103 protein-coding genes are annotated in these 115,343 nt (G+C 30.1%); 52 read left to right on the top strand and 51 right to left on the bottom strand.

The genetic code is table 11. From position 1 onward, the window contains the following. Positions 1-440 precede the first annotated feature (440 nt). The 13 genes from FP421_RS05560 to FP421_RS05500 all read left to right on the top strand — a co-directional run bounded on the left by FP421_RS05560 (position 441) and on the right by FP421_RS05500 (position 12,968). Complete coding sequence (locus FP421_RS05560) at positions 441-1,058, top strand: GNAT family N-acetyltransferase (protein WP_159948405.1); 618 nt, start codon at positions 441-443, stop codon at positions 1,056-1,058. Continuing rightward, a complete protein-coding gene (locus tag FP421_RS05555; protein ID WP_159948403.1) occupies positions 1,055-2,233 on the top strand; it encodes an argininosuccinate synthase in 1,179 nt (392 codons plus the stop codon). The genes FP421_RS05560 and FP421_RS05555 overlap by 4 nt, the downstream gene beginning before the upstream one ends. A gap of 16 nt (positions 2,234-2,249) precedes the next feature. Then, on the top strand, positions 2,250-3,230 hold the full coding sequence (argC, locus tag FP421_RS05550) for an N-acetyl-gamma-glutamyl-phosphate reductase (RefSeq protein ID WP_159948401.1): 981 nt from the start codon (positions 2,250-2,252) through the stop codon (positions 3,228-3,230). An 80-nt stretch (positions 3,231-3,310) separates the two neighbouring features. Beyond that, entirely contained in the window at positions 3,311-4,105 is a 795-nt protein-coding gene (gene proC, locus FP421_RS05545) for a pyrroline-5-carboxylate reductase (RefSeq protein WP_159948399.1), read from the top strand. Positions 4,106-4,138: 33 nt separating this feature from the next. Further along, complete coding sequence (locus FP421_RS05540; RefSeq protein ID WP_159948397.1) at positions 4,139-5,269, top strand: aspartate aminotransferase family protein; 1,131 nt, start codon at positions 4,139-4,141, stop codon at positions 5,267-5,269. A gap of 57 nt (positions 5,270-5,326) precedes the next feature. Beyond that, complete coding sequence (locus FP421_RS05535) at positions 5,327-6,520, top strand: glutamate-5-semialdehyde dehydrogenase (RefSeq protein ID WP_159948395.1); 1,194 nt, start codon at positions 5,327-5,329, stop codon at positions 6,518-6,520. Between the two features lies 1 nt (position 6,521). Next, positions 6,522-7,286 (top strand): glutamate 5-kinase, encoded by a 765-nt coding sequence (proB, locus tag FP421_RS05530; protein ID WP_159948393.1) that lies wholly within the window; start codon positions 6,522-6,524, stop codon positions 7,284-7,286. A gap of 55 nt (positions 7,287-7,341) precedes the next feature. Continuing rightward, positions 7,342-8,280 (top strand): Rossmann-fold NAD(P)-binding domain-containing protein, encoded by a 939-nt coding sequence (locus tag FP421_RS05525; protein WP_159948391.1) that lies wholly within the window; start codon positions 7,342-7,344, stop codon positions 8,278-8,280. A 73-nt stretch (positions 8,281-8,353) separates the two neighbouring features. Beyond that, on the top strand, positions 8,354-9,130 hold the full coding sequence (argB, locus tag FP421_RS05520) for an acetylglutamate kinase (protein WP_159948389.1): 777 nt from the start codon (positions 8,354-8,356) through the stop codon (positions 9,128-9,130). Position 9,131: 1 nt separating this feature from the next. Then, entirely contained in the window at positions 9,132-10,199 is a 1,068-nt protein-coding gene (locus tag FP421_RS05515; RefSeq protein ID WP_159948387.1) for a M20 family metallo-hydrolase, read from the top strand. Positions 10,200-10,282: 83 nt separating this feature from the next. After that, positions 10,283-11,557 (top strand): argininosuccinate lyase, encoded by a 1,275-nt coding sequence (argH, locus tag FP421_RS05510; protein ID WP_159948385.1) that lies wholly within the window; start codon positions 10,283-10,285, stop codon positions 11,555-11,557. Between the two features lie 37 nt (positions 11,558-11,594). Continuing rightward, positions 11,595-12,212, top strand: coding sequence for a GDSL-type esterase/lipase family protein (locus FP421_RS05505; protein WP_159948383.1), 618 nt, complete (start codon positions 11,595-11,597; stop codon positions 12,210-12,212). 27 nt (positions 12,213-12,239) lie between these two features. Next, positions 12,240-12,968, top strand: a complete 729-nt coding sequence (locus FP421_RS05500) for an esterase family protein (protein WP_159948381.1) — start codon at positions 12,240-12,242, stop codon at positions 12,966-12,968. On the opposite strand, the gene FP421_RS05495 is transcribed toward FP421_RS05500, so the two are convergent. The 5 genes from FP421_RS05495 to FP421_RS05475 form a co-directional block, all read right to left on the bottom strand. Then, a complete protein-coding gene (locus tag FP421_RS05495; RefSeq protein WP_159948379.1) occupies positions 12,965-14,116 on the bottom strand; it encodes a lycopene cyclase family protein in 1,152 nt (383 codons plus the stop codon). The two genes, FP421_RS05500 and FP421_RS05495, sit on opposite strands and share 4 nt — an antisense overlap. Before the next feature lie 83 nt (positions 14,117-14,199). After that, positions 14,200-14,646 (bottom strand): sterol desaturase family protein, encoded by a 447-nt coding sequence (locus FP421_RS05490; RefSeq protein ID WP_201288802.1) that lies wholly within the window; start codon positions 14,644-14,646, stop codon positions 14,200-14,202. A 1-nt stretch (position 14,647) separates the two neighbouring features. After that, positions 14,648-15,490 carry a phytoene/squalene synthase family protein gene (locus tag FP421_RS05485; protein WP_159948377.1) on the bottom strand — a complete coding sequence of 281 codons (843 nt, stop codon included), beginning with the start codon at positions 15,488-15,490 and terminating at the stop codon, positions 14,648-14,650. Between the two features lie 2 nt (positions 15,491-15,492). Then, complete coding sequence (locus FP421_RS05480) at positions 15,493-16,959, bottom strand: phytoene desaturase family protein (RefSeq protein ID WP_159948375.1); 1,467 nt, start codon at positions 16,957-16,959, stop codon at positions 15,493-15,495. Positions 16,960-17,020: 61 nt separating this feature from the next. Beyond that, the gene (locus FP421_RS05475) at positions 17,021-17,914 is read right to left on the bottom strand and encodes a MerR family transcriptional regulator (protein WP_201288801.1); all 894 of its coding nucleotides are present in this window, start codon (positions 17,912-17,914) and stop codon (positions 17,021-17,023) included. A 118-nt stretch (positions 17,915-18,032) separates the two neighbouring features. On the opposite strand from FP421_RS05475, the gene FP421_RS05470 reads away from it, so the two are divergent. Genes FP421_RS05470 through FP421_RS05460 form a run of 3 tightly spaced genes read left to right on the top strand, consistent with a single transcriptional unit; the run spans position 18,033 to position 19,639 of the window. After that, complete coding sequence (locus FP421_RS05470) at positions 18,033-18,527, top strand: RNA polymerase sigma factor (RefSeq protein WP_159948371.1); 495 nt, start codon at positions 18,033-18,035, stop codon at positions 18,525-18,527. A gap of 3 nt (positions 18,528-18,530) precedes the next feature. Further along, the gene (locus FP421_RS05465) at positions 18,531-19,145 is read left to right on the top strand and encodes a hypothetical protein (protein WP_159948369.1); all 615 of its coding nucleotides are present in this window, start codon (positions 18,531-18,533) and stop codon (positions 19,143-19,145) included. An 8-nt stretch (positions 19,146-19,153) separates the two neighbouring features. Next, positions 19,154-19,639: a hypothetical protein gene (locus FP421_RS05460; protein ID WP_159948367.1), complete on the top strand. Its 486-nt coding sequence runs from the start codon at positions 19,154-19,156 to the stop codon at positions 19,637-19,639. On the opposite strand, the gene FP421_RS05455 is transcribed toward FP421_RS05460, so the two are convergent. Next, a complete protein-coding gene (locus FP421_RS05455) occupies positions 19,636-20,655 on the bottom strand; it encodes a threonine aldolase family protein (protein ID WP_159948365.1) in 1,020 nt (339 codons plus the stop codon). The two genes, FP421_RS05460 and FP421_RS05455, sit on opposite strands and share 4 nt — an antisense overlap. Before the next feature lie 134 nt (positions 20,656-20,789). On the opposite strand from FP421_RS05455, the gene FP421_RS05450 reads away from it, so the two are divergent. Then, complete coding sequence (locus FP421_RS05450) at positions 20,790-23,249, top strand: hypothetical protein (RefSeq protein ID WP_159948363.1); 2,460 nt, start codon at positions 20,790-20,792, stop codon at positions 23,247-23,249. Positions 23,250-23,279: 30 nt separating this feature from the next. On the opposite strand, the gene FP421_RS05445 is transcribed toward FP421_RS05450, so the two are convergent. Further along, a complete protein-coding gene (locus tag FP421_RS05445) occupies positions 23,280-25,694 on the bottom strand; it encodes a zinc-dependent metalloprotease (protein ID WP_159948570.1) in 2,415 nt (804 codons plus the stop codon). An 87-nt stretch (positions 25,695-25,781) separates the two neighbouring features. On the opposite strand from FP421_RS05445, the gene prfB reads away from it, so the two are divergent. The 3 genes from prfB (at position 25,782) to FP421_RS05430 (ending at position 29,880) form a co-directional block, all read left to right on the top strand. After that, positions 25,782-26,876, top strand: coding sequence for a peptide chain release factor 2 (prfB, locus tag FP421_RS05440; protein ID WP_159948361.1), 1,095 nt, complete (start codon positions 25,782-25,784; stop codon positions 26,874-26,876). Between the two features lie 107 nt (positions 26,877-26,983). Then, positions 26,984-27,325: an arsenate reductase (glutaredoxin) gene (gene arsC, locus FP421_RS05435; RefSeq protein WP_159948359.1), complete on the top strand. Its 342-nt coding sequence runs from the start codon at positions 26,984-26,986 to the stop codon at positions 27,323-27,325. Between the two features lie 92 nt (positions 27,326-27,417). Further along, positions 27,418-29,880, top strand: coding sequence for an outer membrane beta-barrel family protein (locus FP421_RS05430; protein WP_201288800.1), 2,463 nt, complete (start codon positions 27,418-27,420; stop codon positions 29,878-29,880). 157 nt (positions 29,881-30,037) lie between these two features. Here FP421_RS05430 and FP421_RS15105 read toward each other — a convergent pair whose 3' ends face one another. Beyond that, on the bottom strand, positions 30,038-30,211 hold the full coding sequence (locus FP421_RS15105; protein ID WP_036821348.1) for a hypothetical protein: 174 nt from the start codon (positions 30,209-30,211) through the stop codon (positions 30,038-30,040). Positions 30,212-30,368: 157 nt separating this feature from the next. On the opposite strand from FP421_RS15105, the gene fumC reads away from it, so the two are divergent. Further along, complete coding sequence (gene fumC, locus FP421_RS05425; RefSeq protein ID WP_159948357.1) at positions 30,369-31,766, top strand: class II fumarate hydratase; 1,398 nt, start codon at positions 30,369-30,371, stop codon at positions 31,764-31,766. 59 nt (positions 31,767-31,825) lie between these two features. Here fumC and FP421_RS05420 read toward each other — a convergent pair whose 3' ends face one another. The 3 genes from FP421_RS05420 to FP421_RS05410 are packed head-to-tail and all read right to left on the bottom strand — an operon-like array spanning position 31,826 to position 35,616. Further along, complete coding sequence (locus tag FP421_RS05420; protein WP_236548044.1) at positions 31,826-32,311, bottom strand: DinB family protein; 486 nt, start codon at positions 32,309-32,311, stop codon at positions 31,826-31,828. Positions 32,312-32,341: 30 nt separating this feature from the next. Continuing rightward, entirely contained in the window at positions 32,342-34,819 is a 2,478-nt protein-coding gene (locus tag FP421_RS15100; RefSeq protein WP_201288799.1) for a GumC family protein, read from the bottom strand. Positions 34,820-34,824: 5 nt separating this feature from the next. Next, positions 34,825-35,616, bottom strand: coding sequence for a polysaccharide biosynthesis/export family protein (locus FP421_RS05410; RefSeq protein WP_159948353.1), 792 nt, complete (start codon positions 35,614-35,616; stop codon positions 34,825-34,827). 92 nt (positions 35,617-35,708) lie between these two features. On the opposite strand from FP421_RS05410, the gene FP421_RS05405 reads away from it, so the two are divergent. The 4 genes from FP421_RS05405 to secA all read left to right on the top strand — a co-directional run bounded on the left by FP421_RS05405 (position 35,709) and on the right by secA (position 40,908). Continuing rightward, the gene (locus FP421_RS05405; RefSeq protein ID WP_159948351.1) at positions 35,709-36,476 is read left to right on the top strand and encodes an O-methyltransferase; all 768 of its coding nucleotides are present in this window, start codon (positions 35,709-35,711) and stop codon (positions 36,474-36,476) included. A 60-nt stretch (positions 36,477-36,536) separates the two neighbouring features. After that, the gene (locus FP421_RS05400; RefSeq protein ID WP_159948349.1) at positions 36,537-37,109 is read left to right on the top strand and encodes a cob(I)yrinic acid a,c-diamide adenosyltransferase; all 573 of its coding nucleotides are present in this window, start codon (positions 36,537-36,539) and stop codon (positions 37,107-37,109) included. 92 nt (positions 37,110-37,201) lie between these two features. Continuing rightward, positions 37,202-37,423: a DUF2795 domain-containing protein gene (locus FP421_RS05395; RefSeq protein WP_015479930.1), complete on the top strand. Its 222-nt coding sequence runs from the start codon at positions 37,202-37,204 to the stop codon at positions 37,421-37,423. 143 nt (positions 37,424-37,566) lie between these two features. Next, on the top strand, positions 37,567-40,908 hold the full coding sequence (gene secA, locus FP421_RS05390; RefSeq protein WP_159948347.1) for a preprotein translocase subunit SecA: 3,342 nt from the start codon (positions 37,567-37,569) through the stop codon (positions 40,906-40,908). A 91-nt stretch (positions 40,909-40,999) separates the two neighbouring features. Here secA and FP421_RS05385 read toward each other — a convergent pair whose 3' ends face one another. The 8 genes from FP421_RS05385 to nadC all read right to left on the bottom strand — a co-directional run bounded on the left by FP421_RS05385 (position 41,000) and on the right by nadC (position 54,290). Continuing rightward, positions 41,000-45,739, bottom strand: coding sequence for a glycosyl hydrolase (locus FP421_RS05385; RefSeq protein WP_159948345.1), 4,740 nt, complete (start codon positions 45,737-45,739; stop codon positions 41,000-41,002). A 6-nt stretch (positions 45,740-45,745) separates the two neighbouring features. Beyond that, positions 45,746-48,829 (bottom strand): T9SS type A sorting domain-containing protein, encoded by a 3,084-nt coding sequence (locus FP421_RS05380; RefSeq protein ID WP_159948343.1) that lies wholly within the window; start codon positions 48,827-48,829, stop codon positions 45,746-45,748. Between the two features lie 233 nt (positions 48,830-49,062). Beyond that, positions 49,063-49,752, bottom strand: a complete 690-nt coding sequence (folE, locus tag FP421_RS05375; protein WP_159948341.1) for a GTP cyclohydrolase I FolE — start codon at positions 49,750-49,752, stop codon at positions 49,063-49,065. A gap of 42 nt (positions 49,753-49,794) precedes the next feature. Further along, positions 49,795-51,420 (bottom strand): histidine--tRNA ligase, encoded by a 1,626-nt coding sequence (hisS, locus tag FP421_RS05370; RefSeq protein ID WP_159948339.1) that lies wholly within the window; start codon positions 51,418-51,420, stop codon positions 49,795-49,797. Between the two features lie 97 nt (positions 51,421-51,517). Beyond that, positions 51,518-52,462 carry a YihY/virulence factor BrkB family protein gene (locus FP421_RS05365; RefSeq protein WP_159948337.1) on the bottom strand — a complete coding sequence of 315 codons (945 nt, stop codon included), beginning with the start codon at positions 52,460-52,462 and terminating at the stop codon, positions 51,518-51,520. A 6-nt stretch (positions 52,463-52,468) separates the two neighbouring features. Next, positions 52,469-53,041, bottom strand: a complete 573-nt coding sequence (locus FP421_RS05360; RefSeq protein ID WP_159948335.1) for a pentapeptide repeat-containing protein — start codon at positions 53,039-53,041, stop codon at positions 52,469-52,471. 14 nt (positions 53,042-53,055) lie between these two features. Then, positions 53,056-53,421: a copper resistance protein NlpE gene (locus tag FP421_RS05355; RefSeq protein WP_159948333.1), complete on the bottom strand. Its 366-nt coding sequence runs from the start codon at positions 53,419-53,421 to the stop codon at positions 53,056-53,058. Positions 53,422-53,432: 11 nt separating this feature from the next. Continuing rightward, entirely contained in the window at positions 53,433-54,290 is an 858-nt protein-coding gene (gene nadC, locus FP421_RS05350) for a carboxylating nicotinate-nucleotide diphosphorylase (protein ID WP_159948331.1), read from the bottom strand. A gap of 61 nt (positions 54,291-54,351) precedes the next feature. On the opposite strand from nadC, the gene rlmH reads away from it, so the two are divergent. The 8 genes from rlmH (at position 54,352) to FP421_RS05310 (ending at position 60,202) form a co-directional block, all read left to right on the top strand. Further along, positions 54,352-54,825 (top strand): 23S rRNA (pseudouridine(1915)-N(3))-methyltransferase RlmH, encoded by a 474-nt coding sequence (gene rlmH / locus FP421_RS05345; protein WP_159948329.1) that lies wholly within the window; start codon positions 54,352-54,354, stop codon positions 54,823-54,825. 56 nt (positions 54,826-54,881) lie between these two features. Further along, positions 54,882-55,463, top strand: coding sequence for a non-canonical purine NTP diphosphatase (locus tag FP421_RS05340; RefSeq protein WP_159948327.1), 582 nt, complete (start codon positions 54,882-54,884; stop codon positions 55,461-55,463). 30 nt (positions 55,464-55,493) lie between these two features. Next, positions 55,494-56,522, top strand: a complete 1,029-nt coding sequence (locus FP421_RS05335) for a FecCD family ABC transporter permease (RefSeq protein WP_159948325.1) — start codon at positions 55,494-55,496, stop codon at positions 56,520-56,522. Position 56,523: 1 nt separating this feature from the next. Beyond that, entirely contained in the window at positions 56,524-57,321 is a 798-nt protein-coding gene (locus FP421_RS05330; protein ID WP_159948323.1) for an ABC transporter ATP-binding protein, read from the top strand. A gap of 43 nt (positions 57,322-57,364) precedes the next feature. After that, positions 57,365-58,384, top strand: a complete 1,020-nt coding sequence (locus FP421_RS05325; protein ID WP_159948321.1) for a M28 family metallopeptidase — start codon at positions 57,365-57,367, stop codon at positions 58,382-58,384. A gap of 259 nt (positions 58,385-58,643) precedes the next feature. Next, complete coding sequence (locus FP421_RS05320) at positions 58,644-59,321, top strand: tetratricopeptide repeat protein (RefSeq protein WP_159948319.1); 678 nt, start codon at positions 58,644-58,646, stop codon at positions 59,319-59,321. A 4-nt stretch (positions 59,322-59,325) separates the two neighbouring features. Beyond that, positions 59,326-59,862, top strand: a complete 537-nt coding sequence (locus FP421_RS05315) for a YfiT family bacillithiol transferase (RefSeq protein WP_159948317.1) — start codon at positions 59,326-59,328, stop codon at positions 59,860-59,862. A gap of 1 nt (position 59,863) precedes the next feature. After that, positions 59,864-60,202 carry a tRNA-binding protein gene (locus tag FP421_RS05310; RefSeq protein WP_159948315.1) on the top strand — a complete coding sequence of 113 codons (339 nt, stop codon included), beginning with the start codon at positions 59,864-59,866 and terminating at the stop codon, positions 60,200-60,202. Here FP421_RS05310 and FP421_RS05305 read toward each other — a convergent pair. From FP421_RS05305 to FP421_RS05290, 4 genes are all read right to left on the bottom strand, one after another. After that, entirely contained in the window at positions 60,199-60,357 is a 159-nt protein-coding gene (locus tag FP421_RS05305; protein ID WP_159948313.1) for a YqaE/Pmp3 family membrane protein, read from the bottom strand. The two genes, FP421_RS05310 and FP421_RS05305, sit on opposite strands and share 4 nt — an antisense overlap. A 191-nt stretch (positions 60,358-60,548) precedes the next feature. Beyond that, positions 60,549-63,041 (bottom strand): M14 metallopeptidase family protein, encoded by a 2,493-nt coding sequence (locus tag FP421_RS05300; RefSeq protein WP_201288798.1) that lies wholly within the window; start codon positions 63,039-63,041, stop codon positions 60,549-60,551. 98 nt (positions 63,042-63,139) lie between these two features. Continuing rightward, positions 63,140-63,754, bottom strand: a complete 615-nt coding sequence (locus FP421_RS05295; RefSeq protein ID WP_159948311.1) for a LysE family translocator — start codon at positions 63,752-63,754, stop codon at positions 63,140-63,142. A gap of 18 nt (positions 63,755-63,772) precedes the next feature. After that, positions 63,773-64,807: a quinone-dependent dihydroorotate dehydrogenase gene (locus tag FP421_RS05290; protein ID WP_159948309.1), complete on the bottom strand. Its 1,035-nt coding sequence runs from the start codon at positions 64,805-64,807 to the stop codon at positions 63,773-63,775. 124 nt (positions 64,808-64,931) lie between these two features. Here FP421_RS05290 and FP421_RS05285 point away from each other — a divergent pair, with 124 nt between their 5' ends. The 3 genes from FP421_RS05285 to FP421_RS05275 all read left to right on the top strand — a co-directional run bounded on the left by FP421_RS05285 (position 64,932) and on the right by FP421_RS05275 (position 69,503). Next, positions 64,932-65,768: a sterol desaturase family protein gene (locus tag FP421_RS05285; protein ID WP_159948307.1), complete on the top strand. Its 837-nt coding sequence runs from the start codon at positions 64,932-64,934 to the stop codon at positions 65,766-65,768. Between the two features lie 63 nt (positions 65,769-65,831). Further along, positions 65,832-68,402: a TonB-dependent receptor gene (locus FP421_RS05280; RefSeq protein WP_159948305.1), complete on the top strand. Its 2,571-nt coding sequence runs from the start codon at positions 65,832-65,834 to the stop codon at positions 68,400-68,402. Between the two features lie 276 nt (positions 68,403-68,678). Continuing rightward, a complete protein-coding gene (locus tag FP421_RS05275) occupies positions 68,679-69,503 on the top strand; it encodes a thioredoxin family protein (protein ID WP_159948303.1) in 825 nt (274 codons plus the stop codon). Between the two features lie 10 nt (positions 69,504-69,513). On the opposite strand, the gene FP421_RS05270 is transcribed toward FP421_RS05275, so the two are convergent. Beyond that, positions 69,514-70,725, bottom strand: coding sequence for an exo-beta-N-acetylmuramidase NamZ family protein (locus FP421_RS05270; protein ID WP_236548042.1), 1,212 nt, complete (start codon positions 70,723-70,725; stop codon positions 69,514-69,516). A gap of 55 nt (positions 70,726-70,780) precedes the next feature. Between FP421_RS05270 and FP421_RS05265 the strand changes: the two genes are divergently transcribed. Further along, on the top strand, positions 70,781-72,016 hold the full coding sequence (locus tag FP421_RS05265) for an ABC transporter permease (protein WP_159948299.1): 1,236 nt from the start codon (positions 70,781-70,783) through the stop codon (positions 72,014-72,016). A gap of 2 nt (positions 72,017-72,018) precedes the next feature. On the opposite strand, the gene FP421_RS05260 is transcribed toward FP421_RS05265, so the two are convergent. Beyond that, the gene (locus FP421_RS05260; protein WP_159948297.1) at positions 72,019-72,945 is read right to left on the bottom strand and encodes a LysR family transcriptional regulator; all 927 of its coding nucleotides are present in this window, start codon (positions 72,943-72,945) and stop codon (positions 72,019-72,021) included. A 327-nt stretch (positions 72,946-73,272) separates the two neighbouring features. Here FP421_RS05260 and FP421_RS05255 point away from each other — a divergent pair, with 327 nt between their 5' ends. Further along, on the top strand, positions 73,273-74,235 hold the full coding sequence (locus tag FP421_RS05255; RefSeq protein ID WP_159948295.1) for a sodium-dependent bicarbonate transport family permease: 963 nt from the start codon (positions 73,273-73,275) through the stop codon (positions 74,233-74,235). Between the two features lie 228 nt (positions 74,236-74,463). Here the strand turns inward: FP421_RS05255 and FP421_RS05250 are convergent, their stop codons facing one another. Continuing rightward, positions 74,464-74,988 (bottom strand): YkgJ family cysteine cluster protein, encoded by a 525-nt coding sequence (locus FP421_RS05250; RefSeq protein ID WP_159948293.1) that lies wholly within the window; start codon positions 74,986-74,988, stop codon positions 74,464-74,466. A 76-nt stretch (positions 74,989-75,064) separates the two neighbouring features. Between FP421_RS05250 and argS the strand changes: the two genes are divergently transcribed. From argS to FP421_RS05235, 3 genes are all read left to right on the top strand, one after another. Beyond that, the gene (gene argS, locus FP421_RS05245) at positions 75,065-76,840 is read left to right on the top strand and encodes an arginine--tRNA ligase (RefSeq protein ID WP_159948291.1); all 1,776 of its coding nucleotides are present in this window, start codon (positions 75,065-75,067) and stop codon (positions 76,838-76,840) included. A gap of 165 nt (positions 76,841-77,005) precedes the next feature. Beyond that, positions 77,006-78,394: a dihydrolipoyl dehydrogenase gene (gene lpdA, locus FP421_RS05240; RefSeq protein ID WP_159948289.1), complete on the top strand. Its 1,389-nt coding sequence runs from the start codon at positions 77,006-77,008 to the stop codon at positions 78,392-78,394. A gap of 203 nt (positions 78,395-78,597) precedes the next feature. Next, complete coding sequence (locus FP421_RS05235) at positions 78,598-78,972, top strand: LysM peptidoglycan-binding domain-containing protein (RefSeq protein WP_159948287.1); 375 nt, start codon at positions 78,598-78,600, stop codon at positions 78,970-78,972. Between the two features lie 52 nt (positions 78,973-79,024). Here FP421_RS05235 and FP421_RS05230 read toward each other — a convergent pair whose 3' ends face one another. Next, positions 79,025-80,461 (bottom strand): DUF748 domain-containing protein, encoded by a 1,437-nt coding sequence (locus FP421_RS05230; protein WP_159948285.1) that lies wholly within the window; start codon positions 80,459-80,461, stop codon positions 79,025-79,027. A gap of 167 nt (positions 80,462-80,628) precedes the next feature. Here FP421_RS05230 and FP421_RS05225 point away from each other — a divergent pair, with 167 nt between their 5' ends. After that, positions 80,629-81,228, top strand: a complete 600-nt coding sequence (locus tag FP421_RS05225) for a hypothetical protein (RefSeq protein WP_159948283.1) — start codon at positions 80,629-80,631, stop codon at positions 81,226-81,228. Here the strand turns inward: FP421_RS05225 and rlmF are convergent. Together rlmF and bshC are read right to left on the bottom strand one after the other, a co-directional pair. Beyond that, a complete protein-coding gene (rlmF, locus tag FP421_RS05220; RefSeq protein WP_201288797.1) occupies positions 81,225-82,079 on the bottom strand; it encodes a 23S rRNA (adenine(1618)-N(6))-methyltransferase RlmF in 855 nt (284 codons plus the stop codon). The two genes, FP421_RS05225 and rlmF, sit on opposite strands and share 4 nt — an antisense overlap. Before the next feature lie 88 nt (positions 82,080-82,167). Beyond that, positions 82,168-83,760: a bacillithiol biosynthesis cysteine-adding enzyme BshC gene (bshC, locus tag FP421_RS05215; RefSeq protein WP_159948279.1), complete on the bottom strand. Its 1,593-nt coding sequence runs from the start codon at positions 83,758-83,760 to the stop codon at positions 82,168-82,170. A 209-nt stretch (positions 83,761-83,969) separates the two neighbouring features. On the opposite strand from bshC, the gene FP421_RS05210 reads away from it, so the two are divergent. Beyond that, positions 83,970-86,453, top strand: coding sequence for a M14 family zinc carboxypeptidase (locus FP421_RS05210; protein WP_159948277.1), 2,484 nt, complete (start codon positions 83,970-83,972; stop codon positions 86,451-86,453). A gap of 41 nt (positions 86,454-86,494) precedes the next feature. Here FP421_RS05210 and rimO read toward each other — a convergent pair whose 3' ends face one another. The 3 genes from rimO to FP421_RS05195 form a co-directional block, all read right to left on the bottom strand. Then, a complete protein-coding gene (gene rimO, locus FP421_RS05205; protein WP_159948275.1) occupies positions 86,495-87,853 on the bottom strand; it encodes a 30S ribosomal protein S12 methylthiotransferase RimO in 1,359 nt (452 codons plus the stop codon). 45 nt (positions 87,854-87,898) lie between these two features. Continuing rightward, positions 87,899-89,749, bottom strand: coding sequence for a hypothetical protein (locus FP421_RS05200; protein WP_159948273.1), 1,851 nt, complete (start codon positions 89,747-89,749; stop codon positions 87,899-87,901). Between the two features lie 116 nt (positions 89,750-89,865). Further along, on the bottom strand, positions 89,866-91,512 hold the full coding sequence (locus FP421_RS05195; RefSeq protein ID WP_159948271.1) for an amidase family protein: 1,647 nt from the start codon (positions 91,510-91,512) through the stop codon (positions 89,866-89,868). 177 nt (positions 91,513-91,689) lie between these two features. On the opposite strand from FP421_RS05195, the gene FP421_RS05190 reads away from it, so the two are divergent. From FP421_RS05190 to FP421_RS05180, 3 genes are all read left to right on the top strand, one after another. Then, a complete protein-coding gene (locus FP421_RS05190; RefSeq protein ID WP_159948269.1) occupies positions 91,690-92,526 on the top strand; it encodes a toxin-antitoxin system YwqK family antitoxin in 837 nt (278 codons plus the stop codon). Between the two features lie 83 nt (positions 92,527-92,609). After that, entirely contained in the window at positions 92,610-93,602 is a 993-nt protein-coding gene (locus tag FP421_RS05185) for a toxin-antitoxin system YwqK family antitoxin (protein WP_159948267.1), read from the top strand. Positions 93,603-93,670: 68 nt separating this feature from the next. Then, positions 93,671-93,988 (top strand): DUF7677 family protein, encoded by a 318-nt coding sequence (locus FP421_RS05180; RefSeq protein ID WP_159948265.1) that lies wholly within the window; start codon positions 93,671-93,673, stop codon positions 93,986-93,988. On the opposite strand, the gene FP421_RS05175 is transcribed toward FP421_RS05180, so the two are convergent. From FP421_RS05175 to FP421_RS05165, 3 genes are all read right to left on the bottom strand, one after another. Further along, on the bottom strand, positions 93,985-94,143 hold the full coding sequence (locus tag FP421_RS05175; RefSeq protein WP_159948263.1) for a hypothetical protein: 159 nt from the start codon (positions 94,141-94,143) through the stop codon (positions 93,985-93,987). The two genes, FP421_RS05180 and FP421_RS05175, sit on opposite strands and share 4 nt — an antisense overlap. 186 nt (positions 94,144-94,329) lie before the next feature. Further along, the gene (locus FP421_RS05170) at positions 94,330-94,911 is read right to left on the bottom strand and encodes a TetR/AcrR family transcriptional regulator (RefSeq protein ID WP_159948262.1); all 582 of its coding nucleotides are present in this window, start codon (positions 94,909-94,911) and stop codon (positions 94,330-94,332) included. 80 nt (positions 94,912-94,991) lie between these two features. Then, the gene (locus FP421_RS05165) at positions 94,992-95,747 is read right to left on the bottom strand and encodes an SDR family NAD(P)-dependent oxidoreductase (RefSeq protein WP_159948260.1); all 756 of its coding nucleotides are present in this window, start codon (positions 95,745-95,747) and stop codon (positions 94,992-94,994) included. Between the two features lie 131 nt (positions 95,748-95,878). Here FP421_RS05165 and FP421_RS05160 point away from each other — a divergent pair, with 131 nt between their 5' ends. From FP421_RS05160 to FP421_RS05150, 3 genes are all read left to right on the top strand, one after another. Continuing rightward, complete coding sequence (locus FP421_RS05160; protein ID WP_159948258.1) at positions 95,879-96,661, top strand: sigma-70 family RNA polymerase sigma factor; 783 nt, start codon at positions 95,879-95,881, stop codon at positions 96,659-96,661. 100 nt (positions 96,662-96,761) lie between these two features. Beyond that, positions 96,762-97,133, top strand: coding sequence for a nuclear transport factor 2 family protein (locus FP421_RS05155; RefSeq protein ID WP_159948256.1), 372 nt, complete (start codon positions 96,762-96,764; stop codon positions 97,131-97,133). 4 nt (positions 97,134-97,137) lie between these two features. Then, entirely contained in the window at positions 97,138-97,512 is a 375-nt protein-coding gene (locus FP421_RS05150; RefSeq protein WP_159948254.1) for a hypothetical protein, read from the top strand. A gap of 162 nt (positions 97,513-97,674) precedes the next feature. Here FP421_RS05150 and FP421_RS05145 read toward each other — a convergent pair whose 3' ends face one another. Continuing rightward, positions 97,675-98,082, bottom strand: coding sequence for a winged helix-turn-helix transcriptional regulator (locus FP421_RS05145; protein WP_159948252.1), 408 nt, complete (start codon positions 98,080-98,082; stop codon positions 97,675-97,677). Positions 98,083-98,179: 97 nt separating this feature from the next. Here FP421_RS05145 and FP421_RS05140 point away from each other — a divergent pair, with 97 nt between their 5' ends. Next, a complete protein-coding gene (locus FP421_RS05140; RefSeq protein WP_159948251.1) occupies positions 98,180-98,545 on the top strand; it encodes a nuclear transport factor 2 family protein in 366 nt (121 codons plus the stop codon). A 44-nt stretch (positions 98,546-98,589) separates the two neighbouring features. Next, the gene (locus FP421_RS05135) at positions 98,590-98,931 is read left to right on the top strand and encodes a TfoX/Sxy family protein (RefSeq protein WP_159948250.1); all 342 of its coding nucleotides are present in this window, start codon (positions 98,590-98,592) and stop codon (positions 98,929-98,931) included. 221 nt (positions 98,932-99,152) lie between these two features. Here FP421_RS05135 and ftsY read toward each other — a convergent pair whose 3' ends face one another. The 10 genes from ftsY to FP421_RS05085 form a co-directional block, all read right to left on the bottom strand. After that, entirely contained in the window at positions 99,153-100,124 is a 972-nt protein-coding gene (gene ftsY / locus FP421_RS05130) for a signal recognition particle-docking protein FtsY (protein WP_159948249.1), read from the bottom strand. A 234-nt stretch (positions 100,125-100,358) separates the two neighbouring features. After that, positions 100,359-100,511 carry a DUF4295 domain-containing protein gene (locus FP421_RS05125; RefSeq protein WP_114425719.1) on the bottom strand — a complete coding sequence of 51 codons (153 nt, stop codon included), beginning with the start codon at positions 100,509-100,511 and terminating at the stop codon, positions 100,359-100,361. A 52-nt stretch (positions 100,512-100,563) separates the two neighbouring features. Beyond that, a complete protein-coding gene (rpmG, locus tag FP421_RS05120) occupies positions 100,564-100,746 on the bottom strand; it encodes a 50S ribosomal protein L33 (protein ID WP_159948248.1) in 183 nt (60 codons plus the stop codon). 92 nt (positions 100,747-100,838) lie between these two features. Continuing rightward, on the bottom strand, positions 100,839-101,078 hold the full coding sequence (gene rpmB / locus FP421_RS05115) for a 50S ribosomal protein L28 (RefSeq protein WP_114425721.1): 240 nt from the start codon (positions 101,076-101,078) through the stop codon (positions 100,839-100,841). Between the two features lie 88 nt (positions 101,079-101,166). Then, positions 101,167-102,408: a competence/damage-inducible protein A gene (locus FP421_RS05110; protein WP_159948247.1), complete on the bottom strand. Its 1,242-nt coding sequence runs from the start codon at positions 102,406-102,408 to the stop codon at positions 101,167-101,169. Positions 102,409-102,724: 316 nt separating this feature from the next. Continuing rightward, positions 102,725-103,054, bottom strand: coding sequence for a hypothetical protein (locus FP421_RS05105; RefSeq protein WP_159948246.1), 330 nt, complete (start codon positions 103,052-103,054; stop codon positions 102,725-102,727). A 146-nt stretch (positions 103,055-103,200) separates the two neighbouring features. Continuing rightward, positions 103,201-106,473: a T9SS type A sorting domain-containing protein gene (locus FP421_RS05100; RefSeq protein WP_159948245.1), complete on the bottom strand. Its 3,273-nt coding sequence runs from the start codon at positions 106,471-106,473 to the stop codon at positions 103,201-103,203. Positions 106,474-106,626: 153 nt separating this feature from the next. Continuing rightward, on the bottom strand, positions 106,627-107,235 hold the full coding sequence (locus FP421_RS05095; protein ID WP_159948244.1) for a fumarylacetoacetate hydrolase family protein: 609 nt from the start codon (positions 107,233-107,235) through the stop codon (positions 106,627-106,629). A 94-nt stretch (positions 107,236-107,329) separates the two neighbouring features. Next, positions 107,330-108,199, bottom strand: coding sequence for a formyltetrahydrofolate deformylase (gene purU / locus FP421_RS05090; RefSeq protein WP_159948243.1), 870 nt, complete (start codon positions 108,197-108,199; stop codon positions 107,330-107,332). Positions 108,200-108,288: 89 nt separating this feature from the next. After that, positions 108,289-109,128 carry a 1,4-dihydroxy-2-naphthoyl-CoA synthase gene (locus FP421_RS05085; RefSeq protein WP_159948242.1) on the bottom strand — a complete coding sequence of 280 codons (840 nt, stop codon included), beginning with the start codon at positions 109,126-109,128 and terminating at the stop codon, positions 108,289-108,291. A gap of 68 nt (positions 109,129-109,196) precedes the next feature. Here FP421_RS05085 and FP421_RS05080 point away from each other — a divergent pair, with 68 nt between their 5' ends. Then, complete coding sequence (locus FP421_RS05080; protein ID WP_159948240.1) at positions 109,197-110,354, top strand: alpha/beta hydrolase-fold protein; 1,158 nt, start codon at positions 109,197-109,199, stop codon at positions 110,352-110,354. 51 nt (positions 110,355-110,405) lie between these two features. Here the strand turns inward: FP421_RS05080 and FP421_RS05075 are convergent, their stop codons facing one another. The 5 genes from FP421_RS05075 to FP421_RS05055 all read right to left on the bottom strand — a co-directional run bounded on the left by FP421_RS05075 (position 110,406) and on the right by FP421_RS05055 (position 115,270). Further along, positions 110,406-110,825, bottom strand: coding sequence for a S1 RNA-binding domain-containing protein (locus tag FP421_RS05075; protein ID WP_159948238.1), 420 nt, complete (start codon positions 110,823-110,825; stop codon positions 110,406-110,408). Next, positions 110,825-112,483, bottom strand: coding sequence for a 2-succinyl-5-enolpyruvyl-6-hydroxy-3-cyclohexene-1-carboxylic-acid synthase (menD, locus tag FP421_RS05070; RefSeq protein WP_159948237.1), 1,659 nt, complete (start codon positions 112,481-112,483; stop codon positions 110,825-110,827). The genes FP421_RS05075 and menD overlap by 1 nt, the downstream gene beginning before the upstream one ends. Positions 112,484-112,758: 275 nt before the next feature. Then, positions 112,759-113,412, bottom strand: coding sequence for a fructose-6-phosphate aldolase (gene fsa, locus FP421_RS05065; RefSeq protein WP_159948236.1), 654 nt, complete (start codon positions 113,410-113,412; stop codon positions 112,759-112,761). Positions 113,413-113,494: 82 nt separating this feature from the next. Then, positions 113,495-114,406, bottom strand: coding sequence for an alpha/beta hydrolase (locus FP421_RS05060; protein ID WP_159948235.1), 912 nt, complete (start codon positions 114,404-114,406; stop codon positions 113,495-113,497). A gap of 60 nt (positions 114,407-114,466) precedes the next feature. Beyond that, positions 114,467-115,270 (bottom strand): SDR family oxidoreductase, encoded by an 804-nt coding sequence (locus FP421_RS05055; protein WP_159948234.1) that lies wholly within the window; start codon positions 115,268-115,270, stop codon positions 114,467-114,469. Between the last annotated feature and the right edge of the window lie 73 nt (positions 115,271-115,343).

The raw sequence follows: 115,343 nt of genomic DNA, 5'->3' as shown, positions 1-115,343 counted from the left end.
GATAAATATGGAAATAAATTATATTTTAATATTAAATTTATAACGAAATATTGAATTTCGTTAATTTTTCATAAAAGTCATCAAAAAGTATTATTGTTATAGCAATAGAAACCAAAAAATATATACATTTACACCCGATGATAACTTCAAAGAATAAAACATATATGATAGTTCCCAGCTTGCGCTTACGCAGGAGGTTTCGCTAATACTAGATTTAGCATACTATTTTAATTACTCTATTTTTATTTTTATTCAATGTACTTCAATACTAATTTTAACGTCAACCAAAATCAAACTACCATAAGTAGTAATGATATTTCTTTGCGACGTCTAAATTTTCGCCGCCCGTAAGGGTATGTATATAATTATGGAGTTAGGTGTGTCCAATTCCGCTTTCAACAACAAGTCTTTTCATATTAAAAAAATAAAAACGTAATTCAATGGAAGTTGTAATTGCAAATGAATCACATACAAAATACGCAGAAATCATCTGCGATACAATTGCAGACTCTGCTCAAGTTAGAGGTACAGGGATTGCAAAAAGAACACCTGAATATGTTTCTGCAAAAATATTAAACGGAAATGCTGTAATTGCTCTAGATAAAGGAGAGTTTGCAGGTTTTTGTTATATCGAAAAATGGGGACATGGAAAATTTGTCGCTAATTCTGGTTTAATTGTTCATCCTGATTATAGAGGAAAAGGATTAGCTAAAAAAATAAAACACAAAATTTTTGAGCATTCTAGAAATAAATATCCAGATGCAAAAGTTTTTAGTATTACCACAGGATTGCCTGTAATGAAATTAAATAGCGATTTAGGTTACAAACCCGTTACTTTTTCTGAATTAACAGATGATCAAACATTTTGGAATGGTTGCCAAACTTGTAAAAACTACGACGTTTTAACAAGAACTAATAGAAAAATGTGTTTATGTACAGGTATGTTATTTGATCCAAATAAAAAAGAAGAACAAGAAAAAACACCAATAAAAGTAAAAACATTCAATAGATTAAAGAGAATAAAACAAGCGTTGTTTTTAAAAAAAGATAAAAAATGAAAAAATTAGTAATTGCATATAGTGGCGGATTAGATACCTCATACTGTGCAGTAAGTTTATCCAAAGAATATGAAGTTCATGCTGTAAGCGTAAATACAGGTGGATTTACAAAAGAAGAAATCAATCACATAGAAAGTAATGCCTATAAAATGGGTGTGGCTACCTATAAAAACATCAATGCAGTACCTACGTTTTATACTAAAGTTGTAAAATATTTGATTTTTGGAAATGTATTAAAAAATGCTACATACCCTTTATCTGTTAGTGCTGAGAGAATTATTCAAGCTATAGAAATAGTGGAATATGCAAAAAGTATTGGGGCAGAATATATTGCTCACGGAAGTACTGGTGCAGGAAATGATCAAGTACGTTTTGATATGATTTTTCAAACCTTAGCACCAGGAATTAATATTATTACACCTATTAGAGACCAAAAATTAACAAGACAAGAAGAAATTGATTATTTAAAATCTGAAGGAATTGATATGCCTTGGGAAAAATCAAAATATTCTGTAAACAAAGGACTTTGGGGTACTAGTGTTGGTGGTGTAGAAACTTTAAAATCAGAGAAACCTTTACCTAATGAAGCTTATCCTTCTCAATTAGAAAAAGAAGGTGAAGAAAAAGTAACCATAACTTTTAAAAATGGTGAATTTGTAGCTTTAAATGGCGAAGAAAATACACCTGAAATCAATATAGAAAACTTAAATAATATCGCTTCTAAGTTTGCAATTGGTAGAGATATTCATGTAGGTGATACAATTGTAGGTACAAAAGGTAGAGTTGGTTTTGAAGCTGCTGCTGCTTTAATTACTGTAAAAGCACATCATTTATTAGAAAAACATACCTTAACTAAATGGCAATTACAACACAAAGAATATTTATCTAGTTTTTACGGAATGCATTTACACGAAGGCCAATATTTAGATCCTGTAATGAGAGATATTGAAGCCTTTTTACAAAATTCTCAAAAAATGGTTTCTGGTGATGTTGTAGTTACGTTGAAACCATATCATTTTTCTTTAGACGGAATTGTTTCAGAGCACGATTTAATGTCGAGTAAATTTAGTACTTACGGAGAAGAAAATAAAGCTTGGACAGCAGATGATGCCAAAGGTTTTATTAAGATTTTAGGAAATCAGAATAAAATTTATCAGCAAGTAAATAATAAATAAGTTAAACAATTACACAATGAAATTAGAAGTAGGAATTATAGGTGGTGCTGGTTACACAGCTGGTGAATTAATCAGGTTGTTGTTAAATCACCCAAAAACCAACATTAATTTTGTGTACAGCACTTCCAATGCAGGAAACAAAATCTATAAAGTCCATCAAGATTTAATTGGTTCAACTGAAATGGAATTTACTCAAGAAATCAACGTTGATGTAGATGTTTTATTCTTGTGTTTGGGTCATGGAAATTCTACTGCTTTTTTGAAAGAAAATAGTTTTTCTGAAAACACAAAAATTATTGATTTAAGCAATGATTTTAGATTAACTGCGGATCGAATTTTAGATGATAAGGAATTTGTGTATGGTTTACCTGAATTGCAAAAAGAAGCCATAAAAAACACTAAATATATAGCAAATCCTGGTTGTTTTGCAACCGCTTTACAATTGGCTATTTTACCTTTAGCGGCAAACGGATTATTAAAAAATGATGTTCACATCAATGCTGTAACAGGCGCAACAGGTGCAGGAACATCATTATCAAAAACCACTCATTTTACGTGGAGAGATAATAACTTTTCGCATTATAAGGCTTTTGCACATCAACATTTAGGAGAAATTAATCAAACTGTACATCAATTACAATCAGATTTTAATTCAGAAATTAACTTTATGCCAAATAGAGGGAATTTCTCAAGAGGGATTTTTGCAACAACCTATACAAAATTTGAAGGTTCTATTGAAAATGCACAGAAAATCTATAAAACGTTTTATAAAGATGCTGCATTTACTTTTGTTTCTGATGACCCTATTCATATGAAGCAAGTAGTGAATACAAATAAATGTTTGGTTCAGTTAGAAAAACACGGAAATAAATTACTAATAACAAGTACAATAGATAATTTACTAAAAGGAGCATCTGGTCAAGCCATTCAAAACATGAATTTAATGTATGGCTTTGAAGAAAATTTAGGATTAAATTTAAAAGCAAATTATTTTTAAAATTTAGTTGATGGTTTTTGTGGTTTGTTAATAGATACGATACCTAACAACAAAAAACCATCAACCCAAAACTAATACTTATGAAAGTAGCAATTATTGGAGCAGGAAGTTTAGGGCAATCTATCGCAAAAGGATTATTGTCTAAAAAAGCAGTAAGTGCTTTGTATTTAACAAAAAGAAATACAGAATCTTTAAGTAGTTTTAAAAAATATAAAGAAGTTACATTAACTGCAGATAATACTTTTGCTGTTGATAATGCTGATATTATCATTTTTGCTGTTCAACCAAAACATCTGAGTAAAATCTTAGAAAATGTAAAATATTTACTTCGTAAAAATCAGTTGATTATTTCTGTTGCTACAGGATATTCTATTGGGAAAATAGAAAATATTATTGGTGCTAAACACGCCATAGTTAGAGCAATGCCAAATACTGCTGCATCTGTTCGTCAATCTATGACCTGTCTTTCTCCAAATTCAAAAGGAAAAGAACAAATAGAATTGGCAAAAACTATTTTTAATAGCTTAGGTGTTTCTATGGAAATTCCTGAAGAACAATTACAAGCTGCAACAGTTATTTGTGCAAGCGGAATTGCTTTTTGGATGCGTTTAATTAGAGCTACAACTCAAGGTGCTATTCAACTAGGATTTGAAGCTGCTGAAGCGCACGAATTGGCAATGCAAACCTGTTTTGGTGCTGCAACTTTATTAAAAAAATCTGGTAATCATCCAGAAGCAGAAATAGATAGAGTAACCACTCCAAGTGGATGTACTATTGAAGGTTTAAACGAAATGGAGCATCAAGGATTAAGTTCTTCTTTAATCAAAGGGATTAATGCTTCATTTGAAAAAATCAATCAAATAAAAACAAACTAAAGAAAAAGAATTAATCAAACAAAACCTATAATTATGCCTTTGTTTAACGTGTATCCTTTGTATGATGTAACTCCTGTAAAAGCAAAAGGAGTCTATGTTTACGATGAAAATAAAACTGAATATTTAGACTTATATGGTGGTCATGCTGTTATTTCTATTGGTCACGCTCATCCAAAATATGTCGAAGCAATCACCAAACAAGTTTCTAAATTAGGATTTTACTCAAACGCTATTCAGAATCCTTTACAAAAAAAATTAGCGGATAAAATTGAATCGCTTTCTGGCTGTGAAGATTACGAATTATTTTTATGTAACTCTGGAGCAGAAGCCAATGAAAATGCCTTAAAACTAGCCTCTTTTAAAACTGATAAATCAAGAGTAATTGCTTTTACTAATGGTTTTCATGGACGTACATCTGCTGCTGTGGCTGCAACTGATAACAAAAATATAATTGCACCAATCAATGCTCAACAGAAAGTAACTATTCTAGATTTAAATGATATAGATAGCGTAAAAACAGAATTGGAAAAAGGTGATGTTTGTGCTGTGATTGTTGAGTTTATTCAAGGAGTTGGTGGTTTAGATCAAGCAACTGCCAATTTTTTCGAACAAGTTGATAAACTTTGTAAAGCTAACAACACCCTATTTATTGCTGATGAAGTACAGTCTGGTTATGGACGTTCTGGTAAATTCTTTGCTTTTCAGCATTATAATGTTACTCCAGATATCATTTCTATTGCAAAGGGAATGGGAAATGGTTTTCCTATTGGCGGTATTTTAATTCACCCAAATATCGAAGCTAAATTCGGAATGTTAGGAACTACATTTGGTGGAAATCATTTGGCTTGTGCTGCTGGTTTATCTGTTCTAAATGCAATTGAAGAACAAAACTTGATAGAGAATGTGAATGAAATTTCTGAATATTTTATCAAAATTGCAAGAACCATTCCTCAGATAAAAAACATTAAAGGAAAAGGCTTAATGTTAGGGCTAGAATTTGATTTTGAAGTTGGTGATTTAAGAAAAAAACTAATTTACGATTACCACATTTTTACAGGTGGTGCAGCTAATAAAAAGTTATTGCGAATTTTACCTCCATTAACGGTAAAAAAAGATCATATCAATCAATTTTTCGAAGCATTAATAGACGCTTTAAATCATTAACAAAATAAAAATGTCAGACTGATCGATCCTGTCGAAGTCGATATTAACAATAAAATAATGAATACCTTACTATCCATAGAAACAAGAAATAATGTTTTGCTTACCATGGCAGAACTTTTGGAAGCCAATAGAGCTGAATTGATTAGCATCAACAAAAAAGATTTAGAAGCTTACAAAGGTGATGATATTTCGATGTTTGATCGTTTAAAAGTTACAAATGCTAAAGTTGATGAAATGATTGCTGCAGCTAAACATTTGGCATCTCAAGCAGATCCTGTAGGTGTAGAACGTTTTAGTTTTCAACACGAAAACGGAATGCAAGTGTATAATAAAACTGCCTCTTTTGGTACTGTTTTAATTATTTACGAATCTAGACCAGATGTTACAGTTGAAGCTGCTGGAATTGCTTTTAAATCTGGAAATAAAATTTTACTAAAAGGTGGCAAAGAATCTTTACAATCTAATTTAAAAATTGTCGATTTATGGCACAAAGCATTACAAAAACATAATGCGTCTACAAATTGGGTAACATATTTACAATTTAACAGAACAGAAACACAAGCATTTTTAGAAAAACCAACTCAGAAGGTAGATTTAATTGTACCAAGAGGTGGAGAAAAATTAATTGCTTTTGTAAAACAACATGCTACTTGTCCTGTAATTATTAGCGGACGTGGAAACAACTTTGTATTTGTAGAAAAAGAGGCTGATTTAGACATCGCTATTGATGTCATCTTAAACGGGAAGTCAAAAATTTCTGCTTGTAATGCTGTTGATAAAGTTCTTATTGATAAAAACCTAACAAATAAAAAAGACTTCATCAATCTGTTAATCAGCAAACTAAAAGAAGCTAATATTACTATTTTAGGTGATGAAATTATAGCTAAAAATTACAATTTAAATCAAATTGAATCTGATTCAGTTTGGCATGAAGAGTTTTTAGATTATAAAATTGTGGTGGGTACAATTTCATCAAACTCAGCCGCAATTGAAAAGATTAACAAGTTTTCTGGTGGACATTCATCATCAATAATTACAAAAAATGATGAAGAGGCTAAATTATTTATGGAAAATGTAGATACTGCAGCTGTGTATCACAACGCTTCCACTCGTTTTACAGATGGAGGTCAATTAGGTTTGGGTGGTGAATTAGCCATTAGTACTGATAAATTACATCAACGTGGCCCAATAGGTTTACAACATTTAGTTACGAACAAATGGTATATTCACGGAAATGGACAAATAAGATAACATGCAAAAAAAGAAACGCATATTACTAAAAATTGGTTCAAATACGCTAACCAAAGAAACCAATAATATCTCAAGAGGAAAAATTGAAGATATTGCAAATCAGATTGCAAAACTCAAAGATACTTGCGAATTTATTATTGTGAGTTCAGGTGCAATTGCAGTAGCAAAACAGTTTGTAAAATTAGAAAGTAAACAAGAGGAAGTTTTTGTAAAACAAGCTTTAGCATCAATTGGTCAGCCTCATTTAATCAGAATATATCAAGAGATTTTTAGAGAGTACGGTTTGTTAAGTTCGCAATGTCTCCTCTCCTATTCAGATTTTGAAAAAAAGGAAAGTAAAACAAATATTGTAAACACCATTAACGTTTTAGTGAACAACAATTACATTCCAATCATCAATGAGAATGATACTGTTGCCACTGATGAAATTAAATTTGGTGATAACGATAAATTAGCAGCATTAACAGCTTCTTTATTAGATGTAGATTTGTTGATTATCGCTACCAATACCAATGGTATTTACACCAAAGAATCCATCATAAATAACAATCCTAAAACCATTGAAGATGTTACAGATTTTGAAGGATTAAAAAATGAAGTTGTCAATTCAAAATCGTCTCATGGTAGTGGTGGTATGCAATCTAAAATAGCAGCAGCAGCATTAGCTAAAAAAGCAAACATAGAAACTTGGATTGTAAATGGATTAGAAGATGATTTTATTGCAAATGCCTTTGAAAATAAAGTTCCGTTTACTAAAATAAAATAATAATTAAACCTTTCAGGTTTTAAAAACCTGAAAGGTCTGAGAAATAATCACAGAAATGAAAAATTACACATCTATAAACGATATTGATGATATCAATTCTTGGATTGAAGAAGCAAAAAAAATTAAAGCAAATCCATTAGCAAACAAAGAATTAGGGCAACACAAAACATTAGGTTTGTTATTCTTTAACTCGAGTTTACGTACACGTTTAAGTACACAAAAAGCCGCTTTAAATTTAGGCATGGATCCAATAGTTATGAATGTTTCTGGTGATGCTTGGGGTATTGAGTTTGGAGATGGCACTGTAATGAATGGTAATACTGCAGAACACATAAAAGAAGCTGCAGCAGTAGTTTCTCAATATTGTGATGTAATCGCTGTAAGAGCTTTTCCAAGCTTAACAGACAAAGAAAAAGACGAGTCTGAACAAGTTTTAAATTCTTTTGTAAAATTTGCTTCTGTGCCCATTGTAAGTATGGAAAGTGCAACTGGTCATCCTTTACAAGGTTTAACAGATGCGATTACTATTGCTGAAAATTCTAATAAAAAGAAACCAAAAGTGGTTTTAAGTTGGGCTCCACACATCAAAGCTTTACCACATGCAGTGGGTAATAGCTTTGTACAAGCAATGCAAAAAATGGATGTAGAATTTGTAATTGCAAATCCTGAAGGATATGATTTAAATCCAAAAATAACAAAAGACACACCTATTTATCACAATCAGTCAGCAGCGTTTAAAGATGCTGATTTTGTGTATACCAAAAACTGGAGTTCTTATAAAGATTATGGTAAAGTTTTAGAGGTTGATGATAATTGGACAATCACTAAAGAAAAAATAGGAAATGCTAAGTTTATGCATTGTTTGCCAGTAAGAAGAAATGTTGTTGTAGAAGATGCTGTCTTAGATGGTGAAAATTCTTTGGTCATAGAACAAGCAAATAATAGAACTTTTGCAGCACAATTGGTTCTTAAAAAAATATTAGAGGATTTGTAAAATCTTCGCAATTCTGAACTTGATTCAGAATCTAAGATAAAAACAAAAAGATACTGAAACAAGTTCAGCACTTATGGAAAAACTATCAATCATAAAAATAGGAGGAAATATTATAGAAGATGAAACTTCTTTAAACAATTTTCTAAAACTTTTTTCTGAATTAGAAGGAAACAAAATTTTAGTACATGGAGGTGGAAAAAAGGCAACTTTTATCGCCTCAAAATTAGGCATTGAATCTAAAATGGTAAATGGTAGACGTATTACTGATGCTGAGACTTTGGAGGTTATTACCATGGTTTATGGTGGTTTAGTCAACAAAAACGTTGTGGCTAAATTACAATCCTTAAATATCAATGCAATTGGTTTAACTGGTGCAGATATCAACAGTATACAATCAGATAAAAGACCTGTAAAAGAAATTGATTTTGGTTTTGTTGGTGATGTAAAAAAAGTAGCAAATCATTCCATTGATAAATTAATCAAAGCAGATTTTACACCTGTTTTTTGCGCTATTACCCATGATGGAAATGGGCAATTACTAAACACCAATGCAGATACCATTGCAAGCACCATTGCTGTGGCTATGAGTAAAATTTATAATACATCTATTTACTATTGTTTTGAGCTGAATGGTGTTTTAGAAGATTTTAATGATAAAACCTCTGTAATTCAGCAAATAAATACAGAAAAATACCAAAATCTTTTAGCAAACAATATCATTACAGATGGTATGATTCCTAAAATAGACAATTGTTTTGATGCACTAAATAATGGTGTACAAAAAGTACATATTGGCAATACAGCTATGTTTACAAAAGAAAATACGAACTTTACAACCATCACTTTATAAAATGGAAATAAAACAACTAACAGAAAAAGCAATAGCACTTTTAAAAAGTTTAATAGAAACACAATCTTTTTCTACTGAAGAGGATAAAACAGCGGTTTTAATAGAAAATTGGTTTAAAGAGTATAAAATTCCGTTTAAAAGAACTAAAAACAATGTTTGGGCAACCAATAAATATTTTGATGAGAGCAAGCCTACATTGTTACTCAACTCTCATCATGACACTGTAAAACCAAATTCTAAATACACAAATGATCCATTTAAAGCCTTTGTAGAAGATGGCAAATTATATGGTTTAGGTTCTAATGATGCAGGTGGTTGTTTAGTGTCTTTAATAGCAACTTTTACTAAGTTTTATGCTGTAGAAAATCTAAAATACAACTTGGTTATTGTGGCTTCTGCAGAAGAAGAAAATAGTGGAAATAATGGATTGAATAGTATGTTACCAATTATTCCACATATAGATGTTGCCATAGTTGGAGAACCTACTTTGATGAATTTAGCAGTTGCAGAAAAAGGTTTAGTAGTTTTTGATGCAGAAGTTGATGGAACTCCAAGTCATGCTGCACATCCAAATGATAACAATGCAATTTATAACACTATTGAAGTTTTACAATGGTTTAAAGACTTTAAGTTTGACAAATCTTCTGATGCTTTAGGTGATGTAAAAATGACGGTTACTCAAATAAATGCAGGTTCACAACACAATGTAGTTCCTGGTCATGTAGATTTGGTGATAGATGTGCGTGTAAATGATGCCTATTCAAATCAAGAAATTGCAGATATTTTACAAGAACAATCACCTTGTACTAAAATTACCCCAAGAAGTTTACGCCTGAACTCCTCTTCTATTTCTTTAGAACACGATTTGGTAAAAGCAGGAATTGCTATGGGAAGAGAAACTTATGGTTCACCAACATTATCAGACCAATCTGTGTTAACTTGCCAATCTTTAAAATTAGGACCTGGAGATAGTACTCGTTCTCATTCTGCGAATGAATTTATATATTTGGCTGAAATTGAAGAAGGAATAGAGATTTATGTGGAATTGTTGAATAGAGTAATAATATAATAGTTATTGGTTGTTGGTTTGTAGTTGATGGTTAAGATATCAGAACTAAAAACCAAAAACCAAAAACCAAAAACCAAGAAAATATGAAACTTTGGGATAAAGGATTTACCATAGACAAACAAATAGAAAACTTTACAGTTGGTAATGATAGAGAAATAGACATTCACATTGCTAAATACGATGTACAAGCTTCTTTAGCGCATGCAATTATGTTAGAATCTATTGGTATTATTTCTGCTGATGAGTTGACTGACTTAAAAAAGGGTTTACAAGAATTAGCTACAGATATTGAAAACGGAACTTTTGTGATTGAACCGTCTTTTGAAGATGTACATTCTAAAATTGAGTGGGAACTAACGAATAAATTAGGAGTAGTTGGAAAAAAAATTCATACGGCTCGTTCTAGAAATGATCAAGTTTTAGTGGCTTTACAACTGTATTACAAAGAAAACTTGGCAATTATTAATGATAAAACAAAAACGCTTTTTGATACGCTTTTAAACCTAGCAGAAACTCATAAAAAAAGTTTGTTACCTGGTTATACGCATTTACAAGTAGCCATGCCTTCATCTTTTGGATTGTGGTTTTCTGCCTATGCAGAATTGTTAATAGACGATGTTTATATGCTAAATGCAGTTGCAAAAGTAGTAGATCAAAATCCTTTAGGTTCTGCTGCAGGTTATGGTAGCTCCTTCCCTATTGATAGAGAGTTAACTACCAAAGAACTAGAATTTGCAACCTTAAAGTACAACGTAGTTGCTGCTCAATTAAGCCGTGGAAAAAGCGAACGTTCTATAGCATCTGCTTTGGGTGGATTGTGTAACACAATGGCTCGTTTTTCTATGGATGTTTGCTTGTATATGAGTCAGAATTTTGGTTTTATTACGTTTCCTGATGAATTAACTACAGGAAGTAGTATTATGCCCCACAAAAAAAATCCAGATGTTTTTGAATTGATTCGTGGAAAGTGTAATAAAATTCAAGCTTTACATTCAGAAATGTTACTGATTACCAATAATTTACCAACAGGATATCACAGAGATTTTCAATTGTTAAAAGAAAATATTATCAATGCTTTTGAAGATGTAAAAGATATTTTAGACATTTTTAATTATGCAATTCAGCAAGTCATTGTAAAAGATATTGATTTGAATGATGAAAAATATCAATACTTATTTACTGTAGATTCTATTAATAATTTAGTGGTAGAAGGCATGTCTTTTAGAGAAGCTTATCAAAAGATTGGTGGTCAAGTTCAAGAAGGAACTTACACTCCAGATTTAGGAAAAGAACATACACATTTAGGGAGTATTCATAATTTAGGCTTGGATAAGATTAAAGCGAAGTTTCCTAGATAATTAAATGAAAATCTTATTTTAGCAAAAAAAGTAATTTATGTTTTGGTTTCATGATGATTTACTACGATTAGAAAATAAAATTCAGAATTTAGAATTTAATCCTAAATTAGTATTTTATGGTAGTTCTACGTTTACTTTATGGGACGAGATAGAAACTATTTTTGAAGACTACAACCCAATTAACTTAGGTTTTGGAGGCTCTACATTAGCTGCGTGTACATGGTTTTTTGATCGGGTTTTTAAGAATATTAAAAAACCAGAATCCATTGTAATTTATGCTGGTGATAATGATTTAGGAGATGGAAGGCATCCTGAAGAAACTGTCCTGTTTTTAGAAAACCTATTAGCTAAAATCAGAGCAAAATATGGAAATATAAAATGTACCTGTATTTCTATAAAACCCAGTATTGCTCGTAGACATTTACAAGAAAGTATCCATTATACAAATGCGTGTATAAAATCTTTAATGCATACAAATGAAAATTTCTTCTACATCAATATTTTTAATGATTTATTGGATGAAGAAGGTAATCCAGATGAAAAATACTTTGAGGAAGACGGATTACATTTTAATGCAGAAGGCTATAAAGTATTACTAGAAGCACTCCAAAAAAAGACAGATATATTTCCTGAGAAAGTTCTACAAAGAATTTAAGGAACTATATTCTATATATACATTTTAATGAAACGTGAATACCATAAATGGTATAGTTCTAACCTAGAAAAAGATATGGAACTATTAATATTTGGTCATTCTGGTGCAAAAGTATTATTCTTTCCACCTAGAATGGGACGTTTCTATGATTATGAAAACTGGAAGGTTATTGCAGCACTAAAAGAGAAAATCAAAAATGGAGACTTACAAGTTTTTTGTGTTGATAGTGTTGATTTAGAATCGTTTTATAATAGTTTTGCTCATCCAGGTTATCGTATTTACAGACATATTCAGTATGAAAAATATGTTATAGAAGAAGTATTACCACTTGCCAACTTAATCAATAAAAATGATAATGTAATTTCTGCAGGATGTAGTTTAGGAGCATATCATGCAGTGAATGTAGCAATGCGTCACCCAGAATTGTTTTGTAAAGTTGTTGGCATGAGTGGACGCTATGATTTGACAAAATCAAAAGAGTATTTTAGAGATTTATTGAGTAATTTTCATAATGATTTTGTGTATTTTAACATGCCTAATCAATATTTGAAAAATTTAGAAGATCCTAATTTGATTCAGCAGATAGCTAAAATGGATATCATTTTAATTATTGGAAAAGAAGATCCTTTTTTAGAAAGTAATTATATTTTATCTAATATTTTAAAAGAAAAAGGAATTTCACATCAACTTTTTGAATGGGATGAAAGAGCTCATAAGGCAAGATATTGGAGAAAAATGGTGAAAATTTATTTTTAAAAAAACCTTCTTAATCCCCTTCTAAATAATGCTCTTACAAATTGGTAAGGGGGCATTTTTAATTGAATTTGTAAATCTTCTAATAAAGAGGTTTCTTCATCTAAAAATTTTAATATTTTTTGGGGTTGATTATTTTTAAACATATGACCAAAAATTGTAGCACCCAGATAATTTTTCTCAGATAAAATATCTAACAACAATAAATCATACAACCAAAACTTATTTTTTTTATGAAAAGTTTGTAACGGTTTTTTTGCCTTCATATGCTCAATTAATCTCTTAGAATTTCTATCAATATTCTTAAAAGTAAATCCAGTACTGGCTTTAGACCAACCACCTGCTGTACCTATATTAATAATATTTTCTGAATTAGCTTTCCAGAACTCATAACATGTCATAGGTATTGAGCCACGTTCTTTTTCTATAATTTCATAGTCTTTAATTTTTTTTTCCTTTAAATATGCTTCTATAGCAATTTTATATTCTCTATATTCCAATAAATCAGAAGAGAATAAAGTATACTCAAACAGTGCTTCATTTTTAGCATATGGCAATACATACATAAATCTTGTATTTCCCTTTTGAGGGATCGTAAAATCCATAAAAGTTGCTGCTGAATCTTCAAAAAGATCATACTTTGTTTTTATAAAATACCCAACAAAGTGCTGTTGTAAAACGGGATATTTATTTTGCTGTTGATAATCGTTGGTAAATAAAACACTATTTAAAACTACTTTAGCTTCTAGTTTATTATTTACAGTAATAATATTTGCTTTATTATTATTTTGATGAATACCAATAACCTCTTCTTTTAGGAAAGTAATATTTTCTTTCTTTTCAATCTGACACCAAATTTTTTTATAAAAATCACTACTCTTAATCATTTTGTATTGATAAGGAGTAATACTTTTTTTAGTTCTATAAATATCAGATTTAAATTTAATCGTGTTCCAAGATGTGGTGAGTATACTATCCCATTCTCCATTATGAGCTTCCCAAAAACACCAAGTTCTGTCGTTTTTTGTCTTTCTTTCTTTATCAACTAGAAGTATGGTTGCATCATCAAAAAAAGAATCTAAAGACATTCTATATGCCATTAGTAATCCAGACGCTCCAGAACCAACAATAATGTAATCATAATTAGTCATATTATTGGTTATTATAGATTTATCTTATAGATACTTATTAAAACAATCAATTAACTCAAAATCAAATATATAAAACCTATTATCTAAATATATTCTTTAAAGTATTTAATAGGTACAAATAACATCCCAAAGCATTGGCTATCTTCTTTCCCCATGTTTTTGTGATGAACTTTATGAGCTTTTCTAAGTGCTTTTAAGTACCAATTATTAGTTCTTTTAAACCATTTGAAACGCTGATGAATTAATACATCATGAATTAGAAAATATGCAATTCCATACATTAAAATTCCTAAACCAATAAAGAATAAAAAAGTGTATTCGGTATATGTACCAAATAAAAAAAGTAACATGCTAGGTATTGCAAAAACAATAAAGAACGCATCATTTTTCTCAAAAACATGTGGATATCCAGGTTCGTGATGATCTTCATGCAAAAACCAACCAAAACCATGCATCACATATTTGTGTGTACACCAAGTAATACCTTCCATGAGTACAAAAACTCCAAGAGTAATTAATGCATATATCATTTTAAATAATATTTAGTTTGTATTTAACGTAACTTCTTGCTAATAAATTAATTTTCATTGGGTCTGAAATACGTATTCTAGTATCCATTATTTTTTCTGACGGAACAGATTTTAGCTTTTTTAGTAACCTTCTGTAGTACCTATAAGCCATATAAACACCGAATTTAGCTTCAACTGGCAATTTAAGAATTCCTTCTTTGTAAGCATAATCAAAATCGGCTTCAATTTCATCAATAATAAGTTGTTTAGACGCAGCATCTAATTGCCCCAGGTCTACATTAGGAAAATACGAACGATTTAATTCTTCAAAATCAGCCTTGAGATCTCTTAAAAAGTTTACTTTCTGAAAAGCAGAACCTAATCGCATTGCAGCATCTTTTAATTCTTGATACCTTTTATCATCTCCATCTACAAAAACCTTTAAGCACATTAACCCAACAACATCTGCAGAACCATAGATATACTCATCATACTCTGCTTTTGTTTGATATTGTGTTTTGTGTAAATCTGCTTTCATACTTTTTAAGAAAGCTTGAACCATATCATCGGATATATTATATCTGGTAACGGTTTGTTGAAATGAATTTAAAATTGGGTTTAAGCTTATACCTTGAGCTTTGGCTAAATAGTAATCTCTCTCAAAATTTGCCATTAATGTTTCTTTATTATAATCATGAAATGTATCTACAATTTCATCTGCAAAACGCACAAACCCGTAAATATTATAAATATCAGTTCTAATCTTTGGAGACAACATATTTACAGCTAAAGAAAAAGAAGTACTGTAACTTTTTGTAACTAATTTGCTACAATCATGTGATGTCTTGTCAAATAATTCTTTCATAGTTATGCTTGTTTTTTAAGGATTAATTCTGTAGCAATTTTACCTGATATTAGTGCTGGTGGAACACCTGGACCTGGAACTGTTAATTGTCCTGTAAAATACAGATTATTAACTTTACTACTTTTTATTTTTGGTCTTAAAAATGCTGTTTGCAATAACGTATTTGCCATTCCGTAAGCATTTCCTTTGTAAGAGTTATACTCTTTTGTAAAATCATTTACGCAGAAAGACCTTTTAAAGATAACATATTTTTTTACTTCTTGATTAGTTAATTTTTCAAATCGATCAATAATCTTATGAAAATATTCTTCTCTTAATTCTTCTGTATCTTCAATTCCTGGAGCTAAAGGAATAAGAAAAAAACCAGCTTCTTTTCCTTCTGGCGCAGAAGTTTTATCTGTCATTGAGGTAAAGTTAGCATAAAAAAGAGGGTCTTTTGGCCAACTTGGTTGATCATAAATTTCTTTGGCATGTTCGTCAAAATCAGTATCAAAAAACAACGTATGGTGACATGCATTTTTAATTTTTTTATCAAAACCTACATAAAATAGCAATGATGATGGTGCAAATGTTTTTTTGTTCCAATAAGATTCTGAATATTGCCTGTAATTACTGTCTAACAATTGCTCTGTATGATGATAATCTGCTCCACTCAAAACCAAATTAGCTTCAATTTTTTCACCATTTACAATTAAACCAGAAACATTTTTCTTTGTATCAACTAAAACTCTTTCAACATTAGCGTTTGTTTGGAATTCTACTCCTAAAGTTTTAGCCAATGTAACCATACCTTCTATAACCTTGTACATTCCACCTCTTGGATGCCATGTGCCCAGGCCAAAATCAGCATAATTCATAAAATTATAAAATGCAGGAGTATTGCTTGGTTTTGCACCTAAAAACAAAACAGGAAATTCTAAAATCTGAATCAATTTTGGATTAGTAATTTTTTTTCTAACTTGTTTTCTAATGGTAGAAAAAAACTGAGAAACTCTTGTTATTGTTGTAGCATTTACTAATTCTAAAGGTGAAACACCTGGTTTGTATACCAAATCTTTAATAGCAGTATCGTAATTGGATTTTGCAGAATCTAAAAAAGCTTTCAAGTGTTTACTACTTCCTGTTTCTTCTTTTTCAAATGTTTCGTAAATTTCATCTAATTTATCAGAAATTTTAATTGAGTCTTTTTTACCAAAGTACACCTCGTAACCTGGACTTAATTTATCTAGTGTGTAATAGTCTGAAGGTTTTTTGCCAAAATCAGCAAAAAAACGTTCAAAAACATCTGGCATCCAATACCAAGATGGACCTAAATCGAACGTAAAGCCTTTATTTTTATATTGTCTAGCTCTTCCTCCTAAGGTACTATTTTTCTCTAAAACAGTTACCTTATACCCTGCTTTCGCTAAATAGCTTGAAGCTGCAAGCGCAGAAAAACCTGAGCCAATAATGTGTATATTTTTATTCATATAATACTTTGTTAAACAAATATATCAAAATATTAAACAAACAAGATATCGTAAAAAAAAATTATAATTCTTTTAACAAGTCAGAGACTCTATCGTGAAATGTAATATTAGATTTGAACTTTAAATTTTCTACTAAAGATGTTTTTCTACCTATAGCAATAAGCTCATGTTTGGTATTATCTAAAATATCATCAATTTCTCTAAAATAATCTTCAATTTTATCGTCATATGGCATAACAGTCATTGAAGTTACAAAGCAAATTTCTCTGCCGTTTTTAAAGAAATAATCTAAATTGTCTAATGGTAAACTTTGCCCAAGATAAATTGTATGATTGCTTCTTAAAACTAATTCATAGTTCAAATATAACAAACCTAACTCATGAATTTCATTTTCTGGTAAAAATAATACGAAAGTTTTGTTAGAGTTTGATATACTGTATTGCAATTTTTCAGTATTTATTTGTATTTTTTGAGCAATTAAATTAGAAATAAAATGCTCATGCGCAGGGAGAAGAGTATCTGTCTGCCAAAGTAGACCAATATGAGTTAAAAAAGGGATAAAAACATCTTTAAATATTTCTCGAAAGGTTTTCTTATGTAAAAGCTTGTTGTATGTATTGTTGAATAAAACCTTATCGAACTGAAACATTGACAGTTTAAAAGAATTAATAGCTTCATCATTTATTCCATCACTAAATGCCAATTCTCGAGATTGCATTAGCAATTCTTCATCAGACATTTTAGCAATTTTAGATATTTTAAAATTGTTTTTATTTAATAAAACAATGTTTAAAAGCTTCTGCACACTATCATGAGAATAATATCTTATATTCGTGTTTGTTCTTTTAGGTTGTAATAAATCATACCTCTTTTCCCAAATACGAATAGTATGTGCTTTAATACCCGAAATATTTTCAAGGTCTTTTATTGTAAAATCTTGCTTAATATTGTTCAATGAATTTATTTTTGAGTTGAACAAATTTAAAACAAAATAATTAAACAAAATATTTTTTAGCAAAATTGTAACATTTCATAATTTTACGCTACTTATTATATAAACTAACTATAACGGAGTGCAGAAAGATTTAGAAACTAAATTTTTATCGGACTTTGAAAAAAATCAAAATATAGCGCACAAAATTTGTAGGTTATACACCACAAGTAGAGATGCTCATAATGATTTGTTTCAAGAAATAACCATCCAACTTTGGAAAAACTATTCAAAGTTTAGAGGCGATTCAAAATTTAGCACTTGGATGTATAGAGTTGCTTTGAATACAGCAATTTCTCTATATCGAAAATCGACAAGAAGAGTAAAAACTCAAGATATAAGTGATGTTGCGTTTAAAATAAAATCAAACGTTTATGATGATACTGAAGAACGTCAGCTAAAAGCTTTATACAAAGCTATTCGTAAATTAAATGATATTGACAAAGCCTTAATCTTCTTATATCTTGAAGATAAACCGTATAAAGAAATTTCTGAAACACTAGGTATTTCATCTGTAAACGCAAGAGTTAAGATGAATAGAGCCAAAGAGAAATTAAAAAATATACTAAACCCATAATTTATGGATGTATTAGATAATTATAAAAAAGCCTGGAAAAATCAACCAGAAGAGACTAGTAAATTTTCATCAATTGAAATTTATAAAATGGCGCATTCAAAATCGTCATCAATCGTAAAATGGATTTTTATCATAGGAGTTTTAGAATTTGTAATTTTAAACTCAATGTATTTTTTCATTGATATGGATGAAGCCTTAAAAGAATATGAAAAATTGGGTCTAGAAGATTTTGTGTTCTACTCGCAAATAGCTGCATATGTCATTCTTTTTTATTTTTTATGGATGTTTTATCAAAATTATATTAAAATCTCAACTATTGATTCTACTAAAATGTTAATGAAAAAAATTATAAAAACCAGAAAAACAGTAAGAAATTATGTTTTGTTCAATTTAAGCTATATGGCGCTAGTAATGCTTGTTTTTACGATTGCCACCATTAATGTTAATTTTGATGAATTCAATACCAAACAAATACTATTAATCGCTGTCTCTACATTAATAGCAACATTTTTAATTTTGGGAGTTCTATGGTTATTTTATCAATTACTTTACGGAATTTTATTAAGAAAACTCAATAGAAATTATAAAGAATTGGCTAAATTAGACAACCTTAATTAGTTAGCCTTATGAAGAAAATTTTTATCCTATTATGTATTAGTTTCTCACTGACAATTGTTTCTCAACAAAAATCTGATTTTTGGGAGAATGTGCGTTTTGGTGGAGGATTTACTTTAGGCTTTGGTTCTCAAACCACCATAGGAATTTCTCCAAGTGCAGTTTATGACTTTAAAAATGGTTTCTCATTAGGTGCTGGTGTAAATTACATTTACACGGAAATTGGTGCTTTTACTACAAATGTTTACGGAGGTAGTATCATTTCTTTATATCAAATTCCGATTATAGGAATTCAACTTTCTGGTGAATTTGAGCAATCTTTTGCCACTCAGAGAGATTCTACTGGAAGTTCTAATACTAGTTTCCCTGCTTTATATTTAGGAGCTGCTTACAATAAAGGAAGGTTTGCATTTGGGTTTAGATATGATGTTTTATATGATGAAAACAAGAGTGTTTATGCTTCACCTTTTTCGCCAATTGTGCGTTTTTATTTCTAAAAGTTCTTTAATTCTTTTAGCAAAATTTCGTGCATTTCATCAGTATAGTTTAAATGTGTTACTATTCTAATTTTTCCTTCTCCCATAGGAGTTAAAAGAATATTTTTTGATGCCATTTTATCAATAAAATTATCTGCACCTATTGCATCATCTACATAAAAAATTAAAATATTTGTTTCTACAGGTTCTATTTTAGTGATGTAAGAGCAGTTTTCTAAAACTTCTGCAATTTCTTTTGCTTTTTGATGGTCTTCTGCTAAACGTTCTACATGATGATCTAAAGCATAATTTGCTGCTGCTGCTAAAAAACCAACTTGTCTCATTCCACCACCCAATAACTTTCGAATGCGTAAAGCTTTCTTAATATGATTTTTTGTACCTAACAACATAGAACCCACAGGAGCTCCTAACCCTTTAGAAAAACATATAGAAATAGTATCGAACAAGCCTCCATATTGTTTTGGTGTCTCATTTTTAGCAACTAAAGCATTAAATAAACGAGCACCATCTAAATGAAACGCTAAGTTATTTTCTTTTGTAATTTGATAAATCTTTTCAATTTCAGAATAATCCCAACAAGCTCCACCTCCTTTATTTGTTGTATTTTCAATACTAACTAATTTTGTATATGGTAAATAAATTTCTGGCTTTACAGAAGCTAATTCTTTTATATGCGATGCTGTAAACATACCTCTATTTCCGTCAATTAATTTACAGGTTACTCCAGAATTAAAAGCCACTCCTCCACTTTCATAATTATAAATATGTGCATATTTATCACAAATTACCATATCTCCAGGTTGTGTGTGAATTTTAATAGCTGTTTGATTTGCCATAGTTCCAGAAGGAAAAAAAAGTGCTGCTTCCATTCCAAATAAATTGGCTACTTTTTCTTGCAATACATTTACAGTAGGATCCATGTTAAACACATCATCACCAACTTTAGCAGACATCATTACATCTAACATTTCTTTGGTTGGTTTAGTTACTGTATCTGATATTAAATCAATTATCATCTTAATTATTTGTAATCTAAAATAGCGTTTTTAAAGTGTTATTCAAAAAAAATGAAGTGTTTTTCAACATTTAATTTTTTTCTATTGTAGATAATTCTATTTTTAACGAGTTAAATTGCTATGACCTACATTACATGAATATTTTAAGATTCTTTTCAATCACTTTTTTTGTTACTTTTTCTGTATTTACAAATGCACAAACGAATCTAGATAAAGACCTTGTTAAAACTTTACATAAATATAGTTTAGAAAATTATCCAGAAAAAGTATACGTTCATTCTGACAAAACTTACTACAACAAAGAAGATAACATCTGGTTTACAGCATACTTAGTTAACGGAATTACTCATCAAAAATCAAATAAAAGTCTATTAGCATATGTAGAATTACGAAATGAAAAAGATAGCCTTATTGACAGGAAAAAACTATTTATGAATAGTTTAAGTACGGCAGGGAATTTTAAATTATCTAATCGTATAAAACCTGGAACTTATAAAATAAAAGCATATACTAATTATATGAGAAACCAAAGTGATGTTTATTTCTTTCAAAAAAAAATAATTATTTGGTCTTACGATAATGAAATTACTGAAAAAAAACCTAAAGAAGTTGACATAAAGGTTTCTAATAAAGAGGCCACATTTAAACCAGATTTAAATTTTTATCCTCAAGGTGGTTATTTAGTAAATGGTTTAATGAACAAGGTTGCTCTTAAATTAAAAAATGAAATTTATGATAAACTGAATGTTCAAGGAAATATAATAGATGAAAATAATGAAATAATAACTAGTTTTACTTCTACTAAATTTGGTTTGGGCGAATTTTCTATTATTCCTGAAAATGGAAAAAGTTATTTTGCAAAGCTTACACACAATAACAATACTTTTAAGTATAAATTACCTAAAGCCCTAGATAAAGGTTTTGTATTGAATGTTGTAAATTCTGATAAAAAAATATACATATCCGTAAATACAAATACAGCTAATGGCTTATTAGGTAGTTCTTTGTTAATTCACGAAAGAGGAAAATTAATATACAATCATAAATTTAAAGATACTTTTGATAAAAAAACATTACAAATCCCTGTAAATCAAATTAATGATGGAGTTATTCATATAACTTTATTTGATAGTAATTTACATCCTGTTTGTGAACGTTTAGTGTTTGTTTATAAAGAAGCAAATACTCCAAAAATATACATTGAAAAAGAAAAAGATTATTATGGAATTAGAAAAAAAGTAAATTTAAAAATAAGCGTAAAAAACAGTCTAGATACTATAATACCTAGTAAACTTTCTATATCAGTTAAAAATATAAACACTTTACCAAAAGAAAAATTTGCTGAAAATATAAAAACTTGGTTGTTGTTAAATTCTGATTTAAGAGGTAAAATTAAAAACCCTAACTACTTTTTTAATAACAATGAAATAAGAAAAAGCAAATATTTATTAGACTTAATCATGCTTACAAACGGTTGGAGAAAATTTACATGGCAAGAATTATTAGTAGATAAATTAGATACACTACAATACAAACCTGAAAAAGGTTTTATGGTTAAAGGAAACGTAACTTCTATAAGATCTTCTAAAAACTCTCAGCCAAAATACACAAGATTAACTTTTCCTGCTGGGGGGTTATTTAAACAAGAACCTATAAAAGAAACAGATAGTCTAGGTAATTATTCTTACGGACCTTTTGTGTTTTTTGGTAGCATTCCTATAATAGTAGAAGCTAGGCTTAACAATTTTAAATCTAAAAAAAAGGAAGATAAAAAAGTAATTATTACACCAAAATTAGGCGAAAAAAAATTGGAAACTTCTTTTAAAAAATCTTCTACAAATAAAGAACAACTTGAAATTTTCATAAAACCCTATACAGAACAACAAAAAAAGTTACAAGGGCTTAAAAATGAATTCCTAAAGTCTGAAAACGTATTGAACGAAGTAGTGATAAAAGCTAAATTAAAAACGGCTGAAAACAAAAGAAATAAAGAAATGAGTGACAGGACTTCTTACGGAAATACCTTTAATAGAACAGATTTAAGTGAAACTAGTAATTCTTTTGGGGACATTTTTAATTTATTAGCTACAATAGGAAGCTTAACAGTTGTAGGTGATCAAATAAGGGTGAACAGACAGCGTAATCTAGAACCTTTAATTTTATACAACGAACTGCCAATTGAAGCGATTGAATTGAGTGGAATACCAGCTGCTGAAGTTTCTTTTGTAGATGTTTTGGTTGGCCCTGAAATTGCTATTTTTAGTAGTAGCGTTCCTGTTATTTCAATATACTCTAAAAGTGGTTCTGACGGATTTATAGATAGAGAACCAGGAATTACAAATTATAAAGCAACAGGTTTTTACACTGCTAAAGAATTTTATGCTCCAGACCATATTAATGGAATAGAAGAACAAACAAAACCTGATGCTAGAACTACACTTCATTGGGCTCCAAATATTATTGTAACTAGAAACAAGCCTGTAGAGATTTCTTTTTTTACTTCTGATATTAAAAGTGAATACATTATTGAAATTGAAGGAATATCTGTAACGGGTAAACCAATGTATAAAACTTCTAAAATTTTTGTTGAATAAAAATTTAAAATAGAAACACTTCACTTTCTTTTAATTCCCAATGGGTGAACCATCAGGAATTTTTGGTGCTGATGTTTTTTTAAATGAAGTAGGGTTTTTCAAATAACCAATTATCATTTTAACCATTGCAGCATCGTACATTTTTTGAACACCTTCTGATTTTTTATCAGTAATTATTTTTTTGATTTCATCTAATTTAGATAAAACAATAGCATTTACTTGTTTGTATTGATTTTTATAGGCTCCCAAATAAAATAATTGCTCTAAAACCTTTGTATTGATAACGTTTTGGATTTCTTGATAATACCCATCCTTATGACTTTTTTTGATCGTTTTATTCACCAATTCATCAATTAACTCATCTAAGCCTAATTGTCTTTTATCTAAACTCTTATGAGCTATTAATCGAGACATTCTTTGTGGATTTAATACTAAATTCAATGTCATTTCACTAGCCGTTTCAACAGCCGAAAAAGGATCAAAAGCAACACCCAATTTACTATTAAAAGATTCACGGGTTCTACCATAACCAATAGCTCTTGGTGGAAATAACTCCAATTTTTCTTTAGGAATTGCAATTTCATCTACTGCTATTGTTCTTAAAACTGCTTGTAGCGCTATTCTTTCTGTAGTACCTGAAACTCTTTTTACAACGGTTTGATTACCTCCTTTTACAGCATAACTATACGCTAAACCTCCTATTAATTTAGAAGTGGCTTCTGTTTGAAATCTATGTAAAAAATACAATGGAACAAATACATCTTCTAATACAGAATAAGGTTGTCCTGTTTTAATATTATCTGTAGAGAAATTAGCTATAGCCTTTTTTCTAACTTTTAAAAGGTTGTACAATTCATCGTGAATATTATCTCCATTATCCCACAAATGTGCTGAGATACTTGCACTTCCTTGCGGTCTTGCATCAGAATCTGATAAATATTTTAATCCGCTTGCATAAGCATCAACTAAAATTTTATTTAACGCTGAATCTTCATTAGTGCCTTTAGGAAAATCTTGATAAGAGTATGCTACAGTTACTTTATCCCAAGCACCAATTTTGTCATCATATGCATTAGAAAAATCAATTTTACCATTCTTTAATGTAAATTTTGGATGTGGATAATCCATTACAGAAGTTCTACCATTTGTACTTGCTGCAAAATTATGAGAGAAACCTAAAGTATGTCCTATTTCGTGGGCAGACAATTGTCTAATTCTTGCAATTGCCATTTGCAAAGCAAAATTATCGTCAACAGTATTAGTTTTGTAAGGTGCTTGTAAAGCTTGTGCTATTAGAAAATCTTGACGAATTCGCAAACTTCCTAAGCTTACATGACCTTTTATAATTTCACCAGTTCTAGGATCTGAAATGTTAGCACCATAACTCCAACCTCGAGTAGATCTATGAACCCATTGCACAACATTATAACGCACATCTAGCATATCTGCGCCTTCTGGTAAGATTTTAAACTGAAACGCATCTTTGTAACCTGCAGCTTCAAAAGCTTGATTCCACCATCTTCCTCCATCTAACAAAGCACTTCTTACTGGCTCTGGAGTTCCTCTATCTAAATAATAAATAATGGGTTCTACTGCTTCTGAAATAGCTGCTTCAGGATTCTTCTTTTCTAATCGATGACGATAAATAAATCGTTTTGTGATAGATTCATTTACAGGTGTAGAATAATCTAAATAGCTCATTTGCCAAGAACCAGAACGTGGATCGTATTTTCTTGGCTTGTAATTATCATCTGGTAATTCAACAAAAGAATGATGTTGGTTTACACTTACAGCACTAGCATCAGGAGTTACGCTTCTAATATTATATCCTTTTGGTGTTCCTTTAAAAGTTAATAATACATCAAATTCAACATTTTTGGGAAATGCCTTTGTACGTTCTAAATTAAAAGCACTTCTACTTTTATCTAAACTATAACGACCTTGTCTATTTCTTGCTAATCTAGATGCAACACCGTGAGCATCTCTCATAAAAAAAGAGGTAGCATCAACTAAATACACATCTTTTTTTGTCTCTTTAATGACAAAACCATGTAAAACAGATTTAGCAAATGCTTCTTTTACCGATTTTTTCTCTTCTATATTATCAGTGATTGCTCTAAAATCTTGGTTAGGCTGAACCATTAAAATTTTATTACCTGCTTTTTTAAAATATACTACTACACCACCTCCTAATTGTCCTCTATCTAAACCTATATCATTAGAACCTACACCTTCTGAAAGTGCACGTACATATAGAAAATCTTGATTTATTTTATCTATTTGAAGAAAGATTTTGTCTTTGTTTTCATCGTAATAAAAAGTAAAATAACCTTCATATTTTGAAATTCCTTTTTGTAGATTTTTACCTGATTTTTCGTTGAAAAATTGAGAATATCCATTTAGATAAATTGATAGAAATAATAAAAGAAGTAGTAATTTTTTCATCATTGGTATATTTTTTATAAATCTATAAAAATAAGGCTTAGTTTTAAAACCATAAATCTTAAAATTTCATTTATTTTTGTTCAGCTTATGATTACACAAGACCAACTTAAAGATATTTCAACAAGAATCGAGAAACTAAAAGATTATTTAGAGATTGATAAAAAATTGATTGAAATTTCTAATGAAGAAGAAAAAACTGCAAACCCAAATTTTTGGAACGATCCAAAAAAAGCTGAAAAAGTGATGAAAGCATTACGTTTTAAGAAAAAATGGGTTGAAGATTACAATAAAGCCATTTCTTTTAATGAAGATTTAAATGTCTTGTATGAATTTTACAAAGAAGAGGAAATTGATGAAAAAGAAGTTGAAGAGCAATTTGAAAAAACAAGCTCATTTTTAGAAGATATTGAGTTTAAAAACATGTTATCTGAAGAAGGTGATTCTCTTTCAGCAACTATTCAAATAACTGCTGGTGCAGGAGGAACAGAAAGCTGCGATTGGGCAGAAATGTTGTTTAGAATGTACACCATGTGGTCTGAAAAACAAGGTTTTAAATTGAAAACACTCAATTATCAAGCAGGAGATACAGCTGGTATAAAAACAGTTACTGTAGAAATTGAAGGCGATTATGCTTTTGGCTGGTTAAAAGGTGAAAATGGTGTACATAGATTAGTGCGAATTTCTCCTTTTGATAGTAATGCAAAACGTCATACAAGTTTTGCCTCAGTATATGTCTATCCAGTTGCTGATGAATCCATTGAGATTGATATTAACCCTGCAGATATAGAAATTACTACTGCTCGTTCTAGTGGTGCAGGTGGACAAAATGTAAATAAAGTAGAAACTAAAGTTCAGTTATTACATAAACCAACAGGCATTCAAATTCAATGTTCTAATTCTCGTTCTCAACACGATAACAGAGCAACTGCATTACAAATGTTAAAATCGCAATTGTATGAAATTGAATTACAAAAACAACAAGCAGCAAGAGACGATATTGAGGCCAATAAAATGAAAAATGAATGGGGAAGTCAGATTCGTAATTATGTGATGCATCCTTATAAATTGGTAAAAGATGTAAGAACAGCTCACGAAACAGGAAATGTAGATGCGGTTATGGATGGAAATATCAATGCCTTTTTAAAAGCCTATTTAATGTTAAATGGACAAAAGAGTGATTAGTTGTTTGATGTTTGCAAAAATGAAAATTAGACTACAAATTTACTTCCTACTTCTAACTTCTTCAACCTATAAACTTATAAACTTGTAAACTTGTAAACTTAAGACAAATGATAAAAATATACCACAATCCACGTTGCAGAAAATCTAGAGAAGGACTTACTATTTTAGAACAATCTGGTAAAGAATTTGAAATTATTAAATATTTAGATGATGTTCCAACTGAAAATGAATTGTCTAGTATAATTAAAAAATTAGGCATCTCTCCTATTCAATTGATTAGAAAAACTGAAAAAATTTGGAAAGAAAATTATAAAGCAAAAGAGTTATCTGATGAAGAAATTATAGCTGCAATGCTAGAAAACCCAAAGTTAATTGAAAGACCAATTGTTGTTTACAAAAACAAAGCTGTTATTGGTAGACCACCATCTAACATATTAGAAATATTCTAAATAGTATATTGTAATTTTGTTTAACTTTTTTTTAACTGAATTAAACTAAATTTAAACAGAAATTTGTAGTCTCAATAAAAAACCAACAAATTTTGACTAAAAAAATTACAATTTTATTTTTATCAATTTTATTTGTAACATCAGTAGTTGCACAAAAAGAAAAAACATCGAATGAAGTATCAATTTCAGGAAAAGTGGTTGATGCAAAAACGAATCAAGCTTTAGAGTATGCAACTATAGTTTTAAAAAATTCGAACACTCAAAAAATCTCTGGAGGCATTACTGATGAAAAAGGAGAATTTGATATAAAAACATCAAAAGGAACTTACGAAATTAGTATTGAATTCATTTCATTTGTATCTAAAAAATATCCAAAACAGGTAATTTCAAAAAATTTAAATTTAGGAACCATCAAGTTATCTGAAGATACAAGTTCTTTAGATGAAGTGGTAATTGTTGCCGAAAAAACAACTGTAGACATTCGTTTAGATAAAAAGGTGTTTAATATTGGTAAAGATTTATCTATTAGAGGAGGAAATGCTAGTGATGTGCTAGGTAATGTACCCTCTGTTCAAGTTGATGTTGAAGGTGCTGTAAGTTTGCGTGGTAATGATAATGTAACTATTTTAATTGATGGTAGACCAAGTGCTTTAGTTGGCATGAATGGTGCTGAGGCTTTACGACAAATCCCAGCAGAAGCTATTGAGAAAGTAGAGGTTATTACCTCTCCTTCAGCAAGATATGATGCAGAAGGTACAGCTGGTATTTTAAATATCATATTAAGAAAAAACAAACTAACTGGTTTTAACGGCTCTCTTCAATTAGATTTAGGATATCCTGCTAGAGTTGGTACAGCATTTAATGCGAATTGGAGAACAAAAAAATGGAACCTCTTTACAAACACAGGTTTTAGATATAATGAAACTCCAGGTAACTCTTATTACGACACAAAATATGTTAATCCAACTTCAGAAAATATAAATAGAATTATAGAAACAAGAAAATTTGATAGATTAGGAAGGTCAATATTTACAAGCTTTGGTGCTGAATATTACCTAACAAAAAATTCTAGTATTATTGGTAATATAATTTTTAACGGTGGTAATGATGATGATGTAAATACAAATGTTATTGATAGATTTGAACCTAATGGAAACATAAAACAAGCTACTAAAAGAACAGAAGACGAATCAGAAGATGAAGAAAGAATACAGTACACCTTAGATTATGTGAATACTTTTGATGATTCTGGAAAAAGATTATCTGTAAACTTACAGTACTCGACAGAAGTAGAAGATAAAATAAACTTTATACCTGAGATTGATGTTATAGCCGATTTTACTGATGAAATTGAAGAAGTTATCGAAAGTCAAAATGAAGATAGAGCTTTACTACAAATTGATTATGTACATCCAGTTGGAGAGAATATTCAGTATGAAGCAGGTTATAGAGGAAATTACAGAGACATTTTTAATAGTTTCTTTTTAGAACAAACAGATTTTAAAAATAATGTACCTACTGAAGTCCTTTTAGACAATAACTTCAATTATAAAGAATTTGTAAACGCAGCCTACTTTCAATATGGTCAGAAATTTAATAACATATCTCTTTTAGCTGGTTTACGTTATGAATATACATCTGTAGAAATTGATCAAGCTAATGTTAGCGTTCCTAAAAAGAGTACTTATGGCAATTTATTTCCTACTTTAAATTTAGGTTTTGAATTTAAAGATGGCGAAAATATGACTTTAGGATATAACAGAAGAGTTCGAAGACCTAGAGGAAGAAGCTTAAACCCTTTTCCTAGTAGATCTAGTGAAGCAAATATTTATACAGGTAATGTAGATTTGAATCCGGTATTTACTGATGCTGTTGATTTAGGATATTTAAAACGATGGGAAAAATTTACGTTAAGTACTTCAATTTATTATAATATAAGTAATGATAGTTGGGAAAGAATTCAAGAAGATACAGGAGAAACCACAGATAATGGTGATCCAATTACAAGAAGATTTCCGGTAAACTTATCAACAGAAGAAAGAGTAGGTTTTGAATTTACGTTAAACTATAGACCTTTTAAAGTTTGGAACATCAACAGTGATTTTAATTTATTTAATGTTACTACAGATGGAGACTACACAAACCCTGTTACTAATAAAACTCAAAATTTTGATTTTCAAAATACAGCATTTTCCTTACGTTTAAATCAAAAAATAACACTTCCAGGGAAAACTGATTTACAAATCAACTCTAATTACAGAGGTGCATCTCAAAGTGCCATATCTCAAAGAAATGGAATTTTTACAATGAACATTGCAGCTAGTAAAGATTTTTTTAATGAAAAAGCTTCTTTAAGTTTAAATATTAGCGATGTTTTTAATGGACGTAGAAGTGAACGAACAACAATAATACCAGATTTTTCAGAACAATACAGTGAATTTCAATGGAGAGAGCGTCAAATAAGAGTTAGCTTTGTATATCGTTTTAATCAAAAGAAAAAAAGAGAACGAGGCAATAGAGATTATGATGGTGGTGGTGAAGAGTTTGAAGGATAATTTTCTGGGCGTTCAAGCGGGCTTTACATTCCAATCTTTTGCTCATGCTTCGCAAAAGGATTTCCATTTCAATCCCTAAGGCAAATTTCTTAATCATAAAAAAAACTCGTAAAGCATAAGCATTACGAGTTTTTTAATATATTTTAAAAAAGTAAAATTACTTACCTTCTGCAGCTTTTCTAGCTTCTTTCTTTAATTTCATGTTTTCCCAAATTGTTCCACCAATCCAATAAGGAACTACAAATGTTAATAAGAAAATTAACAACCAAAAACCAGCTGTAAAAATAAACATGAATAAAACTAATCCTGAAAATTCTGAAAAATCTAACATTTGTTTGTATTGTAAAAATTAATAATGCAAAAATAATACTTATTTTCAAAAATTAGGCATCTAAAAAAGATTTTTTTCATGAATAAATGATATTTATCAATGATTGATGCTAATACTTTTTTGTAATTTTGCTTGATCAAAAATTTACATACAAATTATGAAATACAGAATCGAAAAAGACACTATGGGACAAGTAAATGTTCCTGCAGATAAATATTGGGGAGCACAAACAGAGCGTTCTCGCAACAACTTTAAAATTGGTGCACCCGCGTCAATGCCATTAGAAATTGTTTATGGTTTTGCATATCTTAAAAAAGCTGCTGCTTATACAAATGCTGAGTTAGGTGTTTTAGCAACTGAAAAAAGAGATTTAATTGGACAAGTTTGTGATGAAATTTTAGAAGGCAAACACGATGATCAGTTTCCACTTGTAATTTGGCAAACAGGTTCTGGCACGCAATCTAATATGAATGTAAATGAGGTAATTGCAAACAGAGCTCACGAAATTGCAGGTAAAGTAATTGGTGAAGGAGAAAAAACCATTCAACCAAATGATGATGTAAATAAATCACAATCATCAAATGATACTTTTCCAACAGGAATGCATATTGCTGCTTACAAAAAAATTGTAGAAAATACCCTTCCAGGTATTGAGCAATTAAGAAATACTTTACAAGCAAAATCTGAAGCTTTTGCGGATGTTGTAAAAATTGGACGTACGCATTTAATGGATGCTACTCCACTAACCCTAGGTCAAGAGTTTTCTGGTTATGTTGCACAATTAAACTTCGGAATTAAAGCTTTAAAAAACACATTAGAACATTTATCTCAATTAGCGTTAGGAGGAACAGCTGTAGGTACAGGTTTAAACACACCTGCTGGTTATGATGTTTTGGTTGCAAAATATATTGCAGAATTTACAGGAATGCCTTTTGTAACTGCAGAAAATAAATTTGAAGCTTTAGCGGCTCATGATGCTTTAGTAGAAACTCATGGTGCTTTAAAACAAATAGCTGTTTCGTTAAATAAAATTGCAAATGATATTAGATTAATGGCTTCTGGTCCTAGATCTGGAATTGGTGAAATTATTATACCTGCAAACGAACCAGGTTCTTCAATTATGCCTGGAAAAGTAAATCCTACACAGTGCGAAGCAATGACAATGGTTTGTGCGCAAGTTATGGGTAATGACGTTGCTGTTACTGTTGCAGGTACTCAAGGTCATTATGAATTAAATGTTTTTAAACCAGTAATGGCTGCAAATGTGTTACAATCTGCGCAATTAATTGGTGATGCTTGTAGATCTTTTGATGAAAATTGTGCAGCTGGTATTGAACCAAATCATTCTAGAATTACTGAATTAGTTAATAACTCACTAATGTTAGTTACTGCTTTAAACACTAAAATTGGGTATTACAAAGCTGCAGAAATTGCAAACACAGCTCACCAAAATGGCACAACTTTAAAAGAGGAAGCTGTTAATTTAGGATATGTGACTCCAGAAGAATATGATGAATGGGTAAAACCAGAAGATATGACTGGTGGTTTGAAGTAAATTAAAAAAAATTATCATACAATAAAAAAATCCGTAGTTTAAAGCTTCGGATTTTTTTTTTATAAATATCTTTCTCTAACTATATTTAGGTGATGTATTTGATGTCCTGAAAACAAAAAACCTAAGGCTCTTACAGAGATTTCATTTCCTGACGCAATTCCAATTCTTAACAAAGCTTCATCAGAAAAACTTTTATATAATTGTATGGTAGATGTTCTTAAAGTTTGCATTTCAGCTAACAAATCGAAATAATCTCTATCATTTGCATTGTCATTATCAACAAATATATCTTGATCAAAACCTGGTAACTCTGTTTTATCATTTCTTGCAAAACATAAAGCTCTGTAGCAAAAAACACGCTCTGTGTCTATAATATGCTGAATTAACTCTTTCATTGTCCATTTTCCTTCACCATATGCAAAGTCATGCTTTTTTTCGGGTAAATTTCTCAATAAATTATCAAACTCTTTTTGAGCAGTTTCTAAGTTTTCAATAATTGACAAATTGTTTGTGACCAATTTTATATATTGTTCAAAATATGGCACGTATTCGTTTTTAGGTAAAACCAAAGTTTATTATTTTTTAGGAATAAAAAAGTTTATTATTTTTCTAATAAAGCCTTCAGACTCTTCATTTTCATGATATCCATAACCATATTTACCATAGCCATAGCCGTATCCATAACCGTATCCATAGCCATAACCGTATCCATAACCATATTTATTCTTGATAGAAAAATCGTTTAATACATAACTTATGTTTGTGACTTCTTTATTTTTGTATTTATCATCAATCATCTTCATCATCCCTCTTTCTGAGTAATTCTGACGAATAACGTATACAATAGCATCTCCATACTTAAATAACTCTAAAGCATCTGAAACTAGACCAACAGGTGGTGTATCAATGATAACATAATCGTATTTTTCTTTCAAACTTTTTATCATATTATCTGCTGTTTCATTCAGCAAAAGTTCTGATGGATTTGGAGGAATTGGACCTGAAAGAATAACATCTAAATTTGGTATTTTTGTTGGTATAATAATCTCATCCAAAGTTTTCTGATTAATTAAATGATTTACTACCCCAATATCATTATTCAAATCAAAATCATCATAAATTTTTGGCTTCCTTAAATCCAAACCTATTAAAACAGTTTTCTTTCCACTTAAAGCAAAAACAGTTGCCATGTTAATAGAAATCATGGTTTTTCCCTCACCACTTACAGAAGATGTTAAAACAAGTGTTTTAGATTCGTCTTTTTGAGCATTTTTAAATAAAAACTGGATATTAGATCTTAGTGCTCTAAATGATTCTGAAACAGAGGATTTAGGTCTTTCAAAAACTGCTAAGTTATTTTTACCTTGGTTACGACCTACCACTCCTAAAACGGGTATGGCATAATTATTCTGAATTTCTTCTGCTGTATGAACTTTATTATCTAATAGTTCTCTGATAATAATATAAAATAAAGGAATAATAACACCAATCATAAAACCTAACAAATAATTGAATTGTGGCTTTGGATAAATAGGTCCTTCTCCCAAATCTTTAGCCTCATCAATTATTTTAACATCAGACACATTGGCTGCTATTGCAGTACCAGCTTCATAGCTTTTCTGCTTTAAGTAATTATAATTAGCTTCAGAGATCTCAAAATTTCTTTGATATTTTAATAAACCTTGCTCTCTAGAAGGTAATTTTTTTAATTCTACATTCGCTTTTCTTAATTCTTTTTTTAATTTATTTAAAGTTTTAGAATTAATACTTCTTAAATTATTTATGTTTTCTAAAAGTGTATTTTTAGTAATCTTAATTTCATTTACCAATTTTATGTAAGGTGGGTAGTTTTCTGTTACCGAACTCTTTAATCTCTCTTTTAATATCGATTTTTCCATTAAAACAGCAATCCCTTCAGATATTTTTGGATCTTGTATTCTAATTAATGCAGGTACAGGAACTCCTTCTGTGTAAGAATTATGAGTTAGAAGATAGTTTTTAAGATTGTTTAAATAATCGTTAAATTCTAAAACTTCTTTATATTGATTATCTAGTGTTAATATTTCATCATATACCTTATCTCCTTCTGAGGATAAATTAAAAATATTGTTTTCTTGCTTATAAACACCAAGTTGTTCTTCTATAGAATCAAGTCTGTTTTGTTCTTTTACAAATAAACCATCTATGTATTCTTTTGTCTTTTTAGCATATAATATTTTCTGTTCTTGCTTATCCTCTTCTAAAACCTTAACTGTAGCGTTTAAATAATCTACAATTCTGTTTTTATTAGCCCCTTGCATAGAGAGTTGAATTAAAGATGCTGCCTGGGTTAAAGTTCCTACCGAAACTCCGCGATAACCACCAACTGTACCGTCAAAACTTGCGAAACGTATATAATAAATAGCTCCTTTTTTAAACTCTTTTGTTTTCTGTAAAGAAAAGTTTAAAAAAGGTGTTTTAATGACCTCACCTGCTTTATATTTTTTTGAAAAAGTAAGTTCTTTTGAAGAAAATGTACTAAAAGTATTTGTATCATAATTGATCAACTGATTAGATCCTGATGTATTAAAATCAAAAGATAAATTATAAGAATTACTATCTAAAATTTCAATTTTGATAAGTTTTCCATATAGTTGAGGTTTTTTAGTATTAAGATCAACTACAAAAGGTGTATAACCATACACATCTTCCATTCTGTATTTGCCCTCAATTAAATAATTAATATAAAATTTAAGTTTACTAACTACTTTTTCGTTGTGAGACCTAGATCTCAAAATTACTTTAACAGTTTCAATCTCATCACTGGCTCCTCCCCAATTAAATGCTATATTTGTTCCTGTAGAAAAAAGAGGGTTATTTTCTTCTTTTACAGAAATAATAGAACTTAGACTATATTTTTTGGGTTTATAGTCGTTCGTAAACTTCGCAACGATTAAAGAAATTATAATAGTTACTAAAAAAAGTTTCCAATAAGCAATTACTTTAAACAGATATAACTTAACATCTAAATTATTCTGATTGGAAGTTGTATTTAACTTTAGTTTATTATCCATGATAACTATAAATTTCTAGCTAAAATAAAAGTAGATGTTATTAATGTAAAAATTGATACCAAAGTAGTTATTGATTGTAAACCTGTGGTACCAGTACCCCAAACTTTTTGCTTTAAAGGCATTACGTTAATAATATCATTTGGTTTAATATAAAAAACTTCAGAATCAAATGCATCAATTTGAGTTAAATCAATACGATACTTTTTTATTCCTGATACAGTTTTACGAATTATTTCCACATTTTTTCTATTTCCTAGATCTGTTATATCGCCAGAACTAGCAATAGCATCAATAATAGAAACTCTATTTTGGGTAATAATGTTAGGACCTGGACTATTTATTTCTCCTATAATTGTATATCGTATTCCTGATAGTTTCACAGAAACAAAAAGCGCTTCTTTCGACTTAATAAAATTTTTTAATTTTTCTTCAATTTTTTTCCTAACCTCAACAGTTGTATAACCTAATACATTTATCTCTCCAAGAATAGGTATTCTAATATTTCCATAATTATCTACACTAAACCCGCTAAAATAACCTGTATCTCCTTGACCAGCTCCTCCTCCTGAATTCACTGTACTTGAACTTTCTTTTTTAAAAATAGACACTAATTTTTCATCGCTAGATTTAATATCAATATTTATTATATCATCAACTTGTAATTTATAAGGTGTATTATTTATTCTCTTTATTTCACTTTTTTGGGAAGGATTTCCTTGCAAGTAAATTAAATCTTTAGAAGGTACACAAGAGGAGAAAAATAATACACAAAGTATAATAAAACAGTAATTTCTCATTTTAATAATCATGAATTTGCACAAATATACTTTTAAAAAGTGATTTGCTATAATTTTATTTTATTTTCGTTTTTTACCTAAATAAACAGCAATTGATCAAAGAATATTTAAAATTTCTCTTAAAATCTTCAAATGAACATGGAGTTCATTCTCCTTTTATTTTTGATTTAGTTACCAAATGTTTTTATAAAAAAAATATCACTCTTAAATGGAACGATTTTTTAGACAAAAAACAACAATTATTAGACAATAAAAACTATATAAAAGTCACTGATTTTGGTTCAGGTTCTAAAGTGTTTACTACTAATAATAGACAAATTGCAAAAATCACTAAAGTTGCTGGAATTTCAAATATAAAAGCAAAAATACTAATTAAAATTATTCATTATTTCAAACCAAAAAATATTCTTGAAATAGGAACATCTGTTGGTTTAGGTACTTCTGCTTTAAAAATTGGAAATCTAAATTCAGAAATAATAACACTAGAAGGTTGTCCTGAAACTGCTAAAGTTGCTAGTGACTTATTTCTAAACAATGGTTTTAAAAACATTGAAGTAATTGTTGGTGATTTTAAACAAACTATACCAAAAGTACTCAAAAACAATTCATTTAATTGTATTTATTTTGACGGAAATCACACAAAAAAAGCAACACTCACCTACTTTAATTATTGTTTATCAGCCATTAAAAATGATTCCTTTTGGATATTTGACGATATTTATTGGAGTTCAGAAATGAAAGAAGCTTGGTTCGAAATAAAAAAACATCCTAGAATAACTGTTTCTGTTGATGTTTTTCACTTTGGAATAGTTTTTTTTAGAAAAGAACAGGCTAAAGAACATTTTAAGATAAGAGTTTAACAATTTCTTAGAACATTTACTTTGTAACTTTGTTACTTCAAAACTTTGCAACTCATTAAAATGAAAATATATACAAAAACTGGAGATTCAGGAACAACAGCGCTATTTGGTGGAACAAGAGTAAAAAAATACAATTTACGGATAGAATCTTACGGAACAGTAGATGAATTAAATTCATACATAGGCCTTATCAAAGACCAAGAAATTAACGATACAGTTAAAGTTTCTCTGCTAAAAGTGCAAAATGAATTGTTCACTTTAGGTGCTATGCTAGCAACACCTCCAGAAAAAGAAACCTTAAAATCTGGTAAAGAGCGTCTCAACATTCCAAAAGTTAACCTGAATTCTATTGAATTTCTAGAAAATGAAATCGATAAAATGGATGAAGAACTTCCGCAAATGACGCATTTTATTCTTCCTGGAGGACATCAAGCAGTGTCATTCTGTCACGTTGCAAGATGCGTTTGTAGACGTGCTGAACGTCTAGCTGTTGAGTTAAATGACCAAGAAGCTATTAATGGTGACATCATAAAATACTTAAACCGACTTTCTGACTACCTTTTTACGTTGGCACGAAAGTTGTCTAAAGACTTATCAGTAGAGGAAATTAAGTGGATTCCTGAAAAACAATAGTAAGTTCTTTTTTTATTGATTGTATATTTCTTAAAAAAGACTTGCATAATTGCGTAAAAAAATTATTTTTGCACAAAATTAAACGATAAGAAATGTATTGGACATTAGAATTAGCATCTTATTTAGCAGATGCACCTTGGCCAGCAACCAAAGACGAGTTAATAGATTACGCTATTAGAACTGGAGCTCCTTTAGAAGTAGTAGAAAATCTACAAGATATTGAAGACGAAGGTGATGCATATGACTCAATCATTGAGATTTGGCCAGATTATCCTACCGAAGATGATTATCTTTGGAATGAGGACGAATACTAACTCAATAAAAATATAAAAAGTCTCTAAAGAGGCTTTTTTTTTGTTTTCTTTTAACCGAGAAAGTAGTATTTTTCAGGTTGATTATACTTGAATATTAATAAAACAAACACAGTTACATAACTAACTGAAAAACATATGATTAAATGAGTATTTTAGATTCAGTAATTAAACTTTTTGTTGGAGACAAACAACAAAAAGATTTAAAAGGATTACAGCCAGTTGTAGATGACGTTAAAAAATTTGAAATAGAATTTTCTAAACTTTCACACGATCAATTAAGAGCAAAGACACAAGAGTTTAAAGATAAAATTAAAGCAGCTACAAAAGAGTTTGATGATAAAATTGCAGCTTTAGAAGAAGAAGCAAAAACTGCTGATATCGATCGTCAAGAAGATATATACACAGAAATAGACTCCTTAAAAGATGATGCATACAAAATTTCTGAAGAAGTTTTAGAAACAATTATGCCTGAAGCGTTTGCGGTTGTAAAAGAAACTGCAAAACGTTTTGTAGAGAATGAAGAAATTGAAGTAACTGCTACACCTTTTGACAGAGAGTTATCTGCAGATAGAGAAAACATTATGTTAGAAGATGATAAAGCATATTGGGCTAATTCTTGGGATGCTGCAGGAAAACCTGTTACTTGGGATATGGTGCATTATGACGTCCAATTAATTGGAGGTTCTGTATTACATCAAGGTAAAGTGGCAGAAATGATGACTGGTGAAGGAAAAACTTTAGTTTCAACTTTACCTGTGTATTTGAATGCCTTAACAGGAAATGGAGTTCATCTAGTAACAGTAAATGATTATTTAGCAAAACGTGATAAAGCGTGGATGGCTCCTATTTTTGAATTTCATGGATTATCTACAGATTGTATAGACTACCATCAACCCAATTCTGATGCTCGTAGAAAAGCTTATAATGCAGATATCACCTATGGTACAAACAACGAATTTGGTTTCGATTATTTGCGTGATAATATGGCTAGCTCTAAAGACGATTTAGTACAAAGAGCTCCAAATTATGCCATTATTGATGAAGTAGATTCTGTTTTAATTGATGATGCTAGAACTCCGCTAATCATCTCTGGTCCTGTTCCACAAGGAGACAGACACGAATTTAACGAGCTAAAACCTTTAGTTTCTGATTTAGTTACCTTACAAAAACAAAAGTTAGTTGGTGTTTTGGCTGAAGCTAAAAAACTAATTGCAGAAGGTAATGATAAAGATGGTGGTTTCTTATTGTTAAGAGTTTATAGAGGTTTACCTAAAAATAAAGCATTAATCAAGTTCTTATCTCAAGAAGGAGTTAAGCAAATCTTGCAGAAAACAGAGAATTATTATATGCAAGACAACAACAAATTAATGCCAGAAGTTGATGAAGACTTATGGTTTGTTGTTGAAGAAAAAAATAATCAAATTGATTTGACTGATAAAGGTATTGCACATTTATCAGAAAAAACAAATAATGATACTTTCTTTGTTTTACCAGATATTGGTGTAAAAATAGGAGAAATTGATGCTTCTGATACTTCTAAAGAAGAAAAAGCAGCATTAAAAGAAGAATTATACAAAGACTTCAGTGTAAAAAGTGAACGTATTCATACCATGAATCAATTATTGAAAGCATATACTGTTTTTGAAAAAGATGTGGAATATGTTGTAATGGAAAATAAAGTAATGATTGTCGATGAACAAACTGGTCGTATTATGGACGGTCGTCGTTATTCAGACGGATTACATCAAGCCATTGAAGCAAAAGAAAATGTTAAGATTGAAGATGCTACTCAAACTTTTGCAACTGTAACTTTACAGAATTACTTTAGAATGTATCGTAAGCTTTCTGGTATGACTGGAACCGCGATTACAGAAGCTGGAGAATTATGGGAAATCTACAAATTGGATGTGGTAGAAATTCCTACAAATAAGCCCATCCAAAGAGATGATAAAGAAGATTTAGTTTATAAAACAGCTCGTGAAAAATACAATGCTGTTATTGATGATATTGTAAAATTAGTCGATCAGAATCGTCCTGTTTTAGTTGGTACAACTTCTGTAGAAATTTCAGAATTGTTAGGTAGAATGTTACAAATGCGTAAAATTCCTCATAATATTTTAAATGCAAAACTGCATAAAAAAGAAGCTGATGTTGTTGCTGAAGCTGGTAAACCTGGAGTTGTAACTATTGCAACCAATATGGCTGGTCGTGGTACAGATATTAAACTTTCTGACGAAGTTAAAAAAGCTGGTGGTTTAGCCATCATTGGTACAGAACGGCATGATTCAAGACGTGTAGATAGACAGTTAAGAGGTCGTGCTGGACGTCAAGGTGATGTTGGTTCATCACAATTTTATGTCGCTTTAGATGATAACTTAATGCGTTTGTTTGGTTCTGATAGAATTGCAAAAATGATGGACAGAATGGGCTTAAAAGAAGGTGAAGTAATTCAGCATTCTATGATTACTAAGTCTATTGAAAGAGCTCAGAAGAAGGTAGAAGAAAACAACTTTGGTATCAGAAAACGTTTGTTAGAATATGATGATATCATGAACTCTCAACGTGAATTTGTTTACAAAAGAAGACGTCATGCTTTAGATGGAAAACGTTTACAGGTTGATATTGCAAATATGATTTACGATACTTGCGAATCTATCATCAATGCAAACAAAGCTGCTAAAGATTTTCAAAATTTTGAGTTTGAGTTGATTCGTTTTTCTTCAATGACTTCTCCTTTCTCTGAAGCCGATTTTGAGAGTTTATCAGAAAAAGAATTGACAGACAAATTATACGATTTTGTTACTAAACATTACAAAAACAAAATCGAAAGAAATGCTGTATTAGCATACCCTGTAATTAAGGATGTATATGAAAATGAAGGCGATAGATATGAACGAATTGTGGTTCCTTTTACAGACGGAATTAAATCTCTACAAGTAGTAACCAACTTAAAAGAAGCTTATGAATCTGAAGGAAAATCTTTAATTACTGATTTTGAGAAAAATATCACTTTAGCAATTATCGATGAAAACTGGAAAGATCATTTACGTAAAATGGATGATTTAAAACAGTCTGTTCAGAATGCTTCTTATGAGCAAAAAGATCCGTTATTAATTTATAAGTTTGAAGCTTTTGAGCTATTTAAACAAACAGTAGATCAAATTAATAAAGAAGTATTGTCTTTCTTATTTAAAGGAGAATTACCGGCCCAAGACACATCGCAAATTTCGGAAGCACGTCAACAAAAAAGAGAGCGTTTAAATACGAGTAAAGCTGATGTTCAAAACACAACTGAACAAGCGATTCAGAATTCTAAACAACAATCTTCTGAACCTGTTGAAACCATTGTTCGTGAACAACCAAAAATAGGTAGAAACGAACGCGTTACCATTAAAAATGTAATGAGTGGTGAAGAAAAAGTGGTAAAATATAAACAAGCTATTCCTTTAATTGATAAAGGAGAATGGGTTTTGGTAAATAATTAATTACCAATTCTGAAACTAGATTCAGTTTAAAACAATAAAAACTCCGTTTAGAAAAATTCTAAACGGAGTTTTTTATAAGTTGGTAACTTTCCTACTCTTTAAGAAACTTTGTAGTATAACTTATTTTATCACTATAAATTTTAATGAAATACAATCCACTTGACAAGTCATCAATACTGATTTTTTCTGCACCTGAATCAAAGTTCAAGAGCTTTTTACCTAATAAAGAATATATCTCTACATTCGTAATCTTTTTAATTGGAGAAGATATATATAAAACATCTTTTACAGGGTTTGGGTATAAAGTAACAGAACTTGATAAAATATTATCTTCTGTGCTTAATGCACAATTATCACCCACAGTATAAGATAAATATTTGGTAACTGCTAATCCACCAGCAAAAGCAAACTTACAAGCATAACTTATGGTCTCTCCGTTTGTTAAACCATTAATAGTTTGTGAAAATTTTTTACCTGAAACTAAACTCATTTGTGTTTCAGCAAATGGAGATTGTTTCCATAAATAGCCCACCACACCTGTCTTATCAGCATCTAACAATTCAAAATTAATTGTTACACTAGAACCATTTGTGGTAAACTCATAATTGTAACCTAAAGAAAAAGCTCCTTCTATAGCATCGCTTGCAAAACCAGCACAATCTGTATTGGTATTTTCTGTAGTTTTTGCATTTAAAACAATAGGATTATTTGTGGCAACATTGCCAGATAAATCTTTCGCTTTTATAGTAAAAGTATAGTCTGTATCTGCAGATAAACCTGTAACTGTATAAAAGGTTTGCTCACCAGAGTTTGCATTTACCGATTCTGAAATACCATTATAGTCAATTTCGTAAATCACTTTGCCAGAATCGTCTGTACCATTCAACATAATTTCTACAGTAGTTGCTGTTACATTGCCTACTGTTGCTGTAAAATTTTCTGGTGAAGTTGTATCTGATGAACTACCTGTACAACTACTGCCAACTTGATAAGAAAAATATTTTGTTGCAGACAACCCCCCTGCATACGCAAATTTACAAGCATAACTTATGGTTTCGCCAACTGAAACTCCGCCAATAGTACTTTTAAAAACAAGACCTGATTCTTGATTCATTTGAGTTTCTACAAATGGAGATTGTTTCCATAAATAAGCAATTACACCAGTCTTATCAGTATCTAACAATTCAAATTGTATTTCTACTGAAGTTCCAATTGTTTCAAAAGTTACTCTATAACCTTGAGAAAATGCGCCTTGTTGTGCTTCTGATGAAACTTCTGAACATTTCTTTTCTTCGTTTACAGATATATTAACTACTGATGATGTTGTTTTTGCCCCCAAATTATCGGTAGCAACTGCTGTAATTTGATGATTCCCTAAAGAAGCATCTGACCAAGTAAAATTAAATGGTGATGCAGTTGTTTCTCCTATTTTTTTATTTCCGTTAAAAAATTCTACTAAAGTAATACTACCATCTAAATCATTGGAGATTGTAGTAAAAGTGATGTCTTGCCCTTCTTTAAAAGCAGCATTATTGCTTGGTGAATTAATTGAAATAGAAGGACTTAAATTACCTGAAGCTGATACTATAACCAAAACTTCATCTGTATCTTGGTAGGTACCATCACTAACCGTTAACTTACACTTATAGACACCATCTACTAAATTAGAAATAGTTGGTGATGCTATGTTGTTGTCATCAAAAGTTATAATTGTAGGACCATAAACTTGTGTCCAGGTATAAGTGATGGTTTGCCCTTCTGGATCATTACTTGCAGATCCATCTAAAGTAGTTGATGTATTTGGTGAAATTACAGAAATGTTATCACCTGCAATGGCTACTGGAGGCGTAAATGATAACGCACTGCTGTATGCAAATGTTAATTTACCTAAATTAAACTCGCCATTTTCTATAAATAATCGCAATACATTTTTTCCTTTTGTTAATTGAATATTAGAAACAGTTTCTGTTTTCCAAACATCCCAATCACCAGAATAAGGCACAGCAATATCTTGGCTAATTTTATTGCCATCAACTTCAAAATAAAAAGGACCTCCTCCACTCTGGTTACCAGAAGCATATCTATAGCTTAAGTCATAATTACCAGCAGTTGCAACATCAACTGTGTATTCCATCCATTCTCCAGAAGCTAACCAACCCACAGTTGCTCCTTCACCATCAACCAAAATTGCATCTACATTTTCACTAGTTCTAAAATCTCCATTATTACCTACTGAAGTATCTACATAAGCAATATTTTGTCCATTTCCACCTTCAAATTTATCATAAAAACCAGGTTCTAAAGTTCCAGGTAGTGCAATTGGTGTACCTGAATACGGTACTTGCTCACCAACTTGCACTTCTACAATGTTGGTTACATTAAACTGACTATCCACATATACTTTTGCATAAAAACCGTGAACACCTAGCGTTAGATTCTCTGCTTTTAATTGATATGGTGCTGTAGTATCTTCTCCAATAGAAGTAGTTCCATCAAAAAATTCTATTTTTGTGATGTTACTTCCAGTAGTTGTTACAGATAAATTAACACTTCCGTTTGGAAAAGCCTGAGAAAAATCAGAAGTTAAAACTCCAGAAACATCAACATCTCTATTCGTTTTCATTTGATGCGCAGGAACTGTTAATTGAAATCCGTCAGAAAATGTAACTACAATTTCATTATCAGAATAGTTATGTGCTACATATGTAGTTTCTCCATTTTGTTTAAATACCCCAGCAATAGGATAATCTGCTGTAATTGTGGCATCAACAACTCCCATTGCATTTACAGAATGTAACCAATGATACGTTTGTGCATCAGAAACACCAAATTTTAGGTTACGCTCTGGGTATGCGTTGTATAAATTTACAGCTTCTTGTGGGTTTACCATTGATAAATATTTCCAATAGGTATCATGCCATAAATTATCATTATCTTCTTTACTTAAAACACCAGTGTTTTGTGAAATTTCTGTCCATAATTTTTGTGCATATTGTTGATTATGCCCTAAATAAAAAGAACCTCCGTGAATTGGATACATTTCTATACCATAAGAAGCTGCAATATCTGCAGTCCAAAAAGTACCATTATCATAAGAATTTCCCCAAACTCTTGATACCAAACTAAATTGCTGTTCTGCTCTAAAATTACGTTCGTACATATCAAACCAATATTCTTCAATAGCAGTTTGTTCTGTGGTATAAATGTAAATTCCTAAATCTCTAATTTCATTATTATTGGTAATGGTTCCCCAGTGAATTAATGATGATGCAAATTGCATACTTTCTGAAGTAGATTCTTGGTCATTTCCTTGAGGAAAAGTTGCAAAACCATTTGCCCAACTATGCCCTGCATAAGGACTAAAGTTTCTTAAAAAAGGGAATTTATCGTCATTTCTATCTGCAGAAGCTGCATCATTAATTAAAGTGTTAATCATTGGCCCCCATTTTGTTGCCCAACCTGGTTCATACTGTTCCATAAAAGCTGCTGCATGAATAAAATATCCCCAATGAAAATGATGATCGTTAAGATTAGTGTCTTGCCCATGACCTGATGGATAACCCAATAATGCAGACCAAGTATCATTGTAATAAAATAGAAATGCTGTTTCTCCAGATTCATAAGTTAACCAATCTTCTAAACGTTCTTTAACAGTAGCAATCATTTTATCTCTTGCCTCTATATTTCCAGTTTGATTTGCTATTCTAGCAGTTTGTATCAAACGATTCATTACTTGACCTTCATTGTAAGAATCTGTCCAAGTTGCTAAACCATCATTTTCGATTTGAGATATTTTAGCATCCAAATCAGCTGGACTAAAACCATTACTATAATTTGCTAAATAAGGAATAGTTGGTAAAATACCTTTAAATGTATTTTCAACAATAAAACTATTTTCTGCAAGCATTTTTAATTCTCCTCGAACAGAACCATAAGTATACACATTTGGCACTGGTGAAATCGGTGCTAAATTGTACCATTGATGGGGTAATAAGCCCAATAACATTTTATCTTCTGTACCTTCTTTTATATCTGTTGATACTGAAAATGTTGTGGTTACTTTGGAACTACTTTCGTTATAAGACCAAGATGTAGTTGTATTTACAGGAAAAACATAAGCATATTTTTGCATAGCTTGAGCTACACTTGCTACATTGGCTGTATTTTGTGGTAGCATTGCCATAGACCAATAGGTCTTTCCGTTTAAAGTTGATGTATACGTACTTCCTGATTGTAACCAAGTGCTTCCAGATGGCGCATAAAAAACAAAATCTTGTCCACTAGAAGCATTTTCTATGATTAAAATTTCGTTGTTGATTGAGGCTGAACCTGAATTTACTTTGATTTGAACAACATCATCTGCATCTTTTTCGTAGTAGACAAAAGGCATCCCAATTCCTGAAGTTGCTTTCAACTCATTATCACCATCTTTCCAATTCATAGTTACTGTCCAATCTGAATAATCTGAAACTGTTGTTTTATCAGTATTCAAACCTGTTAACCCTACTTCTATTGGTGCAGAGTCTCCAATAACACCCCAAGGAATATAGGTAACAATTAAACCTGTATTTGTTGTTTTCATGGTCATAGGATAATTGAACAAATTATCTGCGTGATTTTCTTTGATTAATTTAGACCACCAATCGTTTGTTGGAATTGGTTTGCCAACTGCATTGCCTGTGATTTGTGGTGATCCTGATGGAAAACCATTTCTACCTGCACTATCTGCTCCAGGATAAGTATTGGTATAGCTACCACTGCCTACTTGAGTAGTTTGTGCAATTGCAAACATTGAAAAAAAACAGAAAAAGAATATCAATAGTTTATGCATAGTGACTTATTTTTTGATTAGTTTAATGGATTGTGTACCTGAAATTGTTTTAATTTCAGCAAAATATAACCCACTTTTTAAATTCGAACTATCAATAACGGTTTCATTAGATTCAGGTGAAATTGATACTACTTTTTTACCCAACAGATTATAAACTTGTATGGATGATATTTTACGATCTGTTTTAATTGTCCAATTATACTGACTTGGATTAGGATAAACTGAAACTTTAAAAGTTTCAAAATCTTTAGTTGTAAGTGATGCTGCTTTCCAAAAATAAATGTTATCTAGATAAATTTGATTCGAAAATCCATCACCTCCAAAGAATTTCATGTGAATTGCTTTAGAAACATCTTCTGTGATACCAGCAACAGGAATGTCAATACTTTGCCATTTGCCATCTCCATTTAGTATTGCATGTGGAATTTCATCACCAGAACTCAAAACAACAACACTTGGCTCTAGTCCATTAACCGTCCAAACATCTAAGTGTAAATACTCCATAGCTGATACATCTTGAATGGAATTAAACTCTATTCCTTGATGATTAAAATTTGTATATGCGAGTACTTCATTGCCAGAACCTGTTGGTTGAAATGCTATATTAGCAGTATCATAACCACTTTGTTCCCAATATGGATTATAATTTGCTCCAGAAATATTAGTATAAGAATTACTGAAAATTGAAATGACATCAGAATTTTCACGAGCTGGTGGAATTGGTGCATTTATATGTGGTGCTCCTATAAAATAAGAAATGGTATACGTTTTAGTTGTAGTTCCGTCTTGTGAGGTTACTACAACTGTAGCCTTTCCAGGAATAGAAGATGCTTGTGTAATTACTGTTGTTGCTGAAGCATCTGCAGTAGTTGCCAAAGTAACTTGAGGTACTTGTGTTGTTCCTCCTATCAAAGGCATATTATATGATTCAGAATTTGGTTTAAATCCAGCAATTAAAGTACCATCTACTCTTAATGCACTTAAAGTTGCATCTTTCCCAGCTGCTGTAGGGCTTTTATAGAAATAAATATTATCCACATAAATAGCACCTGGTTCGCCATTACCTCCTGCAAATTTCAAATGAGCTACTCTTGTAATATCTTCTGTAATACCAGCAATAGGAATATCTATGCTTTGCCATTGACCATCTCCATTTGGAATTGTATGCGCAATTTCTGCCCCAGAACTTAAAACTGCAACAGTTGGCACTACTTCTTTAACTGTCCAAATGTCTAAATGCAAAAATTCCATACCAGTTAAGTCTTGTACAGAATTCAATTCTATACCTTGATAGGTAAAATTTGTGTATGCTAGTACTGCATTTCCTGAGCCAGTTGGCTGAAAATTAGTATTTGCTTCATTAAAACCAACTTGTTGCCAATCTGGATTGTAATTTGCACCAGAAATATTGCTATAAGTATCACTAAAGATTGAAATAACATCTAATGCATTTCTAGTGGGTGGCGTTGGTGCATCAACATGTGGAGATTCTATAAAAAAGGAAACTTTATAGGTTTTAGTCGTTGTTTGATCTTGAGAGGTTACCACAATAGCCGCATCTCCAGGAATAGAGGTTGCTTGGGTAATAACTCTTGAAGCTAAATCATCTGTTGTCGTTGCCAAAGTAACTTGAGGCACTTGGGTGCTTCCACCTGGCAAAGGCATTAAATAAGATTCGGAGTTTGGTGAAAAACCTGCAACTTGAGCACCATCTACTTGTAAATTATTTAAAGTAGCATCCTTTCCTGTACTCGTTGGTTTTTTATAGAAATAAATATTATCAATATAAATTTCTGTAGTAAAACCATTTCCTCCTGTAAATTTTAATTGAATTGCTTTTGTAATATTACCTGTTATACCTGCAACAGGAATTTCAATACTTTGCCATTGACCATCACCATTTGGAATTGCATGAGGAATTTCTGCTCCAGAACTAATTACAGTTATATAAGGTGCAACACCATTTACGGTCCAAATATCTAAATGTAGAAACTCCATAGAAGTTAAATCCAGATTTTTATTAAATTCAATTCCTTGATAATTAAAGTTTGGATACGCCAAAACTGCATTTCCAGAACCTGTTGGTTGAAAATCTGAGTTTGCTGTATTATACCCTATTTGTTGCCAATAAGGATTGTAATTGGCACCACTAATATTATCATAAGCATCACTAAAAATTGAAATAACATCTAATGACTCTCTTGCTGGTGGTGTTGGTGCATTTATATTTGGAGCACCAATATGAAAAGAAACAGTATATGTCTTGGTATTAGAACCATCTTGAGAAGTTACTGAAACAGTAGCATCTCCAGGAATAGTTGTTCCTTGGGTTATTAAGGTTGTAGCTGAAGCATCAGTAGTTGTAGCTAAGGTAATTTGAGGTATTTGTGTTATACCACCTGGTAAAGCCATTAAATAAGTTTCTGTGTTTGGCGAAAAATCTTCAACAGAGGTTCCATCAATTTCTAAAGCGCTTAAGGTTGCATCCTTTCCTTGTGCTGTCGCATTTTTATAAAAATAAATGTTATCTACATAAATGTCGGTTGTAACCCCATCTCCTCCAGTAAACTTAAGTTGAATAGCTTTTGTAATATCTCCTGTAATACCAGCTACAGGAATTTCTAAACTTTTCCATTGACCATCACTATTTTCGAGTGTATGTGGAATCTCTAAACCAGAACTGATTACAGTTATACTTGGAATAACTCCATTAACGGTCCAAATATCTAAATGCAAATATTCCATTGCTGTTAAATCTTGAACTGAATTAAATTCAATTCCTTGATAGTTAAAGTTTGTATAAGCTAAAACTGAATTTCCAGAACCTGAAGGTTGAAAATCTGTATTTGCATAAGTGAGTCCACTTTGTTGCCAATCTGGATTGTAATTTGCACCAGTAATATTATCATAAGCATCACTAAAGATTGAAATAACATCTAATGTTTTTCGCTCTGGTGGTGTTGGTGCATTTGTAGAAGGTTGATCATTATTATAATTTTTATTGCTTGCATTTATTAAATGGATACTAAAGAAGAATAAGAATATAGTTAAAAATATTTTTAACTTTTGTTTTTTTAATAGCTCACTCATTTTTACTAGTTTTTGGTTAATACAATTATGTGTTTATAAATGTATTCATAGTAAAAGTGCTGAGATTAAAATCCACCCATATAAAAACTATACAGTATAATTAAAAGTTTTGAATAAGCTTTTTAACAAGTTTTTTAACAATTTTTTTTCTATACAATAACCATACATGAAGTAAAAAACTCCGTTTAGAAATTTTCTAAACGAAGTTTTTTATAATAATTTTCTGATGATTATCAATCAAAATCAGTTTCCATTTTTAGATAATCTAAAAATTCTCTTTTAGTGTCTTTTTCTTTAAATTTACCCCCAAATTCTGCAGTTACAGTTGAGCTTTCGATGTCTTTTATTCCTCTAGAATTTACACATAAATGTTTTGCATCAATTACACAAGCAACATCTTGAGTTCCTAAAGCTTCTTGCATCGCTTGTACAACTTGCATTGTTAAACGCTCTTGAACTTGTGGTCTTTTTGAAAAATACTCCACAATTCTGTTCATTTTAGACAAGCCAATTACTTTTCCATCAGAAATATATGCAACGTGAGCACGACCAATAATTGGTAGTAAATGATGCTCGCAAGTAGAATACACCACAATGTTTTTCTCTACCAACATTTCACCATAATTGTAATTATTGTCAAACGTAGATGGTTTTGGCATGTTCTTAGGGTTCAAGCCCATAAATATCTCATTTACAAAGGCTTTTGCAACTCTTTTTGGAGTTCCTTGTAAACTATCATCTGTCAAATCCATTCCTAAAGTATGCAAGATATCTTTTACACTTTCTTGGATTCTGTCAATTTTTTCTTGGTCAGAAATAGCAAACGCATCTTCTCTTAAAGGCGTTTTTGCAGAAGTACCCACATGGTTTTCTCCTATTTCTTCTATTCTTTCGTCATTCATTTTGGTGTTCAATTCAAACATTTCAATCTAATTAAAGTGCAAATTTACGTCTTTACCTCTAAATTATTTTACTTTCTCTATGATTTCAGCCAAAGAACATTCTATTTGCTCAAAATTTAGCATATTTTTTAACAAATAGCGATCGTTTTCAACTTTAGAAACCACAAACTCTATTTCTCTATTGTTTGCGTATTTCCATTGTTTTTTTTGCTGATTATTGCTACCAGCCAAATCTGGATACATTTCTGATTTTATTCCTTCTTTCCTCAATTCAGTTATCGCCTTCATTTTCGCAATATCTGTAGCTGCATCAAAATTTAAAAACAACACTTTGGGTTTTGGTAAATCTACAGATTGAAACAATCCTAATTCTTCCAACACCAAATAAATTCTGTCTAATCCAAAAGAGATTCCAACTCCAGAAACATCTTTTAAACCAAAGATTCCTGTTAAGTCATCATATCTTCCACCACCACCTATAGAACCCATTTTTACACCTTTTGGAGCAGACACTTCAAAAATGGCTCCTGTATAATAATTTAAGCCTCTTGCTAGAGTTACATCAACTTCTAAATTCGCTGATTCTAAACCTAATTCTGCAATAGAATTGATCACAAAACGCAACTCTTCTACTCCACTTTTTCCTTCTTCTGATGTTGCTAACATATGCTCTAAAGAAGTTAATTTCTCAAGGTTAGAACCATCAAAACTGAATAAAGGTTGAACTTTTTCTATGGCTTCTTCTGTGATTCCTTTGGCCAACATTTCTTTGACAACACCATCTTTACCAATCTTATCTAGTTTATCTAAAGCAACTGTAAAATCAATTAATTTGTCTTGAGCACCAATCACTTCTGCGATACCAGATAATATTTTTCTGTTGTTGATTTTTATAGTCGTTCCTTGTAAACCTAACTTACTAAAAACAGTATCGTACAATTGTACAAATTCAACTTCTTGCCACAAAGAATCGCTACCAACCACATCTGCATCACATTGATAAAATTCTCTAAAACGACCTTTTTGTGGTCTGTCTGCTCTCCAAACGGGTTGTATTTGATAACGTTTAAAAGGAAATGTAATTTCATTTTGGTGTTGTACAACGTATCTTGCAAAAGGAACAGTTAAATCATAACGCAAAGCTTTTTCTGAGATTTTAGACAGATGATTCCTAGAATTTAAAGCAAAAGAATTTGCTAACCTATAAAATATTCTTTTCTTTATTTTATTTCTAACTTCTAACTCAAGAGGAAAGTCTTGTGAGAAATTAATCTCTTTAATGCTGAAAATTAATTTAGATATTTTTTCTGTATCAAAATATGAACGTATTTTATTTTCATTTGATAAATAATCTAAATTAATCTTTATATTTTCTTCAATTGTTCCATGAATAGCATCAAAAACTTTTTCTAAATAATTATCTATTTTCTGCATTTTATATATAAATACAGCATCATCCATCACTAGTTTCAAATAAAAATCCCCAGAATTTAAAATCTTAAAAATCAAACGATCTCCTTCTTCTCCATATTTTCCCATCAAGGTAGATGAGTTTTCAAAGCTTGGTGTTTCTATGGGTTGAAATCCAAAGGTTTCAAAAGCCATTTTAATCGTATTCATTATGTAGGTACGATTGGCTACTTCTGTTGGCGAAAAATCTCTTGTTCCTTTAGGAATGCTTGGTTTCATTCTTAGTCTTTAGACGTTAGTATTTAGTCATTAGAATTGGTTTCTTCACAAGAGCGAAATACCTAATTCCGTTTAGCGGACAAATATCGTGAAAAACTTATAATTTTTTAGGTGTTGTAAAGGTTTTATTTTGTCTACGCAAACTGTAAATAGAAGCATTTAATTCGAAACCTAGCAATAAAATAATGGCATTCAACCAAATGAATAACATTAAGATTAATAAGGTTCCAATAGAGCCATATAGTTCATTGTATTTGGCAAATTCGGTTACATAATACCCAAACAGGTAGAATGTTAAGATGGATAAAATTGTAGTGAAAACAGCTCCTGGAGAAAAAAATCGAGTATATTTCCCTTCTTTTACTCCATAATGATATAACATTGAAACTGAGATAAAAATCATTGTGATAAAGATCAATCCTCTACCCAACTGTAACCAAATTAAATTGTCTTCTAACCAACCTAAAGTAGCTAAATCTTTTAAGATTAATTCAAAAAATATAATCAAAACAACAGTAATCAACAAGAAAAAAACTATTATTATTGATACTAACATTGCAATAAAATAAGAACGAAATATATTTCTAACTTCTTTTATATGATAAGAATATTCAAATCCGCCAAAAATTGAGTTAACGCCATTTGTCATTAAAAAAATAGACGCAATAAAACCAAAAGACAACAATCCTCCATATTGATTTTTGATGATATCTACCAAAACAGTATCGACTGCATCAAAGGTTTTTGGAGGCAAAACATCTGCAATTACAGATAATAAACCTTCTTGTGCGCCATCAATAGGGACAAATGGAATTAACGTTAACACAAAAAGTAAAAACGGAAAAATAGCCATAAAAAAGCTGTAGGCAATTCCTCCTGCTCTTGTGGTTAATGCACCTTCTATAATACCGATGATGTACATTTCTATAACATCGTACAAAGACATTCCTTCTAATCTTGGAATTTTAATTTTTTTTCCAAAACGAACCAATGTGCATACAATGGGTATTTTATCAAGTTTGTCTTCTATTTCTTGACTCATTATTCTCTACTCAACTACAATTTTATAATTTGATAAAAGTCCAACTACATTCTCTTTGCTAAACTTTGAATGCTTTAATTTATTAATTTCTGGATTAATTGTAAAATTCAAAGCCGATCTAAAATCTGATTTTTCTAAAACTGTATTTTCAAAAATAGCATTTTTTAACTCTGAATTGTCAAAAACTGAGTTTGTTAAAATACTTTCTGTAAAATCTACTTCCTCTAATTTACAATTTTTAAAATTTGTATTCGGAATTTTTAATTGATAAAATGAGGAGAAATTCAACTGACAATCTTTAAAAGAAAACTGTAGTAAAAAAGAATCACACTCATTAAATTTTATACCAATTAATTTACAGTTGATAAAATTTACATCTTTGAATGCTGTGTCTTTTACAATAGTATTGCTAAAATTACAATCTATAAATTCGCATTCTACAAACTGAATATTTGATGCGTGAATTGCTTCGAAATTGCAGTTTTTGAAGATGCAATTATCATATTCTCCTTTTTTGATTTTAGTTTTGGTAAAATCAATTTTAGTAAACTCTTCGCTATCAAAATAATTATCAATCATAAATGTAAAAAAACTTATTTTTGTTTCATCAATTTATAATTTAATTGACTTTCTATTTTGTTGCCAGAAATATCTAAAAGTTCTAAATAATCATCATGTATTTGATATTTATAACCGCTTTTATTTAACAATTCTAATTGATTATTTTCTACTTTATAAGTTCCTTTTTTTACGAAAGGTTTTTCATCTCTTCTCCCCAAATAGACTGTTTGTAACTTAAATGTTTTGTCTTTATTTAACGTTAATTCATTATTGATGCCTTTGCAATTTGCACAAGGTAAAACCCCTTTATAAAAACCAACAACATGTATGTTTTTACTTTCACAAGATGCAAAAATTGTAAAAATTAAACCTATAAGTACAACTGCTTTTTTAATCATTTTAAACCGATTTAAATTGCTTTTAAACTTAAATCTAAATTATATACAGAATGTGTTAATGCGCCAGATGAAATATAATCTACGCCACATTCTGCGTATTTTCTTATGGTTTCTTCGTTAATTCCTCCAGAAGATTCTGTTAAACAAGTATCTCCAATAAGTTCAACCGCTTTTCTAGTATCTTCATAATTAAAATTATCAATTAAAATTCTGTACACACCCTTGTTAGATAGAATTTCTTTAATTTCTTCTAAACTTCTAGCTTCCACAATAATTTTAATATCTAAACCTTTTTTTTCTAAATACACTTTGGTTTTTGTAATTGCAGCTGTAATTCCGCCAGCAAAATCGATATGATTGTCTTTAATCATCACCATATCATATAAAGCAAATCTATGATTCTCTCCTCCACCTATTTTTACAGCCCATTTTTCTAAAGCTCTAATTCCTGGAGTGGTTTTACGAGTATCTAAAACTTTAGTTTTTGTGCCTTCTAATAAATTGGCGAAAAACTTTGTTTTGGTTGCAATTGCAGACATTCTTTGCATCGCATTTAATACCAAACGTTCTGCCATTAATATGGATTGAGATTTTCCTGAAACATGAAAAACAACATCTCCAAACTTTACATCCTCACCATCATTGATAAACGTTTCTACTTCTAAATTAGCATCAACATAATGAAATACTTGTTTTGCAAATTCAACACCTGCAATCACTCCATCGTCTTTTACCAATAATTTTGCTTTTCCCTTTGCACTTTTAGGAATACAAGACAGCGATGTATGGTCTCCATCTCCAATATCTTCTCTAATTGCATTTTTTATAATAATGTCTATCTCTTTTTCAAATTGTTCTTCTGATATCATAATTCATTTAATTCTGATGTAAAAATAGTAATTCATTCATCATAATTCGTAATTTTGAAGGATGAAAATTAAACTTTTGGCTATTGGTAAAACTGATAATAAGCAATTAATTCAGTTGATTGATGATTATCAAAAACGTCTAAAACACTACATCAAGTTTGAGTTAGAGATAATTTCTGATATAAAAAATGTTAAGAATTTATCTGAACAACAACAAAAAGAGAAAGAAGGTGAGCTAATTTTAAACAAACTCCAAAACACAGATCAATTGGTTTTACTCGATGACAAAGGCAAACATTTTACTTCTATTGAATTTAGTAAATACCTTCAGAAAAAAATGAATTCAGGTCTCAAACAATTGGTGTTAGTAATTGGAGGACCTTATGGTTTTTCTGATGAAGTTTATCAAAAAGCTCAAGGCAAAATCTCACTATCTAAAATGACGTTTTCTCATCAAATGATTCGTTTATTTATTGTTGAGCAATTATACAGAGGTTTTACGATTTTAAGAAACGAGCCTTATCATCATGAATAGTAAAGTTATTGCAACATCTATTTTACTACATTTGCCCTACAAACTTTAAGAAATAAATGAAACTTGTTTTTGCCACAAATAACCAAAATAAACTCAAAGAAGTTCAAGATATGTTACCAAATTCAATTGAATTATTGAGTTTAAAAGACATTAATTGTTTTGATGAAATTGATGAAACAGAAACAACACTTCAAGGTAATGCAAGATTAAAAGCAGATTATATAACTTCTAAATACGGATATAATTGTTTTGCTGATGATACAGGTTTAGAAGTTAAAAGTTTGAATGGAAAACCTGGAGTGTATTCAGCTAGATTTGCTGGTGAGCCCTCAGATTCTGAAAAGAATATGCAAAAATTATTATCAGAATTAAATGGTATAGAAAACAGAAGTGCTCAATTTAGAACTGTGGTTGCTTTAAATTTAAATAATGAAAATTATTTATTTGAAGGAATTTGCAAAGGTGATATTTTACATCATAAACAAGGTGAAAAAGGTTTTGGATATGATCCTATTTTTAAACCATTAGGGTATGATGCTTCTTTTGCTGAAATGTCATCCGCAACAAAAAATAAAATTTCTCATAGAGGAATTGCGATACAAAAATTAGTTGCATTTTTAAAGAACTTTAGAGAATAAGACCTTTCTACTTCGCTTAAGGTGACAAATATGGAACACAAAAACTACACAAAACACTTTATATTTTTATCAGTGCTACTGGTGGTTTTCTTCTTTGTAAATATAAGTTTAGGCTCTGTATCAATCCCTTTTAAAGATTTACTAAATACTTTATCAGGTGGAATAGCTACCAAAGAAAGTTGGCAAACCATAGTTTTAGATTTTAGATTACCCAAAGCAATAACCGCTATTTTGGTGGGTTCTGGATTATCTATTTGTGGTTTATTAATGCAAACTTTATTTAGAAATCCGCTTGCAGGTCCTTTTGTATTGGGTATTTCTTCTGGCGCAAGTCTTGGAGTTGCCATTTTAATTTTAGGTTCATCCGTTTTTGGAGGTTTTTTATTAACCAATTCTGTTTCTAATTGGTCTTTGCCAATCGCTGCAAGTTTAGGCGCTTTTTTAGTATTATCAGCTGTAATAATTGCTGCTCATAAAGTTCGAAATACAATGTCAATTTTAATTATAGGTTTGATGTTTGGTAGTTTAACTTCTGCAGTAATTAGTGTTTTGGCTTATTTTAGTGAAGCTACTCAAATTCAACAGTATTTATTTTGGAGTTTTGGAAGTCTAGGCAATTTATCTTGGAATGAATTATCCATTTTTGGTTTGATTTATGGATTGGGAGTTCTAGGAACTTTATCCCTCATAAAACCTTTAAACAGCTTTTTATTAGGTGAAAATTATGCAAAAAGCTTAGGAATTAATGTCAAAAAAAACAGAAATATAATCTTATTGATTACAAGTATTTTAACAGGTGTTATTACTGCTTTTTCTGGCCCTATTGCTTTTGTAGGGCTAGCTGTACCACATATTGCTAGATTACTTTTTACGAGTTCAAATCATAAAATACTACTACCTGCTGTTGCACTTATTGGAGCCATGGTTTTATTAATTTGTGATAGTATTGCACAATTGCCTACAAGTGAATTTACGTTACCTATCAATGCAATTACTTCTCTATTTGGAGCTCCTGTTGTGATTTGGTTGTTGGTTAGAAAAAAAAGAATTTTTGTGTAAGATGGAAAGCTTAAAGAAAAATATCATTCTCAAAACTGAACAGCTAAGTATTGGTTATCAGCAAAAAAAAGACACACAAATTGTTATTTCTGATATCAATTTAGAAATTGAAAAAGGAAAATTCATTGCTGTTTTAGGAAAAAACGGAATTGGAAAATCAACTTTATTACGCACACTTTCTAAGGTGCAAAAAGCAATTTCTGGAGGTATTTTTTATCAGCAAAAAAATCTGAAAGAAATTACTGAAAAAGAGTTATCTACAAAACTGAGTTTAGTACTCACAGAACGCTTACCTGAAAGCCAACTTACGGTTTATGAATTGGTGGCTTTAGGCAGACAACCCTATACCAATTGGATTGACAAACTCTCTAAAAAAGATATTGAAAAAATTGATTTTGCGATTCATCAAACTGAAATTAATCACTTAAAAAATAAACGATTTTATGAGTTAAGTGATGGACAATTACAACGTGTTTTAATTGCCAGGGCATTAGCTCAAGATACAGAAATAATTATTTTAGATGAACCAACCGCTCATCTAGACTTGCATCATACTATTAAAATATTTTCACTGTTGAAAAAGTTGGTTTCAGAAACTCAGAAAACAATTATTATCTCATCACATCAAGTAAATTTATCTATACAATTAGCAGATGAGATTCTACTTTTAAAAGAAAATAATTACCATTTAGGAACTCCTAAAGAACTTACCAAAACCAATGCTTTCGAAAACCTTTTCTCTAAAGATTTGGTGTATTTTAATAATGATTTACAGCAATTTATTATTAAAGATATTTAAGTATTTTTTACCTATTTTTGATTCCTTCCAAAACAAAATATTTATGAAAAAAATAGTTTTTTTATTTAGTATTATCACATTTTTAGGTTGTAGTTCTAGTTATAATGCTACCAAAAGAGCTAAAAAATTTGCAAAAAGAATTACTGCAAAAGATTTAAAAGAGCATTTATACACCTATGCCTCTGATGAATTTGAAGGAAGAAACACTGGTGAACCTGGACAGAAAAAAGCTGTTGAATACCTTAGAAATTTTTATATCGATCAAAAAATTGATGCTCCTGCAGGAACAGAAAATTATTTTCAACTTATTTCATCAGAATGGTTGAGTAAATCCTCAAGAAGAGGCCCTTTAAAAGATTCTGAAAATGTTTTGGCATTTATAGAAGGTACAGAAAAACCCGAAGAAATTATTGTTATTTCAGCACACTTAGATCATGTGGGTAGAAAAGATGGAAAAATCTACAATGGCGCAGATGATGATGGCTCAGGAACTGTTGCTATTTTAGAAATTGCTGAAGCTTTTAAAAAAGCAGCAAAAAGAGGATATAAACCAAAACGTTCTGTTTTATTTTTACATGTTACTGGTGAAGAAAAAGGTTTATTAGGCTCTAAATATTATTCAGAAAACCCCATTTTCCCGCTTACAAATACAGTGTGTAATTTAAATATTGACATGATTGGTAGAATTGACAAGTTTCATAAAACAGATTCTAATTATGTTTACCTAATTGGCTCAGATAAATTAAGTTCAGAACTGCATCAAATCTCAGATAGTATTAACAATAAATTTACCAATATCAATTTAGATTACAAATATAATAGTGATGATGATCCTAATCGTTTTTATTACAGATCTGACCATTATAATTTTGCAAAACACAATATTCCTGTAATATTTTATTTTAACGGAACTCATGAAGATTATCACAGACCGTCAGATACTCCAGATAAAATTAATTACAAATTATTAGAAAAAAGAACACGTTTAATTTTTCATACAGCTTGGGAATTAGCCAATAGAAAAGAAAGAATTGTGGTAGACAAAGTAAAAACTAAAAAGTAATACCTTTTATAAAAATAGAAATCATTAATATATAATTCTCCATAATATATTTCTCAGTTCATTTTAATCTTGAGAAACAATAGAAAAACATTTATGATAACCCACATGTTTAAAAAAACTGAAAGGATAGCTTCATTTTAAAAATTCTAAAATTTATAAAGTAAATTTAAATTAGGAATAATTATTAAAAAACACTTCATATTGTGTAACAAAACTCTTAAATTCAGGGTCTAAGTAGAGAACCAATTACCAATCTATCATGAAAAAACTTCTATTTCTAATTTTACTTCTAGTTGTACTAGCCAATTGTACTTCACAAAAAAACTCAGAAGAATTTATCACTGCCACTAAAGGTCGTTATTTATTTAATGCCAATGAAGTGATTGAAATCTATTTTAAGGATAAAATATTACACGCAAAATGGCGAGGAAATGATGATATTGAACTGTTAAAAGTAAATGATAGTTCTTTTTACATGAAAGAACTCAATGAAAAAATGCTGTTTGTAAGTCAACCAGAAATGCACATTGAATTGGCAGAAAAAACAGAACACGATGGTGTAAAATATCATTTTAGAAAAATGAAATCAGGTGAAAAAACACCTATTGAATATTTTAATGCTAAAGAATTTGACAAAGCACTACAAGCTTTTCAAGCCATTCAACAAAAAGATTCGTTGAACAGAACCATTAGACAACGTACTTTAAACAGAATGGGATATCGATTTATAAGAAAAGATGACTTTGATTCGGCAATAGAAATTTTTAAAATAAATACGGTTTTATATCCTAAAAGTTCAAATACTTTTGATAGTTTAGGTGAAGCATATTATTTGAAAAAAGACACTTTAAATGCTGTTGATAATTTAAAAAAAGCATTGGCTATTAATCCAGAAAATAGAAGTGCAAAACGTTTGCTAAAGAAATTAACTAAATAATAAAATGGACTTAGAAGAACTAAAGTATCCTATTGGAAAAGCTAACATTCCTGAAAATATTACCAAAAAAAATCTTGAAATCTGGATTTCTGATATTGAACGCTTTCCACATGAACTAGAGTTTTTAATCAGAGAATTGTCGGAAGCACAATTAGATACTCCTTACAGAGAAAATGGCTGGACAATTAGACAAGTAATTCATCATTCTTACGATAGTCATCATAACTCTTATACAAGGTTTAAATGGGCTTTAACAGAAGATCAACCTGTAATTAAAGCCTATTATGAAGAACGTTGGGCAGAATTACATGACTCTAAATTTGGTCCTGTTATGTTAACTATTGATGCTTTAAAAGCCTTACATGCAAAATGGGTCTATTTTTTAAGAGGATTGACAGAAAAAGAGCTACAGACAACATTTATTCATCCAGATGGAAATGAAGTGGTAACCTTAAAACAAAATATCGGAATTTATGGTTGGCATTGTCAACATCATTATGCGCATATTGAGCAATTGATGATTCGAAAAGGTTGGAAATAAGGTGAAAGAAGAAATTACATTTGATGATTTTCTAAAAGTTGATATTAGAATAGGCACTATTATTGAAGTCAATGATTTTCCTAAAGCTAGAAAACCAGCCTACCAACTTCTTGTTGATTTTGGAGATTTGGGTATTAAAAAGTCTAGTGCACAAATTACAGATTTATATACCAAAGAAGAATTACTACACAAACAAGTTTCTGCTGTTATTAATTTTGCACCTAGACAAATTGCTAATTTTAAGAGTGAAATTTTGGTTTTAGGTGTTTATAATACAGATGGTAAAGTGGTTTTACTACAAGCTATAAAAGCCATTAAAAATGGAGAGCAGGTTTCTTAATTTTTAGGATTGTTAAGTATTACCAAAGCACCAATCACTCCAGGAATCCATCCACAAAGTGTTAACAAAAAAATAATAAAAAAAGAGCCACAACCTTTATCTATTACTGATAATGGTGGAAACAATATGGCAAATAATACTCTAATAAAACTCATTTATACAATTTAGTTGGTTGTATAAATAAGACGAGTAATTAGAGGTTTTGTTACAGCTTTTTTTAAGTTTTATATTAACAAAGTTGCAAAGTATCAGAGTAGAAACTCTTAGACTTTACAACTTTTATTATTTTATATGTTAGAAGTAGCAAAACTAACAACTAACAACTAACAACTAACAACTAACAAACCTACATCTTATCACTAAAGAAAACAGCATTCATTAATAACTTGTTTGTTCCGTACCAAAATGCTCTAAAATTTGTGTTGTCTGTAAATACTATTACTCTACCTCTACCATAACGTTGTACTTTAAAAGGCACAGTATTTTTAATTACTTTGGCATTTTCTTTAGAAATATAACCGCTTAACAACGGTCTAGAAGTATATTGAATAGGATTATTATAACTGCGTTTGTCTGGTTTGATAAACATCGTAGAATTTCTAAACAATGCTATCTTATCGTTTTTATATCCGAAGTTTATAGGATGGGAACGATCTATCTTAGCCTCAAAAATAGCTCCTCCAATAACCTGAGCTCCAGATTTTAACGAACGATTTTCAAAAGACACATCTTTTATGGTATCAATTTTTGCACTGTCAAATTCAAGACCAATCATTTTATTACTTGCCAACCATCTTGCAGTATTTTTATAACCAATAACTACACCACCATTGCTTACCCAAGTTTTTATCTTTTCTACTGCACTTTTCTCTAAACCACTACTTGGAATAATGATGTGTGTGTATTTAGAAAGATCTACTCGTCTAAAATAGCGAGTATCAATTCTTGTTACATGCATGTCATAACGTTGGTCAAATAAATGCCAAATTTCTCCAGAATCATTTCCTGCTACTCCATCTCCAACAATCATAGCCACTTTTGGTTTGGTAATGGCTCTAAAATTATTAGAACCTAAATCAATTCCGTCATTTAAACCAGTAGTAACTGCTGTAATACTTACATGACTTTCTTTTGCAGTAGCATCTAAAAATTGATATAATTCAGTTGCATTTAATTTCTGATTTTGAACCGGGATAAAAATAGTTCCATATTCATAATCATTTCCACCATTTTTAAAGTTCTTCATAGACACCTTTGCACGGATACCTTTTTGTAAAACTGTATTTAATACCTTAGGTGTATAATACTCATTCCATGGCATTAAATACCCATAATCACTTTGAAAAGAAGCACCTCCTGTGTTCATTTTTAAATCAAAAATCTCATTTCCGGCTTTAGAAAGTGATACGTTATCAGCATAATCAACTCCAAATGCGTGATTAAAAGTCCATGCTGAAACATCATAAAATAAACTATCTTTAAAGGTAGTTCTTACATCAAACATTGCTTTTACCAAACGTTGATTTTTCTGATTCATTGGCACAATATAACTATAGCCTTTTTTAAATGTTTTTCCGTTTTGTGTAAAATCAGATTTTACTTCATGAATTTTTACTTGGTGGCGTTTTAAAACCTCAGCCAAATGATATGTTTTTGCTGCATCTTTCTCATCACCAAAAACAATTGCTTTTTTAGTTCCTGAGTTTCTAGATTCTTTATAAAAATCTTGTTGATATTGTAAGATTTTAGCTCTCATTTTTTTAGCCGCTTCTAAGGTAGATAAAGCTGCCGTAAATTGATTTCTAATGGTAAAAGGAAACGTTAAAATGCCATTTACTGTTTCTTGTGCGTGACCTCGAGAACTTCCTTGTTCAAACAAAATTCCAATACTTCCGTTAATATCTGGAAAAGTTGACCCTTTTCCGTAATAAAAATCATCAAAACTTTCTTCTGAGTAATACAGAGAACCTATTTTGTCTAACGCTTTTGCATGATATGTTGCAATTTCTTTTGTTAAATCTTGATTCATTTGAGGCGTCAACGGATTTGTTCTTGACGGAATTCCTGGTTGAAAAAAGAAACTTGAATTGCTTCCCATTTCATGGTGATCTGTTAAAATATTTGGCATCCACTTATGAAAACTAGCAATTCTAGCTCTACTTTCTGGTAATTGCACTGGCAACCAATCACGGTTCATATCAAACTGATAATGATTGGTTCTTCCTCTTGGCCAAATCTCAGAATATTCTCTATCGTTAGGATCTGGATTAATATTTTTACTCTTGTTGGTATTTGCCCAATATGCAAAACGTTGTAATCCATCAGGATTAAAAGCTGGATCCAATAAAATAACAGTATTGTTTAATAAATCTTGAGTTTCTGAAGAAACAGAAGCTGCCAGATAATAAGCAACTGCTAAAGATGCATTAGAACCACTGGGTTCATTACCATGAATAGAAAAACCTTGATAAACCACAATTGGTCGATTAGTAGCATCAACTGAAGCATCATTAGTAGCATCAATATGATTTTTTCTAATGCTTTCTAAATTTTTATGATTTTCTGGTGAGGTAATGGTTAACAATAATAAAGGCCTCCCTTCATACGTTGTTCCTCTATTTTCTATAGAAATTCTATCTGATGAAGCTGCCAAAGCTTTCATGTATTCTACCAATTTATCATGTGTAACATGCCACTCACCTACTTCATGCCCAATGATTTCTTTAGGAGTTGGAATGTTGGTATTGTATCTTTCTTTAGGTAAGTAATACGATAAATCAACTTGTTGCGCTAGCATTGAAGAAGAAACGAACAAGAGTAGTAGTAATACTTTTTTCATTTGAATTGAATTTGGTTATCTAACAAATATAAGTATTCAAAAAACTACTTCAATTTCTTTAACATTGATTTAAGATTTTATTGTGAAACAAGAGAGTGTTACACTAAAATCATAATGGCAATTCCAGTAAAAACAATTATTTGTCCCCATTTTAAATAGACGCCTGTTTTTGTGTGTTGTTTTAAGTATTCAGAAATACTTCCTGCTAATACAGCAATACTCCCAAAAACAACAAAGGAAACCAAAATAAAAACACCCCCCAAAACATAAAACTGAACAATTGTAGAAATTGTTTTTGAAAATAAAAACTGAGGAAAAAATGCCAAAAAGAAAATGGTAACTTTTGGGTTTAAGACATTCATTAAAAACCCCTTTTTAAACAATTGTACTGTGTTTTTCTTTTCTACTTTTTCATCAGAAAAGGATATTGTAGCGTCAGATTGATAGACTTTGTACGCCAAGTATAGTAAGTAAATTGCCCCTAATAATTTGATGATGAAAAATAGCGTCTCATTATCTTTGATGATTGCAGAAACACCAAATGCAACTAATGTAGTATGAATGATACAACCTGTCATTAAACCAAAAACAGTGGCTAAACCAAATTTTTGACCGTTAACAATACTTTGCGTGAGTACAAAAATATTATCTGGGCCAGGAGAAATAGCTAAAACTGATGTTGCAAATGCAAATGAAATTAAGATTTCTAGCATAGTTTAAAGATTAATAAACTAGCCTTTTTGTAAAATGGCTTTGTTTATTTTTTTAATCAGACTTGGTCCTTCGTAAATAAAACCAGTGTAAATTTGAACTAAATCTGCCCCAGCATCTATTTTTTCGAGTGCATCTTCTGCAGAATGAATTCCTCCTACTCCAATAATTGGAAATGCTTTCTTCGATTTTTCTGCCAAATATTTAATAACTGCTGTACTTTGTGCCTTTATAGGTTGCCCACTTAAACCACCATTACCAATTTCTGCCAATCGTTCTTTAGATGCTTTTAAACCTTCTCTATTGGTTGATGTGTTTGAAGCAATTACTCCATCAATCTTGGTTTCTTTAACCAACTCAATGATCTCATCCAATTGAATTTGATTTAAATCTGGAGCAATTTTTAATAAAATAGGTTTTTGTTTAGCTTCTTTTTCATTCAGTTTTTGACAAGCAGAAATCAATTCAACCAAGTAGTCTTTATCATTCAGTTTTGCATGACTTCCAACATTTGGGCAACTTACATTCAGAACAAAATAATCAACATAAGGATGTAATGCTGTAAATACTTCGCAGTAATCTTGTGTATAATTTTCAGGGGTTGTAGTTGTATTTTTTCCTAAGTTTCCTCCAACAATAACTTTGCCTTTATTTTGCTTAAGATTTTCTATTGCAGCTGCAATTCCATCATTATTAAACCCCATTCTATTGATAATTCCTTTGTCATCTTTCAAGCGAAATAATCGTTTCTTAGGATTTCCTGCTTGTCCTTTTGGAGTTACAGTTCCTATTTCAATAAAGCCAAAACCAAAGTTTGCCAACTCATTATACAAGACCGCATTTTTATCAAAACCTGCTGCTAAACCTACAGGATTTTCAAATTTTAATCCAAATAAATTTCTTTCTAAACGTTTGTCTTTTACTTTGTATAAACTTCTAAATATTGAAGTTACAAAAGGAACTCTAGACATCGTTTTAATTAACGAAAACGTAAAATAATGGATCTTTTCTGGGTCGAATAAGAAGAAAATTGGTCTTACAATAGCTTTGTACATACTGAACTAGAATTGAGATTTCTAGTTGGCAAAATTAAGCATTTTAAACTGGATAATTACTCAAATCTATATTCGATTTAAGATTACACAATTTTCACTATTTTAGTAAAAAATAAAAATCAATTTGGAAACCATTTTTAATTATTTTGAAACTATACCTTCTTCTCATAGAAGTATTATTTTAGTTGGCGGAATTACTTTTTTTTGGATATTAGAAGGTGCTGTACCTTTATTTAAATTCAATTATAAAAAATGGAAACATGCTTTGCCCAACTTATTTTTTACACTAACAACCGTAATTATCAATTTTGCATTGGCTTTTTTATTACTAAAAACTGCGGATTGGGTAAGTGCTAATAATTTTGGGTTAATCAATTGGCTACCCCAAATGCCTCTTTGGTTGTATGTAGTTTTAGGAGTTTTATTTTTAGATTTTTTTGGTGCTTACCTTGCTCATTATGTAGAGCACAAGGTAAAACCTTTATGGATGGTGCATTTGGTTCATCATACAGATCATAACGTAGATACCACAACAGCAAACAGACATCACCCTATAGAAAGTGTTATTCGTTTTGTGTTTACTTTATTGGGTGTTTTTGTAGTTGGAACTCCAATTGCTATTGTAATGCTCTATCAATCTATGTCTTTGATTTTTACGCAGTTTACACACGCCAATATTAAAATGTCTCCAAAAGTGGATAAATTTTTAAGCTACTTTATTGTGTCTCCAGATATGCACAAAGTACATCATCATAATATGTTGCCTTATACAGATTCTAACTATGGAAATATATTTTCGATTTGGGATAGAATTTTTGGAACTTATCTAGAGTTAGATCGTAAGGAAATTGTGTATGGAGTTGATACTTTTCCTGATGAAGTTAAAAATTCTTCTTTAAAAGATTTGTTAAAACAGCCTTTTCACAGTTATCGAAAACCTACCAATATAGAGCAACTCTAAATTGGTAATTTAAAAGTAAGCTTTGGTGTAGTTTTTGATGCAATTAAATAAATTTATATCATCATGAAAAGAAAAAGAATCTACATTACCTCTCTAGTTGTAACTGCTATCTTATTTAGTGCTTTTAGTAAAAAAGTAGTTAATGATCCTTTGTTTGATAGGGTTTTTGGTAAACTTGCTTTATACTCCACCAAACATAATCCTGAGAAAATTTACCTTCAAACCGATAAAGATTTTTATACTAATGGTGAAACAATTTGGTTTAAAACTTATTTGTTAGATGGAATTACGCACACTAAGAGTAACAAAAGTAAATTGGTTTATGTAGATTTAGTTGATATGAATGATAGTATAATCATTCAAAAAAAGATCTATATAGATGGTAAAAACTCTCATGGAGACATTAAAATAAATAAGAAAATTAAGCAAGGAAAATATATTTTACGTTCATACACAAAATATATGCTAAACCTAGAAGAACCAGTTTTCTTTCAAAAGGAAATTCCAATCTGGAAACAAAATATTGCTAAAAAAGAAGTTTTTACTGATAATGATAAGCTAAACATAAGTAATACAATTAAAGGAAAAACAATAAAACCCTCTTTTCAGTTTTTCCCAGAAGGTGGTGATTTAGTCTTTGGTTTAAAAAGTACAATAGGTATTAAAGTAACCGATAGTATTGGTAACGGTATTGAGTTACAAGGAAAAATTATTGATCAAAACAATAAAACAATAACTGCTTTTAAAACTTATAAATTTGGTTTAGGACTTACTAATTTTAAACCAGAAATAGGTAAAAAGTATTTTGCGGTCACAACAATAAACAATGCAAAATCTAAGTATAAACTCCCAACTCCTCTAAACAAAGGATATGTTTTAACTGTTCAAAATAGAGGTAAATTTGTTAAAGTAAGAGTAGAAACAAATATTAAAGATGGTTTAAATGGAACTCTATTATTAGGGCATCTCAGAGGAGATACTTTTTTTAAACATATTATAAAATCAAAAAATAAAACTACATTTTTTGTAAAGATCATGCTAAAAGGTTTACCTGACGGTGTTGCCCATTTTACATTATTTACTCCTAATGAAGAGCCTGTTTGCGAAAGGTTAACTTTTGTAGATCATCCAGATAATGATATCTCAATTAAAATAAAGACTAACAAAGAAAACTACAATCTAAGAGATAAGGTTGGGATTGACTTAAATCTAACCGATAAAAAAGGGAAAACTCTTAAAGGTGATTTCTCTATGAGTGTTATAACAAATTCTAATTTTAAAAAAGAAAATAATACCATTAAAAGTTGGTTTTTATTAGATTCTGATCTTGGTGGTACTATAGAAAATGCTAATTATTTCTTCGAAAACAATTCTCTAGAAAGAAGATACCTGTTAAATGCATTGATGCTTACCCATGGTTGGAGAAGGTTTGTTTGGAAAGATTTTTTAAAAAATTCTGTATTGAAGAAAAATAGTTTTGAACCTGAAAAAGGAATTATGATTCAGGGTGTTACTACCAATTTTAAAAATCAATATCAATACAAAAAAAGTAATGTTACACTTAAGCTTTTTGAACAAGGGCTGTATGAAAAAGGTAAAACTACTAACCTACAAGGTAAATTTACTTTTGGTCCATTTATTTTTAATGATACTGTAAAAGGGGTTATTGAAGCAAAAGATATTAAATCTAATAAGCAAAAAGATTTCTCAATTCATATTACCAATAACCTACCCTTAATTTCAATTCATATTACCAATAACCTACCCTTAATTAATTCACGAACAATAAAAAAGAAAACAAAAAACTATAAAATAGAATATGTAAAAGAGTATTTAAAAGAAGCCTTAGATAAAAAAATAAGTGACTTTAAATATGATCCAGGTGCAACAGAACTAGAAGAAGTTATAGTCATTACTAAAAAGAGAAAAACAAAGTCTGAACTTATAAAAAAACAAATAGAAGAACAAATAAAAGAATTATCTATTATACATGGTATACCAGATAAAAGAATCTTTAGGGACTCAATTCCCAATGTAATATCATTGGAATCAGCCTTTGATTTACTAAGATTTACAGCAGGAGTTCGAGTTTTTGGTATGTATCCTAACCAAAGAATAATGATAAGAGGTGGTATGGGTAGTGTTCATTCTGGTAAATCATCACTAATTCTAGTAGATGGCTTACAAGTAACTCAAGAATTTGCCTCTAGTATAAGAGCATCAGAAGTAGATTTTATTGATGTTTTAAAAGGAGCATCAGCAGCTATCTATGGAATGCGGGGTGGTAATGGAGTTATTGCTATTTACATGCGTGGGTCTTTAAATATTATAGATTATACAGAAAAATACCCAGGTATTACAAACTTTGAAATTAAAGGTTTTTCTAAAGCTCGAGAATTTTATAAACCCAATTATACAATACCCAAACCAGAGCATGAAAAACCAGATTACAGAACTACTTTACATTGGGAACCAAACCTAAAACTAACCAGTAATCAAGATAAAACTATAAATTTCTTTTCTGGCGATCGGTATGGAAAATATTTAGTAAAAATAGAAGGAATTACTGATGATGGAAGAGCCGTCAATGGTTTTTATAATTTTAGAGTAACTGACCAATTAGATTTAAAATAATAACTAAAGAAGCTTCTTACAGTTATCGAAAACCTACTAATTTTTAGGCTATTTTTTGAATTCTTTCTTTTGATACAATTTAATTAAAACTTTTCACAGTTGTCCTAGAAATTAACCAGAACTGATAAAAAGTAACTTTTTACTCACACAATAGAAACTTTTAAGATGCTCCCTAAAACAAATAGCTACATTAGATTTTTATTAAAAAACAATAACCTTATTTGTATTTTTTATATTTATTTTTAAATTTGAAAAAATTGTAAATAAACCCAAATTATGAAAAAGAAAATACTACTTTTTTTGTTATTTATTGCCATAAGTACAACTTCAAAAGCTACTAACTGGATAACATCATATGAAAGTGCAAAAAAACTTGCTGCTGCAACAAATAAATTTATAATAGTTGATTTTTGGGCTACCTGGTGTGGTCCTTGTAAAAAAATGGATTCAGAGTCATGGAGCGATTCTGGAGTTCAAGAATTAATGAGCAATTTTATACCCTTGAAAATTGATATTGATTTTAATAGAAATTTAGCTCTAAAATATGACATTAGATCAATACCAGATGTTTTTATAATGGATGCTAATGGAGAAATCATACATCATAATATAGGGTATATGTCTAAATTGCAATTAACTAAACTTCTAAAAAGATACTCTTATAAAACTGAATTTTTACAAAAGGATTTAATCAATTTTATGAACAAAAATTCAGGTAAAAGTGCTCTAAATATTGCTGAAAAATATTTTGATTTCTCCATTTATGTCAAAAAAAATGTAAGAAATGATTTTTTAAAATTAGGTGAAAAATACTTAAAAAAAGCGCGTGTTTCGGCAAAAAAAGAAGATGCTCAAAAAATAAGTTTATTAGGTGACTTTTATACTAATTTGATAAAAGGAAAATATAAAAAAACTCTTAAAAAAATAGATAATAAGTTTGAAGAAACAGATATTAGAGAAGAGAATAAACTACTGTATACTTTTATAAAATTTACTGCTTACCACAAATTAGGTGATAAAGAAAATGCCAAAATTTGGTATGAAAAGCTTAAGCTTATCGAAAATTACAAAAAAACACTTTTAAAGTCTAGAAAAATATAATCTTGTTTTTTTAATTGTAAATCAAATACTTTTCCCGAATAATTTTAAAGTTTACCAAACCTTTTGCCCAAGTTTTTCGAATTTCTTGTTCAGACAAACCTTGTTCGATTTGTTGTTGTAGTTTTTCTGTTCCAGCATGAATGGTAAATGTGCTACCAAAGAATTTTTCTGTTTTGGGAGTTCGCTTATAGGCATCCATTAAAAAAGACAAATTGATTTTGGATAAATGCGGTGCTTGCCTTAAATCAACACCATAACATAATTTTTCTTTGTGTTTTGGATATTTGGCACCATCATTGGCTTTTGGTGTATAAGAAAAATTAGTTTTCTTAAAAAATGGCGCTCCATATCTTTGAAATTGAAATTCAGTTCCACGTCCTGCATTTATGGTAGTTCCTTCAAAAAAACCTAAACTTGGGTATAAATTGATGCTTTTATCATTAGGCAAATTAGGTGAAGGTTTTATGGGTAAACTGTATGTTGAATTATGATTGTAATGCTCTAAAGGAATCACCTTTAAATCACATTGAACATTATTTTTTAGCCATTTTTCACCATTTATCATTTGTGCATATTCGCCAATTGTCATTCCATATACTACAGGAACTGAATGTTTCCCTACAAAACTAGAGTGTTTTGGTTCTAAAACTGGTCCGTCAATATAATGTCCATTAGGATTTGGCCTATCAAGTACTATCACTTGAATTCCGTTTTCTGCACAAGCTTCCATTACAAAATGAAGTGTAGAAATATAGGTGTAAAAACGCACACCCACATCTTGAATATCAAACACCACAACATCAATTCCTTCTAATTGTTTTGCTGAAGGTTTTTTACTTTTTCCATGCAATGATAAAATAGGCAATCCTGTTTTGGTATCAATAGCATCGTCAACATGAGCAGCAGCATCTTCTTTTCCTCTAAAACCGTGTTCAGGCGCAAATACTTTTTTTACATGAATACCATTATAACTATGCAAATAATCTACCAAATGATGCGTTACTTTTTTAGAGCCCATAACATTTGGTGCAACTTCAGCTCTTTGTAAAACTGATAAAACTGAAGTATGGTTGGCAACAATTGCGATATTCTTACCTTTCAATAAATTGAGATACAAATTGGTGTTCTCTGCTCCTGTTTTTATTGTTGTTCCTTTTTGTTCTACTTTTTTTTCTGATTTCTCTTTTGTGGTCTGAGCACAAGAAATCAGCTGAAAATTCATCAGTAAAAACAAGAATAAATATGTACTTTTGAAGGGTTTAAAAAGAATCATTAATTTGAATTACGAGTTATTTATTGCAAAACGCATTATTGCTGGCAAAAAGTATAAAAATAGCATTTCATCACCAATAATAAAAATTGCCATTACAGCAATTGCATTAGGAATTATCATTATGTTGATTGCTGTTGCTACTGGAGCTGGTTTGCAATACAAAATACGCGATAAAATGGCTGGATTTAAAGGTCATGTTCAAATTATCAATTATGATGCCAATAACTCAGATATATCTACGGTTTCTATCGATAAAAACCAAGATTTCTATCCAACGTTTAAAGATATTGATGGCATTAAAAATATTCAAATTTTTGCCAATAAAGGCGGAATTTTAAGAACAAAAACCGATTTTGAAGGCATTATTTTTAAAGGAGTTTCTACAGATTATGATTGGACTCTGTTTAAAGAGTATTTAGTATCAGGTACTATCCCTGATTTGCATCAGGATAGAACAAAGGGGGTTTTATTGTCACAAACCGTTGTCAATCGTTTACAGTTAAAGCTACACGATACAGTTCAGGCTACTTTCTTAAAAACAGCAAATAGTAAATTAACATCACAAAGAAAATATACTGTAGTTGGTATTTACAATTCTGGTTTTGCTGAGTTTGATAAATCAATGATGATTGGTGACATTAGAGAAGTGCAAAGACTAAATAAATGGTCTGAAAATGAAATTGGTGGTTTTGAAGTAATCTTAGAAAGTTTTGATAATATTGAAGCTAAAGGAGATGAAATTTACAATAGAATTAGCGCAACTTTAAACAGTAAAACTATTCTTGAAAGTTATCCAACTGTTTTTGAATGGATTCAATTATTTGACAATAATGTTTGGTTTATTATTGGAATTATGATTTTGGTGGCTGGGATTAATATGATTACTGCTTTATTGGTTTTGATTTTAGAACGTGTGCAAATGATTGGTATTTTAAAGGCTTTAGGAAGTACAAATACAAGCATTCGAAAAGTGTTTTTATATAATGCTTCTTACTTAATTTTAAAAGGCTTGTTTTGGGGGAATTTAATTAGCTTATCAATCCTCTTTATTCAACATTATTTTAAAGTGATTACATTAAACCCTGAAACGTATTATGTAACTACAATGCCTGTACATATCTCATTTACCTATATTCTACTCTTAAATATTGGAACCTTAGTAATGTCTTTTTTAATGTTAATTATCCCATCTTTTATCATTACAAAAATTCAACCTTCAACATCAATTAAATTTGCCTAATCTTATTCGTAATTATCATATTTTTTAAATTGATTTTCAATGATTTCATCTTTATTATTGATAATGTAATTTTGAAAGGCTTTTGCAACATTAGTTAGGTTTTTAGATTTTAACCAAATTAAGTTCCAATTGGTTTCTAATGGTAAATCTTTTATTTTTAATATTTTTAGATCCGCATTTTTAATAGATTCATTCATACCTATTATTGGCATAATAGACACACCCAAACCAGCAATAACAGCCTGCTTAACAGCTTCATTAGAAGTAAGTTCCATTTTACGTAAAATTTCTATTTTGTGTTTTACCAAGTATCTTTCCATTGCCAATCGTGTAGCTGACCCTTTTTCTCTAAAAATAAAAATTGATTGATTCAAATCTTTTAAAGAAATAAACTCCTTATCATGTTTATATTCTTTTCCAGCAACAAAAAACATTTTGTTTTTCATTAATTGAATACGTTCAATATTTAACTTTTTAGGAATTGTAGAAACCATAGCAAAATCGCATTCATTATTTTCTAAAGCTCTAATCACAGACATTTTATTGGTAACATCCATAGTAACATCAACCATACTATTCTCTTTGATAAAATCAGATAAAAAATAAGGCATTACGTATTTTGCTGTAGAAACTATGGCTATTTTAAGTTTTCCAGCCAATTTCCCTTCAAAAATTGATGATTTATAATTTATAGCTTCTACTTCTTCAAGAATTTTAGAAGCTGCTTTTGCTATTTCGTCACCAAATTCTGTTATATATAATTTACGTCCAACCACTTCAAAAAGAGGCAGTTTAAACTGATCTTGAAATTTTTTTAATTGTATAGAAACTGCTGGTTGTGTTAAAAAAAGTTGTTCTGAGGCTTTTGTAACACTTTTTGTTTCAGCTATTTTTTTAAAAATCTCTAATTGATGCAATGTATAATTCATAAATATATCTTATGTATTTCATTATAAATATAAATAAAAATATATTAAAATTACATTGCACCTTTGCGAAAATTAAAATAATAATTTTTTATCCTTAAAAACATTAAAACAAACAAGATTAAATAGTAAAATTATGTACAACTCTATTCTCGCATCAATAAAAGAAATGAAAAAAAAAATCAATCTTTAAATTAATAAATGGTCTTACCAACAAACATTAGACTTTACAACTATTCAACAACAATCAAATACGCACATTTTATTTAGTAGAAAAATACAGCTTAGTTAAGAGTTCTTCTACTTTTTTTACACCAAATTTTTAAAACAATGGACTTACATTATTTAATAGACAACTTAACAAACCCAGCACTTTTATTCTTCTTTTTAGGATTAATTGCTGTAAATCTAAAAAGCGATTTACGTATTCCAGAAAATTCATCCAAATTTATATCATTATATCTTCTTTTAGCAATCGGGTTTAAAGGAGGACAAGAACTAGCACATAGTGTAATTACCTCAGAAATTATTTGGTCATTACTATTTGGAGTATTATTAGCATTATTAGTACCAATTTATTGCTATTATATTCTAAGGTTAAAGTTAAGTGTTGAAAATTCTGGTGCCATTGCTTCTGCTTATGGATCTGTAAGTGCAGTAACATTTGTAACAACAATATCTTTCTTAGAAATGTCTAATATTCCTTTTGGAGGGCATATGGTAGCAGTTATGGCTTTAATGGAAGCACCATCTATTATCATTGGAGTTTTATTGATAAATCTTCACAAAAAAGACAAAAATGATAAAGCATCTTTTAAGCATATTATCCACCATTCGTTAACTAACGGAAGTGTATTATTAATCATAGGAAGTTTGTTTGTTGGCTATTTTACAAATGATGCACAAGCAGAAGGAATTAAACCATTTACTACTGATATTTTTAAAGGATTTTTAGCTGTATTTTTATTAGACATGGGGATAACAAGTGGTCAAAAACTAAAAGCATTGATAAAAAAAGGGTGGTTTACTCTTTCTTTTGCTATAATCATTCCAATAATAAATGGATGCTTAGTTGCAGTTATTAGTGGTTTTTTTATGGAAGAAATTGGAAATAGATTGCTCATGTCTATTTTGGCTGCAAGTGCATCTTATATTGCTGTGCCTGCTGCGATGAAATTGGCAGCACCAAAAGCTAACCCAGGACTTTATATTCCTATGGCTTTAGCTATTACCTTTCCATTTAACATAACTATAGGGATGCCTTTATACTTGTGCATAATTGAAGTTTGCTAAACAAAACATAGTTATTTAACAGTATATAAAGTAAAAATAACGCTTGGTAAATTATTGAAATAATGTAAACCTAAAAAAGCCATCTATAAAGAGATGGCTTTTTGATAATCAACTAATTCAAATAATTTACACAATGAAAACAGTTTACTAAGCTGTTTCAATTATTTATAAGCAATCTACGTGCCAAAAAAAATTTGAATTGTATTTTTAGAAATCTTTAACAAATTATCACCTTCTCCTCACTTTTTTATTTGATGCTAAAGGCAATCGTTTTTTTAATGCCTCTACAATATTATAAGTTGCAGGACATACAAAAGTGTTTGTAACTGTTAAATCTGTTATTTGAATAAATTTTCTTCTATTGGTATGCGGATATTCTGCACAAGCTTTAGGACGTACATCATAGATAAAACAAGTATTATCAGATTCATCTAAAAATGCACAGGGTGCAGTTTTTAACACCATAAAATCATCTGGATCTCTTTCTAAATACGTACTAATAAAATCAGCAACTTTCATTTTTAAGTGTTTAGAAATACGCTCAATATCTTTATGTGTAAAAATAGGACTGGTAGTTTTACAACAGTTTCCACAATCTAAACAATCTGTTTTTTCAAATTCTTCATCATGCAATTCTTGCATTACAACATCTAAATTTTTAGGTGTTCTACGTTTTAAGTTTGCAAAATATTTTTTGTTTTCTTTTTGTGCTTCTGCTGCTAATTTAGGTAGTTGTTCTAGGCGTTTTTCCATATCCGAAAAATACAATTATTTCTACTAATTTTTACACTAAAAATATGTAATTTTGCATTTCAATTTTCGAGACTAGATGAGTATTCAAAATAGCATAGAAACCAAAGTAAAAGAAGCTTTTTTAGCTTTATATGAAGTAGAAATTCCATCTGTAGAATTTCAAGCAACTCGTAAAGAATTTGAAGGAGATATTACTGTAGTAGTTTTCCCTATGTTGCGTTACAAGAAAGGAAATCCCGCTCAAATTGGAGAAGAACTAGGGAAATATGTAGTTGAAAATTTAGAAGAAATCACCAATTATAATGTGGTAAAAGGCTTTTTAAATTTAGTGATTGACGATGCTTTTTACAGCAACTTCTTCAATTCAATTTATAAGGACGTTAACTATGGTTTTGTTTCACCAAATGCGGATGAAAAAGCAGTTATGGTTGAATATTCATCACCAAACACCAACAAACCATTGCATTTAGGTCATGTTAGAAACAACCTATTAGGCTATTCTGTTGCAGAAATTAGTAAAGCTGCTGGAAAAAAAGTGTACAAAACACAAATCATCAACGATAGGGGAATTCATATCTGTAAATCGATGTTGGCTTGGGAAAAGTTTGGAAATGGAGAAACTCCTGAATCTACAGGTTTAAAAGGTGATAAATTAGTTGGAAATTACTATGTGAAATTCGATCAAGAATATAAGAAACAAATCGCTCAATTAATTTCTCAAGGTAAAACTGAAGAGGAAGCTAAAAAAGAGGCACCTCTATTTGTTGAAGCACAACAAATGTTGAGAGATTGGGAAAATGGCTTACCTCAAGTCGTTGACTTGTGGAAAAAAATGAATCAATGGGTGTATGATGGTTTTGACATCACTTACAAAACTATGGGTGTTGATTTTGACACTTTATATTACGAAAGTGATACCTACTTATTAGGAAAAGATGTAGTTGCCCAAGGTTTAGAAAAAGGTGTTTTTTATAGAAAAGAAGACGGTTCTGTTTGGTGTGATTTAACTGATGAGGGCTTAGACGAAAAAATTGTACTGCGTTCTGACGGAACAGCTGTATACATGACACAAGATATTGGTACTGCCATTCAACGTGTTAAAGATTATGCAGATGTTGGAGGAATGGTATACACAGTTGGTAATGAACAAGACTACCACTTTCAAGTTTTATTTTTGATACTTAAAAAATTAGGTTTTGATTGGGCAAAAAACCTGTATCATTTGAGTTACGGAATGGTAGATTTACCATCAGGAAAAATGAAATCTAGAGAAGGAACTGTAGTTGATGCTGATGATTTAATGGTAGAAATGTCTGATACAGCAAAAACGATTTCTGAAGAATTAGGTAAACTAGATGGTTATTCTGAAGAAGAGAAAAATAAGTTATACAATACTATTGGTTTAGGAGCTTTAAAATATTTTATTTTAAAAGTAGATCCTAAAAAAAGAATCTTGTTCGATCCAAAATCTTCTGTAGATTTTCAAGGAAATACAGGTCCTTTTATTCAGTATACGTATGCTCGGATTCAATCTATCATTAGAAAAGCTGATTTTGATTACACAAAACCTGTCACTATTGATTTACACGAAAAAGAGAAAGAATTGATAAAACAATTAGAATTGTTCCCTGAAACTGTGCAACAAGCTGCTGCCAATTATTCACCAGCAATTATTGCAAATTACACCTATGATTTGGTGAAAGAGTTTAATTCTTTTTATCAAAATGTATCTATTTTAGGAGAAGAAAATCAAAATAAGAAAATCTTTAGAGTACAAATTTCTAAAAAAGTAGCAGACACTATTAAATCTGCTTTTTCTTTGTTAGGAATTGATGTTCCTGAAAGAATGTAGTTAATTTTGTCAGTATCCGCAAAAAATTGGCGGTAAAACGACAAAAGTTATTAAATTTGTATGCGTTAGGGATTGAAGTGACATCCTTTTTTGAGTTTCGAAAAAAAGATACAACGTAAAGCCCGTTAAAACGCCCAAAAAAAAGTATAGAAAACAAACACAATTATGAAATACGACATCATTATTATTGGAAGCGGTCCTGGAGGATATGTTACTGCCATTAGAGCATCTCAACTAGGTTTTAAAACAGCTATAGTAGAAAAAGAATCTTTAGGTGGAATTTGCTTAAACTGGGGATGTATACCAACTAAAGCTTTATTAAAATCTGCGCAAGTTTATGATTATTTAAAGCACGTAGATGAATATGGTTTAAAAGCAGAGGCTATTGATAAAGATTTTGATGCTGTAATTAAAAGAAGTCGTGGTGTTGCAGAGGGAATGAGCAAAGGTGTTCAGTTCTTAATGAAAAAAAATAAAATTGATATTATTGATGGTTTTGGTAAAATAAAAACTGGTAAAAAAGTAGATGTTACTGCAGAAGATGGTACAGTTACTGAATATGCTGCAAATAACATTATTATAGCTACAGGTGCACGTTCTCGTGTTTTACCAAATCTACCTCAAGATGGTAAAAAAGTAATTGGCTACAGAGAAGCTATGACATTACCAAATCAACCAAAATCTATGATAGTTGTAGGTTCTGGTGCAATTGGAGTTGAGTTTGCGCATTTTTACAACACCATGGGAACTGAAGTAACTATAGTTGAGTTTATGCCTAATATTGTGCCTGTTGAGGATAAAGATATTTCAAAACAATTTGAGCGTTCTTTAAAGAAATCTGGAATTAAAATTATGACAAACTCTTCTGTAGAGTCTGTAGATACTTCTGGTGATGGCGTTAAAGCAACTGTAAAAACAAAGAAAGGTGAAGAAGTTTTAGAAGCTGACATTGTACTTTCTGCAGTTGGAATTAAAACAAATATCGAAAACATTGGTTTAGAAGATGTTGGAATTATAACTGATAGAGATAAAATTTTAGTAAACGATTGGTATCAAACAAATATTCCTGGTTATTATGCTATTGGTGATGTTGTGCCTGGACCTGCATTAGCTCACGTTGCTTCTGCAGAAGGAATTACTTGTGTAGAAAAATTAGCTGGTTTACATACAGAAGCTATCGATTATGGTAACATTCCTGGGTGTACGTATGCGTCTCCAGAAATTGCTTCTGTTGGTATGACAGAAGACAAAGCTAAAGAAGCTGGTTACGAATTAAAAGTTGGTAAATTTCCATTCTCTGCTTCTGGTAAAGCAAAAGCAGCTGGAACTCCAGATGGATTTGTAAAAGTAATTTTTGATGCAAAATATGGAGAGTGGTTAGGTTGCCATATGATTGGAGCTGGAGTTACAGATATGATTGCAGAAGCTGTTTTAGGTCGTAAATTAGAAACTACTGGTCATGAAGTATTAAAAGCAATTCATCCTCACCCAACTATGAGTGAAGCTGTGATGGAAGCTGTTGCTGATGCTTATGATGAAGTAATTCACTTGTAAAATTATCGTCATTACGAGAATCTTAGGGCGATGTAACCTTTTATTTCAAATTACAAGGTTGCCTCAGAAAGTAAAAAGATTTTCTTCGTAATGACACTTAACTACAAAAACAATACATTTATCGAAAAACCGAAGTTATTGACTTCGGTTTTTTTGTACATTTATATTCATTTAGTAAATAATACAATCAAAAAAATAAAAAAATGAGAGCAAAGTATCAAAGCGTTTTAGATTTAGGAGAACAATTAAGCATTAAAAATGGAGATGTAAAAGAAGAAGATGGACAGTTAAAAGTTTGGGGAACTGCTAAAACACCATATGAAAAAGACTTACTATGGGATGAAATTAAAAAAGTTGGTGGTGAGAATCCAACAGATATAATGGCTGACATTAAAGTAGAAGACGATTCTGTGTATGCAAGACATACAGTTGCTAAAGGAGAAACTTTAGGTGGAATTGCAAAAAAATATTACGGAAAAGTTATGAAGTATAAAGATATCTTTGAAGCAAATTCGGATGTTTTAAAAAATCCAGATGTGATTCATCCTGGACAAGAGTTAGTGATTCCTAATTTGTAAGAATTATACGGTATTAGTTTTAAAAACCGAAACAGTTTGTTTCGGTTTTTTATTACAATAAAGATTTCATCAAACCTTTTTCCATATTTTTCCAAAAGAAGTTCCAAAAAGACTTTGTTTGGTTTCTTTTTACATCAGATACCTCAACAGCTATTAATCCATTTTTTGAAGTATCTTTTATCAATAGATTAGCAAACCAACTTAACAAACGGTTTTTCTTCTTTTTTTTCTTTAAAAACTCTATTTTAAAATCTTTAAACATCACATCAAACTTACCATTTGATGACCAATTATTGCCTTCAAAATCAAAATCCATTCTATTTATAAAACCATCCATAGTTACATTCATAGCAGGTGAAATATAAGAACTCATATTTTTTGATGTCACATTTTTTAGAAAACCTCTAATTCTAAATTTATCTTTAACATCTTGAATCTTAAAACTATATACAACATGTAAAGGTGAATCTCCCATAAATTTTGAATGAATGGTAGTTGTTACATTAGTTTTATTATTTTTTCTATTGTTGATATTTTTTATCGTAACATTTAAATCGTCAAAAACTAAAACACCAGGTTTGTTTTCTCTTTTTAACAACTCTTCATAGGTAAGTTTAGAGTCTTTTATATTAATTTGATCTATATTCAACAAAAAAGGAAGTTCTCTTAGTGATTTACTGTATAGTTTTTTTATTTTTTTTGATTCGGAAAACCTAGTTTTATCTTGATATAAACCAAAATTAGCATTGCTAATATTTATTGTTTTTGCATTAAAGAAAAGGCTATCTGTTTTTTCTATATGAAAGTTTACTATTTGTAAAGAATCAATATTAATATCCATCAACTCTTTTTCTTCAGTAACATTAAAAATATAATTCTTTCTAGATTTTAAAGGCTTTAACATCAATTTATGTAATGAAATTAAGCTGTCTTTTAAAGTAATGTTCTCAATTTCTAGTTGCTGAACTTCTGAAACTTTTCGCTCTAAATTACGTACTTCAAAAAATATTTTTTGATATGAAAAAGGAATTGTATTTGTTTGATTGTCGAACACAAAATCATTAATCTCAAGGTGTACTTCTTCGATCTTTAAATCGTTTTGTTTTGCATCGGTTATATTTAAATTTCCTTTAATAATTTCTAAATTCTTAACCTTTAAATACATTTTTTTAGGAGTAGCAGTGTCCTTTTTAAACATATTTGCAAATAGAGTGTCATTCATCTTTCCTGAGAATTGTGGCGCTACCAATTTTAAACCAGAAACATTAAAAGTATTGTTTACAAAGGCATCATAATAAGACAAACCCGCTAATTGAATTGATTTAGATTTGATATAAAAACTATCTTTTTCTATTTCTATATCAGACAAAGAAACATCACCAAACAATAAATTTACAGAGCTTGTAGCTTTTATAGATATTCCATTTTTTAAGGAGTTTTCTACAAGTATTTTATCAATTTTCCTTTCAATTAAATAATTTGACAGCATAAAGATTACTGTTAGCAAAAGAAGGAATACAATTATTCTTTTTCGATGTGATTTTCTAATTTTCAACTTTTTAAAGTTTTTATATCAGTTTTAAAAATAGTTAAAAACTTTGAATCATTTATTTTTGAAGTAAAAAATGTACATTTGATGCCTAAAAAAGGTTAATATTGATTTCTAACAAAAAACTTTTTTCAAAAGAAATAGGTAAAGCACTTGCAAAACTTATCATTGCAGGAGTATTAATAGGCTTCTTAAAACAATATGATCTTATTGTTGCTATTCTTTTAGGATTAAAAATTATCCATAATATTTATGTTGAAATTATCAAGCCAGAACAAAAAAACTGGTTGTTATTAATTGGAATGCTACTTACTTGTTTTGGAGGAATAGTTGGTGAAACCTGGGGCGTAACCAATGGGTATTGGGAATATCATGAAGTAACCCGAAAATTACCTTTATGGTTACCTTTTGCATGGATGCTTGCGTTTCACTACTTGTATAAATTAGAACGAAATTTAATTCCTCTTTTGACAAATCAAACTCAAAAAAACAAAATTATTTTGGCTATTATTTTGGCTTTAATCCTACCAGCTTTTGGAGAAGTGATTACCATTTATCTCGGGGTTTGGACCTATTATTGGCCTTATCAAATTTTAGGAGTACCATTATATGCTTTTGTCTGTTTGGTATTTGTACATATGTTAGTATATACTATTTTACATTTGGTTTGTAAAAAATATAATGTTGAAGATGTAGTTTTTAACTAAAATCGCCAGCAAACAATTCTTGTTACTTTATTCCCTTGATTTAAAGGAATTACTTTAAATTCTTTTACTCCTAATTTCTTTGAGGATGTTTCTAAACTCTCTACATTTTCTTTTTTAGAAACCAAGCTTGTATACCATTTACTCACTTTTGGATATAAAGAACTTTCATACAAATAATTATGTAAAAACGCTTTTTCTCCGCCAACATACCACAATTCATTGTTGTTTCCAGAAAAATTTCTAACCGCGTTATTTCCTAAATTTCTAGTTTTTCTTCTATTTGCACCTCTTGCTTCTTCTGCCGATTTGTAAAAAGGCGGATTACACATTGTTGCTGAAAAAGAATCATCTTCTTCTAAAACTCCTTTTAAAATATGTTGTTCATCAAACTGTTTCCTTAATTTAATCTTCACATCCAAATCATTATCATCAATAATATCTTGTGCACTATCTAAAGAATCTAAATCAATATCTATTGCTGTAAAATTCCAGTTAGATTCTGCAACTCCTAACAACGGATAAATACAAGTTGCTCCTGTTCCGATATCTAAAATATGAATATTTTCTTCGGATGAAAGCAAATCTCTTAAATGCAATATATAGTCTAAACGACCAGGAATTGGTGGACATAAATTATCATCAGGAAAATCCCAAACACCAATTGCATCATAAGAAAACAATAAGGCCTTATTGAGTTCTTTTACAGCTTTAGGGTTGGAAAAATCTATGGTTGTTGTCCTATATTTGTTTTGGAAAACAAACTCTTTTAAATGCGGGTTTTTTTTGATTAATTCATCAAAATTATATCCTTTATTGAACTTGTTATTGGGGTGTAAGCCTTTTTCTTTCATGGTCAATTTCTTTCTGTTACAACGCAGTCATGAACTTAGAATAACCTCTCTACTGCGCTCGAGAAGACATTGTTTAGTATAAACTATCTTACAATTCTAAGATTGTAAATTCTAATTGTAAGGGTTGTAATGTGTCTTTTAAAGCAGCTATAAAAACAGCTCCGTACTCTAAATAATATTCAGAAAAATTACGTTGACGTTCTTCTAAACTTTGATTGGGCAATAATTCGTTTTGAATCAAGGTAATTCTCTCTACTAAATCTTTTTGCCTTCTTTTTTCTGCTTTTATCAGTCTTTTTTTAAGGTGTTTTAATCCTTTTATTTGTTTTGTTTCTTGAGCATTCACTGCTCCAATAAAAGAAGCATCTGTTTGTTTTGCAACTTCTCTTAAATCTGAAAATTGACTTTCTAAATAGGCTACTTTTTTATCAAAATCAATCTTAATATCAGAATTTTCAACTACTTTTTTAGAAAGTAAGTCATTTTGTTTCAAAAACAGTTCTTCTAAAGAAATATCTAATTTATCTAATTTTTGTTGTTGCTTTTTAGAAATTACTTGTACTGAATTACGCAATAATAAAATAGGAAAAGGAACATCAACCTCATTAAAAAAAGCTTTCAACTCTAGCCAATAAGCTTGTTCTCCTCCTCCACCTATATAACATAGATTAGGCAAAATTACTTCTTGATAAAAAGGTCTCAAAATAACGTTTGGTGAAAATGCTCTAGGATTTTGTTCTAGTTCAGCAAAAATTTCTTCTTCAGAGAAAGTAATTTCTGTGTTGTTTACTCTGTAAATTTCATCTTCTAAAATAATACGTTCTCTAAAATCATCGCCCAGATAAAACAAATTAAGTTCTCTTGGGTTTACTTGAATTTTATACTGCTGCTCTAAATCTTTAATAGTCTTAGAAACTGTTTTATAAGATGTTTGATGTACTAACTCTTCTTTAGCATACGGAATGAATAACTCTTTTAATTTTTGATCATCGCCATCAACAATCACCAAACCATATGAACCACACAATTCGTTGGCGATGTAGCGAGTTGCATCTGCTAAGTTTTGATGCTTTAAGTATCCTTCAGAAAATAATTGTTTTAAAAACTGTGCATTTTTTGAGTTTCCTAAATGGTTTGAAAACACTTCAAAAACAGCATCTAAACTTTCTGTAGAAAAACGACCAACTGCACCACCATCTTCTCTATTCCACAATACTTTTTTTCCATCAAAATTAAAATAATTAATTTCTTCAAAATCGTGATCTTCTGTTGCCATCCAATACACAGGAACAAAGTTTTGTTTTGGGTATTTGGATGACAGTTGTTCACACAAGTTAATAGCAGAAATAATTTTATATAAAAAATACAAAGGTCCAGTAAACAAATTCAATTGATGACCAGTGGTAATTGTAAATGTATTTTCTAATTGTAATAATTCTAAATTTTGTCTTGTTTTTTCTGATGTTTTAAAACCAACATATTGATTTTCTAAAGCGTCTGCTAAAACTTTTCTGGATTCTAAACTAAATGAACCACTCTTTTCTTCAATTTGATTTTTAAAACCATGTATATCTGGAAAATTATTAAAAAAAGGTAAAATAGATTCTTTTTGCTCTAAATAATCTAGCATGGTTTTAGAGAAAAAACCGGTTTTTTGAAATGGAATGTGTGTTACTTTCATAGATGATTAGGCAATAACACAAGTTTTACAACAATCGGATTCTGAGTTAGAATTCATAAAGTCTGATTAATTTTTGATAAAAATACGAATAATTCATCCTTTGTCGAAAACCGTCAATCAATCTAACAAACTTTTAACATGTTGCAGGTTTTGATTTCTGTTTTTAAAGAATTTTATTGCTTATTTTTGAGCATCAAACTTTATTATATATGAAAATTAAATTACTCCTATTCACTGCTTTCTTAATTTCTGGAAGTATTTTTTCTCAAACACTACAATCTCCTTCAGAATTTTTAGGTTACGAAATTGGTTCACGCTTTACAAGGCATCATAAAGTTGTAGAATACTTTACCTATGTAAGCAATACGCTTTCTAATGTAAAACTAGAAAAGTATGGTGAAACTAATGAACACAGGCCTTTGTATTTGAGTTATATTTCTTCACAAGAAAACATCAATAATTTAGAAAACATCAGAAAAAACAACCTTTCGCAAACTGGTATTATTTCTGGAAATGCTGATAATAAAACAGCTATTGTTTGGATGAGTTACAACGTTCATGGAAATGAAGCCTCTAGTACTGAAGCAGCAATGTTAACCATCTACGAATTGGTCACAAAGAAAAAGGCTTGGTTAGAAAATACAGTAGTTATCATAGACCCTTGTATAAATCCTGATGGTAGAGATCGTTATGTAAATTGGTACAATCAAGTAAAAAGCACTCCTTTTAACACCAATCAAGAAGCAAAAGAACATTCTGAGCCCTGGCCAGGAGGAAGACCTAACCATTATTTATTTGATTTGAATAGAGATTGGGCTTGGGCCACTCAAGTTGAATCTCAACAAAGAATAAAAATGTATAACAAGTGGATGCCACATCTACATGTTGATTTTCACGAACAAGGAATGAACAGTCCTTATTATTTTGCTCCTGCAGCAGAACCTTTTCATGAAATTATTTCTGATTGGCAACGTGATTTTCAAACTCAGATAGGAAAAAATCATGCTAAATATTTTGACAAAGAAGGCTGGTTATATTTTACAAAAGAACGTTTTGATTTATTATACCCAAGTTATGGAGATACTTATCCTACTTATATGGGTGCAATAGGAATGACTTTTGAGCAAGCTGGTCATGGTAGAGCTGGATTAGGAATTCAAACTGATGAAGGTGAAATTTTAACCTTAAAAGACAGAGCAATACACCACATGACCACTGGTTTGTCTACAGTTGAAATTTCTTCTAAAAATGCTGGTAAACTTAATACTGAATTCAAAAAATTCTTTGACAATAGTAATTTAAAGTATAAAAGTTATGTCTTAAAGAATGAAAATGAAGACAAAACAAATCGTTTAAAACGATTATTAGACAAGCATGAAATTAAATATGAAAATGCAAAAAAGGGTACTGTAAAAGGGTTTGATTATCAAAATCAAAAAGATGGAAAAATGAGTGTTTCTTCATCTGATTTGGTAATTCATTCCAACCAACCAAAAGGAAAAATGGTTAAGGTTTTGTTTGAACCTAAAGCAAAACTTTCTGACTCTTTAACTTACGATATTACAGCTTGGTCTTTACCTTATGCACATGGCTTTAAAACAATTGCGTCTAAATCTAAAGTTGCTTCTTCTACGAGTTCCGATTCAAAAAAAGTAACAAACATTATTAATACAAGTGCTTATGCTTATGTATCTAAATGGAATAGTTTAGAAGACGCTACTTTTTTAGGAGCAATACTCCAAGCAAATATTACTCCACGTTTTTCAGAAAAATCTTTTTCTGTAAATGGAAAATCTTTTGATAGAGGAAGTATAGTGATTTTAAGAAATGACAATAGAAACGATAATTTTGATACTAAATTAATTGAAATTGCAAACGAGCATCAACGAGAATTAAACCCTATCTCAACAGGATTTATGGATTCTGGAGCTGATTTTGGTTCGTATAATGTAAAACCAATTCACAAACAAAAAATTGCTGTTTTGTCAGGAAAAGGAACTTCTTCTTTAAGCTTTGGTGAGGTTTGGCATTTCTTTGAAACACAATTAAAATATCCTATTACAAATATAAATTCAGATTATTTTAGTCGTGTAGATTTTTCTAATTACGATGTCATTATTTTACCAAATGGATATTATAGTCGTGTTTTAAATTCATCAACTTTAGAAAAATTAAAACAATGGACTCGTTCTGGAGGAACATTAATTGTTATGGGAAATGCGCTATCTTCTTTTGCTGATAAAAAAGGATATGCATTAAAAAAGAAAGTAGCAAATGAAGGTAAGGATAAGAAAGAGGCAAATCTAACACCATATGCAGATAGAGAACGTAAAAGGTTTCAAAATTTAATAACTGGTAGTATTTTTAAAAGTAAAGTTGATGCAACTCATCCATTAGCTTTTGGTTATACTGATGAATATTTCTCTTTGAAATTAGGATCTTCTTCTTATAAATATTTACAAAACGGAAGTAATGTTGCTTATTTTGATGAAAGCGCTAAAAATATTTCTGGTTATGCTGGTAGTAAAGCTGTAAAACAAGTTCCTGAATCGCTACTTTTTGGTGAGGAAAGAATGGGGCGTGGAAGTATTGTTTATATGGTAGACAATCCTTTATTCAGATCTTTTTGGGATAATGGAAAACTCTTTGTGGCCAATGCAGTATTCTTATTAAATTCTGATACAATTAAATAATCTTAAATATAAAAACCACTCATTTTAAGTGGTTTTTATATTTAAGATTGATTCTTTTTTTGATGTAAAGGAACTGGTTTTTCTTGCTTTTTTACTGGAGTTCCATACAAGTCGTAATCTCCTGCTTCATGAATTTTAATATCTACAAATTCACCTATTTTTATGTAATGTTCTCTGGCATCAACTAAAACGTCATTGTCTACATCTGGAGAGTCGTATTCTGTTCTTCCGTAGAAATACTCTCCATCTTTTCTATCGAACAAACATCTAAATGTTTTTCCAATTTTTTGCTGATTCAGCTCCCAAGATATTTGTGACTGAATTTCCATAATTTCATTTACTCGCTTAAACTTTACTTCTTCAGGAACATCATCTTCTAAAACATAAGCACCCGTATTTTCTTCATGAGAATACTGAAAAGCCCCCATACGTTCAAAACGCATTTCTTCTACCCAATCTTTTAGCTCTTGAAACATTTCTTCAGTTTCTCCAGGATACCCTACAATCAAAGTAGTTCTTATTGCCATTTCTGGAACAACTTCTCTAAACTTGTTGATTAAAGCTGTGGTTTTTTCATGGGTTGTTCCTCTTTTCATCGATTTTAACAACTCTGTATTGATATGCTGTAAAGGAATATCTAAATAATTACACACTTTTGGCTCACGCTTCATCACCTCTAACACGTCCATAGGAAAACCCGTTGGAAATGCGTAATGCAAGCGAATCCATTCTATTCCATCAACTTTTACTAAAGCTTCTAATAATTGTGCTAATGCTCTTTTTTTATAGATATCTAATCCATAATAAGTTAGATCTTGAGCAATTAACATGATTTCTTTAATTCCGTTTGCTGCTAATTTTTTAGCCTCAGTTACAATATCTTCTATAGGTGTAGATTTGTGTTTTCCACGCATTAACGGAATTGCACAAAAAGAACAAGGTCTATCACAACCTTCAGCAATTTTTAAATAAGCATAATGTTTTGGAGTTGTTGTTAAACGCTCACCAATCAACTCATGTTTGTAATCAGCTTCTAAAACTTTCAATAAGTTTGGTAAATCGTGAGTCCCAAAATATTGATCTACATTCGGAATTTCTTTTTCTAAATCTGGCTTGTAACGTTCACTTAAACATCCAGAAACAAAAACTTTATCAATTTCTCCAGCTTCCTTTTTTTGTGCGTAATGCAAAATAGTATCAACAGATTCTTCTTTGGCTTTACCAATAAATCCACAAGTATTGATTACAACAATATTTCCATCATCATTTTCATCTTCATGAACTACGTTTTTACCATTAGCCTTTAATTGCCCCATTAACACCTCACTATCGTAGATGTTTTTTGAGCACCCTAAAGTAACTACGTTAATTTTATTTTTTTTGATGGTTTTTGTACGCATTCTATTTTGTAAATTTTAGGCTGCAAAGATACAACTTGTTTTGGTTTAATTTAATAATTGCGAGATAAGAGACACACTAAAAATACTTAACATAAACCAACCAATAAAACCCTGAATAATGGACAAATACCTAGGCAAACCTTTTGTTGGTATTTCTCCAAAACCTAAAGTTGTAAATGTATTTAAAGATAATGTTAGCGCATTTATAAACTTTAATAGTAAATCAAAAAACAATAATACCACAATCCATAATCCCATTAAAAAACTTACAATTATTTTCTTTCTTTTTGGTAAATCTACCCATTTACCTTTTAAAACATCAGTCTTATCAAAAAGTTTACTTATAATTCTGTAGTTCGTAGACGAAAAATAATAGATGGGTTTTGCCAGCCAAATAAAATAACTTGGTGTTTCTTTTTGACTCTTATGCATGTATTCTTTAAACTCTGTAAAAGTCATTAATTCGTCTTTTTTTTCTTCTTGATAAATTTCTTTCATACTTTCTTTATTTCTAAAGTATCTTGTATAAAAACGAATACGCTTTATTAATCTATTTCTATTTATGGTATCCCAAGAGTTTGGAAAAAACAAATAAATAAATGCAAAAATAAAAACTACATAAATAGACATCATGATTGACCTTGAAGGCTCTGTACCATATGCTGAAAAGACTTTTAAAAACTGATTAATTTTCCAAGTAAAATAGGTTTTAAAAGAAGATTTTTTTTCATTTAAATATTGGTATCGTTTTGTTTCTAAATCTTTTAAAGCAACATAGGTTTCGTTTGAATAATCTGTATCATATTGAGATTTATAAAAATCATAAAAAGAACCTAACAATCTTTTTTCATTTTTGTATGATTTTTCAAATTCATATCGATAATTATCTACATATATTTTTAAAATGGAATCATTATAAAACAATTCTTCTAGCTCTACAGTAGTAGTTGAATTTTTTTCTATGTTTTTTATGTGTTCAACAAAACCTTGATAAGAAATCATTTTTGATTTCCAGTTTTTCCACTGATAATTATCGGTTTTATTAAAATTTTCAACTTCAAGCAGTACTGGTTTTCTGAATATATTATCTTCAATAACATTTATAGCTGACGAAGAAATGCCTGCTTGAAACAGTATTACACTTGCATCTCCAAAATCGTTAGAAATAATTTGTGTACTCCCAGATTTATCTAAAAAAAGACTTATCATGTCTTTTCCTTCAAAGATATTACCATAAAAATCTATAGATCTAATATTGTTTACACTAAGTTCTCTTTTTGTATCAGTAGTTTCTATAAAATCTGTATTTACAATAGAAACAAATAAAGCAGAAAAAGTTTCTATAGTACCAATATCAATAGCTACATCTCCATAAATAGCACATTCATTTACAGCAATTTCATTATCATAGAAAATAGAATTTAACTCAAAATAATCTATGTAAGGATTCATAGGAACATCCACATCTACTGTAAGACCTTCTTTAAAGACACAGTTACTAAAAACAATAGCGGCAACGTTTACAATAGTTACTGGTTTTGTAAATTTTATATGATGAAGTGCTACACCAGTTTCTTCAAATCGGTTTTCAAAATGAACGTTTTTTAAATCAATTTCAACATCAATTGTTAAAGTATCACTACTTGAAAAATTAAGCTGATTGTCAGAAATTTCATAATAAAAAGAACTGTCTTTTTTTGTATCAAAAAAAATAAAAGCATCTTTTAAACTAAAAATAGAATCTTTAGATTCAGTTAATAGTTTTATAAAATCTGTATGAGAATATTTTTTTAATTCACTAGGTGATTTCTGAGCTAAGAAAGATTGCAATGACAAAAATAACAACGCGATAAAACATATCTGTTTTAAAGATATAATTGATAATTTTTTGGACATCTTAAAAGTTTGGTATTCAAATATATAAAAATATTCAAAGCAAAAATTAAAAGATAGTCATTTACATTAAGCAATTAATATTAGCAAAACAAGGTAACTTGTATTTGTTAAAATTATTATTTATAGTTTATTGGTATTTTTCTTGCTTTGGTTAATTGTTCAAAAGCATATCCAATTTCTAACAATTTTCTTTCTGAAAATGGCAAACCAACAAAAGTTAAACTTATGGGTTCTCCTGAGTCCTTATATCCCATAGGAACTGTTAATGTTGGATGAAAAGAAACTGCAGCTATACCAGAATGATAATTATTGATGGATAAAATTGCATCTAAATTCTCATCTTGTAAAGATTTTAAATATTTTTCACCTTCACTTTTTAAATTATTTTTCACAATTGCTAATTCCTCTAAAGTAGTTTTATCGTTTACAATTCCTTGAAATAATTGTTGACCATAAGGAGCTCTTAGCAAGGTATCTTTTAAATTAAAATCTACAGCATCTTTTACATTTTTAATGGAAACAGCCTTATCTGCGTTATTAGCCAAATATGCTGGTAAATCGTGTTTCATATCAATATTTAACAAGGTTAAAAAACCATTAAAAGATATTTCTGGAGGCGTAATTTCTATAATTTCTGCTCCAGCTTTTTTTAACTTCTCTACATTTAATGCATAGATTGAATCTGACAACAATGGTTTTAATGCACCTAATCTTACTCCTTTTAACTGATTTCTAAATCCGTTTTTAAAATACTCATCATTAATTTCTTTTGAAGCCTTATCACTTTGATCATAACCAGACATAGCATCCATAAAAATAGCATTATCTACTACTGATTTTGTCATTGGCCCAGGTGTGTCTAAAGTTGATGAAATTGGTACAATTCCTGTTCTACTCAACACGCCAATGGTTGGTTTTAAGCCTACCACAGAATTCTGACTAGAAGGAGAAGTAATTGACCCTGAAGTTTCTGTACCTACTGCTGCTACCGCAAAATTGGCTGCTACTGTAACACCACTTCCTGCAGAACTTCCACCAGTTTCAAACTCTGCTCTACCATAAGGATTTAAGGTTTGTCCGCCAACAGCAGAATACCCTAAAGGACATCCTGAACAGAAAAAATATGCCCATTCACTTAGATTTACTTTACCCAATATGATAGCACCATTTTCTTTTAATTTTTCTACAATAAAAGCATCTTCTGTATTTTTATTATTTTCTAATGCCAAAGCTCCTGCAGTAGTTGGCATTCCTTTGGTATTGATATTGTCTTTCAATAAAATTGGCATTCCGTAAATGGAATATTCTGAAACATCATCTTTATTTTTATCTCTTTGTCTAGCTTCTTTTAATGCAATAGGGTTTAACGCAATTATAGAATTTAAAGATAAAGTAGAATCACTTTCAAACTTTCTAATTCTATAGAGGTAAAATAAAGTCAGTTTCTCATAGTTCAGTTTTCCTGCTTTGATACTTTTTTGAAGTGATGGAATATCTTGCTCTATAACCAGAGGTTTTAAACTGTTATAATCTGCTTCAGAAAAATAGGATAAGTCTTCTTTAAACGGAGCAAAAACTTGGTTCATATCTATCACTTTAGACTGAAACAACTTGAATTGCATTCTTTTGCTTTTGTGGTTTTGTTGCTCTTTTAATGCTGCCGTTTCATCATATTTTTTAAAAACAACATCTGGTTGTTTTTCTTTGGTTTGACAAGAAAGCATTGTTATTGTTAAAGCTAAAAGAATTCCTATTTTTTTCATGAAGATAGATTTTACTTTCAAAGATAAGGTTTCAATCTTAAAAAATAAAAAACCAAAATGGGAACTATTATTTTTTTGTTTCTAAAATTAAAAAAACCGAAATTAGCTAACAAAGAATATTAAGTCTTTACAACGACATCATATTCATTTTAAGTTGGCAAACATTAAAACAACAATATGAAATCAAAATTCCTTAGAATAGTTATAATACTATTTACTGCTCAACTTACTGCACAAACTAATGATTTACTTGGTAAATGGGTAGTGTTAAAAAGAGAGCTGATTGATAATGAAATAATTGTACAGTCTGAATCATATAAAATCAACCCTAATTGTATAAAGTTTCTTGAATTCACTGAAGATGGTAAGTTTTTCTCTTCGGATTGTAATTCTAATGAGGAACTTATAGGAGATTTTAAGTACAGTTATAAAAATATTTTTAGGTTAGTAGATAAAGGTGGTGAAAAAATCAATTTCACAGTAAAAAGAAATAATCTTAATTTAGAAATAGTATTTATCTATGATACTGAAAATGGTGAAATTAATACCAAGTTTAATTATAGAAAGTACAATTCAATACATAAGCAATTCATAGTTCCTGAAAGTGAGAAACTTAACAAATTAGAAATATATCAAAACTACCCTAATATGACAATTAATGAAATTGAAAATTATTATGAAAAGACTTTTTATGAAAATGGAGAATTAAAAAGTGTTTTAAAAAGAAACGATTACGATTATTACCCAAAAGAGAAAAAATTATTTTATGATACAGGAGAATTATGGGAATTCAAATATTTTTATGATGATAAATCTATGTTGGAAATAACTCTTTGGAAGAATGGCAATTTATCTTCTGTCGGAAAATATAAGAATGATAAGAGAATTGGAAATTGGAAAAACTACTATAAAGATGGAGAGTTACTAAGTACGGGTAAGTTTTTAGATGGTAATAAGAATGGTGTATGGAATTATTATCGTGATGGTAAAATAATAATAACTAAAAATCATTAATCCTTATAGTTTACGCTTTGCTAAAAGAAAGTACTTAAACATAACTATGTTATACATTAAATTATCAAACCCATTAAAACAAAATGAAAAAAATAATTCTACTTACTATCATTATCTTGATTAACAATATAGCTTTCGCACAAATTAAAAAAAAGTATTATGATAATGGTCAACTAAAATACACAGGTATGTTAACTGACGGAAAAAAATCTGGTGAATGGAAGTTTTTTTACGAAAATGGAGAATTAAAATCAGTTGCCAGTTTTGTTAATGGAAAACCATCTGGAGAAGTTAAAGAGTATTACCAGAATGGAAAATTAAAATTAGTAAGAAACTTTTTAAATGGAAATTTGTCTGGTGCAGTGAAGTCCTATCACAAAAATGGTCAATTGCAAGGAGTTGGAAACATAGTAAATGGAAAGATACATGATGAATGGAAATTCTATTATGAGAATGGACAATTAGAAAGTATTGGAGAAATGTCAGGTGAAAAAAAAATAGGTTTGTGGAACTATTATCACCAAAATGGAGAATTAAGTCATAAGGGAACCTATATAAATGGAATTAAATCAGATGAGTGGTTGTTTTACTCTGAAGGTGGTGTATTAAAAAAACGACAAAATTATTTAGAAAGTGGTGAAATTTATGAAAAAAACTATTACGAGATTGGACAATTAGAATATGAAATAATTTTTGGCAAAGATGGATTAAGTAAAAATGAGGCTAAATATTATCATGAAAACGGTCAATTAAGCGCGATTGGTTCATGGTCGAAAGGAAAAAAGGAAAGTGTATGGAAATACTATCATGATAATGGTCAATTGAAAGGCTCTTGGAATTTTGAAAATGGAAAATTAGAAGGTGAATTGAAAAGATATCATGAAAATGGGGAGTTAAATTTATTTGAACTATGGAAAAACAGTAAACTTATGAATATTGTAATAATCAAAGATGAAAAAGGAAATAAATTGGATAAAGGAACGATTATAAATGGAAATGGTACAGTTAACGTATACTCTTCTTCCGGAGAATTAATTAGAACCGATATTTATAAAAATGGAATAAAACAAGATTAATCAAACAATTTCTTACCAATAACAATAAGTGAAATTTTAAAATAACTAAATAAAAGGCAAATTGAAATATGAAATTATCTCAAAGTTATAGGAGCGCTTTACGTTTTTTTATTTACTACTACTTCAACAATACTTTAGGTTTCAAATCGGGCATTTCGAAATTAACCGAATTAGATTATGTAAAAGAAATGAACGAAATGCCTTCTAATTTAGAAACGATGTTTGCTATTTTTTCTAACAACATTGAAATGGATGCCACAGGTAAAGTACTTAATTTTGATTACTCAATAAAAAGAGCTTCTCAATTCGTAACTACTTGCTTGTATGATGAAGACATATATGTTGTAGAGCCGTCTTTTGAAGAGTGGGAAATTGAGTTACATTAATATCCCAAAAACGTTTGACTAAAATCTCTATATAGTTGCTCTTTTAATACTGCAGTTTCATTATATTTTTTGAAAACAATATCTGGTTGTTTTTCTTTGGTTTGACAAGAAAGTATTGTTACTATTAAAGCTAAAAGGATTCCTGTTTTTTTCATGAAGATAGATTTTACTTTTAAAGATAAGGTTTCAATCTTGAAAAATAAAAACCAAAATGGGAGCTATTAATATTTTGTTTCTAAACTTAAAAAAAACCGAAATTAGCTCAAAAGGAAAATCAATCATTAAAACGACGTTATATTCGTGTTAAGTTTTAGGTATTTTACCTTAAGAAAGGTAATAAATCAATATAATAATGATAATACCACATGAACTGAATCAATGAGCTTCTTTTTATCGGTGCTAACTTTGGAAACAACACGAATACCATTGTATAAAGTATAAAAAAGTGAGGCCACAGATTTTAAGTTTTGAGTAGTTTTCAATTGGCCATCTTCTTTACCTTTTTTTAGATACTCATAAAAAATAGTTTCAAAATCTTGTTTATTGCGTTCTAAAATTTGAATAATATTTTTATCATTTGGAACAAGCTCTGTTGTAGTATTAACCACAAAACAACCTTTTCGATCTTTATCTGCTAATGCTTCTTCGATTGCGTTATTGAAAAGTTTTGTAAAACCATCGATGATATTATCATGATTACCCAAAAATTGTCTTAAACCTTCGATATTAGTCTTTCTATAAAGTTCAAAAGACTTTCTAAAAAGTTGTTCTTTATCTCCAAAAGTATCATACAAACTAGCTCTGTTAATTCCTAGATGATTAACCAAGTCTTGCACAGAAGTAGCTGCATAACCTTGTTTCCAAAACAAATTCATTGCTTTAGACAATACTTCTTTTTCATTAAATGTTTTTACTCTTGGCATATAAAAAAATGTGGAAGCGATAAACGCTCCCACAAAACTAAAGTATTGGAACTATCGTTCCAAATTTATTCAAAAAAAAATTAACTCAAAAGAGGATTAATATTTATACCTCCATCTATATTGTACTCACTTCCTGTGATAAAAGAAGCATCATCTGAAGCTAAAAACGAAACCAATTTAGCAATATCCTCTGGTTGCCCAAAACGTTTTAAAGGTACTCTATTTTGCATCGCTTCTGCAAAGCCATTCAACTGTTCTTCTTCCATTCCAGTCTTTCCAAAAATTGGTGTAGAAACTGGTCCTGGATTAACCGAATTTATTCTAATTTTTCTTGGTGCTAATTCAGTTGCAGCAGTTCGTGTATACGAATTTAAAGCAGCTTTTGAAGCAGCATAAACAGCAGTATTAGGCATTCCTGTATAGGCATTTACAGATGACAAATTAATAATGGATGCACCATTATTTAAGATTGGAAGAAACTTTTCAGTAGTAAATAAAGCACCTTTAAAGTTAATACCCATTTGATGATCGAACATCTCTTCGCTAATTTGTCCAACTGGAGCTGGTAAAAAAATACCTGCATTGACAAATAATATGTCAACCTTACCATAACTTTTACCTACTTCATCTACCAAATTATCTATTGCAGAAAGGTGTTCAACGTCTGCCACTAATCCTTTTACGTTAAGTTCTTCAGCTGCTAATTGAACTTTTTCATGACTTCTTCCAGTTATAATAACTGTTGCACCTTGTTCTTTTAGTTCTTTGGCGGTTGCATAACCAATACCACTATTTCCTCCTGTAACAACAGCTACTTTTCCATTTAATTTACTCATTTTTCTATATTTTAATTAAAATTTTTTTTGGAACGTTCGTTCCGTTTACAAACATAACAATAACAGAACGTTTATTCCAAATAAAATAACATTTTTTTTTTGATTGAATAATTTTTCTTACTTTTACTATAATGGATGTGCAAACTTTTAAAACAGAATTTGTCAATTTTAATGATGAATTAACTTCTTTCTTATACCGTTTATTAGCCAATAGGCAGGATGCTGAGGATTTGACTCAAGATACATATATTAAGGCTATATCTAATCTTGAATCGTATCAATCAGAAAAAGCAAGCTTAAAGACATGGGTTTTTACTATTGCCATAAACACAGGTAAAAATTATCTGGTGAAAATGAAACGTTGGGGTGAAAATGACCTAACTATCTGTCAAGAGTATCACTCAAACAGTCCAGAAAGAATGCAAGAAATTGGTCAAGTATTCAACTCTACACCTGATGCGCGTTTCGAAATGAAAGAACATCTCAACTATTGTTTTACCTGTATTACCAAAACTTTGGAGCTCACTCAACAAATCTGCTTATTGCTCAAAGACGTCTATGGGTTTAAGCAAAAAGAAATTATTGAAATTACTGGTTTAAGTGATGGAAAGGTAAAGCACGGAATTGCTGATGCAAGAAAAAACCTGAAGAGAATCTTTGATAATAGATGTGCTCTTATTAATAAGAATGGTGTTTGTAACCAATGTACAGCCTTAAATGGTATATTCAATCCTAAGCAAGATGCGCATATAAAAGCCAAGGAATTAAAACTATCATCAACTAAAGATCAGGAAAAGCTACTTGATCTTAGAATGAAACTTGTAAAAGATACTGATCCGCTACAAGGGTCTAGTGAATTGCATTCTTTTTTCCTTAAAAACATCCCTTCCTGGGTGGAAAAAGCAACTTCTTAAAAAATAATTTCGATTTTCCCGTTCAAAAATTTCAGCTGAATTGTATAAGTAATAGAAGCCCTAATAAAATGGGTATTTATTAACTTTAAAAATAAACACAATGCAAAAAGCAGAACAAATTTGGGGAGCATATGCTCAATCAATGCAAGAACAAAATGAAAATTGGAAAAATCTTTTAGCAGATGATGTTACATTCACTGGACCTGCTGCTAAAGCTATTGGGAAAGCCGAGTACATTAAAACAACAGAAGATTTCTTTGGGATGGTGAGAGGTGCAGAAATGAAACGTTATGTAGCTAATGATAACCTTGTTGCTACTGAAGTAGCAATTCAAGTTGCTACACCTTCTGGAAATGTCATCACTCTTGATATGTCAGAGTTTTATGAAATTAAAGACAATAAGATTCAGTCTGTTAAAGTTCATTATGACGCACAAGAGTTTAGAAAAGAATTCGGAATCAATAAAATATAGAGACATGGATAAAATTCAAAAAATACCTACAGGTTTAGAAAAATACTTAGGAGTTGGTGATATGGTGTTACCTTCAGAAGAAACGTTGAGGAATGAACTATCCAAACTTTCTAAAGAGAAATTAACCACTATTCCTATGCTTCGCAAATCAATAGCAGAACAATTAGGCGTTACAACAGGTTGTCCAAAAAGTAGCCTAAAAACACTTCGAAGTTTGATAAGTGATAAAAATTCTGGAGCTTTTAAAGTGCTCAATGGTAAAGGAGAATTAGTAGCTTCCGATCGTGAACTTCAAGCAGAACTATTGAAATCCGAAGGTTTTGAAGTCGATTTCTCCAAAACAAAACCAAAGGTGAAAAACTTTAAAGAGTTCATCTAAGAAAGTAAAAATAAAGAGGCTGTCTGAAAAGTATTAAAATTTGTCAATTTCGACTGTAATGGAGAAATCTTATCTATTGATAATTAAATACATAGGTTTTTTCTGCTTCGCTCAAAATGACATCTAAACCTACTTCTCAGACAGCCTCTTTTTTGCAGTATTCTAAAGATGGTCTTTTACCAAGTTCTCTCTTAAACTTTCTAATAATGCGTCCCTATTATTGATGGCTAGTTCCATAAATTCCTTTGGAGATTCAGTTAACTCATCATTAACTCCTCCCCAAACTATCATTTCCAACAGAATAGGAAGAAGGTTGATACCTTTTTGAGTTAGGCTATAACGTATCCTTGATTTTTTGACACTATCTTTTCCTTTAGAAATAATTCCCATTTCCTCAAGTTTTTTCAACCTGTCACCCAAAACACTCGTCGAAACTTTTTCTCCAGCTTCTAAAAACTCGTTGTAATGTCGTTTCCCTTTAAACATTAAATCTCTGATAATCAGAAACGACCACTTATCACCAAAGTGTTCTAATGTGAAATTTATAGGGCAATGTGATCGTACTTCCATAGGGCAAATATAAAAAAAACTTAAATTTAACTTGCAAATTAAAAGTTAAATTGTAATTTAGCTTCGAATTTACAAGTTAATTATTAAAATTTAAATCATGAAAAAAACACCTATGCAAATTGTACATGAAGGTTTTGGAGGAGGAATGGCTTCTGGAACGGATTCATGGAAAGAATTTATTACAGATGATATTACCTTTGACGGTCCTGCTGCTCAGGTTAGCGGAATGAAAGCCTTTATTGAATTAAATGAAGGCTTTATGTCTATGGTTAGAGGAGCAAGAATGAAGAAAGCTTTAGAAGTAGATAACTATGTTATTACTCAGGTAGAAATTGATGTAGAAATGCCAACTGGTAAAACAATTACTTTAGATATGAGCGAATGGTATGAAACTGAGAACGGAAAAATTAAAAGCATCAAAGTTTATTATGATGCAGAAGAGTTTAGAAAAGAATCTGCTTAAATACTTAATTAATTCAATAAGCTAATTAATTATATTATAGGATTATGGCATATAACGAACATCAAGCCGATAGAATTCGACAACGATTATTAAGAGCTAATCTTACTGAAGAAAAGAAAATGATGGGTGGCCTCATCTTTATGGTTAATCACAAGATGTGTCTTGGAATAGATATCGATAAAAAAACCGGATTGGATAGATTGATGGTTCGAGTTGGAAAAGCCAGTCATGAAAAGCTGATATTTAATAAAGGAAGTCGAGAAATGAATTTTACTGGTAAAGTGATGCGTGGATTTCTTTTCATTGACCCAGATGGTTTTGATGCCGACGATGACTTAGATTTCTGGATAGAAAAAGCCTTGTATTTTAATAGAGAAATTAGTTAAGTCTAGTCTAATATAATTATATAAAGGCACAATTAACGGTTTAGGTATAGGTTTAGGTTTAGGTTTAACTTTAATCGATTTGTGGTTTAATTGAGTATCTTTTTAAAAAAGGACTGTGAATAAATTCCGCCTCTGCTCTTATACTGGACCTTAGCTGCTTAACATAAAAAAACTCCTTTCATTTTTAGAAAGGAGTTTTTATTATCATGAATAATCAGTTGTTACTTAAAAAAAGAATCTACAAATTCTACTTTGTTAAACACTTGTAAATCATCAATACCTTCTCCTACTCCAATATATTTTACAGGAATTTGAAATTGGTCTGAAATACCAATTACAACTCCACCTTTTGCAGTACCATCTAATTTGGTCACTGCTAAAGAAGTTACTTCTGTTGCTTTGGTAAATTGTTTGGCTTGTTCAAACGCATTTTGTCCTGTAGATCCATCTAAAACCAATAACACATCATGTGGCGAATTGTCTACCACTTTTTGCATGACACGTTTAATTTTAGTCAACTCATTCATTAAATTGACTTTGTTATGCAAACGACCAGCTGTATCTATAATTACCACATCAGCATCTTGATTTACAGCAGATTTCAACGTATCAAAAGCTACAGAAGCAGGATCAGAACCCATTTCTTGACGCACAATTGGCACATCTGTTCTATCTGCCCATACTTGTAATTGATCTATTGCTGCTGCTCTAAAGGTATCTGCAGCACCCAAAACTACTTTTAATCCTTGTTTTTTAAACTGACTTGCTAACTTACCAATAGTTGTTGTTTTTCCTACACCATTTACACCAACTACCATTAAAACATAAGGCATTTTATTCCCTTCTTTTTTTGGTATTTCTGGAATTGTAAATTCTGTTTCGTTACCAATGTTGGTTTTAGATAATAAACCTGCAATTTCTTCGCGAAGAATCTTATTGAGTTCGTCTGTACCAACATATTTGTCTTTGGCAACACGCTCTTCTATTCTATCGATAATTTTTAGTGTTGTATCTACACCAACATCAGAAGCTACTAAAACCTCTTCTAGGTTGTCTAAGACATCATCATCTACTTTAGATTTTCCTGCAACTGCTTTGGTTAACTTACCAAAGAAACTTTCTTTAGATTTTTCTAAACCTTTGTCTAAAGTTTCCTTTTTTTCTTTTGAAAATATTTTCTTGAAAAAACTCATCTTCTTTTTTTATAATCTAAATGAACTACTCTAAAAAGCATGCCATTTGTTTGGTTTGGTCAATTTGTCATTAAAAATGCCCGCGTTAGGGATTGAGGCTTTGTTGGAGCTCTTTGAAAAAAGCGACTGCCGAAAGCGCGACCTAAAAGGGAACGCCCAAAAATACGGAATTGTAACGCATAAAAAAAGCTACTCTCAAAAGAAAGTAGCTTTAATATATTGTATAGTAAGTAATTACTTTTTTGCTAAAAAGTCATTTACTTGAGAAGGATCCATAATTGCTTCTACAAACATGTAAGCTCCTGTTTTTGGAGATTTTACCATTTTGATTGCTTTGCTTAATCTTTTTGATCCTGTTTGTAACGATGCTACTGATTTCTTTGCCATTGTCTAAATGTTTTAAATCTATGTGCTCTATTCTGAGTTCTAGATTGTTGTATTATTTAATTTCTTTATGAACAGTCATTTTCTTTAAGATTGGGTTAAATTTCTTAACCTCTAATCTATCTGGAGTGTTCTTTTTGTTCTTAGTGGTAATGTATCTAGATGTACCTGCTTGACCAGAAGCCTTGTGCTCTGTACACTCTAAAATTACTTGAACTCTGTTTCCTTTTTTTGCCATCTCTATTCGAGTTTAAAAGTTTGAAAGTTTGAAAGTTTAAAAGTTTAAAAGTTTTACAACTGAAAACCGAAACTGTAAACTGCGACTTATATTTATTTTGTTAAAAATCCTTTAGCTCTTGCTTCTTTAATAACTGCAGAAATTCCTTTCTTGTTAATATTTTTTAAAGCAGATGCAGATACTTTTAAAGTAATCCATTTATCTTCTTCTGGAATGTAAAAACGCTTTGTCATTAAATTAGCGTCAAACTTTCTCTTAGTTCTATTTAAAGCGTGAGAAACATTGTTCCCAACCATTGCTTTTTTCCCTGTTAATTCACAAACTCTAGACATCTTCTTGACAGTATTTATAGTGTTATCTCTAAACGAGGTGCAAATTTACAAATAATTCTATTTATGAACAAAACTATTTTACAAATTTTTATAGAATTTCTTTTTGTAAAATTTCTAGGGATTTACTTACGGTTCTATTAATGACTTTTTCTCTAGGTTGACCAAAATTAAACTCCTCTACCAACTCCTTTTTATCGGATACAATTGCGATGTATACCAAACCTACACTTTTGTCATTATGATCTGTTGTTGGACCCGCATTTCCTGTAACTGCAATAGCATAGTTGGTCTTTAGTTTTTCTTTAGCTCCTCTAGCCATTTCTAAAGCTACTTCTTGACTAACAACTGTGTGTTTTTCGATAGTTTTAGAGGATACACTCAACAAATTTATTTTTGTTTCTGCAGAATAAGTTACAAAGCTCCCTTTAAAATAAGCTGATGAACCTGCTACAGAGACCAAACTCGCTGCAATTTTTCCTCCTGTTAAACTTTCTGCTGTAGAAATTGTTTGATTGTTTTTTGTTAATAATACTCCTATTCTTTTTTCTAGTGAAGCATCATCATCTAAACCTGTGATAATTTTAGGAATCAGTTTATAAACTTCTGCTACTTTTTCATCCAACTCTTTTTCTAATCTTGCTTTATGCTCACCTTTGGCAGATAAACGCAAACGCACTCTACCAAAAGATGGTAAATAAGCTAATTTGATATGATTGGGTAAATTGTCTTCAAATTCTTCAATAATTTCTGCTATGGTGCTTTCTCCTTGTCCATAGGTCATGATGGTTTTATGGAGGATGAAAGGCAACTTGAATTGCTTTTGAATTCTAGGTAAGACCTGATTGGTTATTAACCCTTTCATTTCATAAGGCACTCCTGGTAACGATACAAAAACAGTTTCGTTTTCATAAAACCACATTCCAGGTGCTGTCCCAAAATTATTCATTAACAACGTTGCTTTTGATGGTAATTGAGCTTGATAACGTTGAATTTCTCTAAAAGGATGATTAATCTTAGTAAACAACTTTTTAATATGTAATATAACTTCTGGGTACTCAATAATTTCGGTATCGTTGAAGAATTGGGCTATTGTTTTTTTGGTGATATCGTCTTTTGTGGGGCCTAATCCACCTGTAATAATAACAATATCTACTCTACTCTGAGCTTCTTGCAATGCATTTAAAATATGCTCTTGGTTGTCTTGAATAGAAGTAATTTGATATACGGAAACACCTATTTTATTCAATTGCTGACCAATAAACTGAGAATTGGTATCTACAATTTGCCCAATTAAAATCTCATCTCCTATAGTAATGATTTCTGCATTCATTATTTTCCTATTTCATTTATATCAGAATATTCTGAGTTTTTTTCTTTCAATCTTTTTTTTATGATTCTAAAAAGAATATACGAAATTATCAAACTTAATATTATAGATAAGTTTCTGTGATAATTAAAATTAGTGTTTATTTTAAAGTCAGTAATAAAACCATAAATTATTAAATAAAATAACCTGACTCCCAAACATACAAAGAAACCAATGCTAAAATACATGAATTGGTTTTTTTGATATCTTCTGGCTAAGAAAATAAAGCAAATCCCTATAAATACAGATGCTAGTATTTGTAATACGAAATTGATCAATGCTATTCTTCTATTTTCCCTATATCATCAATACTAACTTTTGCTTGTTCAAGATTATTTTTCCATGTTTTTGCTAAGTATTTGTATAAGATATAAGTAGCTAAAACACCAAAAGGCAATCCTGCAATTCCTAACATAGTTTCATTTACTGTTTCTATATAACCTGGAGAAATAACTTCTGATATAATCCCAAAAGCTAATCCAAAAATGATGGTTCCGCCATAATAAGTTACTACACCTAGAATAGCATATCCCCATTGACTTTTCTTGAATTTTTCTGCCAGTTTGTAAAAATACTTTCCAATAAAAAACAGCAATAAAATACCTAACATCCTTTTTCTTTTTTATTTGTAATTCTTAACCTATTTAAAACCACTGTGTAATGGCATTTTTTTGTAAGGCACAAAAATACATATAATTAAGAGAAAGTGTTTTTTTTAAACCGCTTAAAAAACGGAAATTAGAATAAAAACAATAACTATTCTAAAATAATTTTTTTTGATAAAATTTGGTTTTCTGATTGAGTTTTTACCAAGTATATTCCAGGTTTTAGATCTAATAATTTTATATCATGTATAGAATTACCCTTAAGTTTTGATTGATAAACTTTGCTCCCTAAAAGATTGTATAAACTTACTGTTAGACTGCTTTCTTTAGCCCCTACAAGTCTCAAAGTTTTTTTATTTATCAAATAAAATGAAAGACTTTCTTTAGGAACTGTATTTAAAGATAAAGTAGAACCTGAAGTATGTAAATAAAATCTACCAATGCTATTTTGATCGCTATTTAATATCAGCGAAAAACTGCTTCCTGACTCAAGTAAGTTTGTAAATGTCTTTGTTTCTCTATCTTCAAGATAAACGTTTAAACTTTTAGGGAAGTTTTTTATTGAGGCAGAAAATATAATTTCTTCTTCTTTAGAAGCATTTAACCCAAGAGGAATAATCATGTTTTCATAATTATCATTTGGCAAACATTGTAAAGCAAAATTTGTTCCTCCACTATCTGATACTAAATGAGAATATATACCAAAGTTGTTTTTATCATCACGAAAAGCACCTGCATCATAACCTTGATCTAATCCTGTTGTTGCATTAGCAAAGTATTTTATTAGCGTTGATTTTACTTTTGAACCAGAGGTTAATGTAATTTTAATTTCTGGTACAAGATCTGCCCCTTTATAAAAAGGTTTGGTTGTTTGATGAGTTTGAATGCTTTCTGGTATTGTTAAAGTAGCTCCATTATTTTTACTTTCCACAAAAAAACCTTGACCTGGTGCTGCATATTTAGCTTTACCCGTTGCATGATTTATAATATCGTAAGAACTTCCGTTCCACATATAAATAGCGACTCTATCTGGATCTAAGTTTAACATGTTTTTAGTTAAAAAATTATCAGTTGTATGAGCATCTGAATTTAAGGCAATGTATGCCGTAAAAGGATTTCCTACTAAGTTCCATTTGTTAGCATTATCCTTTAATAAAATTGTTGCATCATCCGTTTTTAAAGTTCCAGAAAAAGTTAAAACTCCAGCTTTAGATTTTTGTATTGCATACCCTTTTGCATTTATAAAATTGTTTGCATTATCTATATCAATTGCACCAGTATTATCTGTGTAGTATTGATATTTTAAACTTCCAGCTAGTTTGTTATTGTAATCGGCTAAAGAGTATTTATTTCCTTTTTTTATTACACTGTTTTTAAATGTTGAAATACTTTGCTCTTCAACTGGTGGCGCTATTAAATGCCAATTTGAAGTTATATACCTGTCATAATCTATATTTGCAACTCCTTTTTGTGTACCTTTTAAGATAAATGAACCACTGTTTGTAGCATCTGACTTTATGGTAAAAGTGCCATCTTGTATTAAGTCTCTTTCTATAGTTAAAGATCCTGTTGGGTTGATATTTAAAGTACCTCCAGCCTCTATGTATACATCTTTTAATTCATTATTTGCTGTGGTAATTTCTGGATAGTTTGTTAAACCTGTTGGCACATTTATAGCATAGGTATTATCTATTGGTACTCCATTACTCCAGTTTCCTGCATCTACCCATGAGCTACTATTATTTCCTTCCCATAAAGTTACATTTGCATCAAATTCTAAAGCTCCTAAGTCTGCAGTACCATATCTAACATCTTCGTTAAAATCGGTAGTTGTTGCGTTTGTTGCATCTGCGGCATTTATCGCTGGTGATGTAATTTTTAATCTGAAATCGAAATTTAAGGGATCTACAAATAATGGGTCTGCTTTTATAGCATCTGTCTGAATACTTACAGTTGTTGCACTTTCATCAACAGTGCCTGTTACACCTTGTAGTGTAGTACCATAACTAAGATTATTTTTTATTTCTACATCTGGTATTCCGTTTGCTCTAGTAGTTGCAGTTGCATCACTAGTAGCAATGGTAGAATTTTTTACTGCAATTGCAGATTTTGACATTCTAGAATCAATTACAGAAATATTATTAATGATTTTACAATCTATACCATCACTCATACTTATACCAATATTACCACCATTGGTAGATGTTGGAAACGTAGCTGGGTTTCCATCATTATCTTCTGTAATAGATTTTGTATATGAATTAAAATATGCAGTATTATTAATAAAATCTACTCTATCTCCATCATTAGAATGTATACCACTAAAACCGTTAAAGTAAGCCAAATTATTGGCTACTAAAATTCTACCATGCTCCCAATTTACATTTATAGTTACACCATCAGATTTATAAGTAGTTTGATTTCTTTGTAGAGAAATTCCTTTACCTTCATCTATATGTGGTGTAATTTTATCTTTATCTGGCGCCCAAGAGTATTGTTCGTTGTAATTATGATGAACTTTATTACCTACAATTTTAATTCTATAGTCGTCTGAAGTTCTTGTGCTTGTTGCTTTGGTTACTACCAAACCATGTGTACCTGAATAAGACCTTAAAGAACAGTATGAAACCTCGTTACCAATAATATCTACATCTTCACAATCAGAAACCCTTAAACCTCCACCAGGCATTTGGGAAACTACATTGTTTAAGATTTTAATATTATTTATTTTACTTAAATAAAATCCTCTGGTATCTACATAAGAAGGTCTAACTAAAGGTTTATTATTAATTTTTGGTAGAGCACCAGCTAATGAAGGATCACAATCTGGTGTAATACAATCATCTGTATTTCTTTCACGAATTTGAGCCAAAGTTGGGTTATACCGATCTATATTATTATTAGGATCTGCATCTTCATTTACAGACAAATCTAAATAAGAAAACTGTAAATCGTTAGCTAATGAAAGTGGAATATTTGGAACTTCACCCTCAATTTTTAAGTCTTTAATAATTAAATACTCAGAATTTGCAACTCTTAAAATATTACCACCATTTCCTTTTAAAATAGTAGTAGAATCATAAGGTTTAATTGTGATGTATTTTCCTGCTTCTCCTTTAAAATTATTGAAATATAAAGTATTTTCTGAATTCCATAAGATTGGATCATTTACTGCTGAAAAGGTATAAGAAGGGTTATAACTAGCATTTGTAAATTCTCCTATTAAAATAATTTCGAAAGCTACACCAGCATTATCTGCCACAGTTCTTGGTAAGTTATTATTGATGGTTTTAAAAGGTGTTGATGGTGTTAAACCGTCATTTGAATTACTACCTGTTTGTTGATTGATGTAATAAGCACTATGTTGTGCATAAGTAGAAAAAGCTATAAAAAATATAACTATTAAAAATGTAGTTTTTCTCATTATCTATATATTACCTTATCCTGATAAGGGTTAAAAAATTTATAACACAAAAAAATAAAATTGTTTCTTAAAATGGGGGAAGTAAAAACCAATAATGGTTTAATAATCGTTAAAGATATAAAAAAGTTATATTATAAATATAACTTCTTATTTCTATTTTACTCGAATGTTAAAAGCTTCTTTTCCTTCAATAACTCCTTTTAAAACATCATTTTCAGCAACTTTACCAACTCCTGCTGGAGTTCCTGTAAAAATAATATCTCCTTTTTTTAGTGTGAAGTATTGTGAGACATAACTGATTAATTCGTCTGTTTTCCATAACATAGCATTGGTATTTCCATCTTGAACCAATTCATCATTTTTATGCAACTGAAATTGTAAGTTATTTAAATCGAATTGGGCTTTTGGATAAAACTCTCCTATAACTGCACTTCCATCAAATGCCTTTGCTTTTTCCCAAGGCAAACCTTTTTCTTTGCATTTCTGTTGCACGTCTCTGGCTGTAAAGTCAATTCCTAAACCAACTTCATCATAATATTTATGAGCAAATTTTGCATCTATATGCTTACCAACTTTATTAATTTTTACCAAAACCTCTACTTCGTAATGTACATCATTAGAAAATGGCGGAATAAAAAACGGATTTTTTCTTGGTAAAATTGCTGAATCTGGCTTTAAAAAAACAACAGGATGTTCTGGTTTTTCGTTTGCTAATTCTTCTATATGTTTTGCGTAATTGCGCCCAATACAGATTATTTTCATTTTCCCTTTTTAATTTCCCCAAAGAGGAAAAATTCGTACTTAATATTTTTTGCTTTTTATAGTTCCTTCCCTTTGGGAAGGTTAGGATGGGCTTTTATTCCCCTGCTTCTGGAAAAACGATTGCTCTATTACCAGAAACAATAATTTGATTATTTAAATGACATTTTACAGCTCTTGCTAATACCAATTTCTCAATATCTGCTCCTATTCTTTTTAAAGTGGTTGGTGTACTCTCATGCGTAACTGGTTTTACATCTTGCTCAATAATCGGACCTTCATCTAAATCTTCTGTAGCATAATGTGCTGTGGCTCCAATTAACTTCACACCTCTTTCATAAGCCTTTTTATAAGGATTTGCTCCTTGAAAAGCTGGTAAAAAAGAATGATGAATATTAATGATTCTCTCTGGATAATGATTGATAAAATCTGAAGATAAAATTTGCATATACCTTGCCATAATTACCAAATCAACCTCATTGGTATCTAACAATTGTTTTACCTGAGCTTCTTGGTCTTGTTTGGTTTCTTTAGTTACAGGTAAATGGTAAAATGGTACATCAAACATGTCTGCAATATGTCTTAATTTATCATGATTACTGATAATCATTTTCACATTACAATCTAATCTTCCTTCTTTGTAACGTTCTAATAAATCGTATAAATTATGACTCGTATGAGATACCATAATAGCCACATTTTGTTTCTTATCTCCATAATTTACAGACCAATCAAACTGTAAAGGTTCTGCTAACTTTAAAAAAGATTTCTCTAATTCCTTTTTAGAAATATTTGTGCCATCAGCATTTAAGCGAACACGCATAAAATACTTATCTTCAATTGAATTTACATACTGCTGACAACTTAAAATGTTGAATCCTCTTTCAAAGAAGAAATTGGTAATTTTTGCCACCAACCCTTTTTGATCAGGACATTTTATTAAAAAAGTTACTACTTGTGATTTCATTTTGAGTTTGGTTGTTGGTTAATTGTTGATAGTTGTTGGAATTATACATAATAACTAAAAACCAACAACTAAAAACTAATAACTATAATTTACGGTATCCATTTTTTAGGAAAGTTGGGTTTACGTTTTTCTAAAAATGCATCTCTACCTTCTTTTGCTTCATCTGTCATGTACGCCAAACGTGTTGCTTCTCCTGCAAAAACTTGCTGACCTACCATTCCGTCATCAGTTAAATTCATAGCAAATTTTAACATCTTTATAGATGTTGGTGATTTTGCTAAAATTTCTTGCGCCCATTCGTAAGCAGTATCTTCTAATTCAGCATGCGGAATTACAGCATTTACCATGCCCATTTCATAAGCTTCTTGTGCTGAATAATTGCGTCCTAAAAAGAAAATCTCTCTCGCTTTTTTCTGACCTACCATTTTTGCCAAATAAGCAGAACCATAACCTCCATCAAAAGAAGTTACATCAGCATCAGTTTGTTTAAAAATTGCATGTTCTTTGCTGGCTAATGTTAAATCGCAAACCACATGCAAACTATGTCCGCCACCAACTGCCCAACCAGGAACTACTGCAATTACTGCTTTAGGCATAAACCTGATTAAACGTTGTACTTCTAAAATATTTAAACGATGATATCCATCATCACCTACATAACCTTGATGACCTCTAGCTTTTTGATCACCTCCAGAACAAAAAGAATACACACCATCTTTAGTGCTTGGTCCTTCAGCGGAAAGCAAAACAACTCCTATTGATGTATCTTCACCTGCGTCATAAAAAGCATCATATAATTCTGATGTTGTTTTAGGACGAAAAGCATTTCTAACATTAGGTCTGTTAAAAGCTATTCTAGCTACCCCATTACATTTTTTATAAGTAATATCCTCATATTCTTTAACAGTTTTCCATTCAGGTTGTATCATAATTTTGTATTTTGGACGTTCTTTTAGAAGAACCAAGTAATTGTTTACAAAAATAAAGATTCAAATTTATGATAAAGAAATCGTTCACACTAATATTTATCTTTTTTTACTTTTGTGGATTTTCTCAAAAAATCATCAATAAAGGGTTAGAGTCAGATATTTTAGAAACCACAAGAAATCTTAAAATTTATTTACCTCAAGGTTATGAAAAAGACAGTGCCAAAAACTATCCTTTAGCAGTTGTTTTTGATGCGGAATACTTGTTTGATGCGTATGTTGGAAACTCTGTGTTGTTTGCGGCAAAAGATAAAGCTCCAAAACAAATTGTGGTTGGAATTTCTATGAAAGAATCAAGAAAAAAGGATACTTATTTTAATATTGATAATGGCAGATTAACTTCAGAAAACATTGATTTTTATCAGTTTGTAAGAGATGAAGTCATTTTTTACATGGAAAGTACCTATAGAACCTCTCCATTTATTTCTTTGATTGGAGAAGGAACTTCTGCAAATTTAATCTCACATTTTTTAAATGAACCTCAACCTTTTATCAATTCTTATATTTGCATCAACCCAACGTTTTCTGACTTTGTTGGTCAAGAATTTCAATCTTACAATCTGGGAAAATTCTTAAAAGAAGACAACACCTTTTACTTATATATTAACAATTCGACTTCATTTTCAGCAAAAAAACAAACCAAAATTGGCGAATTACAAAATGGTTTAAAATCTTTAGAGCTCAAAAACTTTAACGTTGTAAATGATACCATAAATACTTCGAGTAGTGTTTCTGCTATTAGCGAAGCCATACCAAGAGCTTTAACTAAAGTGTTTCAAATTTATTCTGCAATTTCAAAAGAAGAATTTGAGAAAAATGTAAAAGATTTATCTCCTGTTGATGCTATTGCGTATTTAGAAAATAAATATGTAGAAATAGATTTTCTTTTTGGAAGTAATTTAGGTATTAGAGAACGTGATATTTATGCTATTGAAAAAATAGTGATTGAGAAAGAAAACGGTGACCATTTGCGTGATTTTGGTAAGATGATTTTAAAACTATTTCCTTCTTCTCCTTTAGGCAATTATTATATTGGACGTTATTACGAAACTGGAAAAATGTATAAAAAAGCATTAAAGAACTATAAAATTGGTTATGGGAAAATGGATCCTGCTGACCCAAATTCTGATAAATTTTACGAAAATATTTTACGCTTAGGTGGAATGTAGTTTTTAGTTTTTAAAAATGTATATTTAAATTATAAAGTCTCTAACTTTTAACTACTTCACCAACTCAATTCTATCCTCTTTAATCAAAATTAATTTCTGTTTGTATAAATTTCCTATTGCTCTTTTAAAAGCTTTCTTACTCATTTGCAATTGGAATTTTATAGATTCAGGAGAACTTTTATCAGTTAACAAAAGATAACCTTCTCTACTATTTTTTAGCTTATCTAAAATAGTATCTACATCAATCTCTATTACATTTCTAAAACCTTGCGGTCTAAGAGAAACATCAATTTTACCGTCTTCTCGAATGTTTTTAATATAACCGTTAACTTCTAAATCAACTTCTAAATCTTCAAAAACTTCATTTCTATACAATAAGCCTTCAAATTCATCATTAATTAAAACTACATAACCTAGAGCTGTTTCAGCTTCTATGAGTAACTCAACTTTATCTCCTTCTTGTAAATCCATTATTTGATATATTTAAAATATTCTTTTAAAATCGAATTGTTTTTTTCACTTGGAGTGAAAATTTCTAATATTTTTGGTTGTTCTGATTCTTGATAAAACCCTTCTAACTCATGTAAAACTGTCTCTTTTGAATATGCTTTTTGATACTCAAAACCATACATCTTACACAAATGTTCTGCTGTTAAACAATGTGGAGTTTCAAAATACTTTATTGCGTTTGTTGTTGACGGACCTGGTATAATTTTAAAAATTCCTCCACCTGAATTGTTAATCAAAATAATTCTAAAATTCTTTGGGATGTTTTTATTCCAAAGTGCATTAGAATCATAAAAAAAACTCAAATCACCTGTAATACAAATGGTTTGCTTGTTATTTGCATAAGCAGCTCCAATTGCGGTTGATGTGCTACCATCAATTCCACTTGTTCCTCTATTACAAAACACCTCTAGTGTTTTATTAATTGTAAATAGTTGCGCATATCTAATAATAGCACTATTACTAATTTGCAACTGAGTATTATTTGGAATGCTTTCTAAAATTTGTTCAAATACTTTAAAATCTGAATGCTCTATTTTTGATAAATATTCAGCATGTTTAACTCTTCTTTTATCTCTAACAGCTCTCCATTTTGATTGATAATCACTCTTTGATTTAGCTATTTTATCATTAAAATTACTAAAAAAATCATTTGGATTAGTTTGAATAAATTCTGACAAACAAAAATAAGTATTGGTTGCTTTTCGTTCATCGATATCCCAATGGTGTTTAGGAGCATATGTTCTCAAGAATTTCTTTATTCGTTTTGAGACAATCATGCCTCCAAATGTGATGAGAATATCTGGTTTTAACTCCAAAAACTCATCTTCATTAAAAGAAAAAATTAATTGATCTATAGAATTGATCGCCTTTTCATGATGCAAATTAGAAGTTGTTTCTGTAAAAATTAAAACAGAAGCATCATCTGCATACAAATCCATTAATTGGTGTAAATCAGCATCTGGATAATTTACCCCAACTAAAATCATTTTCTTGTCTGACGCATTCCAAATTTTCGCTAAATTCTCGTAATCTATGTTTGAATTATCTAAGAAGCTAGAAGATATTTTTGGAAAGTGAAAATCCATTAAGTTCTCTACAGTTTCATACAAAGGTTCATCAAAAGGAACATTTATGTGAACTGGTCCTTTTTGCGAAGTTGCTGTTTGTAACGCTTCACCAATCAACTGAGAATTTCTTGAAATAAATTTCGGATTCTCAATTAAATTTGCAGAAAATAGAATATGATTTTCAAATACGTTTTCTTGACGAATGGTTTGGCCATCACCAATATCAATCAGATGTTTTGGTCTGTCAGCAGAAATTACCACCAAAGGAATATTGCTATAAAATGCTTCTGCAATTGCAGGGTAATAATTTAATAAGGCTGAACCAGAGGTACACAAAACAGCCACTGGTTTTTGTTTTTGTTGTGCAATTCCTAAAGCAAAAAAAGCAGCACAACGCTCATCGACTACACTTAAGGTTTCTATTTTATTATGATTAGAAAAACCAATAGTTAGTGGAGCATTTCTTGATCCAGGAGAAATTACAACTGTATCAATATCAAATTGATGACAGGCTGAAATTACCAATTGTGCGAGTTCTTTTTTTGGATACATTTTTTAAATCTTTTTAAGATTTAAAAGTTTTTAGTTATTGGTTTTTAGTTTTTAGTAAGCACAAAAAACCAACAAATAAGAACAGTTTATAATTTTACTATATGCTGCCAAACAAGTTTAGCCCTGATTGGAATGACATCCTTTTTGCTTTTTCTGCAAAAAGATATAATGAAAAGCAGGAAACAGCTTCTTATTATTTTTTTAATTATTAAAGTGCTGTTTTTTAATTATTTTAAAAAAACACTAACAACTAAAAACCAATAACTAAAAACTACTTAGTTTCCTTTTTTATAATCTGCTAAAAATTTAGCTAGACCAATATCTGTTAATGGATGTTTTAGTAAACCCTCAATAGCACTTAAAGGTCCTGTCATAACATCAGCACCAATTTTAGCACAGTCAATTACATGCATTGTATGACGTACAGAAGCTGCTAAAATTTCAGTATCAAAACCATAGTTATCATAAATAGTTCTAATTTCGGCGATTAAATTTAGTCCGTCTGTAGAAATATCATCCAAACGACCAATAAAAGGCGATACATAAGTTGCACCTGCTTTTGCAGCTAATAAAGCTTGACCAGCAGAAAACACTAAAGTAACGTTAGTTTTGATTCCTTTTTCAGAAAAATATTTACATGCTTTTATACCATCTTTTATCATTGGTAATTTTACTACTATCTGCGGATTTAAAGCTGCTAAAGCTTCACCTTCTTTAACCATTCCATCAAAATCTGTAGCTATTACTTCTGCAGAAACATCACCTTCTACCAACTCACAAATTGCTTTGTAATGGTTGATAATATTATCTTGTCCAGTAATACCTTCTTTTGCCATTAAAGATGGGTTTGTTGTTACTCCATCTAAAACACCTAATGCTTGTGCTTCTTCTATTTGTGCTAAATTAGCGGTATCTATGAAAAATTTCATCTTTAAATTTTATGGTTAATTGTTACAAAGATACTTACAAAGAGTGGGATTCTATATTTTTTTAAAAGAATTTTTAGTATTCTTATTTGTAAAAAACGCTTTTTAAGAATTGAGTTATTTTATCAGAAAGAATTGTATTTGATGTATCTGAAATTAGTAAGTTAACATCTCTATGAGAATAGGAATTCATAGTTACAACTTCTGTTTTTCCATTCTTTGTATTTATTTTATTTACAAAATCATTTAAGATTTCTTTTCTAATACTATTTCCTCTTGATGCAAACAACCAGTTTGAAACTGTATTCTTGTAATTGTCTAACTGAAAATATGGTGAGGCATCTATTTGTGAGTCAACATTATTTGAAAATGCATTTACATACAATCTTTTTCCTTTTAAATTTTGAATTGCTTTTGGAACATTATAAGCTTGAGTATCTAAACTAATAATACCTTTTAATTTTTTTATGGGAATATTTCTTTCTTTTAATAATTTTTGATTTGTTCCAAGTAAAGCAACCAAATGCGCACCTGCAGAATGCCCAATCAAAACAATGTTAGATGTATCTCCACCATATTTGTGAATATTCTTGTAAATCCAATACAGAGCATCAGTTGCATCGTTAACGTGAATTGGGTGTTGTATTCGAGTTTCATTAGTTTTGTTTCTTTGCAATGATGATAATCGATAATTTATAGATACAAAGACGTATCCTAAATTATTAAAAAAGGGAACTTTCTGTTGCATACCATTAAACTTATCTCCTATAGCCCAACCTCCACCATGTACCCAAATTACAACAGGTTTTAGTGCTTTTGATTCTTTAACAGTATAAATATCTAAACTTGTTAATTTATGGTTTGATGTAGTTTCTTTATAAACAATGGTTTCGTTACTTAAGAACGCTTTTTTAGAAGTCTCTTCTATTTTTGAAGTATTTGTTGATGAGCAACTAAAAAGAAGCAATAAAAAAGTAAATTGGATTATAGTTTTCATAAGATATTCTATAACAACTATGACTTATAAATTTCAAAAAAGTTTAATAAGATTAAAAATCTATAACTTGTAATGATTCATCAATAATTTTTCGTAAACTCTATCTGGTAAAATGCGTTTTAAAACGATAGAAAACTTTTGCATAAAATCACCTACTTTGTAGTGCAGTTTTGGCTTTTTTGTATTGATAATTTTATGGATTGCTTTTGCCATTTCTATAGTATCCATTCCTGAATCTACATGAGCATCCATTAAATCTAAATTAGCTTGGTATTTTTCTTTATAAGCAGAATTTTTAAACACTGGTGTATGATATCTTCCTGCTGCAATATTGGTTGCAAAATCTCCAGGAGCAACATTAACAACGTGTATTCCCAGACTTTTTACTTCCATACTCATAGCTTCTGTAACCAATTCTAAAGCTCCTTTAGAAGCAGAATACAAACCTCTAAAAGGCAACCCCATGTAACCAGCAATAGAAGTTACATTAATAATCAATCCTGTTTTTTGAGTACGCATGTGTGGTAAAGCTGCTTTCATTACATCTATAGCTCCAAATAAATTGGTATTAAAGACAGCACGCATTTCATCGGTAGGAGTATCTTCTACTGGACCTGTAATTCCCATTCCTGCATTATTTACCAAAACATCTAACCTACCTTCTTTTTGAACAACCAAATCAACAGCTGATTTTATTGTATCAATTTTAAGCACATTTAAAGCTACCAATTCAAAAGATAAATTCTCTTTGTTTTTAGGATTTCTACTTGTTCCATAAACTTTATATCCTTTTTCAGATAAAAAAATAGCAATTGATTTTCCTATTCCAGAGGAAGCACCAGTAATTAAAACAACTTTAGACATCAATTTAATTTCTAATTATGAATTACGAATTAACAAAAAATAAATTTAAGAAAAGTTCAAAGGATAGATATTA

Source organism: Polaribacter septentrionalilitoris (assembly GCF_009832745.1).
GTDB classification, from domain to species: domain Bacteria; phylum Bacteroidota; class Bacteroidia; order Flavobacteriales; family Flavobacteriaceae; genus Polaribacter; species Polaribacter septentrionalilitoris.
Note: the sequence above shows the minus strand (reverse complement) of the source record. Positions and strands in the feature narration are given on the sequence as shown.

Bases quoted from the DNA above. Each gene is read 5' to 3' on its own strand.
- FP421_RS05560 (WP_159948405.1), top strand. From the start codon at position 441: ATGGAAGTTGTAATTGCAAATGAATCACATACAAAATACGCAGAAATC.
- FP421_RS05555 (WP_159948403.1), top strand. From the start codon at position 1,055: ATGAAAAAATTAGTAATTGCATATAGTGGCGGATTAGATACCTCATAC.
- argC (WP_159948401.1), top strand. From the start codon at position 2,250: ATGAAATTAGAAGTAGGAATTATAGGTGGTGCTGGTTACACAGCTGGT.
- proC (WP_159948399.1), top strand. From the start codon at position 3,311: ATGAAAGTAGCAATTATTGGAGCAGGAAGTTTAGGGCAATCTATCGCA.
- FP421_RS05540 (WP_159948397.1), top strand. From the start codon at position 4,139: ATGCCTTTGTTTAACGTGTATCCTTTGTATGATGTAACTCCTGTAAAA.
- FP421_RS05535 (WP_159948395.1), top strand. From the start codon at position 5,327: ATGAATACCTTACTATCCATAGAAACAAGAAATAATGTTTTGCTTACC.
- proB (WP_159948393.1), top strand. From the start codon at position 6,522: ATGCAAAAAAAGAAACGCATATTACTAAAAATTGGTTCAAATACGCTA.
- FP421_RS05525 (WP_159948391.1), top strand. From the start codon at position 7,342: ATGAAAAATTACACATCTATAAACGATATTGATGATATCAATTCTTGG.
- argB (WP_159948389.1), top strand. From the start codon at position 8,354: ATGGAAAAACTATCAATCATAAAAATAGGAGGAAATATTATAGAAGAT.
- FP421_RS05515 (WP_159948387.1), top strand. From the start codon at position 9,132: ATGGAAATAAAACAACTAACAGAAAAAGCAATAGCACTTTTAAAAAGT.
- argH (WP_159948385.1), top strand. From the start codon at position 10,283: ATGAAACTTTGGGATAAAGGATTTACCATAGACAAACAAATAGAAAAC.
- FP421_RS05505 (WP_159948383.1), top strand. From the start codon at position 11,595: ATGTTTTGGTTTCATGATGATTTACTACGATTAGAAAATAAAATTCAG.
- FP421_RS05500 (WP_159948381.1), top strand. From the start codon at position 12,240: ATGAAACGTGAATACCATAAATGGTATAGTTCTAACCTAGAAAAAGAT.
- FP421_RS05495 (WP_159948379.1), bottom strand. From the start codon at position 14,116: ATGACTAATTATGATTACATTATTGTTGGTTCTGGAGCGTCTGGATTA.
- FP421_RS05490 (WP_201288802.1), bottom strand. From the start codon at position 14,646: ATGATATATGCATTAATTACTCTTGGAGTTTTTGTACTCATGGAAGGT.
- FP421_RS05485 (WP_159948377.1), bottom strand. From the start codon at position 15,490: ATGAAAGAATTATTTGACAAGACATCACATGATTGTAGCAAATTAGTT.
- FP421_RS05480 (WP_159948375.1), bottom strand. From the start codon at position 16,959: ATGAATAAAAATATACACATTATTGGCTCAGGTTTTTCTGCGCTTGCA.
- FP421_RS05465 (WP_159948369.1), top strand. From the start codon at position 18,531: ATGGATGTATTAGATAATTATAAAAAAGCCTGGAAAAATCAACCAGAA.
- FP421_RS05460 (WP_159948367.1), top strand. From the start codon at position 19,154: ATGAAGAAAATTTTTATCCTATTATGTATTAGTTTCTCACTGACAATT.
- FP421_RS05455 (WP_159948365.1), bottom strand. From the start codon at position 20,655: ATGATAATTGATTTAATATCAGATACAGTAACTAAACCAACCAAAGAA.
- FP421_RS05450 (WP_159948363.1), top strand. From the start codon at position 20,790: ATGAATATTTTAAGATTCTTTTCAATCACTTTTTTTGTTACTTTTTCT.
- FP421_RS05445 (WP_159948570.1), bottom strand. From the start codon at position 25,694: ATGAAAAAATTACTACTTCTTTTATTATTTCTATCAATTTATCTAAAT.
- prfB (WP_159948361.1), top strand. From the start codon at position 25,782: ATGATTACACAAGACCAACTTAAAGATATTTCAACAAGAATCGAGAAA.
- arsC (WP_159948359.1), top strand. From the start codon at position 26,984: ATGATAAAAATATACCACAATCCACGTTGCAGAAAATCTAGAGAAGGA.
- FP421_RS15105 (WP_036821348.1), bottom strand. From the start codon at position 30,211: ATGTTAGATTTTTCAGAATTTTCAGGATTAGTTTTATTCATGTTTATT.
- fumC (WP_159948357.1), top strand. From the start codon at position 30,369: ATGAAATACAGAATCGAAAAAGACACTATGGGACAAGTAAATGTTCCT.
- FP421_RS15100 (WP_201288799.1), bottom strand. From the start codon at position 34,819: ATGGATAATAAACTAAAGTTAAATACAACTTCCAATCAGAATAATTTA.
- FP421_RS05410 (WP_159948353.1), bottom strand. From the start codon at position 35,616: ATGAGAAATTACTGTTTTATTATACTTTGTGTATTATTTTTCTCCTCT.
- FP421_RS05400 (WP_159948349.1), top strand. From the start codon at position 36,537: ATGAAAATATATACAAAAACTGGAGATTCAGGAACAACAGCGCTATTT.
- FP421_RS05395 (WP_015479930.1), top strand. From the start codon at position 37,202: ATGTATTGGACATTAGAATTAGCATCTTATTTAGCAGATGCACCTTGG.
- secA (WP_159948347.1), top strand. From the start codon at position 37,567: ATGAGTATTTTAGATTCAGTAATTAAACTTTTTGTTGGAGACAAACAA.
- FP421_RS05385 (WP_159948345.1), bottom strand. From the start codon at position 45,739: ATGCATAAACTATTGATATTCTTTTTCTGTTTTTTTTCAATGTTTGCA.
- FP421_RS05380 (WP_159948343.1), bottom strand. From the start codon at position 48,829: ATGAGTGAGCTATTAAAAAAACAAAAGTTAAAAATATTTTTAACTATA.
- folE (WP_159948341.1), bottom strand. From the start codon at position 49,752: ATGTTTGAATTGAACACCAAAATGAATGACGAAAGAATAGAAGAAATA.
- hisS (WP_159948339.1), bottom strand. From the start codon at position 51,420: ATGAAACCAAGCATTCCTAAAGGAACAAGAGATTTTTCGCCAACAGAA.
- FP421_RS05365 (WP_159948337.1), bottom strand. From the start codon at position 52,462: ATGAGTCAAGAAATAGAAGACAAACTTGATAAAATACCCATTGTATGC.
- FP421_RS05360 (WP_159948335.1), bottom strand. From the start codon at position 53,041: ATGATTGATAATTATTTTGATAGCGAAGAGTTTACTAAAATTGATTTT.
- FP421_RS05355 (WP_159948333.1), bottom strand. From the start codon at position 53,421: ATGATTAAAAAAGCAGTTGTACTTATAGGTTTAATTTTTACAATTTTT.
- nadC (WP_159948331.1), bottom strand. From the start codon at position 54,290: ATGATATCAGAAGAACAATTTGAAAAAGAGATAGACATTATTATAAAA.
- rlmH (WP_159948329.1), top strand. From the start codon at position 54,352: ATGAAAATTAAACTTTTGGCTATTGGTAAAACTGATAATAAGCAATTA.
- FP421_RS05340 (WP_159948327.1), top strand. From the start codon at position 54,882: ATGAAACTTGTTTTTGCCACAAATAACCAAAATAAACTCAAAGAAGTT.
- FP421_RS05335 (WP_159948325.1), top strand. From the start codon at position 55,494: ATGGAACACAAAAACTACACAAAACACTTTATATTTTTATCAGTGCTA.
- FP421_RS05330 (WP_159948323.1), top strand. From the start codon at position 56,524: ATGGAAAGCTTAAAGAAAAATATCATTCTCAAAACTGAACAGCTAAGT.
- FP421_RS05325 (WP_159948321.1), top strand. From the start codon at position 57,365: ATGAAAAAAATAGTTTTTTTATTTAGTATTATCACATTTTTAGGTTGT.
- FP421_RS05320 (WP_159948319.1), top strand. From the start codon at position 58,644: ATGAAAAAACTTCTATTTCTAATTTTACTTCTAGTTGTACTAGCCAAT.
- FP421_RS05315 (WP_159948317.1), top strand. From the start codon at position 59,326: ATGGACTTAGAAGAACTAAAGTATCCTATTGGAAAAGCTAACATTCCT.
- FP421_RS05305 (WP_159948313.1), bottom strand. From the start codon at position 60,357: ATGAGTTTTATTAGAGTATTATTTGCCATATTGTTTCCACCATTATCA.
- FP421_RS05300 (WP_201288798.1), bottom strand. From the start codon at position 63,041: ATGAAAAAAGTATTACTACTACTCTTGTTCGTTTCTTCTTCAATGCTA.
- FP421_RS05295 (WP_159948311.1), bottom strand. From the start codon at position 63,754: ATGCTAGAAATCTTAATTTCATTTGCATTTGCAACATCAGTTTTAGCT.
- FP421_RS05290 (WP_159948309.1), bottom strand. From the start codon at position 64,807: ATGTACAAAGCTATTGTAAGACCAATTTTCTTCTTATTCGACCCAGAA.
- FP421_RS05280 (WP_159948305.1), top strand. From the start codon at position 65,832: ATGAAAAGAAAAAGAATCTACATTACCTCTCTAGTTGTAACTGCTATC.
- FP421_RS05275 (WP_159948303.1), top strand. From the start codon at position 68,679: ATGAAAAAGAAAATACTACTTTTTTTGTTATTTATTGCCATAAGTACA.
- FP421_RS05270 (WP_236548042.1), bottom strand. From the start codon at position 70,725: ATGAATTTTCAGCTGATTTCTTGTGCTCAGACCACAAAAGAGAAATCA.
- FP421_RS05260 (WP_159948297.1), bottom strand. From the start codon at position 72,945: ATGAATTATACATTGCATCAATTAGAGATTTTTAAAAAAATAGCTGAA.
- FP421_RS05255 (WP_159948295.1), top strand. From the start codon at position 73,273: ATGGACTTACATTATTTAATAGACAACTTAACAAACCCAGCACTTTTA.
- FP421_RS05250 (WP_159948293.1), bottom strand. From the start codon at position 74,988: ATGGAAAAACGCCTAGAACAACTACCTAAATTAGCAGCAGAAGCACAA.
- argS (WP_159948291.1), top strand. From the start codon at position 75,065: ATGAGTATTCAAAATAGCATAGAAACCAAAGTAAAAGAAGCTTTTTTA.
- lpdA (WP_159948289.1), top strand. From the start codon at position 77,006: ATGAAATACGACATCATTATTATTGGAAGCGGTCCTGGAGGATATGTT.
- FP421_RS05235 (WP_159948287.1), top strand. From the start codon at position 78,598: ATGAGAGCAAAGTATCAAAGCGTTTTAGATTTAGGAGAACAATTAAGC.
- FP421_RS05230 (WP_159948285.1), bottom strand. From the start codon at position 80,461: ATGCTGTCAAATTATTTAATTGAAAGGAAAATTGATAAAATACTTGTA.
- rlmF (WP_201288797.1), bottom strand. From the start codon at position 82,079: ATGAAAGAAAAAGGCTTACACCCCAATAACAAGTTCAATAAAGGATAT.
- bshC (WP_159948279.1), bottom strand. From the start codon at position 83,760: ATGAAAGTAACACACATTCCATTTCAAAAAACCGGTTTTTTCTCTAAA.
- FP421_RS05210 (WP_159948277.1), top strand. From the start codon at position 83,970: ATGAAAATTAAATTACTCCTATTCACTGCTTTCTTAATTTCTGGAAGT.
- rimO (WP_159948275.1), bottom strand. From the start codon at position 87,853: ATGCGTACAAAAACCATCAAAAAAAATAAAATTAACGTAGTTACTTTA.
- FP421_RS05200 (WP_159948273.1), bottom strand. From the start codon at position 89,749: ATGTCCAAAAAATTATCAATTATATCTTTAAAACAGATATGTTTTATC.
- FP421_RS05195 (WP_159948271.1), bottom strand. From the start codon at position 91,512: ATGAAAAAAATAGGAATTCTTTTAGCTTTAACAATAACAATGCTTTCT.
- FP421_RS05190 (WP_159948269.1), top strand. From the start codon at position 91,690: ATGAAATCAAAATTCCTTAGAATAGTTATAATACTATTTACTGCTCAA.
- FP421_RS05185 (WP_159948267.1), top strand. From the start codon at position 92,610: ATGAAAAAAATAATTCTACTTACTATCATTATCTTGATTAACAATATA.
- FP421_RS05180 (WP_159948265.1), top strand. From the start codon at position 93,671: ATGAAATTATCTCAAAGTTATAGGAGCGCTTTACGTTTTTTTATTTAC.
- FP421_RS05175 (WP_159948263.1), bottom strand. From the start codon at position 94,143: ATGAAAAAAACAGGAATCCTTTTAGCTTTAATAGTAACAATACTTTCT.
- FP421_RS05170 (WP_159948262.1), bottom strand. From the start codon at position 94,911: ATGCCAAGAGTAAAAACATTTAATGAAAAAGAAGTATTGTCTAAAGCA.
- FP421_RS05165 (WP_159948260.1), bottom strand. From the start codon at position 95,747: ATGAGTAAATTAAATGGAAAAGTAGCTGTTGTTACAGGAGGAAATAGT.
- FP421_RS05160 (WP_159948258.1), top strand. From the start codon at position 95,879: ATGGATGTGCAAACTTTTAAAACAGAATTTGTCAATTTTAATGATGAA.
- FP421_RS05155 (WP_159948256.1), top strand. From the start codon at position 96,762: ATGCAAAAAGCAGAACAAATTTGGGGAGCATATGCTCAATCAATGCAA.
- FP421_RS05150 (WP_159948254.1), top strand. From the start codon at position 97,138: ATGGATAAAATTCAAAAAATACCTACAGGTTTAGAAAAATACTTAGGA.
- FP421_RS05145 (WP_159948252.1), bottom strand. From the start codon at position 98,082: ATGGAAGTACGATCACATTGCCCTATAAATTTCACATTAGAACACTTT.
- FP421_RS05140 (WP_159948251.1), top strand. From the start codon at position 98,180: ATGAAAAAAACACCTATGCAAATTGTACATGAAGGTTTTGGAGGAGGA.
- FP421_RS05135 (WP_159948250.1), top strand. From the start codon at position 98,590: ATGGCATATAACGAACATCAAGCCGATAGAATTCGACAACGATTATTA.
- ftsY (WP_159948249.1), bottom strand. From the start codon at position 100,124: ATGAGTTTTTTCAAGAAAATATTTTCAAAAGAAAAAAAGGAAACTTTA.
- FP421_RS05125 (WP_114425719.1), bottom strand. From the start codon at position 100,511: ATGGCAAAGAAATCAGTAGCATCGTTACAAACAGGATCAAAAAGATTA.
- rpmG (WP_159948248.1), bottom strand. From the start codon at position 100,746: ATGGCAAAAAAAGGAAACAGAGTTCAAGTAATTTTAGAGTGTACAGAG.
- rpmB (WP_114425721.1), bottom strand. From the start codon at position 101,078: ATGTCTAGAGTTTGTGAATTAACAGGGAAAAAAGCAATGGTTGGGAAC.
- FP421_RS05110 (WP_159948247.1), bottom strand. From the start codon at position 102,408: ATGAATGCAGAAATCATTACTATAGGAGATGAGATTTTAATTGGGCAA.
- FP421_RS05105 (WP_159948246.1), bottom strand. From the start codon at position 103,054: ATGTTAGGTATTTTATTGCTGTTTTTTATTGGAAAGTATTTTTACAAA.
- FP421_RS05100 (WP_159948245.1), bottom strand. From the start codon at position 106,473: ATGAGAAAAACTACATTTTTAATAGTTATATTTTTTATAGCTTTTTCT.
- FP421_RS05095 (WP_159948244.1), bottom strand. From the start codon at position 107,235: ATGAAAATAATCTGTATTGGGCGCAATTACGCAAAACATATAGAAGAA.
- purU (WP_159948243.1), bottom strand. From the start codon at position 108,199: ATGAAATCACAAGTAGTAACTTTTTTAATAAAATGTCCTGATCAAAAA.
- FP421_RS05085 (WP_159948242.1), bottom strand. From the start codon at position 109,128: ATGATACAACCTGAATGGAAAACTGTTAAAGAATATGAGGATATTACT.
- FP421_RS05080 (WP_159948240.1), top strand. From the start codon at position 109,197: ATGATAAAGAAATCGTTCACACTAATATTTATCTTTTTTTACTTTTGT.
- FP421_RS05075 (WP_159948238.1), bottom strand. From the start codon at position 110,825: ATGGATTTACAAGAAGGAGATAAAGTTGAGTTACTCATAGAAGCTGAA.
- menD (WP_159948237.1), bottom strand. From the start codon at position 112,483: ATGTATCCAAAAAAAGAACTCGCACAATTGGTAATTTCAGCCTGTCAT.
- fsa (WP_159948236.1), bottom strand. From the start codon at position 113,412: ATGAAATTTTTCATAGATACCGCTAATTTAGCACAAATAGAAGAAGCA.
- FP421_RS05060 (WP_159948235.1), bottom strand. From the start codon at position 114,406: ATGAAAACTATAATCCAATTTACTTTTTTATTGCTTCTTTTTAGTTGC.
- FP421_RS05055 (WP_159948234.1), bottom strand. From the start codon at position 115,270: ATGTCTAAAGTTGTTTTAATTACTGGTGCTTCCTCTGGAATAGGAAAA.